The sequence below is a fragment of the Idiomarina sp. PL1-037 genome, assembly GCF_034422975.1.
Taxonomy (GTDB): Bacteria; Pseudomonadota; Gammaproteobacteria; order Enterobacterales; family Alteromonadaceae; genus Idiomarina.
Genome location: NZ_CP139873.1, coordinates 1433750 through 1549092, shown reverse-complemented (window position 1 = coordinate 1549092; position 115343 = coordinate 1433750). Strand labels below are relative to the sequence as shown.

Annotated in this window: 108 protein-coding genes and 1 tRNA gene (2 of these 109 running past the window's edge); 53 read left to right on the top strand and 56 right to left on the bottom strand. The window is 45.4% G+C overall.

Annotation, left to right across the window (positions count from 1 at the left end; translation table 11 throughout):
- The 8 genes from aroA to U0358_RS07220 all read left to right on the top strand — a co-directional run.
- Positions 1-507 carry the 3' portion of a 3-phosphoshikimate 1-carboxyvinyltransferase gene (gene aroA / locus U0358_RS07255; RefSeq protein ID WP_322405790.1) on the top strand. 783 nt of this gene lie to the left of the window's left edge, so only the last 507 of its 1290 coding nucleotides appear in the window; the start codon falls outside the window, past its left edge; the stop codon is at positions 505-507.
- Between the two features lie 97 nt (positions 508-604).
- Entirely contained in the window at positions 605-1297 is a 693-nt protein-coding gene (gene cmk / locus U0358_RS07250) for a (d)CMP kinase (RefSeq protein ID WP_253620441.1), read from the top strand.
- A gap of 114 nt (positions 1298-1411) precedes the next feature.
- Complete coding sequence (gene rpsA, locus U0358_RS07245; RefSeq protein WP_317496989.1) at positions 1412-3094, top strand: 30S ribosomal protein S1; 1683 nt, start codon at positions 1412-1414, stop codon at positions 3092-3094.
- A gap of 35 nt (positions 3095-3129) precedes the next feature.
- A complete protein-coding gene (locus U0358_RS07240) occupies positions 3130-3414 on the top strand; it encodes an integration host factor subunit beta (protein WP_317496988.1) in 285 nt (94 codons plus the stop codon).
- Positions 3415-3488: 74 nt separating this feature from the next.
- Complete coding sequence (locus tag U0358_RS07235; RefSeq protein ID WP_317496987.1) at positions 3489-3749, top strand: lipopolysaccharide assembly protein LapA domain-containing protein; 261 nt, start codon at positions 3489-3491, stop codon at positions 3747-3749.
- Positions 3750-3755: 6 nt separating this feature from the next.
- Complete coding sequence (lapB, locus tag U0358_RS07230) at positions 3756-4913, top strand: lipopolysaccharide assembly protein LapB (protein ID WP_317496986.1); 1158 nt, start codon at positions 3756-3758, stop codon at positions 4911-4913.
- A gap of 4 nt (positions 4914-4917) precedes the next feature.
- Positions 4918-5613, top strand: coding sequence for an orotidine-5'-phosphate decarboxylase (gene pyrF, locus U0358_RS07225; protein ID WP_322405789.1), 696 nt, complete (start codon positions 4918-4920; stop codon positions 5611-5613).
- Between the two features lie 106 nt (positions 5614-5719).
- Positions 5720-6040 carry a ComEA family DNA-binding protein gene (locus tag U0358_RS07220; protein ID WP_322405788.1) on the top strand — a complete coding sequence of 107 codons (321 nt, stop codon included), beginning with the start codon at positions 5720-5722 and terminating at the stop codon, positions 6038-6040.
- A gap of 88 nt (positions 6041-6128) precedes the next feature.
- On the opposite strand, the gene rne is transcribed toward U0358_RS07220, so the two are convergent.
- On the bottom strand, positions 6129-9071 hold the full coding sequence (gene rne, locus U0358_RS07215) for a ribonuclease E (protein WP_322405787.1): 2943 nt from the start codon (positions 9069-9071) through the stop codon (positions 6129-6131).
- A gap of 452 nt (positions 9072-9523) precedes the next feature.
- Between rne and rluC the strand changes: the two genes are divergently transcribed.
- From rluC to U0358_RS07130, 17 genes are all read left to right on the top strand, one after another.
- Complete coding sequence (gene rluC / locus U0358_RS07210) at positions 9524-10471, top strand: 23S rRNA pseudouridine(955/2504/2580) synthase RluC (RefSeq protein WP_322405786.1); 948 nt, start codon at positions 9524-9526, stop codon at positions 10469-10471.
- A 15-nt stretch (positions 10472-10486) separates the two neighbouring features.
- Positions 10487-11149 carry an HAD-IA family hydrolase gene (locus U0358_RS07205; RefSeq protein WP_317496981.1) on the top strand — a complete coding sequence of 221 codons (663 nt, stop codon included), beginning with the start codon at positions 10487-10489 and terminating at the stop codon, positions 11147-11149.
- Positions 11146-11742 (top strand): Maf family protein, encoded by a 597-nt coding sequence (locus U0358_RS07200; protein ID WP_317496980.1) that lies wholly within the window; start codon positions 11146-11148, stop codon positions 11740-11742. The genes U0358_RS07205 and U0358_RS07200 overlap by 4 nt, the downstream gene beginning before the upstream one ends.
- Positions 11743-11793: 51 nt before the next feature.
- Positions 11794-12321: a 23S rRNA accumulation protein YceD gene (yceD, locus tag U0358_RS07195; protein WP_317496979.1), complete on the top strand. Its 528-nt coding sequence runs from the start codon at positions 11794-11796 to the stop codon at positions 12319-12321.
- Between the two features lie 16 nt (positions 12322-12337).
- Entirely contained in the window at positions 12338-12508 is a 171-nt protein-coding gene (rpmF, locus tag U0358_RS07190) for a 50S ribosomal protein L32 (protein WP_011234590.1), read from the top strand.
- An 8-nt stretch (positions 12509-12516) separates the two neighbouring features.
- Positions 12517-13542, top strand: coding sequence for a phosphate acyltransferase PlsX (gene plsX / locus U0358_RS07185; protein ID WP_317496978.1), 1026 nt, complete (start codon positions 12517-12519; stop codon positions 13540-13542).
- A 16-nt stretch (positions 13543-13558) separates the two neighbouring features.
- Positions 13559-14521 (top strand): beta-ketoacyl-ACP synthase III, encoded by a 963-nt coding sequence (locus U0358_RS07180; RefSeq protein WP_317496977.1) that lies wholly within the window; start codon positions 13559-13561, stop codon positions 14519-14521.
- A gap of 10 nt (positions 14522-14531) precedes the next feature.
- Positions 14532-15452 (top strand): ACP S-malonyltransferase, encoded by a 921-nt coding sequence (gene fabD, locus U0358_RS07175; protein WP_322405785.1) that lies wholly within the window; start codon positions 14532-14534, stop codon positions 15450-15452.
- A 16-nt stretch (positions 15453-15468) separates the two neighbouring features.
- Positions 15469-16206, top strand: a complete 738-nt coding sequence (gene fabG, locus U0358_RS07170) for a 3-oxoacyl-ACP reductase FabG (protein ID WP_322405784.1) — start codon at positions 15469-15471, stop codon at positions 16204-16206.
- Positions 16207-16324: 118 nt separating this feature from the next.
- A complete protein-coding gene (gene acpP, locus U0358_RS07165; protein WP_011234585.1) occupies positions 16325-16564 on the top strand; it encodes an acyl carrier protein in 240 nt (79 codons plus the stop codon).
- Positions 16565-16618: 54 nt separating this feature from the next.
- Positions 16619-17407, top strand: a complete 789-nt coding sequence (pabC, locus tag U0358_RS07160; protein ID WP_322405783.1) for an aminodeoxychorismate lyase — start codon at positions 16619-16621, stop codon at positions 17405-17407.
- Positions 17404-18408, top strand: a complete 1005-nt coding sequence (gene mltG, locus U0358_RS07155) for an endolytic transglycosylase MltG (protein ID WP_322405782.1) — start codon at positions 17404-17406, stop codon at positions 18406-18408. The genes pabC and mltG overlap by 4 nt, the downstream gene beginning before the upstream one ends.
- A 2-nt stretch (positions 18409-18410) precedes the next feature.
- Positions 18411-19028 (top strand): dTMP kinase, encoded by a 618-nt coding sequence (tmk, locus tag U0358_RS07150; protein ID WP_317496973.1) that lies wholly within the window; start codon positions 18411-18413, stop codon positions 19026-19028.
- Entirely contained in the window at positions 19028-19888 is an 861-nt protein-coding gene (locus U0358_RS07145) for a DNA polymerase III delta subunit-related protein (protein WP_322405781.1), read from the top strand. The genes tmk and U0358_RS07145 overlap by 1 nt, the downstream gene beginning before the upstream one ends.
- A 23-nt stretch (positions 19889-19911) precedes the next feature.
- On the top strand, positions 19912-20268 hold the full coding sequence (locus tag U0358_RS07140) for a hypothetical protein (RefSeq protein WP_322405780.1): 357 nt from the start codon (positions 19912-19914) through the stop codon (positions 20266-20268).
- A gap of 12 nt (positions 20269-20280) precedes the next feature.
- Positions 20281-21069 carry a TatD family hydrolase gene (locus U0358_RS07135; protein WP_322405779.1) on the top strand — a complete coding sequence of 263 codons (789 nt, stop codon included), beginning with the start codon at positions 20281-20283 and terminating at the stop codon, positions 21067-21069.
- Between the two features lie 343 nt (positions 21070-21412).
- A complete protein-coding gene (locus U0358_RS07130) occupies positions 21413-22897 on the top strand; it encodes a bifunctional 2-methylcitrate dehydratase/aconitate hydratase (protein WP_322405778.1) in 1485 nt (494 codons plus the stop codon).
- A 54-nt stretch (positions 22898-22951) separates the two neighbouring features.
- Here the strand turns inward: U0358_RS07130 and U0358_RS07125 are convergent, their stop codons facing one another.
- The 3 genes from U0358_RS07125 to sppA are packed head-to-tail and all read right to left on the bottom strand — an operon-like array spanning position 22952 to position 27239.
- Positions 22952-24295 (bottom strand): sodium-dependent transporter, encoded by a 1344-nt coding sequence (locus U0358_RS07125; protein WP_322405777.1) that lies wholly within the window; start codon positions 24293-24295, stop codon positions 22952-22954.
- Between the two features lie 32 nt (positions 24296-24327).
- Positions 24328-25341 carry an asparaginase gene (gene ansA / locus U0358_RS07120; protein ID WP_322405776.1) on the bottom strand — a complete coding sequence of 338 codons (1014 nt, stop codon included), beginning with the start codon at positions 25339-25341 and terminating at the stop codon, positions 24328-24330.
- Between the two features lie 38 nt (positions 25342-25379).
- Positions 25380-27239: a signal peptide peptidase SppA gene (gene sppA, locus U0358_RS07115; protein ID WP_322405775.1), complete on the bottom strand. Its 1860-nt coding sequence runs from the start codon at positions 27237-27239 to the stop codon at positions 25380-25382.
- Between the two features lie 109 nt (positions 27240-27348).
- Between sppA and U0358_RS07110 the strand changes: the two genes are divergently transcribed.
- Positions 27349-27915, top strand: coding sequence for a nitroreductase family protein (locus U0358_RS07110; protein ID WP_322405774.1), 567 nt, complete (start codon positions 27349-27351; stop codon positions 27913-27915).
- On the opposite strand, the gene asnS is transcribed toward U0358_RS07110, so the two are convergent.
- Entirely contained in the window at positions 27912-29312 is a 1401-nt protein-coding gene (gene asnS / locus U0358_RS07105; RefSeq protein ID WP_322405773.1) for an asparagine--tRNA ligase, read from the bottom strand. The genes U0358_RS07110 and asnS overlap by 4 nt on opposite strands.
- A 107-nt stretch (positions 29313-29419) precedes the next feature.
- On the opposite strand from asnS, the gene U0358_RS07100 reads away from it, so the two are divergent.
- Positions 29420-29779, top strand: coding sequence for a hypothetical protein (locus U0358_RS07100; protein ID WP_322405772.1), 360 nt, complete (start codon positions 29420-29422; stop codon positions 29777-29779).
- Here U0358_RS07100 and bioA read toward each other — a convergent pair.
- The gene (bioA, locus tag U0358_RS07095; protein ID WP_322405771.1) at positions 29776-31071 is read right to left on the bottom strand and encodes an adenosylmethionine--8-amino-7-oxononanoate transaminase; all 1296 of its coding nucleotides are present in this window, start codon (positions 31069-31071) and stop codon (positions 29776-29778) included. The genes U0358_RS07100 and bioA overlap by 4 nt on opposite strands.
- 101 nt (positions 31072-31172) lie before the next feature.
- Between bioA and bioB the strand changes: the two genes are divergently transcribed.
- From bioB to U0358_RS07060, 7 genes are all read left to right on the top strand, one after another.
- Complete coding sequence (gene bioB, locus U0358_RS07090; RefSeq protein WP_317496961.1) at positions 31173-32210, top strand: biotin synthase BioB; 1038 nt, start codon at positions 31173-31175, stop codon at positions 32208-32210.
- Between the two features lie 24 nt (positions 32211-32234).
- Entirely contained in the window at positions 32235-33365 is a 1131-nt protein-coding gene (locus U0358_RS07085) for an aminotransferase class I/II-fold pyridoxal phosphate-dependent enzyme (RefSeq protein WP_322405770.1), read from the top strand.
- Between the two features lie 10 nt (positions 33366-33375).
- The gene (locus U0358_RS07080) at positions 33376-34143 is read left to right on the top strand and encodes a methyltransferase domain-containing protein (protein ID WP_322405769.1); all 768 of its coding nucleotides are present in this window, start codon (positions 33376-33378) and stop codon (positions 34141-34143) included.
- A gap of 18 nt (positions 34144-34161) precedes the next feature.
- On the top strand, positions 34162-34830 hold the full coding sequence (gene bioD / locus U0358_RS07075) for a dethiobiotin synthase (protein ID WP_317496958.1): 669 nt from the start codon (positions 34162-34164) through the stop codon (positions 34828-34830).
- Between the two features lie 63 nt (positions 34831-34893).
- Complete coding sequence (gene htpX, locus U0358_RS07070; protein WP_253619945.1) at positions 34894-35757, top strand: protease HtpX; 864 nt, start codon at positions 34894-34896, stop codon at positions 35755-35757.
- Between the two features lie 72 nt (positions 35758-35829).
- On the top strand, positions 35830-37188 hold the full coding sequence (locus U0358_RS07065) for a class II 3-deoxy-7-phosphoheptulonate synthase (RefSeq protein ID WP_322405768.1): 1359 nt from the start codon (positions 35830-35832) through the stop codon (positions 37186-37188).
- 41 nt (positions 37189-37229) lie between these two features.
- Complete coding sequence (locus U0358_RS07060) at positions 37230-38027, top strand: DUF1338 domain-containing protein (RefSeq protein ID WP_322405767.1); 798 nt, start codon at positions 37230-37232, stop codon at positions 38025-38027.
- 31 nt (positions 38028-38058) lie between these two features.
- On the opposite strand, the gene U0358_RS07055 is transcribed toward U0358_RS07060, so the two are convergent.
- Complete coding sequence (locus U0358_RS07055; RefSeq protein ID WP_317496954.1) at positions 38059-38868, bottom strand: posphoenolpyruvate synthetase regulatory kinase/phosphorylase PpsR; 810 nt, start codon at positions 38866-38868, stop codon at positions 38059-38061.
- A gap of 107 nt (positions 38869-38975) precedes the next feature.
- Between U0358_RS07055 and ppsA the strand changes: the two genes are divergently transcribed.
- Both ppsA and U0358_RS07045 read left to right on the top strand, forming a co-directional pair.
- The gene (gene ppsA, locus U0358_RS07050; protein ID WP_322405766.1) at positions 38976-41342 is read left to right on the top strand and encodes a phosphoenolpyruvate synthase; all 2367 of its coding nucleotides are present in this window, start codon (positions 38976-38978) and stop codon (positions 41340-41342) included.
- A 2-nt stretch (positions 41343-41344) separates the two neighbouring features.
- A complete protein-coding gene (locus U0358_RS07045) occupies positions 41345-44374 on the top strand; it encodes a D-2-hydroxyglutarate dehydrogenase YdiJ (protein ID WP_322405765.1) in 3030 nt (1009 codons plus the stop codon).
- 14 nt (positions 44375-44388) lie between these two features.
- Here the strand turns inward: U0358_RS07045 and U0358_RS07040 are convergent, their stop codons facing one another.
- The 6 genes from U0358_RS07040 to U0358_RS07015 all read right to left on the bottom strand — a co-directional run bounded on the left by U0358_RS07040 (position 44389) and on the right by U0358_RS07015 (position 50497).
- Positions 44389-45426, bottom strand: a complete 1038-nt coding sequence (locus tag U0358_RS07040; RefSeq protein WP_322405764.1) for a Glu/Leu/Phe/Val dehydrogenase dimerization domain-containing protein — start codon at positions 45424-45426, stop codon at positions 44389-44391.
- Positions 45427-45558: 132 nt separating this feature from the next.
- Positions 45559-46701, bottom strand: a complete 1143-nt coding sequence (locus tag U0358_RS07035; RefSeq protein WP_317496950.1) for a cupin domain-containing protein — start codon at positions 46699-46701, stop codon at positions 45559-45561.
- Entirely contained in the window at positions 46698-48068 is a 1371-nt protein-coding gene (purB, locus tag U0358_RS07030) for an adenylosuccinate lyase (RefSeq protein WP_322407467.1), read from the bottom strand. Before purB ends, U0358_RS07035 begins: the two co-directional genes overlap by 4 nt.
- Positions 48069-48108: 40 nt before the next feature.
- Complete coding sequence (gene hflD / locus U0358_RS07025) at positions 48109-48729, bottom strand: high frequency lysogenization protein HflD (RefSeq protein ID WP_317496949.1); 621 nt, start codon at positions 48727-48729, stop codon at positions 48109-48111.
- Positions 48726-49841, bottom strand: coding sequence for a tRNA 2-thiouridine(34) synthase MnmA (gene mnmA, locus U0358_RS07020; protein WP_317496948.1), 1116 nt, complete (start codon positions 49839-49841; stop codon positions 48726-48728). The genes hflD and mnmA overlap by 4 nt, the downstream gene beginning before the upstream one ends.
- Before the next feature lie 80 nt (positions 49842-49921).
- Positions 49922-50497 (bottom strand): pseudouridine synthase, encoded by a 576-nt coding sequence (locus tag U0358_RS07015; RefSeq protein ID WP_011234555.1) that lies wholly within the window; start codon positions 50495-50497, stop codon positions 49922-49924.
- Between the two features lie 106 nt (positions 50498-50603).
- Between U0358_RS07015 and U0358_RS07010 the strand changes: the two genes are divergently transcribed.
- Together U0358_RS07010 and U0358_RS07005 are read left to right on the top strand one after the other, a co-directional pair.
- Positions 50604-51359 carry a hypothetical protein gene (locus tag U0358_RS07010; protein ID WP_322405763.1) on the top strand — a complete coding sequence of 252 codons (756 nt, stop codon included), beginning with the start codon at positions 50604-50606 and terminating at the stop codon, positions 51357-51359.
- Between the two features lie 7 nt (positions 51360-51366).
- Positions 51367-52212 carry a glucosaminidase domain-containing protein gene (locus U0358_RS07005; RefSeq protein ID WP_322405762.1) on the top strand — a complete coding sequence of 282 codons (846 nt, stop codon included), beginning with the start codon at positions 51367-51369 and terminating at the stop codon, positions 52210-52212.
- Positions 52213-52281: 69 nt separating this feature from the next.
- On the opposite strand, the gene ttcA is transcribed toward U0358_RS07005, so the two are convergent.
- From ttcA to U0358_RS06940, 13 genes are all read right to left on the bottom strand, one after another.
- The gene (ttcA, locus tag U0358_RS07000; RefSeq protein WP_322405761.1) at positions 52282-53184 is read right to left on the bottom strand and encodes a tRNA 2-thiocytidine(32) synthetase TtcA; all 903 of its coding nucleotides are present in this window, start codon (positions 53182-53184) and stop codon (positions 52282-52284) included.
- 66 nt (positions 53185-53250) lie between these two features.
- Positions 53251-54177, bottom strand: a complete 927-nt coding sequence (gene uspE, locus U0358_RS06995; protein ID WP_322405760.1) for a universal stress protein UspE — start codon at positions 54175-54177, stop codon at positions 53251-53253.
- Positions 54178-54245: 68 nt separating this feature from the next.
- Positions 54246-54917: a sulfite exporter TauE/SafE family protein gene (locus U0358_RS06990; RefSeq protein ID WP_317496942.1), complete on the bottom strand. Its 672-nt coding sequence runs from the start codon at positions 54915-54917 to the stop codon at positions 54246-54248.
- Positions 54889-55074 (bottom strand): cbb3-type cytochrome oxidase assembly protein CcoS, encoded by a 186-nt coding sequence (ccoS, locus tag U0358_RS06985; protein ID WP_317496941.1) that lies wholly within the window; start codon positions 55072-55074, stop codon positions 54889-54891. The genes U0358_RS06990 and ccoS overlap by 29 nt, the downstream gene beginning before the upstream one ends.
- Positions 55071-57449: a heavy metal translocating P-type ATPase gene (locus U0358_RS06980; protein ID WP_322405759.1), complete on the bottom strand. Its 2379-nt coding sequence runs from the start codon at positions 57447-57449 to the stop codon at positions 55071-55073. Before U0358_RS06980 ends, ccoS begins: the two co-directional genes overlap by 4 nt.
- 4 nt (positions 57450-57453) lie before the next feature.
- Entirely contained in the window at positions 57454-57951 is a 498-nt protein-coding gene (locus U0358_RS06975) for a FixH family protein (RefSeq protein WP_317496939.1), read from the bottom strand.
- 53 nt (positions 57952-58004) lie between these two features.
- On the bottom strand, positions 58005-58958 hold the full coding sequence (gene ccoP, locus U0358_RS06970) for a cytochrome-c oxidase, cbb3-type subunit III (RefSeq protein WP_317496938.1): 954 nt from the start codon (positions 58956-58958) through the stop codon (positions 58005-58007).
- On the bottom strand, positions 58951-59133 hold the full coding sequence (locus tag U0358_RS06965) for a cbb3-type cytochrome oxidase subunit 3 (protein WP_317496937.1): 183 nt from the start codon (positions 59131-59133) through the stop codon (positions 58951-58953). Before U0358_RS06965 ends, ccoP begins: the two co-directional genes overlap by 8 nt.
- Entirely contained in the window at positions 59133-59753 is a 621-nt protein-coding gene (gene ccoO, locus U0358_RS06960; RefSeq protein ID WP_317496936.1) for a cytochrome-c oxidase, cbb3-type subunit II, read from the bottom strand. Before ccoO ends, U0358_RS06965 begins: the two co-directional genes overlap by 1 nt.
- An 11-nt stretch (positions 59754-59764) precedes the next feature.
- The gene (gene ccoN, locus U0358_RS06955) at positions 59765-61201 is read right to left on the bottom strand and encodes a cytochrome-c oxidase, cbb3-type subunit I (protein ID WP_317496935.1); all 1437 of its coding nucleotides are present in this window, start codon (positions 61199-61201) and stop codon (positions 59765-59767) included.
- A gap of 142 nt (positions 61202-61343) precedes the next feature.
- Positions 61344-62984 (bottom strand): methyl-accepting chemotaxis protein, encoded by a 1641-nt coding sequence (locus U0358_RS06950; RefSeq protein ID WP_317496934.1) that lies wholly within the window; start codon positions 62982-62984, stop codon positions 61344-61346.
- Positions 62985-63084: 100 nt separating this feature from the next.
- Positions 63085-66210, bottom strand: a complete 3126-nt coding sequence (locus U0358_RS06945; protein ID WP_322405758.1) for an efflux RND transporter permease subunit — start codon at positions 66208-66210, stop codon at positions 63085-63087.
- Positions 66203-67282, bottom strand: a complete 1080-nt coding sequence (locus U0358_RS06940) for an efflux RND transporter periplasmic adaptor subunit (RefSeq protein ID WP_322405757.1) — start codon at positions 67280-67282, stop codon at positions 66203-66205. The genes U0358_RS06945 and U0358_RS06940 overlap by 8 nt, the downstream gene beginning before the upstream one ends.
- Before the next feature lie 102 nt (positions 67283-67384).
- On the opposite strand from U0358_RS06940, the gene U0358_RS06935 reads away from it, so the two are divergent.
- Positions 67385-67576 (top strand): zinc ribbon domain-containing protein, encoded by a 192-nt coding sequence (locus U0358_RS06935; RefSeq protein WP_034820882.1) that lies wholly within the window; start codon positions 67385-67387, stop codon positions 67574-67576.
- Between the two features lie 21 nt (positions 67577-67597).
- Here U0358_RS06935 and U0358_RS06930 read toward each other — a convergent pair whose 3' ends face one another.
- Entirely contained in the window at positions 67598-68158 is a 561-nt protein-coding gene (locus U0358_RS06930; RefSeq protein WP_317496931.1) for an FMN-dependent NADH-azoreductase, read from the bottom strand.
- Between the two features lie 115 nt (positions 68159-68273).
- Between U0358_RS06930 and U0358_RS06925 the strand changes: the two genes are divergently transcribed.
- The 3 genes from U0358_RS06925 (at position 68274) to fabA (ending at position 72099) form a co-directional block, all read left to right on the top strand.
- Positions 68274-69185 (top strand): LysR family transcriptional regulator, encoded by a 912-nt coding sequence (locus U0358_RS06925; protein WP_322405756.1) that lies wholly within the window; start codon positions 68274-68276, stop codon positions 69183-69185.
- A 401-nt stretch (positions 69186-69586) separates the two neighbouring features.
- Positions 69587-71503: an AAA family ATPase gene (locus tag U0358_RS06920; RefSeq protein WP_322405755.1), complete on the top strand. Its 1917-nt coding sequence runs from the start codon at positions 69587-69589 to the stop codon at positions 71501-71503.
- Between the two features lie 83 nt (positions 71504-71586).
- Entirely contained in the window at positions 71587-72099 is a 513-nt protein-coding gene (gene fabA / locus U0358_RS06915; protein WP_011234533.1) for a 3-hydroxyacyl-[acyl-carrier-protein] dehydratase FabA, read from the top strand.
- A gap of 76 nt (positions 72100-72175) precedes the next feature.
- On the opposite strand, the gene rmf is transcribed toward fabA, so the two are convergent.
- The 5 genes from rmf to rlmKL all read right to left on the bottom strand — a co-directional run bounded on the left by rmf (position 72176) and on the right by rlmKL (position 78592).
- Positions 72176-72352, bottom strand: coding sequence for a ribosome modulation factor (gene rmf, locus U0358_RS06910; protein WP_011234532.1), 177 nt, complete (start codon positions 72350-72352; stop codon positions 72176-72178).
- A 184-nt stretch (positions 72353-72536) separates the two neighbouring features.
- Entirely contained in the window at positions 72537-74288 is a 1752-nt protein-coding gene (locus tag U0358_RS06905; protein WP_322405754.1) for a DUF3466 family protein, read from the bottom strand.
- A 3-nt stretch (positions 74289-74291) separates the two neighbouring features.
- Positions 74292-76238 (bottom strand): ATP-binding cassette ATPase Uup, encoded by a 1947-nt coding sequence (locus tag U0358_RS06900; protein WP_322405753.1) that lies wholly within the window; start codon positions 76236-76238, stop codon positions 74292-74294.
- Complete coding sequence (locus tag U0358_RS06895; RefSeq protein WP_011234529.1) at positions 76235-76474, bottom strand: glutaredoxin family protein; 240 nt, start codon at positions 76472-76474, stop codon at positions 76235-76237. The genes U0358_RS06900 and U0358_RS06895 overlap by 4 nt, the downstream gene beginning before the upstream one ends.
- 3 nt (positions 76475-76477) lie before the next feature.
- Positions 76478-78592: a bifunctional 23S rRNA (guanine(2069)-N(7))-methyltransferase RlmK/23S rRNA (guanine(2445)-N(2))-methyltransferase RlmL gene (gene rlmKL / locus U0358_RS06890; protein WP_322405752.1), complete on the bottom strand. Its 2115-nt coding sequence runs from the start codon at positions 78590-78592 to the stop codon at positions 76478-76480.
- Positions 78593-78794: 202 nt separating this feature from the next.
- Here rlmKL and U0358_RS06885 point away from each other — a divergent pair.
- Positions 78795-78871 (top strand) — tRNA-Met (locus U0358_RS06885).
- A gap of 114 nt (positions 78872-78985) precedes the next feature.
- On the opposite strand, the gene U0358_RS06880 is transcribed toward U0358_RS06885, so the two are convergent.
- The 16 genes from U0358_RS06880 to U0358_RS06805 form a co-directional block, all read right to left on the bottom strand.
- Positions 78986-79540, bottom strand: coding sequence for a cell division protein ZapC domain-containing protein (locus U0358_RS06880; RefSeq protein ID WP_317496924.1), 555 nt, complete (start codon positions 79538-79540; stop codon positions 78986-78988).
- A gap of 64 nt (positions 79541-79604) precedes the next feature.
- Entirely contained in the window at positions 79605-80609 is a 1005-nt protein-coding gene (pyrD, locus tag U0358_RS06875) for a quinone-dependent dihydroorotate dehydrogenase (RefSeq protein WP_317496923.1), read from the bottom strand.
- The gene (locus U0358_RS06870) at positions 80609-85456 is read right to left on the bottom strand and encodes an NAD-glutamate dehydrogenase (protein WP_317496922.1); all 4848 of its coding nucleotides are present in this window, start codon (positions 85454-85456) and stop codon (positions 80609-80611) included. Before U0358_RS06870 ends, pyrD begins: the two co-directional genes overlap by 1 nt.
- Before the next feature lie 196 nt (positions 85457-85652).
- The gene (locus U0358_RS06865) at positions 85653-85880 is read right to left on the bottom strand and encodes a DUF2835 domain-containing protein (RefSeq protein ID WP_317496921.1); all 228 of its coding nucleotides are present in this window, start codon (positions 85878-85880) and stop codon (positions 85653-85655) included.
- Positions 85881-85903: 23 nt separating this feature from the next.
- The gene (gene pepN / locus U0358_RS06860; protein ID WP_322405751.1) at positions 85904-88495 is read right to left on the bottom strand and encodes an aminopeptidase N; all 2592 of its coding nucleotides are present in this window, start codon (positions 88493-88495) and stop codon (positions 85904-85906) included.
- 59 nt (positions 88496-88554) lie between these two features.
- Positions 88555-90009, bottom strand: coding sequence for a Na+/H+ antiporter NhaC (gene nhaC / locus U0358_RS06855; protein ID WP_317496919.1), 1455 nt, complete (start codon positions 90007-90009; stop codon positions 88555-88557).
- Positions 90010-90021: 12 nt separating this feature from the next.
- Positions 90022-91407: a sodium-dependent transporter gene (locus U0358_RS06850; RefSeq protein ID WP_317496918.1), complete on the bottom strand. Its 1386-nt coding sequence runs from the start codon at positions 91405-91407 to the stop codon at positions 90022-90024.
- Positions 91408-91517: 110 nt separating this feature from the next.
- On the bottom strand, positions 91518-93575 hold the full coding sequence (prc, locus tag U0358_RS06845; protein ID WP_322405750.1) for a carboxy terminal-processing peptidase: 2058 nt from the start codon (positions 93573-93575) through the stop codon (positions 91518-91520).
- 9 nt (positions 93576-93584) lie between these two features.
- Positions 93585-94211 (bottom strand): RNA chaperone ProQ, encoded by a 627-nt coding sequence (gene proQ, locus U0358_RS06840; RefSeq protein ID WP_322405749.1) that lies wholly within the window; start codon positions 94209-94211, stop codon positions 93585-93587.
- On the bottom strand, positions 94204-94494 hold the full coding sequence (locus tag U0358_RS06835; RefSeq protein ID WP_011234518.1) for a hypothetical protein: 291 nt from the start codon (positions 94492-94494) through the stop codon (positions 94204-94206). The genes proQ and U0358_RS06835 overlap by 8 nt, the downstream gene beginning before the upstream one ends.
- Position 94495: 1 nt before the next feature.
- The gene (locus U0358_RS06830; protein WP_322405748.1) at positions 94496-94969 is read right to left on the bottom strand and encodes a free L-methionine (R)-S-oxide reductase MsrC; all 474 of its coding nucleotides are present in this window, start codon (positions 94967-94969) and stop codon (positions 94496-94498) included.
- The gene (locus U0358_RS06825; RefSeq protein ID WP_317496914.1) at positions 94966-95265 is read right to left on the bottom strand and encodes a YeaC family protein; all 300 of its coding nucleotides are present in this window, start codon (positions 95263-95265) and stop codon (positions 94966-94968) included. Before U0358_RS06825 ends, U0358_RS06830 begins: the two co-directional genes overlap by 4 nt.
- Positions 95266-95268: 3 nt before the next feature.
- Positions 95269-95598, bottom strand: a complete 330-nt coding sequence (locus tag U0358_RS06820; RefSeq protein ID WP_317496913.1) for a hypothetical protein — start codon at positions 95596-95598, stop codon at positions 95269-95271.
- A 130-nt stretch (positions 95599-95728) separates the two neighbouring features.
- Positions 95729-97405, bottom strand: coding sequence for an alanine/glycine:cation symporter family protein (locus U0358_RS06815; RefSeq protein ID WP_317496912.1), 1677 nt, complete (start codon positions 97403-97405; stop codon positions 95729-95731).
- A 45-nt stretch (positions 97406-97450) separates the two neighbouring features.
- Complete coding sequence (locus tag U0358_RS06810; protein WP_322405747.1) at positions 97451-98578, bottom strand: M14 family metallopeptidase; 1128 nt, start codon at positions 98576-98578, stop codon at positions 97451-97453.
- 67 nt (positions 98579-98645) lie between these two features.
- Positions 98646-100091, bottom strand: coding sequence for a glyceraldehyde-3-phosphate dehydrogenase (locus U0358_RS06805; RefSeq protein ID WP_322405746.1), 1446 nt, complete (start codon positions 100089-100091; stop codon positions 98646-98648).
- A 189-nt stretch (positions 100092-100280) separates the two neighbouring features.
- Between U0358_RS06805 and U0358_RS06800 the strand changes: the two genes are divergently transcribed.
- Positions 100281-101036 (top strand): DUF2989 domain-containing protein, encoded by a 756-nt coding sequence (locus U0358_RS06800; protein ID WP_322405745.1) that lies wholly within the window; start codon positions 100281-100283, stop codon positions 101034-101036.
- Here U0358_RS06800 and msrB read toward each other — a convergent pair.
- Positions 101018-101419 carry a peptide-methionine (R)-S-oxide reductase MsrB gene (gene msrB, locus U0358_RS06795; protein WP_322405744.1) on the bottom strand — a complete coding sequence of 134 codons (402 nt, stop codon included), beginning with the start codon at positions 101417-101419 and terminating at the stop codon, positions 101018-101020. The two genes, U0358_RS06800 and msrB, sit on opposite strands and share 19 nt — an antisense overlap.
- Positions 101420-101522: 103 nt before the next feature.
- Here msrB and pyk point away from each other — a divergent pair, with 103 nt between their 5' ends.
- A complete protein-coding gene (pyk, locus tag U0358_RS06790) occupies positions 101523-102953 on the top strand; it encodes a pyruvate kinase (RefSeq protein WP_317496908.1) in 1431 nt (476 codons plus the stop codon).
- Here pyk and U0358_RS06785 read toward each other — a convergent pair.
- From U0358_RS06785 to U0358_RS06770, 4 genes are read right to left on the bottom strand one after another with little or no spacing between them, the layout of a single operon-like run.
- Positions 102950-103795 carry a DUF6279 family lipoprotein gene (locus tag U0358_RS06785; protein WP_322405743.1) on the bottom strand — a complete coding sequence of 282 codons (846 nt, stop codon included), beginning with the start codon at positions 103793-103795 and terminating at the stop codon, positions 102950-102952. The two genes, pyk and U0358_RS06785, sit on opposite strands and share 4 nt — an antisense overlap.
- Before the next feature lie 2 nt (positions 103796-103797).
- Entirely contained in the window at positions 103798-104616 is an 819-nt protein-coding gene (locus U0358_RS06780; RefSeq protein ID WP_317496906.1) for a LytR/AlgR family response regulator transcription factor, read from the bottom strand.
- Positions 104613-105707, bottom strand: a complete 1095-nt coding sequence (locus tag U0358_RS06775; protein WP_322405742.1) for a sensor histidine kinase — start codon at positions 105705-105707, stop codon at positions 104613-104615. Before U0358_RS06775 ends, U0358_RS06780 begins: the two co-directional genes overlap by 4 nt.
- A complete protein-coding gene (locus U0358_RS06770; protein WP_322405741.1) occupies positions 105707-106396 on the bottom strand; it encodes a flagellar brake domain-containing protein in 690 nt (229 codons plus the stop codon). The genes U0358_RS06775 and U0358_RS06770 overlap by 1 nt, the downstream gene beginning before the upstream one ends.
- A 76-nt stretch (positions 106397-106472) precedes the next feature.
- Here U0358_RS06770 and U0358_RS06765 point away from each other — a divergent pair, with 76 nt between their 5' ends.
- The gene (locus U0358_RS06765; protein ID WP_322405740.1) at positions 106473-108242 is read left to right on the top strand and encodes a M61 family metallopeptidase; all 1770 of its coding nucleotides are present in this window, start codon (positions 106473-106475) and stop codon (positions 108240-108242) included.
- Here the strand turns inward: U0358_RS06765 and U0358_RS06760 are convergent.
- From U0358_RS06760 to U0358_RS06750, 3 genes are read right to left on the bottom strand one after another with little or no spacing between them, the layout of a single operon-like run.
- Entirely contained in the window at positions 108239-109060 is an 822-nt protein-coding gene (locus tag U0358_RS06760) for a M23 family metallopeptidase (protein WP_317496902.1), read from the bottom strand. The genes U0358_RS06765 and U0358_RS06760 overlap by 4 nt on opposite strands.
- Entirely contained in the window at positions 109053-109937 is an 885-nt protein-coding gene (locus U0358_RS06755; protein WP_322405739.1) for a 6-carboxytetrahydropterin synthase, read from the bottom strand. Before U0358_RS06755 ends, U0358_RS06760 begins: the two co-directional genes overlap by 8 nt.
- Positions 109938-109996: 59 nt before the next feature.
- The gene (locus U0358_RS06750) at positions 109997-110644 is read right to left on the bottom strand and encodes a LysE family translocator (RefSeq protein WP_317497195.1); all 648 of its coding nucleotides are present in this window, start codon (positions 110642-110644) and stop codon (positions 109997-109999) included.
- An 80-nt stretch (positions 110645-110724) separates the two neighbouring features.
- Between U0358_RS06750 and U0358_RS06745 the strand changes: the two genes are divergently transcribed.
- The 7 genes from U0358_RS06745 to U0358_RS06715 form a co-directional block, all read left to right on the top strand.
- Positions 110725-111609 (top strand): LysR family transcriptional regulator, encoded by an 885-nt coding sequence (locus U0358_RS06745; RefSeq protein WP_322405738.1) that lies wholly within the window; start codon positions 110725-110727, stop codon positions 111607-111609.
- A 108-nt stretch (positions 111610-111717) separates the two neighbouring features.
- Complete coding sequence (locus U0358_RS06740) at positions 111718-112236, top strand: acyloxyacyl hydrolase (protein WP_322405737.1); 519 nt, start codon at positions 111718-111720, stop codon at positions 112234-112236.
- 75 nt (positions 112237-112311) lie between these two features.
- Positions 112312-112602: a PepSY domain-containing protein gene (locus U0358_RS06735; protein ID WP_317496898.1), complete on the top strand. Its 291-nt coding sequence runs from the start codon at positions 112312-112314 to the stop codon at positions 112600-112602.
- A 21-nt stretch (positions 112603-112623) separates the two neighbouring features.
- Positions 112624-113145, top strand: coding sequence for a cytochrome b/b6 domain-containing protein (locus U0358_RS06730; protein ID WP_322405736.1), 522 nt, complete (start codon positions 112624-112626; stop codon positions 113143-113145).
- Positions 113138-113746, top strand: a complete 609-nt coding sequence (locus tag U0358_RS06725; protein WP_317496896.1) for a GNAT family N-acetyltransferase — start codon at positions 113138-113140, stop codon at positions 113744-113746. Before U0358_RS06730 ends, U0358_RS06725 begins: the two co-directional genes overlap by 8 nt.
- Positions 113743-114396 (top strand): DNA oxidative demethylase AlkB, encoded by a 654-nt coding sequence (alkB, locus tag U0358_RS06720; RefSeq protein ID WP_317496895.1) that lies wholly within the window; start codon positions 113743-113745, stop codon positions 114394-114396. Before U0358_RS06725 ends, alkB begins: the two co-directional genes overlap by 4 nt.
- Before the next feature lie 92 nt (positions 114397-114488).
- A protein-coding gene (locus U0358_RS06715) for an intermembrane phospholipid transport YdbH family protein (protein ID WP_322405735.1) crosses the window boundary here: on the top strand, positions 114489-115343 show its start. It continues 1524 nt past the right edge of the window; only the first 855 of its 2379 coding nucleotides appear in the window; the start codon lies at positions 114489-114491; the stop codon falls past the right edge of the window.

Sequence of the window (115343 nt, the reverse complement as noted above, 5' to 3'; positions counted from 1 at the left end):
GTTGAAATTATCGGTGTCGGTAAAAACTCGATTCAGGGCGACAAACGCTTCGCCGAAGTTATTGAAGCCATGGGTGCGTCAGTAAGCTACCATAAAAACAGCATAACCGTATCCGGCACAGGAAACGTGCAGGGCATTGACCAGGACTTTAATGATATTCCCGATGCGGCAATGACGGTTGCGCCACTGGCTCTATTCGCAAATAGACCGACGACAATTCGTAATGTCGCAAACTGGCGGGTAAAAGAAACCGACCGTCTTCATGCTATGGCAACAGAGCTGCGACAGCTGGGTGCCATAGTCGATGAAAGCGAGGACTCTCTCCGCATTGAGCCGCTGAAGCACTGGCAACATGCCGCAATTGATACTTATGACGACCATCGCATGGCAATGTGCTTCTCCTTAGTCGCATTTTCGCCGACTGGAGTGACAATCAATGATCCCGGTTGTTGTGCGAAGACCTATCCCGACTATTTTTCCGAGTTTTCACGGCTCTGTCACAGTTAACTCTTAGACTCGTTGACTTTGATTAATGCAATTTTTTTACAAATGCGTATAATTGCGCGGCTAAATGCTGCGTAATGCAGAGCAATTAGAGGATTTTATGACAACTCATATTCCAGTCATTACGATTGACGGGCCGAGTGGGGCAGGGAAAGGAACGATAAGCCGATTATTGGCTGAAAAGCTAGGATGGCACTTGCTGGATAGCGGCGCTATTTATCGCGTGCTGGCATTAGCGGCTTTGCATCACGATTTCACACCGGAAGATGAAGAGAGCCTGGTGGCTTTGGCAGCGCATCTGGATGTGAAGTTTGAAGCAGAAGAAGAGCGTTCATTGACACATATTATTCTTGAAGGTGAGGATGTGACCATGACCATCCGTACTGAACAAGTGGGTAATATGGCGTCAAAAATAGCGGCTTTACCACGAGTCAGAGAAGCTCTACTGCGCCGCCAGCGTGGGTTTAAAGAGCTTCCAGGTCTGGTAGCCGACGGCCGTGATATGGGAACCGTTGTTTTCACTGATGCCGATGCCAAAATCTTTTTGACCGCTTCTGCCGAAGAGCGCGCAAGACGACGCTTCGAGCAATTGAAGGAAAAAGGTTTTGATGCTAATATTGATCAATTAGTGAACGAAATAAAAGAAAGAGATGATCGTGATACGAATCGCTCGGTGGCACCTCTTAAGCCAGCTGAGGATGCGTTGTATCTGGATTCCACTGATACGTCGATAGAAGACGTATTGGAACAAGTATTGACGTTTGCGCACAGCAAACTCTCAAAGACTAGCTAGGGTCAGGTGACCTTAATTAGGCGTCTGTTGTAAGGATGCGAACAGACTATTTTAATAACCCCGCTGTATACGGAAGTTCAGTGGACGTCTTATTTATAAGCGAAGTTAATTACTATGTCAGAAAATTTTGCAGAATTATTTGAAGAAAGCCTAAAGGAAGTTGAAACACGCCCGGGCTCCATTGTTAAAGGTACTATCGTTGCTATACAAAAAGATTTGATTCTGGTTGATGCTGGTCTTAAATCAGAAAGCGCGATTCCAGCAGAACAGTTCCGTAATGCAGAAGGTGAATTAGAAGTCAGCGTCGGCGACGTAGTTGACGTAGCCCTTGATGCAGTTGAAGACGGCTTTGGCGAAACCATTCTGTCTCGCGAAAAAGCGAAACGTTACGAAGCATGGCTGGTGTTGGAAAAAGCACACGAAGACAATGCAACCGTTATCGGTATTATCTCTGGTAAGGTTAAGGGTGGCTTTACAGTAGACTTAGGCGGCGTTCGCGCGTTCTTGCCTGGTTCACTGGTTGATGTACGTCCAGTACGTGAAACAACGCATCTGGAAAACAAAGATTTAGAATTCAAAGTTATCAAGCTTGATCAGAAACGCAACAACGTTGTTGTATCTCGTCGTGCTGTTATCGAGAAAGAAAACAGTGCAGAGCGTGAAGAGCTGCTTGAAAACTTGCAGGAAGGCCAGGAAGTTCAGGGTATCGTTAAGAACCTGACTGACTACGGCGCGTTCGTTGATTTAGGCGGCGTCGATGGCTTATTGCACATTACCGATATGGCTTGGAAACGCGTTAAGCACCCAAGTGAAATCGTAAACGTTGGCGATGAAATCACTGTTAAAGTATTGAAGTTTGACCGTGAACGCACTCGTGTGTCTCTTGGCCTTAAGCAGTTAGGCGAAGATCCATGGGCTGATATCGCAAACCGCTACCCAGAAGGGCATCGTTTAACTGGTCGTGTTACGAACTTGACTGATTACGGTTGCTTCGTCGAAATCGAAGAGGGTGTTGAAGGTCTTGTTCACGTATCAGAAATGGACTGGACTAACAAAAACGTTCATCCTTCTAAAGTGGTTAACCTGGACGACACTGTTGAAGTTATGGTTCTGGAAATTGACGAAGAACGTCGTCGCATTTCATTAGGCCTTAAACAGTGCAAGCCTAACCCATGGGAAGAGTTTGCTAAGAACCATAATAAAGGCGAGCAAGTTACTGGTAAGATCAAGTCAATCACTGACTTTGGTATCTTCATCGGTCTTGACGGCGGCATTGATGGTTTGGTTCACTTGTCAGACATTAGCTGGAACGCTACTGGTGAAGAAGCTGTTCGTGATTACAAAAAAGGTGAAGAAGTTACCGCCGTAGTCATGCAGGTTGATGCTGAACGTGAACGTATTTCACTAGGTATCAAACAGCTTGAAGAAGACCCATTCAATAACTACCTGGCGGCCAATAAAAAAGGTGCTATTGTTACAGGTACAGTTACTGAAGTAGACGCTAAAGGCGCTAAAGTTGAATTAGCTGAAAGCGTTGAAGGCTACGTTCGTGCCGCAGACATTTCACGCGACCGCGTTGAAGATGCAAGCACTGAACTGAGTGTTGGTGACTCTATTGAAGCTCGCTTCATGGGCGTTGACCGTAAAAACCGTACTCTGAGCTTGTCTATCCGTGCGAAAGACGAAGTTGAAGAGAAAGAAGCGGTTGAAAGCGTTAATAAGCAACAGGACAGTGGTTCTGGTCTTAATAGCGCAATGGCTGAAGCCTTTAAAGCTGCAAAAACTGACGACGAATAATTAACTGCATTGTTGCAGTTAATTTGAAGGAGGTAATGATGACTAAATCAGAGCTGATTGAAAGGTTAACTTTGAAGCACGAGTTACCTCCGAAGCAGGTTGAAGCTTCGGTTAAAGAGATACTCGAACAAATGGTGCAGTCCTTATCACAAGGCAAGCGCGTTGAAATTCGGGGTTTCGGAAGCTTCTCTTTGCATTATCGGGCTCCTCGTGTTGGTCGTAATCCTAAAACAGGCGAGCCTGTTGAGTTAGAAGGGAAATACGTACCGCATTTTAAAGCGGGAAAAGAGCTTCGCGAGAGGGTCGATACATTAAGTTAGTTTTTACGCTCGATTGATAAAAACGGCATGCTATACTGGCATGCCGTTTTTTTATAACTAACAGGTAAGCAATTATGCTTAAAAAGCTGCTTATTCTCATTCCTGTATTAATCATATTTCTTTTAGCAATGGCGTTTGGGGCTCAGAACCCGCAAACCGTAGTTGTTAATTTACTGGTGCTGCAAACAGAAATGGCTGTTGCATCGCTGCTTGCTATCTTTTTTGGCAGCGGCTTTCTGATGGGTATTTTATTACTTTGCTTATCGAGTTTATCCTGGCGCTATCGGTATAACCGCTTAGTTAAGCGTTTAAATAAACTGGACAAGGAGAGCTAACGGCTCATGTTGGAGCTTCTCTTCCTGCTTTTACCAATTGCGGCTGCCTATGGCTGGTTCATGGGCCGTAATAGTGTCCGCACAGAAGAGCGAAAAGAGCAGAAGCGTTTCTCTAAAAAGTACGCCACAGGTATCAACCTGTTGTTGTCAGATCAGCCAGATAAGGCGGTTGATCTATTCGTCGAGTTATTAGATGTCGACAGCGAAACCATTGAGACTCACTGGACCTTAGGCAAGTTATTTCGCCGCAGAGGCGAAGTCGACCGTGCAATAAAAATTCATAAAAACCTGACGTCACTTCCCAATCTGTCTGAGCACGATCGCTTAACGGCTATGTACGAGTTAGGTAAAGACTACCTTTCTGCCGGAATCTACGACCGTGCTGAACAAATGTTTGCTGGCTTACAGAGTTACAAGTCATTCCGGGAAAAAAGCCAAAAGCACCTTCTTGAGCTTTATGAATCCACGCACGAATGGGACAAAGCCATTAAAATAGCTTTGCGTCTGGCGAAGCAAAGCAGCCACGCGCGAGTCGTTCTCGCTCAGTTATATTGCGAACTTGCCGAACTAGACGACAATGTACCCAGTAAAATAAAGCATTACAGTAAGGCGCTTAAACACGATAGTAATTGCGTTAGAGCCGTTCTCGCCCTGGGAAAAATCTACATGAAAGAAGGGGAGTACGGGGAGTCCATTAATTACTTAACCCGGGTGTTCGAACAGGACAAATCATTTGTTTGCGAAACCATTCCTTTGCTAGAGGAAGCTTACGAGAAAACATCGGACACTCATACTTTTATCGAGTTTTTACACAGTTGCGTTGAACACAATGCGGGAATAACGGCCGCTATTACGTTGTCAGAAAAAATCTGTGAATCGCAAAGTATTGAAGACGCAGAATACTTTATGACTCATGTTTTAGAGCAGCACCCGACAATGCGCGGATTCCATCATTTAATGGGGTTACACGTTCGGGCCGCTGATGTGGGCAATGCGCGTGACAGCCTCCGGAGGCTGCGTAAAATGGTTCACGAGCACATAGTGCAGCGGCCCAATTATAAGTGCCGTCACTGTGGTTTCTCCGGACATACTTTATATTGGCGTTGTCCTTCGTGTAAGAGCTGGGCAACAACAAAACCTATTTTTGGATTAGATGGTGAATAACGACATGGCGTTACCGAAAATTTATGTTGCTTTAGATTGCCAGACACAGGAAGCCGCTGACAATTTAGTGAGTCAATTACCAGCCGGAAAAGTTGGGCTGAAAGTGGGTAAGGAATTGTTTACCGCTATTGGACCTAGCTGGGTAAAAAAGCAGGTTGAGCAGGGTTTTTCAGTATTTTTAGATTTAAAGTTTCATGATATTCCAAACACAGTGGCTAAGGCGGTAACCTCGGCAGCTAAAATCGGTGTTGATATAGTGAACGTGCATGCCAGCGGCGGTACCGAAATGATGAGCGCGGCAAGGGATGCATTAAAGCAATTTGATAAGCCTCCTTTATTAATAGCCGTGACAGTACTCACCAGCATGAGTGATTCTGATCTTGCAGAAACTGGAATTCAGACATCTGCGGAACAGCAAGTACTTAAACTGGCAAAATTGGCGCAGCAGGCTGGCCTGGACGGAGTGGTTTGTTCTGCTCAGGAAGCTCGTATGCTGAAACGTGATTTGGGTACGACATTTAAGCTTGTAACGCCGGGTATCCGACCTGCCAACAGCGCCGCGGGTGACCAAAAGCGGGTTATGACACCGGAAGCCGCAATAGAGGCTGGGGTTGATTATATGGTCATTGGGCGACCTGTTACGCAGGCAGCTGACCCAACCGCGAGCGTTTCGGAGATATTAGCTTCTATAGGAGAATAACTCACTTACGCCTTCGCAATGTCGTAATCTTCTAATAAGGCAAAAAACTTCGGCTATAGTGTCCTTACTGCAGTGACGCAGTGATTTTTCAATAGGGAATGACACTATGAAGCTAAAATTGATACCCATACTTGTTGCCTCATCGCTGTTTTTAGCAGCAGGGGCCCAAGCCACTCCTTTATCCGCCTTACCAAACTTATCGTCAGTAGCACAGGCTGAAGAGGTTAAAACCGTCAATATCAATACCGGTTCAGCACAAGAGATATCGGCTGTTCTGGTTGGTGTTGGTGAAAAACGGGCTGAGCAGATTATCGAGTTAAGAGAACAGCTGGGTGGCTTTACCGAAGTAGAGCAGCTACTTGATGTAAAAGGTATTGGTGTTAAAACTTTAGAGAAAAACCGAGCCTTCATTACGATTAAGCAGTAATGGCAAGTAAACTCCAGAGATAAAAAAGGCCGGTAGTTTGTTGCTACCGGCCTTCTTATTTTCTAACTAAACTCTTATTTCGCTGAATTTAGTCACATTTTTCCATTTCGGCATAAGAAGTCGAACGCGCCTGAGAAATACTGGCGATACGACTGTCTTTAACAAACTGAGGACGATTATCTGATGAAGCTACGGGCAGAGCCTTAAAGGCTTCTTTGCGCTCTTCAGCTGTTGCCTTCGTCATTGCAGAAAATGATGAACCACTTAATGAACGGTTAGGTATAACCGCTTCGGTTTTCATTTGTTTGCGTTTTTGCCCCGCAGCCCGTTGATGACGAGGAGAGCGGCGAGAGCGATCTCTGCTTTTCTTCTCTTCAGCCTTAGGCTCTGGTTTTTCTTCAACAGTGTCTTCTGTTTCAGTTGGCTTTTGAGGCTCTTCAGCTGTTTCAGAGCTATTACTTTGCTCTTCTTTAGCTGGTTCTGGCACTGCTTCACTGGCTTGCTCAACTGATGATTCTACTTTGTCATCAGATGCCACTTCAGGTTTCGCTGTGTCAGGCTTTTGTACTGTTTCGTCTGTACTGGTTTCAGTTTGTTGAGTTGCTTGAGTGTCCGCTTGAGGTGCTTTCTCTTCCGTATTCTCATCAACACTCTTCTCTACGTTCTGTTCCGTCGGAGTTGTAGGTTGAGTCTGATTTTGCACCAGCTCAGCAGCTGCCTGCATACGCGGATCCAGTACTTTGTCAGAAATTGCTTTATTTTCGCCCTTGTCAGAACCAGATTGCTTTGCTGGTTTCTCTTTAGTCTGGGTTGGCTTCTGATTCTGGGCCTCTGCACCATCAGTCGACGCATCAACAGCCTTTTGAGTTGGCTGCTGTGTTGGCTCTTTAGCTGCTACTGAACCGTCAGTTGATGAAACGCGAACGGATTTTTCAATCGGCTTACGTTGACGACGCGGTTTATCCTGAACAGCTTTTGTCTCTTTTGGCTTTTCTGCTTCAGCCGGGCTATCAACTTGTTCGTTCTTAGCCGTTTCTGGTTTTGGCTGCTGCTGATTTTTATTGCTACGGCCACGACGTCTGCGATCGTTACGGTTGCGACTATTGCGGTTACCTGCGTCATCGCGAGATTCTTTTGATTTCTCTTCTGTCGCTGGGGAGGTTTTTTCTTTACTGGCTTCCTTGTCCTTATCCGCTGACTGGTTGCGGCCTCGCGGCTGACGGTTTCCTGAACGGCGATTGCGCCCACGACGTTGCTGATTCCGCTGGTTTTGAGCGTTACGTTCTTTTTCTTTCTCAGCTTCAGCCTGTTTCTGCTCTTCATCTGAACCAAACAAGCCAGAGAACCAGGTCACTAAACGACTCAACAACGATGGTTGAGCTGCTTTTTTCTCTTCAACTTTAGGGGCCGGTGCTGGCGTAGGAGCCGCACTCGGTGCCTGAAGGCCTTTTAGTGCCGGCTCTTCAAATTTCGCTTTATCCTGAGTTAAAGTAATAGAAACCGTAGATTCAGTTTGATCTGGCTTTTGCACCAACTCAAAACTGGCTGACTCCGGAACTTCGTCATCACGAATACGCAACACTTCAAAGTGAGGTGTTTCCATATGGTGATTTGGGATAATAACGATTTTCACGTTATGGCGTTTTTCTATATGATTGACGGATTGACGCTTTTCATTGAGCAAGTAAGTTGCAACATCGATCGGGACCTGAGCATGTACCTGAATGGTGTTGTCCTTTATCGCTTCCTCTTCAATCAAGCGCAATATCGACAGAGCTAAAGAATCGCTCGAACGTATGGTTCCCTGACCATTACAACGCGGACAAACATTGTTTGCTGATTCGCCCAGTGAAGGGCGTAAGCGCTGACGGGACATTTCCATCAAGCCAAAGCGCGAAATACGGGCTACCTGAATACGCGCTCTGTCCTGAGATAAACTGTCGCGTAAACGATTTTCAACGTCACGTTGATGGCGGGCAGGGGTCATATCGATAAAGTCGATAACCACTAAACCGCCAACGTCGCGTAAACGCAATTGACGTGCTATTTCTTCGGCTGCTTCAAGGTTGGTCTGCAATGCCGTTTCTTCGATATCGCCACCTTTAGTTGCACGTGACGAGTTAATGTCGATAGAGGTCAGTGCTTCAGTTGGGTCGATAACAATTGAACCACCTGACGGAAGGCGGACTTCTCGCTGGAATGCAGATTCAATTTGGCTTTCTATCTGGTAGTGACTGAAAAGCGGGACATCGCCTTCGTACTGTTTTACCCGTTGTAAAAAGTCTGGACGAATAAGCTGTATATGACTACGGACTTGCTCGTAAACTTTCGGGCTGTCGATGAGAACTTCACCGATGTCTCGGCGCAGGTAGTCGCGTAAGGCGCGGAAAATAACGTTACTTTCCTGATGGATAAGGAAAGGAGCAGGGCGCTCGTTAGCCGCTTTGCTAATGGCTTCCCAGTGATTAAGCAGAACATTCAAGTCCCACTCGAGCTCTTCTTTTGATTTGCCTACACCGGCTGTACGGACAATCAGTCCCATTTCTTTCGGAACATTGAGGTCAGATAGCGCTTCTTTTAGTGCTGAACGTTCATCACCCTCAATACGACGCGATATACCGCCGGCTCGGGGGTTGTTTGGCATGAGCACCAAATAGCTGCCAGCCAGGGAAACAAAGGTCGTTAAGGCGGCACCTTTTTGGCCTCGCTCTTCTTTGTCTATTTGAACAATAACTTCCTGGCCTTCCTTGACCACATCTTTAATATTAGGGCGACCCTGGAAGGTATAGCCTTGAGGAAAATAGGTTTTAGCTATTTCTTTAAGAGGAAGAAAGCCATGTTGCTCTGCACCATAATCGACAAAGGCAGCTTCAAGACTTGGCTCTATACGCGTGATTTTGCCTTTATATATGTTTGCTTTTTTCTGTTCGTGACCAGGGCTTTCAATATCTAAATCGTAAAGGCGCTGGCCGTCAACCAGCGCAACACGCAACTCTTCTAATTGCGTGGCATTAATTAGCATTCTTTTCATTACTGTGACTCAATTCTTTGGGCCACAATATGACACGCCCCAATGGCGATCGTGCAATTATCGAATTCGTCTGTCGCTGCAGGCCCTTTGGGACCTGCGTTACCCGTCATCTACAACGTATAACTAAAATGAGTTTGACTGTGCCGATAACACCAACTGTTCGGTGTCATATTGTCGCTAAATTTTACGTCTGCAATCGATTATGAAACAAAGCGTATTCAATGTGCTGTGTTCTTCTCCGTGCCATCAACATCTCGGCTAGTCACTTCATTAGACTTTAAAACCGTACGCTGATGTGGATAATGCGTCGCTCTGTTATTTCGATTGCGCGAAATATATTCTTCGTCTGCCATCTTCGATGGACTTTGACACTTAATTATTCCATGAAAACCACTGAAAATACAAGCAACAATTTCGCTGTTGAATCTTGTAGATGATGGTAAAATAGCGGCATGAAAACAATTCAACAAGAAGTACGCTGGCATACTGTCTCTGCAGAAGAGTCGGGGCAGCGAATAGATAACTTTCTCATTGCGCAATTACGCGGTGTACCTAAGTCTTTGGTATATCGAATTGTTCGTAAAGGTGAAGTGCGAGCGAATAAAAAGCGGATAAAACCGGACTATAAGTTAAAAGAAGGGGACCTCATTCGCATTCCTCCGGTAAAAGTGAGTGAAAGGCCGGACCTTCCGTCTGCTAATTTAGAGCAGGTTGCAGCTCTCGAGCACGCGATCCTCTATGAGGACGACGCTTTGATGCTAATTAATAAACCATCAGGAGTCGCCGTACATGGCGGCTCAGGACTGCAATTCGGTCTTATTGAAGGTTTAAGAGCGTTGCGGCCAAAAGAGAAAAGCTTAGAGCTGGTTCACCGAATAGACCGAGATACCAGTGGCTTGTTGCTGGTTGCTAAAAAACGTTCAGTGCTGAGAAGTTTGCACGAACAGTTGCGTAACAAAGAAATGAATAAGCAATATCTGGCGTTGGTTCGTGGCCAATGGCAAAAGCGGGTTTGCAGCGTTGAAGCGCCGTTAAAAAAGAACACCTTAAAATCTGGCGAGAGAATTGTGCGTGTTGATGCAGAAGGCAAAGCCTCGTTGACTCGTTTCAGAATTCAGCAAAGATATAAGGAAGGGACATTAGTTGAAGCGTCGCCAGTTACCGGCCGCACTCATCAAATTCGCGTTCACGCGTTACATGCCGGTCATCCTATAGCTAAAGATCCTAAGTACGGTGATGCGGATTTCGATAACATTATGTCCGGGCTTGGGTTAAACCGACTGTTTTTACACGCCTGGCAGCTGCGTTTTCTGCATCCGGTTACCGGAAAAGAAGTGGCTTTTGAAGCCCCTCTGGATGACAACTTACAGCAAACATTAAAGCAATTGACTGCGCAATAATAAGGACAGCTTATAATGATGTGCGATAAGCGACTTGTGGTGTTTGACTGGGACGGCACTTTAATGGACTCCATTGGCCGAATTGTGTCATCGATGCAAAACACAGCAGAGCATACGGGGTTACCCGTTCCGACCGAGATGTCAGTCAGAGACATTATTGGTTTAAGCCTTGAACCTGCAATAGAAAAACTGTTCGGTGTACTTAACGCGACACAAATGAATAACTTTTTAACTCAGTATCGCGATGAATATATCGATCTAAATACAACGCCGTCGCCCTTATTTCACGACGCAAAAGCGGTGCTTTCTCAGTTATCCAGTGCGGGCTATCGTTTGGCCGTCGCGACTGGCAAGGCTCGGCGAGGATTACAACGAGTCTGGGTGGAAAGCGAAACCGAACATTACTTTGATACTTCGCGGTGCGCCAGTGAAACGAAAGGTAAGCCTGACCCCCAGATGCTTTATGAAATTATGAATGAACTTAAAACTCAGCCTGAACACACCGTAATGGTTGGAGACTCTGTTCACGATATGAAAATGGCGGTCGCGGCAGGCGTACAGGCAATTGGTGTAAGCTTTGGCGTACATGACGCTGAACGTTTACGTGAAGCCGGTGCTACAATAGTGATCGATTCGCTTTCAGAGCTCAGCAGCAAACTTGTCAGGGAGACGTTATGACGTTGCCACTAATTTTGGGGTCAGGTTCTAAGTACCGTCGTGAAATTTTAGATAGACTGCATTTGAACTACGATGTTGTGAAGCCGGACATAGACGAGAGTGCGATTAGCTCAGAAAGCCCACAACAATTAGTGGGGCGGTTAGCAGAAGCCAAAGCACGGGCGGTCGAGAGAAGAATGACCTACGATAATGCCATTATTATTGGTTCCGATCAGGTTGCTGTTTGTGATGGCAACATTTTAGGCAAACCAGGCAACCATGACAATGCGGTGCGACAATTGTCCAGCTTTATTGGCAAAACGGTAACCTTTTATACTGGGCTGGCTGTTCTTAATACAGAGGCTCAACAATGCGAAGTAAGAATAGAGCCGTTTGAAGTTGAATTTCGTCAACTGACTGCCGAAGAAATAGAACGTTATGTTGAGCTTGAAAAGCCCTTTGATTGTGCCGGCAGCTTCAAAAGCGAAGGGTTGGGAATCAGTTTGTTCAGCGGCTTAAAAGGCAACGACCCCAATGCACTCATCGGGTTACCAGCTATCGCTTTACTGGATATGTTGAGAACTCACGGAATTAACCCTCTAAATAAGGATTAACGACAGATTTCCCTTGTCAGTAAAGCGGAACTTCGTTAACATTCGCGCGCTATGCAAAAAGTTCGTATTCCCGTAACGGTCGACCCAGTCAAAAGTGCCAACAAAAAAGTGGCATATGATGGGGTAGTGCCCGGAAAAACATTGACAAGACTTCAGGAAAGTTTGGTAGAACCTTGCCCCGATCCTGAGGCCAGTGTTGAGTTTGGAATTGATGAACAGGGCATTAGTTATTTTACAGGGAAAGCAAAAGTTGCTGTCAAAGTACTTTGTGAACGCTGTAATACGCCCCTGGATGTTGATATTCTCGCGCAGTTTGCGTATGCTCCTGTCACTAAGCGACAGGTGGCAGATGACTTTCCCGATAGCTATGAAGCTATTGAGGTAAACGATTTTGGAGAATTTAACCTGCATGGGCTTGTTGAAGACGAATTAATTCTGGCTATGCCAATAGTTCCTAAGCACGACGCTAAGGTATGTCAGGTGGATCGTGATGCGATGACGTGGGGCGAAATTGACGAATCAGATGCTGAAGAGTCTGAGAACCCGTTTGCCGTATTACAAGAATTGAAGCGTAAATAATCAGGAGATAGCGTAAATGGCTGTTCAAAAAAGTAAGAAAAGTCGTTCAAGACGCGACATGCGTCGTTCACACGATGCAATAGACGGCCCAACACTGTCGGTTGACTCAACTACGGGTGAGACGCATCGTCGTCACCACGTAACAGCCGACGGTTATTACAAGGGTCGTAAGGTCGTTAACAAGTAAGACAGGCCATGCCTGAACTGAACATAGCGATTGATGCAATGGGGGGCGATAATGGCCCCTCTATTGTTATAGAAGCCCTGGAAAAAGCGGTTCATCGGTATTCCGATGTTAAATTCACCGTTGTCGGGCACGAGAAAGAACTCACCCCGTTACTCGATAAATTCAATTTAAGCTCACATCCTTCTGTAAATCTTGTTCACGCCGAACAGGTTATCGAAATGGATGATAAACCAGGTCAGTCCCTGCGTAGTAAGCCTGAGTCCTCCATGCGCGTTGCGCTGAAAACCCTAACCGACGGTAATTGTCAGGCAATGGTAAGCGGCGGCAATACTGGCGCATTAATGACTAATGCCTACTTTACGTTGAAAACGCTTCCTGGTGTTCTACGCCCGGCATTGATGACGGCTTTGCCGAATCAAACCGGCGGAAAATCTTACCTGCTTGATCTCGGCGCTAATGCCAGTTGCGATTCAGAAACTTTGTTTCAGTTTGGTGTTATGGGTGCTGTGGCAGCTGAGTATTTATCGGGCGTGCCCGCGCCTAAAATTAGCCTGTTGAATATGGGTGAAGAAGATATCAAGGGCAATGATGTTGTGCGTAATGCAGCAGCCAGGCTCGCGCAATGCGACCAGCTAAACTACATTGGTTTTATTGAAGGTAACCACTTATTTAGTGGCAGAGCTGATGTTGTAGTTTGTGATGGTTTCGTCGGGAACATTGCACTTAAAAGCTGCGAAGGTCTGGCAACATTCATTATTGATCAAATGCGCGACACACTGAGCTCACATTGGCTTTATCGGTTTTTCTTCCGTTTTTTACAAAAACGGACGCACAAGTCCTGGGATAGGTTGAAGCCCGACCACTACAATGGTGCGAGTCTGATAGGATTGCGCCATGTCGTGATAAAAAGTCACGGTAGCGCTAGCGCCGGCGCTTTTTATAGTGCAATTCAACAAGCCGTCGCAGAAGCGCATGAACAGCTTCCTGAGCGAATTAAACATCGTGTCGAAGCAGTCTTATCAGAACAGCTGTAACCAGTTAAGTAGCGCTATGACTTATGCAAAAATTGTTGGTACCGGGCATTATCTGCCCGAACAACGGCTTACTAATGAAGAACTTTCCCAGCGGGTTGATACGTCTGACGAGTGGATAACAGAAAGAACCGGCATTAAAGAACGGCGCATTGCGGCACCTGATGAAACCGCAGCGACTTTAGGTTATGAAGCGGCAAAAGAAGCACTGGCTGCCGCCGGTTTAAGCCCCCAGGATATCGATATGATTGTGGTGGCGACCACATCGGCCGAGCACGCTTTTCCAAGTGCGGCCTGTGAAATTCAACGAATGCTGGGCGTTACATCGATTCCTGCTTTCGACGTTGGAGCGGCATGCTCCGGTTTTATTTATGCGCTCTCTGTCGCTGATCAATTTATTAAAAGTGGGCAGCACCAACGTGTTCTGGTCATCGGCGCTGATGTACTGGCGCGTTTATGTGATCCCTATGATCGTAACACCGTGGTGCTTTTTGGGGACGGCGGCGGAGCGGTCGTCCTGGAACAAAATGATACTCCAGGAATACTCTCCACTCATCTATTCAGCGCCGGCGAATACAGCCACTTGTTAGGAGCTAAACAAGCCTCCAGAGGGGCCGACCGCGGCAGAGAAAACGCCTGGATGTACATGAAGGGTAACGAGGTCTTTAAAGTTGCGGTTTCAAAACTCAGTAGCTTAGTAACCGAAACCTTAGCCAAGAATCAATTACAGGCACATGATCTGGACTGGTTAATTCCGCATCAGGCAAATTTACGTATTATTAATGCGACAGCGAAAAAATTACAGATGCCGATGGAGCGCGTGGTAATTACTCTGGACTCAACAGGGAATACTTCTGCGGCATCGGTACCCATTGCACTTGACTGGGCGGTTAAGGATGGACGCATTAAGCGTGGTCAGAAACTCTTGTTAGAGGCTTTTGGTGGCGGTTTTGCGTGGGGTTCAGCGCTCGTTCAATATTAAGAGGATGATTATGACTAAAACGGCATTGTTATTTCCGGGGCAAGGCTCTCAAAGGGTTGGTATGTTAAGTGACTTGTCTAATGATTGCGCATTAGTGAAAGAAACGTTCGCAGAGGCCAGCAGTGTTCTCGGGTATGACCTTTGGCAGCTTGTCCAACAGGGGCCTGAGCAGCAATTGAATGAAACGCAACGGACACAGCCTGCGTTATTAACTGCCAGCGTTGCACTGTATCGCGTCGCTAAAGAGAAAGGCCTGGCCGATGCTGCCGTTATGGCCGGCCATAGCCTGGGCGAGTATTCAGCCCTTGTATGCGCCGGAGCACTGGAATTTACCGACGCGGTTAAACTTGTAGCCCTGCGCGGCGAGTTTATGCAGCAAGCTGTAGCCGAAGGCGAAGGTGCTATGGCCGCGGTTATTGGCCTTGAAGATGCCGAAATAGAAAAAATTTGTTTAGAGCAGGCTGGGGAACAAATAGTGACTCCGGTGAATTATAATTCGCCGGGTCAGGTGGTTATAGCTGGACATGCAGACGCCGTAGCTCGCGCCGCAGAAGCGTTAAAAGAAGCCGGAGCTAAACGTGTTTTGCCGTTACCTGTTAGCGTGCCTTCACATTGTGCTTTGATGCAGCCAGCCGCCAGCCAACTAGCCGACGCATTGAAGTCGATAAAGTTGAAACAGCCACACACGCCGGTCATTAATAATGTCGACGTTGCAATAGCCGATAGCGAAGATGCCATTAAAGATGCTTTGGTGCGTCAGCTTTTTTGTCCTGTGCGCTGGACTGAGACGGTTGAACAGATTGCGAAACTGGATGTCGAATCAGCCTATGAAGTTGGTCCTGGAAAAGTACTGACTGGATTAAACAAGCGTATTACTAAGGCTTTTGGTTGTAGTGCGTTGAATACGCTAGACTCTTTGAACTCACTTTAATAAAAAGGTTATTTACGTGCAAAACTTTGAGAATAAAGTCGCATTAGTTACAGGCGCAAGCCGGGGAATAGGAAAGGCAATAGCTGAACTGCTTTCTAGTCAGGGAGCGAAAGTTATTGGTACGGCTACCTCTGATAAAGGTGCCGCTGCAATCTCCGAATATCTTGGTTCAAAAGGCAAAGGCCTGGCGTTGGATGTAACCGACTCTGATAGTCTCCAGCAGGTTATTAAAGAGATTGAATCAGAATACGGTTCTATTGATATTCTAGTGAATAACGCCGGCATTACCCGCGATAATCTGATGATGCGAATGAAAGACGACGAGTGGGATGCTGTGTTAAACACGAATTTGTCAGCCGTATTTAAAGTTTGTAAAGCGGTTGTGCGCGGCATGATGAAACGTCGTAACGGCCGTATTATTAATATCAGTTCAGTTGTTGGCACAACAGGAAACCCAGGGCAGGTTAACTATTGTGCCGCTAAAGCCGGACTGGTTGGTTTCAGTAAGGCAATGGCTAAAGAGGTTGCAGCTCGCGGCATTACCGTGAACTGTGTTGCGCCGGGGTTTATTGATACAGATATGACAAAAGCTCTGAATGATGAGCAAAAACAGGCTATTTTTGATAATATTCCGGCAGCACGTTTAGGCGAGCCAAAGGAAATTGCTGCTGCGGTAGCATTTTTAGCATCAGAAGGTGCTGCTTATATCACTGGTGAAACCATTCACGTTAATGGTGGTATGGCGATGGTTTAAGGGGGGAACGGTACGACCTCTTAACTTTATGCTATTTTTTACTTTATTAATGAGGCTGGTTTCACTACACTACAGCCAATTTTCACTCTCGCGATGACTATTGAGGGATTTTATAATCATGAGTACTATTGAAGAACGCGTTAAAAAAATCATTGTTGAACAATTAGGTGTTAAAGAAGAAGAAGTTAAGCCTGAAGCGTCATTTGAAAATGACCTGGGTGCTGATTCTCTGGACACAGTTGAACTGGTAATGGCTTTGGAAGAAGAATTTGAAACTGAAATTCCAGACGAAGAAGCTGAAAAAATTAAAACAGTTCAATCAGCTATCGATTACGTAAATAATCATTCTAACGACTAATTTGTCGTAGAACGTGATATAAAAGGCGGAGCCATTGGTTCCGCCTTTTTTGTTATGACAATAAGAAAAATACTATTTAATAATACGCCTTTCCAATGTTCGGAAATAGACAGAGGGCTGCAGTTCGGTGACGGGCACTTTACAACAATGCGAGTTGTTCAAGGTGTGCCTTTGCATGTTGAGAGACATTTGAGCCGACTGTCTGAAGCTAATACCCGTTTATTTATAAACCATCCAAGTTTTGACTCTTTGCATCAACGTATTATTAACGCTTGTGATGGCATTGAAAACGGTGTGTGTAAGATTATTGTCACTAGAGGGTATGGTGGCCGGGGATACGGCTTTTCAGACGGCTCAGAGGCAAATGAATACATTCAGATAAGTGATGCTCCGGGTAACCTTAAACCGGTTAGTCTTGGTGTTGCTGAATTGAACTTAGCCAGACAGCCTAAGCTGGCCGGTTTAAAAACATTAAATCGGTTAGAACAGGTTTTGTTATCCCAAGAGTGCCGAGCCTCTGAATATGACGATTTACTGGTCTGCGACTCTGAAGGTAATGTTGTCGAAGCTATACAGGGAAATGTTTTTTGGTACAAACAAGGGCAATGGTATACGCCTGATCTGAGTTTTTCCGGAGTACAAGGCATTATGCGCCAGTTGATTATTGATGAGGGCATGCTTGTGCCTTTGCGTATCGGTCACTTCTCCTTGGAAACGTTAACCGATGCTGAGCAAATCATCCTCAGCAACAGTGTCAGAGGCGCTGTTACGGTTGTTCAGTTTAATGGTAAAATATTGGATAAGTGCAAATTGCCAGCGGTGTTAGAGCAGCTTATATTATGAAAATACGTCTTATTTTAGTGCTGCTTGCTGCAGTTTTTGCGATTTCGGTCGCGGTTGTTTTTTTGTCCGGACGCTGGTATTTATCGCAGCCGATACAAAATGATGCTAGTACCCCGCTACTGTTAGACTTTAGAGGTGGAGCAACCGCCCGTAGCGTGACATCCCAAGTGACAGAGCATTTTGAGGGTGGACATTCGGCATTAAGTTACCGGCTGAGTCAGTTTTTTGCTGATATTAATCATTTGCAGGCCGGCCTTTATGAAATTCATGGGCAGCAGAGCTGGTTTGATATTTGGAGTATGTTGAGTCAGGGACGAGAAAAAACCTTTACCGTGACTCTGGTGGAAGGCCTTACACTTGAACAATGGCGTGCTCAACTGAAACAGCTGCCTTATTTAAAAGACGAGTCTTCTGAATTGAGCGCGGAGGAACTAAGGCAAAAGCTTGGCGTTACAGAGACTTCGTTAGAAGGTGTTTTACTACCTGAAACCTACAGTTACAGAGCTTATACAACCGATATCGCTATCCTGAAACAGGCGTACCAGTCTATGCAGCGCGTGCTGGAAAATGTCTGGCAAGAACGCTCAGACCGGTGCCCTGTAAATTCACCTTACGAGCTGTTAATACTGGCTTCTATTATTGAAAAAGAGACCGGTTTGGCCGATGAACGTCCGTTAGTCGCAAGTGTATTTGCTAACCGTCTGGCTATCGACATGCGCTTACAGTCTGACCCGACGACAATCTATGGTATTGAAAATTTTGACGGCAATATCACCCGGGCTCATTTGCGTGAGAAAACGGCTTATAATACCTATCGAATTGATGGGCTACCTCCAACACCAATCGCTATGCCCGGCGAAGCTTCAATTGAAGCCGCAGCGAATCCTGTACGTTCTCCGTACTATTATTTTGTTGCGGATAAATCGGGTGGTCATGTTTTCTCAGAAACGCTGGAAGAACATCAACGGGCTGTACGCCGATATCAACTGAATCAAGAGTGATTATGTCAGGAAAATTTATTGTTATCGAAGGACTTGAGGGAGCCGGTAAAAGTTCGGCTATCGCAAGTGTTGTCACGCATCTTCAGGCAAAAGGAATTCAGGCTGAAACGGTTCGGGAGCCTGGTGGCACACTGTTAGCTGAATCACTGCGGGACTTGGTAAAAAAGAAGTGGGATGAAAAAGTCAGTCCCACTACCGAGCTCTTACTTATGTACGCCAGCCGGGTTCAGTTGGTCGATAATGTCATCAAACCCGCGCTATCCAGAAATCGCTGGGTTATTGGTGATCGCCATGATTTGTCTTCCAGAGCCTATCAGGGCGGTGGTCGTGAACTCGGTGATGAGTTGTTGCAAAAGATACGGAAAATTACTTTAGGGAATTTTACCCCCGACTTAACGTTACTACTTGATGTTGAAGAGAAGAAAGGTCTTGAACGAGCGCGTGAACGAGGTGAGCTGGATCGCATTGAAGAAGAAGATTTAGCCTTTTTTCAACGTACTCGGCAACGCTATTTGAATATTGCAGCTAAAGATCCGAGCATCATTGTTATCGACGCAAACCAGTCGATGCTGGATGTACATCAGTCAATATTGAGAGCAATTGAGGAGTATTTGTTTTAATGGCTTTTCCGTGGCTGCGAGAACCCTGGTTGAGACTAGTAGCAAGTGCCGAGGCCGGACGCCTGGCTCATGCTTATTACTTGCAACATCATGTTGAGGGTGGCTCGACCGAGTTTATTCAGCGCCTGAATCAGTTTTTGTTGTGTAAGCAACCGGGCAAAAGTGCCTGCGGGAAATGCAAATCCTGTTTACTTTACCTATCGGGTAATCATCCGGACACCTGGACTATTGATGGTGCACAAGTTAATCGAATAGGTGTTGATACGGTACGCGAACTGCAACAAAGCGTAACACAGACAGCGAACCAGAATGGATTAAAAGTCGCGGTCATACTGGAAGCGGAAAAAATGACAGAACAGGCTGGCAACGCTCTGCTGAAAGTTTTAGAAGAGCCTCCGGCCGATACACACTGGTTGGTTTCAACTAAGGACGCAGAGCGCTTACTGCCCACCTTAAGAAGCCGCATGCAGTGGGTGAGCATTGCGTACCCGACAACCATACAGAGCGACGACCAAGTGACTTTTGCCGGACAGCTTCTGGCCGGACTACGAGGGCAGCAGGAATTACCCCTGTTAAAAGAGAAAGATGGCGCATTAAGCTGGCTGGATATTTCCGAGAACTTACTAATGGATTGGTTGTTGATTAGCCAACGAGCCGCTGCTACGCGTTTGCGTTATGAGCAATTGGCGGACGAATTACAACAAATCAGCAACTATGAGTGGGTCAATGTCGCGCAACTGAGTGAATGGGTATCCGAATGCCGACAGCTACGTCAGCGATATCAGGGCTCAACCGGGATCAATTTGCCGTTATTATTAAGTTTTGCCTGGAGTCGCTGGTCGAATACTCTTTCAGCATAGCGACTCCGTAAAACGGAGTTGTCATGTTGACGCTAAAATTAAGTCCACAATCAGCGACAGAGCTCTCTGCTTACGTTGTTCCTGAGTTTCAGTCCTTTACTCTGTTGGTTAACTGCGAAACGGCTGATATCGCGGTAGATGACAGAGCTAGATTAGAGTTCCAATGCCCAGATATAGAAAGTGAGCCTCTATGTTTAGAAGTGAGCGTGGTGTTTCGGTTTGAGGTTATGGGGCTAAAGAACTGGTTGGTGGTTGCGGTCTTACCCTCACAGCAAGCATTGATTCATTATCTTCGTTACCTTTGCCGCCATCATACAAGCGAATATGGTAAACTCTTCCGCCAACTGGTTAACGACTTTTGTCACTCAAATCAACGCTAAGTGGAGCTATCTATGTTCGTCGACTCACACTGTCATTTGGATAAAATCAACCCTGAAAAAGCGGGTGCCGATTTAAAAGAAATTGTTGCAGCGGCACGAGCTAATAAGGTTGAGCACATGCTGTGTGTTTGCGTTACCCTCGAAGACTTTCCGGCCATGCAGGCGGCTGTAGCCGAATTCGATGATGTTTCAATTTCTTGTGGTGTGCATCCTTTGTATGTGAAAGACAGTCAGACGCCAATAGCTGAGTTAGGTGCAAAATTGCGCGAGCTAACAGCATTGAATAGCGTTGTTGCGGTAGGAGAGACGGGGCTCGATTACTTTTACCATCCTGAGTCAAAAGTGCTACAGCAGGAAAACTTCGAGCAACATATTGAAATAGCCAACGACGTCAATAAACCACTGATTATTCATACGCGTGACGCTCAGCAGGACACCTTGTCGCTATTAAGAAATGGCCATGCTGATAAGCCAGGCGGTGTCTTGCACTGTTTTACCGAATCTCTCGATATGGCAAAAAAAGCCATTGATGATCTCGATTTCTTTATTTCTATTTCTGGTATCGCTTCGTTCCGCAATGCTCAGGAGCTGCGTGACACAATCAAAGCATTGCCATTGGAAAAACTCTTAATTGAGACCGACAGTCCCTGGTTAGCGCCGGTTCCGCATCGTGGTAAAGAGAACCAGCCAGCCTATGTTGTCGACGTTGCAAAATGCGTAGCTGACGTAAAAGGCATTACCTTAGAAGAGGTGGCTAAGACCACGACAGCTAACTATTATAAGCTGTTCGCTAACTCTTAACTAGTTGTGTATAACCTGTGTTCTTTTTAGTGAAAGTTTTTCAAAAACAGTAAGATAAAAAAGTTTCTTAAAAATATTAGACATCTCTTTGATATTGTCTACACTGAAGTTTACTGAACAAATTTTATGCGACCTAATGCATTATCTTTGTCATGAGTTAGCGCACGGCTCAACCTTTGAGCCATTCCCCTATACCCGGAACAATCTGGATTGGTTCCGGGTTTTTTTTATCCTTTTCTTCCGGCTTGTTAACAATTCATGGCGATCAAAATGGCACTTTTCAGGGTACATATAAACAAATGGATAGCCCGTTCTGATAATAAAATTAATTAAGGAGTCAGTGATGAGTACAACCGTTGAAAGTAATGAACGTCCCGACTACGACGAAGTCATTCAGACCATTGCAGACTACGTTATCGATTACAAAGTAGACAGTGAGGAAGCCTGGAATACCGCTCGGAACTGCTTGATGGATACCCTGGGGTGCGGTTTATTAGCACTGCGCTTCCCGGAGTGTAGTAAACATTTAGGTCCTCTGGTTGAAGGAACCACGGTTCCAAACGGCGCCCGCGTACCGGGAACTCAATTTCGCATGGATCCGGCCAAAGCAGCCTGGGATATAGGTTGTATTATTCGTTGGCTGGACTTTAATGATACCTGGCTGGCAGCAGAATGGGGTCACCCCTCCGATAATTTAGGCGGCATACTGGCAACCGCTGACTATATTTCGCAAAAACGAATATCAAAAGGCGAAAAGCCTTTAACCATGAAAACCGTTTTAGAAGCGATGATTAAAGCTCATGAAATTCAGGGGAATTTAGCTATAGAAAACAGTTTCAATCGCGTTGGTCTCGACCATGTTGTGTTGGTTAAAGTGGCCTCTACCGCCGTGGTTACCTGGTTAATGGGTGGTTCCAGAGAACAGATTATGGCTGCTGTCTCGCAAGCCTGGGTAGACGGTCAGTCGTTAAGAACTTATCGGCACGCACCTAATGCCGGCTCGCGTAAATCCTGGGCTGCCGGCGATGCCACTTCAAGAGCTGTACGTTTGGCCGATATAACGATGCGCGGTGAAATGGGTATTCCCGGAGCACTAACTGCTCCGCAGTGGGGCTTCTATGATGTACTGTTTAATAAAACCAATAAAGATCAGCAGTTGAAACCAAAAGAGGACTGGGAATTTAAGTTTCAGCGTGACTACGGCAATTACGTTATGGAAAACATTTTATTTAAATTGTCTTTCCCGGCTGAGTTTCATGCTCAGACTGCCTGTGAAGCTGCCGTGACATTGCACTCAGAAGTTAAAGGCAGAGTTGATGATATTGAAAAAGTTGAAATAACGACTCATGAGTCAGCTATTCGAATCATTTCAAAACACGGGAAGTTGGCTAATCCAGCAGACAGAGACCATTGTTTGCAATACATGACTGCCGTGCCTTTAATTTTTGGTGAGCTAACGGCGGATCATTACGAAAATGGCTTTCACGAAAATAACCCGGTTATTGATACCATACGTGAAAAAATGGAAGTGGTTGAAAACAAGCAATATAGCCAGGATTATCATGACCCGCAGAAGCGTTCTATAGCCAATGCTTTACAGGTGTTTTTCAAAGATGGAACTCATACTGAAAAAGTTGAGGTGGAATATCCGATAGGCCACAGAAGACGCCGGGAAGAGGGCTTTCCTGTGCTTGAAAGCAAGTTTAAAGCGAATTTAGCGACTCGTTTTCCTGAGCCCCGGGTTAAATCTATTTTTGAGCAATGCCGTCAGCAGCAGTCTTTTGAAAATATCGCGGTTAACGAGTTTATGGACATGTTTGTTATCTAATGTATTTATAGAAAAAAGGCTCTTCAATAAGTTGAAGAGCCTTTCCAGCGGTTATTAACCACGCCAGATAACCAGCAGAATCAGTATCGGGCAAATGAACTTTACGTACCACGGCCATATCTTCCAGAACAAGCTTTTATCAATGTCTGGTGAGCCTTGCTTTAACGCTTTTAATAAATGATTCTGGCGTAATACCCAGGTCAGCATAATGCCGAACACCAGTGCCATTATTGGTTGCATATAAACGGTGCTAAACGTAATAACAGCACCGAACAGTAATTCAAAGTTATAAATAATAATCGTGGAAATGGCAGTAACCACAAGTGCAATTATCCATACACCGCTGCTACGGTCACAGTTCGCTTCCTCTCTAAGCGCATTGACAGGTGCTTCCAGCATAGAAATGGATGAGGTAATCGCGGCAATAACCATTAACAGAAAAAAACCAAAAGACATAAATAGTCCAGCGTAACCCAATGCATCAAACATCGCAGGTAGAACAGTAAAAACTAAAGTATCCGCCGAGAGCAGGGTGCCATCGTCAGCATAAATGGTAACGCCATTAGATTGCGCTACAAACATAGCAGGTAAGATAAGCAGGCCAGCTAAAAACGCAACGCTGGTATCAATGCCGGCTACCCAGGCTGCTGTTTTTGGTATGTTCTCGGAGTTTGAAAGGTAGGCACCGTAAGTCATCATCACGCAAACACCGAGCGATAAAGAGAAAAACGCCTGCCCCATGGCGCGAATAATTAGGTTCGGATCGGTAATGGTTGAGAAGTCCGGAACCAGATACATTTTCAGGCCCTGTATCGCACCGTCCTGCGTCAAAATGTAAGCGGACATGCCAATCAACAATATAAATAATATAGGCATTAACCGCCTGGACCAGCGTTCTATGCCGTTGTTTACACCTGAACGTACAACGTAAACCGTTAGCAGCATAAAAAATATCATGGTGGTTATATTTCGTGAAACTGAAAATTCAGTAAACCATAAGGCGGTTTCAGGTTGACCTATTACAACCATCAGTGGCGCCAGCATATAGGAAACTAGCCAGCCCGATACGATAGCGTAGAAACTCAGTATTAAGCTTAAGACAATAAGGCCAGTGACGCCCGCGATAGCACCTGAGCCTCTTAAAAAAGGCTTACCGGATAAGTTACGTAATGCTTCTATTGGGTTCTGGCGTCGTATGCGGCCAATGGTTATTTCGGCTACCAGCATGGGATATGCCAGTAAAACAATCATGATCAGATAGACCAATAGAAAAGCACCGCCACCATTACTGGCGGCCTGAGTAGGGAAGCCCCAAATATTGCCAACGCCAACCGCTGAACCAGCGGCAGCTAATATAAACCCTAATCGCGTTGCGAACGCAGGTGATGAATTTGCCATAATTGTTCTTATTATTTTTAAGCTTCGTCAAATTATGGCGAAGTTAATTCGCCACGTAAATTCTTCTGTAACAATTTCTGCATTTTACTCGGGCTTAAATCTTGTGACAGCAGATAATGCAACTTAGTCAATGCTGCCTCAATGGTCATATCAGCTCCAGATACGATACCGATTTCAGCCAGAGCATTACCTGTCGCATAGCCGTCCATATTGACCCGACCACGAAAGCATTGAGTACAGTTAAGAATCGTGATGCCCTGGTTAATGCCCTCTTTAAGGCTAGTCAGCAGGGCCTCGTCCTGTGGCGCATTACCAACACCGTAACTTTGTAAAATCATGGCTTTTACGGGCTGTTGTAGCTGGTTTTTTACAATGTCAGCGGATATTCCCGGATAAAGCATGACCACACCGATTGGCTGAGGGGTCATTTCAATGACTTTTAACGATTGGCTTGAGGGTTCCGACAGTTCTCCTGCGTTTAATTGAATCTGGATCCCTGCTTCAAGTAGTGATGGGTAGTTCGGAGAGGCAAAAGCCTTAAATCCGTTGGCGTCCGCTTTGGTCGAGCGGTTCCCACGGTAAAGCGTATTGTTAAAGAACAAGCCAACTTCGGGTATGGGATAATTGGCTGCCACATAAAGCGAATTGAGCAGGTTGGTCTGGCCATCCGAGCGCAGGGCGGCTAGCGGTATTTGTGAACCGGTTACAATAACGGGTTTGCTCAGATTTTGTAGCATAAAGGACAGAGCGGACGCCGTATAAGCCATGGTGTCGGTGCCGTGCAAAATAACGAAACCATCATAATCGTCGTAGTTTTGTTCTATATCACGAGCAATGATCACCCAGTCAGACGGCGTCATATTGGATGAGTCCATTAATGGTGAATATTCATTAATGGTGAATTCCGGCATCTCATCGCGGAAGAATTCGGGCATGTTTTCAACGCACCGGCTCAGGTGTCCCGCAACCGGAACATAACCCTGAGCTGATTTTTTCATACCTATAGTGCCGCCAGTGTAAGCGACATAAATCTTTTTACGAGGCAAAGTTCACTCCTGTGCTCTGCGAAATAACCGCGATAATTCTATCGCGGTTGAAGGCAGAGTGCACAGTAAGAGTAAACATTTTTAGGGTCATTAAAGTTTTGTAAAACCGCAGTTTCAGATTTCACTTTGTTAAGTGTACCCACTAACCAGTGTTGAGCCTCACTACCAACAGCTGGAACGGGGAGGTACTCTGAAGAGCTGTTGAACATGTTGGCCAAAAACTGCTCTTTCGGTGACAGTTCTTGCTGAATAACTCTTACATCGTACTCATCAATGGCAGCCAACTTTGCGGCCGCTGCTACTGAGTCGTCAAAATCACCCAACTGGTCAACTAATCCACGCTCCATTGCCTGTTTCCCAGTCCAGATACGGCCCTGAGCAACTTCGTGTACGTCGTCGCGGGACATGTTGCGAGCCTTACTGACAATAGTTAAAAAGTCTTCGTAGGTGGTTTCAACCGAGCTTTGGACCAGATTCTTTTGGTACTCAGTCATTTCTTCCAGTGGGTTTAAACTTTTTATCTCAGTAGTACTGACAGTATCGCTATGAACGCCAATAGCCGCCAAACTATCTTCCAGAGTCATTAACAGACCGAAAACACCGATAGAGCCGGTAATAGTGGTTGGGGCGGCCACAATTTTATCGGCATCTGCTGCAATCCAGTAACCACCAGACGCTGCAACTGTGCTCATTGATGCAACAACTGGAATACCGTCTTCTTTTGCCTGGAGAATTTCCTGTCGGATAATTTCAGACGCAAAGGCACTACCGCCGGGGCTGTCTATGCGCAGCACAATTGCTTTCGTCTGCTTATTATTGCGTGCATCACGAATCAGTTTTGCGGTGCTGTCACCACCAATCATACCGGCTTTTTGCGAACCATTAACGATTTGCCCGCGGGCAACAACTACTGCTATCTGGCTACGGTCTGTCGGTTGCAGACTTTCTGGAACTTCCATCTCAGTCGCCAGATAGTTGTTGTAGGTGATATGACGGAAGGTATCTTCTTCTTTATCGTATCCGGCTAAATTGATGAGCTCGTTTCTCACTTCGGTGCGAGTGCGTAAAGCATCAACCATATTTGTTTCTAGCGCCATTTTGGCCATGTCGCCATTGGCACTGTTAAAGGCCGACATGTAATCATCAATTTTACCGCTGGTAACTAACGGATTAATGTTACGAGCTGCTGTCACGTCGGTACGGAAACTATCCCACAAGGCTGAATAAAGAAACTCATTGGCTTCTCGTGCTTCGTCAGACATGTCGTTACGAATGAAAGGTTCAACTGCCGCTTTAAATTTACCAACTTTAAAGACTTGAGGCTGAACCTTAAGCTTGTCGAGTAAATCTTTAAAGTAAAGCTGAGTGTAATCCAGCCCTTCAAATACAACTCCACCCATTGGGTTTAGGTACAACTGATCGGCGTGTGCTGCAAGGTAATACTGGTGTTGTTCATAGTAATCAGCATTACTGATAATGGGTTTACCAGAGGTACGGAAATCGTCAAGAGCCTCGGCAACTGCCTGTAACTTATTGAGTCCGCTTGGGTACAAGTTTTGTAAGTTTAAATACAGTGCGCCTATACGCTCGTCTGTTTTGGCTTTCTCAATTGAGTCGACCACATCAGATAGCAGAACTTCGGGGATATCATCACTGCTTCCCATAGCTTCATTCAGGAATTGACTAAAAGGATCAACCCAGGTCTTCTCTTCAACCAGCATGCCATTAGGGTTAAGAACCAGAATGCCATTTTCCGGCACTTCGATAGGATCTTCTCCGCTAAATAAACTAACGAGAAAAACCGCGAGGATTAAAAAGAATACAAGGTTCAAAATGACCTTGCGCGTACCGTTGATTATTTTCCACAAATAACTGAAGATTGACCCGACTGAACGCATAGTTAAATTCTCATTTGCTAATTAAAACAGGCCTTAGCATATCGAATGTCTGAGTGACAGACCAGCCAGAGAATGTAACTAACCGTTACACATTGAATAAGGTTGAAGTATGAATGCCAAAGAATTATTAACCCGCCGTTCCTCCATGCCGCGTTTGAGTGAACCTGGCCCTACTGTAGAGCAATTGGAATTAATAAAAGCTTCAGCTGTTCGCGCGCCCGATCATATGGGACTAACGCCATATCAGTTTATTCAATTTCAGGGAAAAGAGAGGCAAATTCTGGCGGATATCTACCAGCAGGCTGCCCGCCTTAATGACTTTTCGGAAACGGTCATAGAGCAGGCTGGGCAGCTGCCTTTTCGGGCACCAATGATAATTGTTTCTTGTCTGCGTTTTCAGGAACACCCGAAAGTCCCTCGTGATGAGCAGCTGTGTACGGTTGCCTGTGCAACTCACGGCATGCAGCAAGCGGCTTTTGCACAAGATATTGGTGCTATCTGGCGTACCGGATGGATGGCCGAGGACGATTTTATCAAAGAGCAGATGGGGTTATCTGTAGACGATGCCATTGTCGGCTTTCTGTACGTAGGGACACCTGCAGTCCCTACGCCAATAAAGCCTCAAAAAGATTCATCACCGTTTTTTATGAACGGCAATGATTTAGTGCTGGATTAAAATTCAGCACTTTTCGGAGCCCGGGGGAACGGTATAACGTCACGAATATTCTGTACGCCGGTGACATAAGCCACTAAGCGCTCAAAACCCAAGCCAAAACCGGCGTGAGGAACAGTACCGTAACGACGCAAATCGCGGTAGAAGCCGTACTCTTCTTTTGGCAGGTTCATTTCTTCAATGCGCTGGTCAAGAATGTCTAAACGTTCTTCACGGGCGGAACCACCAATAATCTCACCAATACCTGGCGCTAAAACGTCCATAGCGGCAACGGTTTTGCCGTCTTCGTTCTGACGCATGTAAAACGCTTTGATATCGCGCGGGTAGTTTTTCAGAATAATCGGCGCACCCACATGCTCTTCAGCTAGATAACGCTCGTGCTCTGATTGTAAATCCACACCCCATTCAACCGAGTACTCAAACTTTTTATCACAGTTTTTCAGTATTTCGATGGCGTCGGTGTAATCCATATGCACAAAGTCGTTATTAACAATGGCTTCTAAACGGCTGATAGCGTCAGAGTTAATGCGCTCGGCAAAGAAAGCCATGTCGTCCGGGCGCTCTTCAAGTACGGCTTTAAACACGTACTTGAGCATGGCTTCGGCTAAGCCGGCAACATCATCTAACGTGGCGAATGCCAGCTCGGGTTCTACCATCCAGAATTCAGACAAGTGACGGCTGGTGTTTGAGTTTTCAGCGCGGAATGTCGGCCCAAAGGTGTAAACTTTAGACAGCGAGCTGGCGTAAGACTCAACGTTTAGCTGCCCGGAAACGGTTAAAAAGGCTTCTTTGCCGAAAAAATCTTCAGAGTAGTCGACTTCGCCTTTATCTGTTTTCGGGATATTCAGCATGTCCAGTGTTGAAACACGGAACATTTCACCGGCACCTTCACAATCAGACGTTGTAATGATTGGTGTGCTCACCCACAAATAACCTTCCTCATGGAAGAAGCGATGAATAGCCTGAGATAATGCATTACGAACACGCATGACTGCACCGGTAATGTTGGTGCGCGGACGCAAATGTGCGTATTCACGTAAATATTCCATGCTGTGACGCTTGGGCGCCATAGGGTAGGTGTCTGGATCTTCTACCCAACCGTATACATGAACTTTAGTTGCCTGCAGTTCAAATGACTGACCTTTGCCCTGAGAAGGAACGACAACACCGGTAATAGCTACAGAGCAACCGGTCGTCAGTTTCTGAACTTCATTACTGTAATTGGGAAGTTCTGCCGGAACCACGGCCTGAATGGCATCAAAGCATGAGCCATCGTGCAAGTTAATAAATGAAATACCGGCTTTAGAGTCACGGCGGGTACGGACCCAGCCCCGGACCGTGACGGTCTCATCGACAGCGACTTTTCCCGTCAGAACATCCACTACAGAAGCATACGACATGAGTTGGTTTTCTCCGAAATTTACACTATTTTGCTATAGAAAGGTTGCTATGTTACCGCGCTTTGGCGCAGACTCAAGTATAACCCCTGAGAACAGAGAGAAAAATTATGAAAAGGGGATCCTTAGCGGATTTAAAGCAGGTACCATTTTGGTCACGTGTTCTGGGATGGTTGTCTATTTTTGGCTGGCTTATTTTTGTTATTGCCGCCGTTGTCTTTAATTACGCAAAACCCGAGCGTAACACCATTTTAACTGAAATTTTCGGGGTATCTGTCCGTGACTACTGGCACATTACGTTAGGTGACTTATTTGTCATCCTTTTGGTTATTGGGCTATGCGTGAGTCTGCTGAGCTTTATTCTCAATTATGTTCTTTTTCGTCAGGACAAGCAGCACCTTTGGCTGAATATCCTGATACTGATCATGAGCTGTTTAGGTGGACTATCAATTTATTTCTTTGGTTATTAAGCCTTAGTAGAACTTTGATTTTCAGCATAGTCTTGCATGGCACTGGTTAAAGAGCTGAGTTCGTTCTTAGAAATAACATAAGGCGGCATAATATAAAGTAAGCGTCCGAACGGGCGTATCCAAACCCCTAATTCAATAAAACGTTTTTGTGCAACGGCGACATCAATTGGGTGGTGCATTTCTAATACGCCAATAGCCCCAAAGACTCGCGCGTCTTTTACCGCATTATATTCAACCAGGGGAAGAAGTTGCTGCTTTAACTGGGTTTCTATTTCAGCAACCTGTTGCTGCCACTTACCCTCAGCAACAATCGCCAGCGACTCAGCCGCAACAGAACACGCTAAAGGGTTGCCCATAAAGGTGGGGCCGTGCATTAATGCTCCGCCTCCGGGGCCGTGACCAATGGTTTCTGCTACCTTTTTTGTGGTTAGCGTGGCCGCCAACGTCATGTAACCACCGGTCAGTGCTTTACCAACGCAGAGAATGTCAGGTGTAATTCCTGCGTGTTCGCAGGCAAAAAGCTTGCCGGTACGACCAAAGCCTGTCGCAATTTCATCCGCTATCAGTAATACCTCAAAATCGTCGCAAAGCTGGCGTATAAGCCTTAAGTATTCAGGGTGATAAAAACGCATACCACCGGCTCCCTGAACAATAGGTTCAAGAATAACGGCTGCCATCTGACCTTGATGTTGCTCAAACCAGTGTATGAGCTCGTCACCTGCGGTCGCGGTCCAGTCATCGTCCGGGGTTAGCGATGGAGCATCGGCAAAGAGCTGAGAGTTAATAGCCTTATTAAAGAGATGGTGCATACCGTTGACCGGGTCGCAAACTGACATCGCTTTAAAGGTGTCGCCGTGGTAGCCGCCCTTGATGGTTAACAACCGGTGTTTCTCCGGACGTTCCTGCGCCAACCAGTATTGCAAGGCCATTTTTATGGCAACTTCAACGCTGACAGAGCCTGAATCGGCAATAAATACCCGCTGAAGAGACTCGGGAGTTAGTTCAATAAGACGTCGCGCAAGATCAATAGCGGGTTGATGCGTGATACCGCCAAACATAACGTGGCTCATTTTATCTATCTGACTGTGAGCAACGGCATCTAAGCGTGGGTTGCGATACCCATGAATAACAGCCCACCAGGAAGACATGCCATCAATCACCTCCTGACCGTTATCCAGAGTGAGCCTGCACCCTTTTGCAGACTCAACTTTATAAGCAGGTAAGGGATTCAGCATAGAGGTGTATGGGTGCCAAATGTGCTGTCGGTCAAACTCAATATCACTTTTGCTCATAAAGTAAACTATTGTAAAGTATTAAACTGAAAGTATATTGACAGTGTATCGAGCTGGATTATTCTAGTCGACCATAATTTGCCAAGCACACGAGATTTACCATGCCACAAATTCGTAATAACTGGACCATTGAAGAAGTTCAGAATCTTTTGCAGATGCCGTTGAATGATTTAGTTTTTGAAGCGCAAACCGTGCATCGTCAACATTTTAACCCGAACGAAGTTCAGGTCAGCACTTTGTTGTCGATTAAAACCGGCGCCTGTCCTGAAGACTGCAAGTATTGTCCACAAAGTGCGCATTACCACACCGGCCTGGATCGCGAACGTCTGATGGCTGTAGAAAGTGTTCTGGCTGAAGCGCAGGCAGCGAAAGAGAAGGGCGCGAGCCGTTTTTGTATGGGCGCCGCCTGGCGTAATCCAAAAGACCGCGATATGCCTTACGTCATTGAAATGATTAAAGGCGTGAAAGCATTGGGCTTGGAAAGTTGTATGACACTTGGCATGTTAAGTAATGAACAGGCGAAAATGCTGCAGCAGGCCGGTCTCGATTATTACAACCACAACCTTGATACCTCACCGGAGTTTTACGGTGACATCATTACCACCCGAACCTATCAGGATCGATTGAATACGCTAAATAATGTGCGAGATGCCGGCATGAAAGTCTGTGCCGGAGGCATTGTCGGTATGGGCGAGAGCGTCACCGACCGTGCCTCTTTATTAGTGCAGTTGGCGAACTTGCCTAAGCACCCGGAAAGTGTCCCCATTAATATGCTGGTTAAAGTAGAAGGCACGCCTTTTGCCAAGCTGGAAGACCTGGATAACTTTGAATTTGTGCGAACGGTTGCCGTAGCTCGTATCTTAATGCCGGCTTCGCACGTACGCTTGTCCGCCGGTCGTGAGGATATGAGCGATGAAATGCAGGCGTTGTGCTTTCTCGCCGGTGCCAACTCAATCTTCTATGGTGAAAAACTGCTGACCACAGCAAATCCTGAAGCGGATGCCGATTTACGTTTATTCGAGCGTCTGGGAATAAAGCCTGAACAGCGCGATGGTTATGATGATGAAGTTCATACCGCGGTTATTGAAGATGCGATAAAAGAACAGCAAAACCCTGTTCGATACTACGATGCGTCTTAGTAGAGAATAGGCAAAGAATAGAGAATGGAAAAAATCGTGTCGGGGTATCAACAGCGGCTTAATCAGCGTAAAGGCTCGTCGCTGTTTCGCTCGCGAAAGGTACGTAGCGCCAACGCTCATTGGCAATTGGATTTCAGTACCAATGACTATCTCGGCCTAAGTCAGCATCCGGATATAAAGCGTGCGTTTAAGCAAGCTATTGATACCTGGGGTGTTGGCAGTACAGGCTCACCTTTGCTCAGCGGTTACAGTGCGGTTCATCAGGAACTGGAAGAATTGCTGGCCGAGTGGCTGGGTAAACCGAGAGCTTTGCTGTTTAATTCAGGTTTCGCGGCAAACCATGGTGTGTTGACAACTCTGGTCGATAAGCAACAAAAGCTGTTCGCCGACAAATTAGTTCATGCCTCAATTATTGACGGTATGCAGCACGGCGAGGGGCGTTTTAAGCGGTATCCGCATGACCAACCAGAACCTTTGGTTGCTAAAGCGTCGCCCGGCGACTGGTTAGTGACTGAAGGTGTTTTTAGCATGGACGGAGACGCCTGTGATTTAAACCAGCTGGCGTCTTTAAAGCACAAGTATGGCCTCAAAATTATGCTTGATGATGCGCATGGAATAGCCGCGTATGGCGCTAAGGGGCGAGGGTCATTAGCTGCGGACTTCGATGTTGCAGATGTCATAACCGGCACTTTTGGGAAAGCAATAGGTGTCGGCGGCGCATTTGTTTGTGGTGGGGGGGATGAAATTGAAAGTCTGATCCAATTTTGTCGTGATTACATTTATTCTACAGCCATGCCGCCGGCTCAGGCTGCTGCAATAAAAGCCTCAGTAAAAATTGTACGCAGCGCAGAAGGCGATGACCGTCGCGCAAGACTCGCTGAGCGCATTCAGTATTTTCGGGAACAACTAAAGCAACGCGGTTTAAAAACGGTAGAATCCGATTCTGCCATACAAACCTGGTTGTTTAACTCCGATGAGGACGCGCTACACATGGCGACAGAACTACAGGCTCAGGGGTATTTATGCAGCGTTATTCGTCCGCCAACGGTTCCTGTCGGAAGCTCTCGTATTCGTTTTAGCTTAACGTCAGAAATGTCGACCCCAGAGCTTACTCAATTCTGGGATCGGGTCGATAGGATTATTCGCCAGTTATGAAGTCCCCATTATGAAACCATTGAATTTCCAACAGGCTGTTGCGCGGCAGTTCAATAGAGCGGCAAAGGACTATCACCAGCACGCGAGTATTCAGCGGTTAACAGCGAACCGGCTATTAAGTCTGGGGCCCGCCGATGTCAATCAAGTGCTTGACGTTGGCTGTGGACCTGCATCAACGACAGCAGAGCTCTTACCCCGTGCGAATCATTATCTTGGTGTTGATATTGCTCCGGCTATGTTGTCTAAAGCGGCTGCGGATTATCCTGAACTTAGCTGGGTTAATGGTGAATGGGAAGCTCTGCCTGTAGCAGACAATTCAGTCGACTGGCTTTTCGCTAATTTGTCTATGCAGTGGGTCGATAATTTGCAAAAAGCGATGAGCGAAGCTTATCGCCTTTTAAAGCCGGGTGGTGTTGTAACCGTTAATACCGTTGTCGAGGGTACTTTCAATTCTTTCATAAAAAGCTGGAATGCCGTGGACGATTTGCAACATACGCACCGCTTTAAAAGCGCAGAAAGTGTGCAGAACGAAGTCGACTCAATTAACTGGCGTCGTTCAGAATTCGTGTTAGAAGAACACACTCAATACTTTGGCAATGTCCGTGAACTTATAGGCAGTATTAAAGGGGTTGGAGCCAATTATGTGAGACGAACTGATAACGCCGGGCTGATGACGCGCAACCGCCTGCAGCAGCTGGAAAATGCCTTCGAAAATCATCGGACTTTGCAGGGATTGCCACTTGAATGGTCAATTCTTAATATTAAATTAGTTAAGTAGCATTGAGTTTAAGTTGATATGAGCACTTATTTTATTACCGGAACAGACACCGATTCAGGAAAAACCGTTGCAGCATGTGCTTTTGTTCAGTATTTAGTAAAGCAGTCGCAACACGTTGCGGTAATGAAGCCCGTTGCATCCGGTTGTCACTGGCAAAATGGACAGTTGGTGAATGAAGATGCACTGAGTTTAATGCGTCAATCGAATACTTCTTTTGATTACGAAAGGGTCAATCCTTATACCTTTGAAGCAGCAATAGCCCCTCATATTGCGGCAGCAGACAATGACGTGATCATAGACAAACAGCGCTTGTTGAAAGCGGTAGATTGGTTTCGTGATCAGTCAATAGACAGTTTGGTGATTGAAGGAGCGGGTGGCTGGCAGTTACCTCTGGCTCCCGGGCTACGTATGCCGCAGGTGGTAAAAGACATTAATGCGAAAGTTGTGCTGGTGGTCGGGTTAAAACTAGGCTGCCTGAACCATGCGTTGCTCAGCTTACAATCAATAAAGCAGGAAAGTTGCGAGGTTGCAGGCTGGATAGCCGTGCAAACCGGAGCCGAGCCTATGCCGCGACAGGCCGAGAACCTGGAGTCGTTACGTGAGTTGCTGGGCGAAAAAGAGCTCGCTACTATTCCTTATTTGCCTGAGTGGGAAGAAAAAGATTTGAGCATTTATTTCCATAAATAAGATTGAAATACGACTAAATAGCCCCACATAACTTAGCAGATTAAGTTCCCCGGAGTACGAGCAATGAAGAGAATTTTGCTGTTTTTAGCGACTAACATGGCCATTTTGCTGGTTGTTAGCGTGGTCTTTAATATTGTGATGGCGGTAACCGGCATTGATGCACAAGGGTCGGTGGGCTTACTGGTGTTCTGTGCGCTGTTTGGTTTTGGTGGTGCCTTTGTATCGCTCTGGATATCACGCTGGATGGCAATTCGGTCAACCGGCGCCAGAGTTATAGAAAAACCGCAGAACCAATCTGAAGAATGGTTGTTACGCACCGTTCAGCAACAGGCGCAAAAAGCAGGCTTGCCTATGCCTCAGGTTGCGGTTTATCAGTCCCCGGAGCCTAATGCCTTTGCTACCGGGCGCAGTAAAAATGCTTCATTGGTTGCAGTCAGTACCGGGCTACTGCAAAGCATGAATGCTGACGAAGTTGAGGCGGTTCTTGCACATGAAATTAGTCACATTGCTAATGGCGATATGGTGACACTGACCCTGATCCAGGGTGTGATAAATACGTTTGTGATGTTTTTCGCACGAATCATTGCCAGCGCAATAATGCGCGGTGGTGATAACCAGCGGGGCGGCGGGTTCGCTTATTATGGTGTCGTAATGTTGCTGGAAATCGTATTTGGCGTGTTAGCCAGTACCATTGTTATGTGGTTCTCTCGCCAGCGTGAATTCAGAGCGGATGCCGGATCCGCAGATTTAGTCGGCAAACAAAAAATGATTGCTGCTTTACGCCGCTTACAGCAGGGCAAAGAGTCCGAACTTGATGGCACTATGCTGGCGTTTGGCATAAAAGGAAAGCGCTCAACTATGTCTAAGTTGTTTATGAGTCACCCGCCTTTAGATGAACGAATTCATGCTCTTGAGCAACGGCGTTAGTCGTTGCTTTTCAAGGGATACAGAGGTACATTCTTAACTCTTACTTACCGATAAAGCGGATAATTTTTTGTTATGGCCCAATGGAGTGCGCGCAGTTGGCGCGATAAGCCAATAGAACAACAACCTAAGTATTCAGATCCGTCACAGTTGCAAGCTGTAGAACAGCAACTGAGTCAGTTCCCGCCTCTGGTGTTCGCAGAAGAGATACGAGCGTTAAGAAATCAGTTAAAAAATGTCTGTGTAGGAGAAGGGTTCCTGCTGCAAGGCGGTGATTGCGCTGAATCTTTTAGTGACTTTAATGCACCAAAAATTCGTGACACTTTTAAGGTTATCCTGCAAATGGCCATTGTCATGACGTTTGCAGGCTCATGTCCGGTAACAAAAGTTGCACGCATGGCTGGTCAATATGCGAAGCCGCGCTCCAGTGACTTTGAAACCATTGGCGACCTCAGTTTGCCCAGTTACCGTGGTGACATCATTAATGGTTCAGAATTTGACACAGTAGCTCGTCAGCCAGACCCTGAGCGCATGCTTAAAGCTTATCATCACTCTGCTGCGACCATGAATTTGTTGCGTGCGTTCGCGCAGGGCGGTCTGGCAAACTTACACAAAGTGCATAAGTGGAACTTAAGCTTTATAGCTTCAAATCCGTTAAAAGAGCGTTACCAGAAAATAGCCGAAGAAATTCAGTCAGCGCTGCGCTTTATGGAAGTATTGGGAATTAATTCAGAAAATAACGCGGCCATTCACGAGACTTCGCTATTCACCTCGCATGAGGCGTTGTTGTTGCCTTATGAACAGGCATTGACCCGCACCGACACATTAACGGGTTTACCGTACGACTGCTCAGCGCATATGGTCTGGATTGGTGAACGTACTCGTAAACTGGATCAGGCTCATGTTGAATTTATGCGTGGCATTCATAACCCGGTTGGGGTAAAGGTGGGCCCAACCATGCAAGGGGATGAGCTCATTGAGTTAATTGACGCATTGAACCCTGACAACGAACCAGGACGTTTAACATTAATTACCCGTATGGGCGCCGATAACCTTGCGAATAAATTGCCCGAATTGGTGCGTCGTGTAAAACAGGAAGGCCGTAATGTCGTCTGGTCAAGCGACCCGATGCATGGCAATACGATTAAAGCCGATAATGGCTTGAAAACCCGGAATTTTGACGCCATACATAAAGAATTAAGACATTTCTTTGCGATTCATCAAGCTGAAGGTACTTATCCGGGCGGCATCCATCTGGAAATGACCGGTGAAGATGTTACAGAATGTACTGGTGGTGCCTACCGCATAAGTGAGGCAGATTTATCCAGTCGTTACCGCACTCAGTGCGATCCACGACTGAATGCTGATCAAGTGCTGGAATTAGCGTTTTTAGTCGCAGAATCATTGAAAGCAGCCCGCAACGGCGCGGGCTGATAGACTCCTTATAATCGGATATTTAAGAGGTATATTTTTATATGTCGCAACAGGTAGAAGTGTTATTTGAAAACTTGTGGCAAGATTATTTATCGCGCACACCTTCAGCAAAAAAGGTGCATCAAATTTTAGGAGAAGGGCATCCGATCGTTAACGATCACGTTGCTTTTCGTACCTTTGATATCAGTCCGGTTGGTCTGGAAGTACTGGCACAGCATTTTCTGGACTTAGGTTACAAAGAGGGTGGTGACTATCACTTTGAAGCGAAAAAACTGCGCGCAAAACATTTTGAGCACGAAGACCCTGAATTACCAAAAGTATTTATCAGCGAATTAATGACAGCTGAATTTTCTGATGAGTTGCAAAGCAAAGTTAAAGATATGGTGGCTCAGGTTTCGGCTGAAGACACCAAAAAGTCGGACTTTCTTTATTCAGGTACGCACTGGAAAGTCAGTTATGCCGATTACCAGTCATTGCTTGAAGAAAGTGAGTACGCTGCGTGGATGGCTGCATTTGGCTATTGCGCAAACCACTTTACGGTAAGCGTTAATCAGTTACCAGGCTATAAAACGCTTGAGCAGGTCAACCAGAAGTTGAAAGACAATGGTTTCAAACTGAATACGTCTGGCGGCGAAATAAAAGGGTCTCCAGAAGTTTATCTGGAACAATCATCAACTATGGCTGACCGCCATCCAGTTGAGTTTTCTGATAAGACTGTCGAGATCCCCAGTTGCTTCTATGAATTTGCTAAGCGCTACGAAATTGAAGAAGGCAAACTGTATACCGGCTTTGTTGCAGCGTCGGCGGACAAAATATTTGAAAGCACCAACGCTAAATAAAGTGTTCAATTTTAAGAACGTTAGAGCGGCATTAATAACGATGCCGCTCTAAGTTCGTTTTAGCCAGAATTTTTGCGGCTATTTCTTCTACTGAATAATGAGTTGAGTTGATAAAAGGTACGGCCTCGCGGCTATAGAGCCTTTCAACTTCAGCGAGTTCAAACCGACATTGCGCCATAGAGGCGTACTGACTGCCTTCCCGTCTTTGACTCCTAATTTCATGTAAACGCTGGGACGACAAGGTCAATCCAAATAGTTTATGGCGATGCAGTTTTAATTCTTTAGGTAACTGTAATCGTTCGAAGTCGTCATCGTCGGTTAAAGGATAGTTGGCAACTTTAATTCCGTATTGCATTGCCAGATATAAGCTGGTCGGGGTCTTTCCTGTACGCGATACGCCAATCAAAATCAGGTCAGCTTTATCGAGTTGGTTTAAGCGTTTTCCATCATCATTATCCAGCGCGTAATTAATAGCGTCTATTCGGAAATTATAATTTTTATGCACACCATGAGTACGGTGGGTTTTGGGTTCAGCTTTAACGTCTAACTCTTTTGCGACAGGAGCCACAAAGTGATCTAAAAAGTCGTAGCAGATGCCCCCGCAGTTGGTAATTTTTGCTTTTAGCTTCTCGTTAACGAAAGTATGAAAGATTAAAGGCGGCTCACCACTGTCGGAAACGGCTTTTTTTATTGTTTTACACACCTCATTTGCTTTTTCCTGACTATCGATAAAAGGCAATGTTTTGTGTTCAAAATTAACCGGAAACATCGACAAAAGCGCGTGGCCAAAGGCTTCGGCGGTTAATGCTGTACCGTCTGAAATGTAAAATGCGTAGCGCACTGGTGAATCTCTTTTTAAGCGATTGTAGGTTCGATATTAACTTGTTGGGCCACAGCGTGTAAAATAGATGTCACTTCCATGCCGAAAAATCAATTAAGGATTGTGACGTGCAAGAATACGTAGTTTGGTACCAACATCTGGGAATGCAGGACGTAAACCGAGTTGGAGGCAAAAATGCCTCGCTGGGTGAGATGATCAGTAACTTAGCCGGAGCAGGAGTTGAAGTGCCCGGTGGTTTTGCAACAACGGCTGATGCCTATAACCAGTTTCTGGAGCAAAGTGGCTTAAACGATCGTATTCACGATTTGCTCGACACGCTTGATGTTGATGATGTTCAGGCATTAGCACAGGCTGGGAAGAAAATTCGTCAGTGGATTATTGATACACCGTTCCAGCCGGAATTTGAAACGGCCATTAAAGACGCTTTTGCTGAGTTAAGTGAAAACAATGACGAATTCAGCTTTGCGGTACGTAGTTCTGCCACGGCAGAAGATATGCCGGATGCTTCATTTGCCGGGCAGCAGGAAACTTTCCTGAACGTACGTGGCCTGGGTAGCGTTATGGAAGCCATTAAACATGTGTTTGCTTCGTTGTTTAACGACCGCGCTATTTCCTATCGTGTTCACCAGGGCTACGACCACCGCGGTGTTGCGTTGTCGGCTGGTATACAACGTATGGTTCGTAGTGATATCGCGTCTTCCGGGGTTATGTTCAGCATTGATACAGAATCGGGCTTTGATGACGTGGTTTTCATTACTTCATCATACGGTCTCGGTGAGATGGTCGTGCAGGGTGCAGTTAACCCTGATGAATTCTACGTACATAAGCCAACGTTAAACGCAGGGCGTCCTTCAGTGCTGCGCAGAACCTTGGGTAGTAAGAGAATCCAGATGATTTTTTCTGACGACAGAGAACATGGAAAGCAGACATTAATTGAAGACATCGATTCAGCTAAAAGTCAGACATTCTCGGTAACCGACGAAGAAGTCGAGATACTGGCTAAACAAGCTCTAATCATTGAAGACCATTATGGTCGTCCAATGGACATTGAATGGGCAAAAGATGGCGTCGACGGAAAGCTTTACATTGTTCAGGCACGTCCGGAAACCGTTCAGTCGAACCAAAAAGGGCAAGCCATTGAACGTTTTGCGTTAAAAGCAAAAAGTGACGTCGTCTGCACAGGGCGTGCTATTGGCCAACGTATTGGTCGTGGTGTTGCTCGTGTTTTGAACGACATTAGCGAAATGGACAAAGTGCAGCCGGGCGACGTATTAGTGACCGATATGACCGACCCCGACTGGGAACCAATTATGAAACGCGCGGCCGCCATTGTTACTAACCGCGGTGGTCGTACTTGCCATGCAGCAATTATTGCACGCGAACTGGGCATTCCAGCGGTAGTTGGTTGCGGTGATGCAACTGACCATATCAGTAATGGTCAGGCCGTTACAGTTTCTTGTGCTGAGGGAGACACCGGTTATATCTACCAGGGTGAACTGGACTTTGATATTACCGAGTCACAGATAGACGCTATGCCGGATCTACCACTGAAAATTATGATGAACGTGGGTAATCCGGACAGAGCCTTCGATTTTGCCGGCCTGCCGCATGCGGGTATTGGCCTTGCTCGTCTCGAGTTCATTATTAACCGCATGATAGGCGTTCACCCTAAAGCCTTACTTAATTATGAACAGCAAAGTGACGAACTGAAACAGACGATTGATAGCATGATGGCCGGTTACAGCAGCCCTCGGGAATACTACGTAGCGCGTTTAGCCGAAGGTATTTCTACTTTAGGTGCTGCATTTTCGCCAGAACGCGTTATTGTGCGTATGTCTGACTTTAAGTCGAACGAGTACGCCAATCTTATTGGCGGAAAGCAGTATGAGCCTGGCGAAGAAAACCCAATGCTGGGCTTCCGTGGTGCGTCTCGTTATATCTCTGAAGAGTTCCGTGACTGCTTTGCATTAGAGTGTGAAGCAATTAAACGCGTTCGTAACGATATGGGTCTGACCAATATCGAAATCATGATCCCGTTCGTAAGAACCCTTGAAGAAGGTCGCAAGGTTATCGAACTTTTGGCCGAGCAGGGGCTGGTTCAGGGCGAAAATGGTTTACGCGTTATTATGATGTGCGAGCTGCCCTCTAACGCTTTGCTGGCTGACGAATTTCTCGACATCTTCGACGGTTTTTCGATTGGTTCTAATGATTTAACCCAGTTAACTTTAGGCTTGGATCGTGATTCTGGTGTTATCGCGCACTTATTTGATGAGCGTAACGAAGCTGTGAAGAAACTGCTGGCAATGGCCATTCAAACGGCGAAAAAACGCGGTAAGTACGTTGGTATTTGTGGTCAGGGACCGTCGGATCATCCTGATTTTGCAGCCTGGTTAGTTGATCAGGGCATTGATTCGGTCTCGCTGAACCCAGACACCGTTATTGAAACCTGGATGTACCTAGCGGAAAACTTATAAGTATGACTGTATTACCTGAGATTGCTGCTGAGAATGCGTTACCAAATGACTACCGGCACTTTATTGAGCAGGTAAGAAGCTCAGAGTTTGCAGGTGAAATTGACGTGAGTTATTCGGGCCGTTTAATCGCGGCCACGGATAACAGCGTTTATCAAAACCTGCCTCAGGCCGTTTTGTATCCTCTTAATCAAACTGATCTTGTCTTGCTGATGAAGCTTGCAGGTCAGGAAAACAATAGCAGTGTGCAGTTCTCTCCCCGTGGAGGTGGCACCGGCACCAATGGTCAGTCTTTAACTTCCGGTATTGTGGTGGACTTAAGTCGCCACATGAATAAAGTGTTGGAAGTTAATTCAAAAGAGGGCTGGGTGCGAGTACAGGCTGGTGTCGTAAAAGATCAGCTCAACGACATTTTGCGCCCACACGGCTATTTCTTTTCACCTGACTTATCGACCAGTAATCGTGCCACGCTTGGTGGAATGATCAATACTGACGCATCTGGTCAGGGCTCTTTGGTTTATGGGAAAACCAGCGACCACATTCTTGGTCTGAAAACCGTGTTGCTGGACGGCTCTGTGCTGGATAGCGGCCCGGTCTCGCTTGAACAGGCGGAAACTATTGCGCGGCAGGATAATCGTATAGCCCGAGTTTACAAGCAGGTTATTGGTACCTGTGTGGGCGAAGCTGAGAATATTCGTGATAAATTTCCGCCGCTGAATCGGTTTTTAACCGGTTATGACTTGAAACATTCCTATAATGCCGAGCAGCAGAAAATAGATGTTTCGCGAATCATTGCGGGCTCAGAGGGAACATTGGGCTTTGTCAGCGAAGCTCGTCTGAATATTACTCCTATTCCCAAACATCGGGTGTTGGTGAACGTAAAGTACTCAAATTTCCAGGCGGCTTTAGAAAATTCACCTTTTTTAGTTGATGCCAAAGCAACCTCAGTAGAGACAGTTGACAGTACCGTACTGAACCTTGCCCGTCAGGATATAATTTGGAAGTCGGTTGAGCCGCTGTTGTCTGATGTCGAAGGTCAGCGCATGGATGGCATCAACATGGTTGAGTTCACCGGGTTAAATCAGGAAGAAATAGACAGTAAAGTGAGCTCTTTAACTCAACGTCTGGATAAGCTGATTAAAAGCAAAGACAGCAAAGGGGTTATTGGTTATCAAGTCTGTGATGACTTGCCCAGCATCCAGCTTATTTATGCGATGCGGAAAAAATCGGTGGGCTTGCTGGGCGCAACTAAAGGACGCCGCAAGCCCGTCGCTTTTGCAGAAGACACCGCTGTACCGCCGGAAAAACTGGCTGATTTTATTAACGAGTTCCGTGCTCTTTTAGACGCTAACGGCCTGCATTATGGCATGTTTGGCCATGCAGATGCCGGAGTTTTGCATGTGCGCCCGGCGCTTGACCTGTGTGAGCCAGAAGATGAAGTTATGCTCAGGCAGATCAGTGATAAAGTTGCCGAACTGACACAAAAGTACGGTGGACTCATGTGGGGCGAACACGGTAAAGGGTATCGCTCGGAGTACGTACCGGCATTTTTTGGCGAGCATCTCTATACCGAATTGCAAAAAATTAAGGCGAGCTTTGACCCCTTTAACCAGCTAAACCCGGGGAAAATTTGTACACCGCTTAACACTGATGCCGAGCTTATCTCTGTCGATGCCGTTAAGCGCGGATTCTTTGATCGCCAAATACCGATAGCTACACGCGACAGCTATAAAAACGCGATGGATTGTAACGGTAATGGCTTGTGCTTTAATTACGATCCTAAGTCTGCTATGTGCCCCTCTTATAAAGTAACGAGGGATCGTCGTTATTCACCCAAAGGGCGGGCAGGGCTTTTACGTGAATGGTTACGACTTACGCACAACGCCGGCTATAACGCGGCTGAAAAGCCGGAGTCAGTAGGCTTTGCGAAACGTCAACTAAACCGCTTTACGACAAAAAATGATTTTAGCCACGAAGTGAAAGAGTCCATGGACAAATGTCTGGCTTGCAAGGCATGTACTAACCAGTGCCCGGTCAGTGTCGACGTCCCGACGTTCCGCGCTCGTTTTTATGATCATTACTACAGTAAATACGCTCGTCCGTTAAAAGACTATCTGGTCAAGGGTATTGAAAAGACTGCTCCTGTAGCGAGTAAGTTTCCCAGGCTGAGTAATTTACTGATTAATAATCCGTTAAGCCGGTTTGTACTCAAATATGGTATTGGCTACGTCGATACGCCGTTGTTCTCAACGCCCAACTTAAGATCGGCCTGGCGCCAAAACGGGCTTATAGAGTTAACGACAGAGCAGGTAATGAGCCTGACTGAGGAAGAGAAGTCAAAGGCGGTGGTTATTGCGCAGGACCCTTTCACAACATTCTACGAAGCTGATCTTGTCGTAAAACTGGGGCTGCTTATTAGCAAGTTAGGTTACACGCCAGTTTTAATGCCGTTTATAGGTCATGGTAAAGCTCAGCACGTAAAAGGCTTCATCAGTGACTTTGAGAAAACAGCCGATAAAGTGACTAAACAGTTAAAACCAGTTTCTGATGCTGGTATTTCTTTAATTGGGCCCGACAGCTCTACGGCATTGATATTCCGGGACGAGTATCGCAAGGCGCGGGATGGGCAATTGCCCGAAGTTAACGTAATGACGGTTGTAGAATGGCTTAATACTTTAAATTTTGATGATATGAGTTCATTTAGTACCAGTCGTTACGGCCTGCTATTGCACTGCACCGAGCAGAGCTTCGTACCTGAGTCCGCCAAACAATGGCAGGCCTTATTCCAAAACCTGGGGCTAAAACTGGATATTGTTAATGTGGGCTGTTGCGGTATGGCCGGTACATTCGGTCATGAGAAACAGAACCAGGAAGACAGCCGGGGACTTTATCAGATGGGCTGGCAACAAGCGGTTCAGGAGTACGGGAGCAGCGGAGTACTGGTTACTGGATTTTCGTGTCGCTCACAAATAAAGCGTTTAGAAGAAAAGCGGGTGAGACACCCGCTTGAGATAATATTACAAAGCCTGAGTTAATTCAGGCTTTTATTTTACTGTTTACCTTTGGCGATGATTTCTCGAGCCATTTGGTCTGCAACAGCTCCCGTAGGACGGTCTTCGTCGTTTGCGCGAGCAAAAAGCTGATCTAAGGTTTCGTAGATACCACGAACACGTTTATCGGTTTCTTCCAGGCTCATATTAGCGGCTTCAGAGCACACATGAATAACACCACCGGCATTAATTACATAATCAGGTGCGTAAAGGATGCCCATGTCTTTTACTGCTTGATCATGTTTAGGGTTGGCTAACTGGTTATTCGCGCTTCCTGCAATAACTTTAACTTTCAGCTGCTTTAACGTTTCGTCATTGATAGTAGCACCTAAAGCACATGGCGCGTATACGTCAGCTTCTACGTCGTAGATTTCATCAAGACCAACAGCTTTTGCTCCCAGTTCTTTAACGGCGCGCTCGATGGCTTCTTCGTTTATATCGGTAACAATTAGTTCAGCGCCTTCTTCTGCACAATGCTTAGCGAAATCGTAGCCAACAGCTCCCAGGCCCTGAACGGCGATTTTAACGCCTTTAAGATCTTCGTTACCTAATTTGTGTTTTGCTGCCGCTTTTAGACCAAGGTAAGTACCCAATGCTGTGTGCGGTGAAGGGTCGCCAGCTTTTTCTGCTGTACCGGCAACGTGGCTGGTCTCTTTTGCGACCATACCGATGTCTTCAGTGCGAATATTGACGTCTTCAGCGGTAATGTAACGACCGCCTAAAGATTCGATAAAGCGGCCATAAGCACGGAAGAGTTCTTCGCTTTTGATTTTCTTGGCATCACCGATAATAACCGCTTTACCACCACCTAACGGCAGCCCGGCCATTGCGCTTTTATAAGTCATACCACGAGACAATCTCAGTACGTCTGTTAGCGCTTCTGCTGAAGAAGCATAATTCCATAAACGAGTACCGCCAAGGCTCGGGCCTAGAGTTGTATCGTGGATGGCAATAATGGCTTTTAAGCCTGATTCCTGATCATGACAAAACACCACTTGCTCATGGTGATCAAATTCGGGATGCTCGTATAAAGACATGAAATTCAATTCCTTATTGCTTCAAAAATTGCGCGAACATTACCATTTAGAAAAGGTCCGCGCTACTTTGTTGAGTGAATAAATTTAGGTATTTAAACAGGCGTTTATCAACTCTTGTTTACACAGAATCACTTAAGATTCGTCAATGTATAAGTAGATGATTCCCTGATTAATGGCTTCGGCAATGAGCTCATACTCGGCTGATGATTTCGCCAGCTTAGCTAGTTCTTCAAGAGTTTCAGAGCCTTGCAATTGCGCCAGCCATTCCGCTGTAGTTAAAGCTTCTTGTGAAACGTGAAAAGCTTCACCATTGCCGTAAAACTGCGTATCGCTAAGTTTTAAGAAACGGGCACCCGAAGCTTTTTCAATAAACGCATTTTGTTGCGCGAGCAGAGTCGGAATTTGCTCAGCGGTGGTCGGCAACTCTGGTTCGGGAAGAGGGCGTTTAGACTGGGAAATGATTTTTGCTAGTAATGCATCAGTGCCTTCGCTTGCCAAAGCATCTTTTAGAAACTGCTTTAATGCACTTAGCTGTTTTTCCTCAATAATCCATGAAACGTCTTTGCTGCTAAGAGTTGGGTCCTGATAACGCTCCTGCATTAACTCCTGTTGCATCGCAATATCACCTAACTGCAACAGTAGCTCGGCTTTCGATGGAGCACGAAAGCCAACAGAGTAGTTTAAAGATGGCTCCAGCGAAACTCCGTCATGAGGACACCCAGCAGGAATATATAAAACGTCGCCGGCAGTCAGATGCTCATCGATAACCGCTTCGAATTCACCTTTTATCTGACAGAGATCTTCCGCAGGCTGATGTTCCTGCATTGCTTGTCGGTCGCCAACCCGCCAATGCCGGGAGCCTGCGCCCTGAACAATAAAAACATCGTACTGATCCAGATGAGGGCCAACACCGCCGTTTTCACAGGAAAAACTGACCATAACGTCATCAATGCGCCAGTCGGGCAGAAAGCGGAAAGGTGTTATCAATTCACCTACGTCCGGTAGCCACTCGTTTACTGACTGCACCAATAAAGTCCAGTCGGTTTCTCCGAACTTTTCGTAGTCCTCAAATGGACCGTGAGTCACTAACCAACCCGACTCAGTGTCCGCCCGAGATTCAATAACCCGCGAGTCAGCGCCTTCTTCCATCGCTAGTCCAGCCAGAATTTCAGGGCTGACAGGGTCGGTAAAATCAGCAAAGCCCTGTCGGATAAGACAAGGCTTTTTCTGCCAGTAATTTGCTAAGAAGTCGTCTTTATCAAAAGCTAATTTCATACAAGATCATCAACAAATTGAGTAGCACGGCCAATATAATTAGCCGGAGTCAGTGCTTTCATTTCGTCTTTAGCCGCGTTAGGTACGTCTAAAGAGTCAATAAATTTCGCCAGATCATCGCTGGTAATACGCTTACCGCGAGTTAAGGTCTTTAGCTTCTCGTATGGTTTTTCAACACCGTAGCGACGCATAACAGTTTGTACCGGCTCCGCCATTAATTCCCAATTTTCATCCAGCTCAGCCGCTAAACGGGCTTCGTTAACTTCCAGTTTACTTAAACCTTTTAAGGTTGCCTGGAATGCGATAACAGTATGGGCAACACCCACGCCTAAATTACGCAAAACGGTTGAGTCAGTCAGGTCGCGCTGCCAGCGTGAAATAGGCAGTTTCTGAGCTAAATGCTGCATAACAGCGTTTGCAATACCCAGGTTACCTTCGGAGTTTTCAAAGTCGATAGGGTTTACTTTATGAGGCATGGTTGATGAGCCAACTTCGCCTTCAACAGTACGCTGTTTAAAGTGGTTCAATGCTATATAGCCCCATACGTCACGATCAAAATCAATGAGTACAGTATTAAAACGAGCTAATGCATCAAAGTATTCGGCAATGTAGTCATGCGGTTCAATTTGCGTTGTGTAAGCGTTCCAGCTCAAGCCTAATGAAGTAACAAATTGCTCTGAAATATGGTGCCAGTCAACGTTAGGGTAGGCTGCCAGGTGCGCGTTGTAGTTACCGACGGCACCATTTATTTTGCCCATAACATCCACAGCTTTAAGCTGTGCCAGCTGACGCTGTAAACGCACGGCAACGTTTGCAAACTCTTTGCCCATTGTGGTTGGTGTTGCTGGTTGCCCATGTGTACGGGCCATCATAGGAACGGCTTTGTGTTCTTTCGCCAGTTCTTTAACCCGGTCAACCAGCTCCTGCATCATAGGCAGTAATACTTCATCACGAGCCGTGTTCAGCATTAAGCCATGAGAAAGGTTATTAATGTCTTCGGACGTACAGGCAAAGTGGATGAACTCGGACACTTTATTCAGCTCTTCGTTATCTGCCACTTTCTCTTTCAGAAAGTACTCGACCGCTTTCACGTCGTGGTTGGTGGTACTCTCGATAGCTTTTATGCGTTCAGCGTCGTCGACCGAGAAATTCTCAACAATGGAGTTCAGTATCTGTGTTGCTTCTTTACTCAGCGCAGGTACTTCTTTAATACCGTCAACGTCTGCTAATAATTGTAACCAACGAACCTCAACAGTCACTCGAAATTTAATCAATCCGTACTCACTGAAAATAGGGCGTAGCATTTCTGCTTTTGAGGCGTATCGTCCATCAACAGGTGACACCGCCGTCAAGGAGGAAAAGGGCAACATAAACTGGCTCTCCGAGGGTTAATTAAATCGTTAATTGTTATGCGACATGCAGCAATTGCTGCGCTGTATCTAACATTTTCTTTCTAGAAAACACGAAATGACGACGCTTGCCGCCTACTTGCTGCCAAAGCACGGCACTGCGAATGCCAGCTAGCAACAAGGTTCTAATATGGTGTTGATTTGAGTCGCGTTTTAAAAACTCCGGGTTACCATTAATGCGAATGGGTTGTCCCAGGGGACTTATCAGTTCGCGATAAATTCCGGCTAAGCTTTGCTGTACACGTTGACTTTCAAACTCAAATTCTTCTTTTTGGCGTTTGACCTGAGCAATTTGCTCGCCAAGTGAATCAAGTATTTCAGGTTGCCTTAGTAAGCGTCTGGAAAGGTGAATCAACCCCACCAGATAACGGGTAACTTCAATGTCTTTACTTTTATTATTGCCTGCCTGACGAATAAACGCCTGAATGCCAGGCTGAATATTATCGAGCCCGCCGTATACATCTTCTATATTATTTGGGTTCTGCTGAAGAAGGCTGTGTACAAGCGTATCAGTGATAGATTCAGGGTAAAGCTCTCCGCTGCGAGCCAGCTTCTGCACAGCCATAGCACTTAACGACATACCAGCTAAGGCAATTACCCGTTGCTGCCATTCGTTCATAGCTTGACCTCAAAGTCAGTAATGCGCTGCTCTATTATGCCACCGCCTAAACACACATCATTACTGTAGAATACCGCAGACTGGCCTGGGGTAACCGCTGCAACCGGTTCTTTAAATTGAACCTGAAAGTCACCATCACTAAGCGGCGTAACCCGGCAGGGAATATCCTGCTGGCGGTAGCGCGTTTTCACCGTGCAATCGAAGGCCTCCGATGGGGCGTTTCGATTAACCCAATGCAGTTGTCCGGCAATAAGGCCTTGAGAGTATAGACGCGGATGGTTTTTCCCCTGCGCTACAATTAAAACGTTACGTTCGACATCTTTGTCGACAACATACCAGGGTTCGCCGGAATTATCGGCCATGCCACCTATATGCAGACCTTTGCGCTGACCCAGAGTATGATACATCAGGCCTTCGTGTTGGCCTAAGCTTTCACCTTCAACGGACTCAATAGGGCCCGGTTTGGCAGGAAGGTATTGCTGTAAAAAGTCTTTAAATTTGCGCTCGCCAATAAAGCAAATGCCGGTCGAGTCTTTTTTATCGGCTGTTACCAGGCCTTGCTCCTCCGCAATACGGCGAACTTCGGGTTTCTCCAGTTCTCCCACCGGGAACAGAGTCTGGGCAATGTGTTCGTGGCTCAAGGTATACAAAAAGTAGCTTTGATCTTTATTGCTGTCTAAGCCCCGCAGCATTTCCCATTTGCCATCATGCCGTTGACGACGCACATAGTGTCCGGTCGCAATATAATCGGCATCTAATGCGTCAGCGGCAAACTCAAGAAAGGCCTTAAATTTAATTTCTTTGTTGCACATAATGTCGGGGTTAGGCGTGCGACCCGCCTTGTATTCTTCCAGAAAATACTCGAATACATTGTCCCAGTATTCTGCAGCGAAATTGATTGTGTGCAGCTCTATACCCAGCGTTTCACAGACTTTTTCAGCGTCAGCTAAGTCGTCGGAAGCGGCGCAGTATTCGTCAGTATCGTCTTCTTCCCAGTTCTTCATGAACAGGCCTTCTACCTGGTAGCCCTGTTGCATAAGAAGGTAAGCTGAAACGGAGGAGTCGACGCCCCCGGACATTCCGACAATGACTTTTTTACTGGCATTTGACATAGGTTAACCCTAACTGACTATAGCTCCTGAATTGGCTGCGCATTCTATCATTTTAGCGCGCACGAGGGTAGCTCAGGAAGTTACCAAACGGGTGGCTCTGAACGCCATTCCCCGGGCTGCATTGTTTTTAATTGAAAAGGACCCACTGCGGCTCGTATCAGACGTAGGGTTGGCAAACCAACATGCGCTGTCATGCGACGAACCTGGCGGTTTTTACCCTCGCGAATTTTAAGGCAGAGCCAGCTGTCCGGAACACTTTTGCGCTCACGAACGGGAGGGTTTCGTGGCCACAAGTTCATTGGTTCAGGCATCACGAAGGCTTCAGCAGGGCGGGTCATTCCGTCGTTTAGCTCGACACCATTTCTTAATTGCTCTAATTGCTCTTCGCTTGGATCACCTTCTACCTGCACCCAATAGGTTTTCCACACTTTGTACTTAGGATTAGCAAGTCGAGCCTGATAAACGCCGTCATTGGTTAGCAACAACAACCCTTCGCTGTCTTTATCAAGACGCCCGGCGGGGTAGACGTCGTTATGGGGAATAAACGGCTTTAAAGTCTGGTCGCCTTCTTCTCCGGTAAACTGAGATAAAACGCCGTAAGGCTTGTTCAGTAGAACCAACTTGGGGTTTGCCGGTCGTTTTGTCTGCGATTTCATGACTGCCTCAGATTGTTCTGTCGATTTAAATTGGATCGTACCAGAGGATACTCTAGTATATCGGGCGCTAGTTTATCTTACTGATCAAAAAAGTGTGGGAATTTCTGTGGATGATAACAAAGTAACAATTGGTGGCTCATTAGTTGAATCGCTTAAAGGAAACTATCAGCTGTCGTTGCGGCAAGTTTTTGAGCAGGCATTTAACATTACCAAATCGAATCTGACTCCTTTAATTGGTGGCTTTTTGGTTTTATTGGGTATTAACGTGGTGATGGTGCTCATTTTGATGAACGTGTTTTCGATTGAGAGCCTGCAAACATCAATAAAAATTCAGTACTTTTCCAGCATTTTACAAGCTGTTATCAGTGCTCCTCTGTTAGGCGGTTTGATGCTAATGGGCATCAAGCACAGCGTTGGTATCGGTACAAAAAGCGCCGATGTCTTTAACGGGTTCAATGTAATGTTTCCTTTAATTGCAGTTGCTCTGATAAGCACTTTGTTAAGCATTGTCGCCAGTCAACTCTTTGGGTTGATTCACCCAAACGTTTCTATTTTGGCACAACTTTACATTACGGTTATTTTGATACTCGCCATGCCTTTAGTTATTGAGCGAGGAGTGGGCCCGCTAAACGCCTTGTACTATTCAATAAAAATCATCCATTTCAAGCTGCCTAAGTTTATCTTGTTATTTTTGATTCTTGCGGGCTTGTTACTTCTGGCTATTATTCCTTTTGGATTAGGCCTTATTTGGATGTTGCCAATGATGTATAACCTTCTGGGAGTGGTCTATCGGGAAGTCATTGGCGTAACCGTTATTGATAAACCCAAAAAAGACAGCTCGTCTGAGAATATTTCGGCTTGAGGATTACATGCGATTATTAACCATATTACTATTTATTGTATTAAGTGTAGCGGCATTATTTTTACCTTGGCTTATTAAAGATACCGCGTTAGAAACTCCTGAACAGTCAGTCACAGCTCATTTACCGGCCATTCCCGATGTGCCTGTTCACAGAGATTTACCTGACTTTATGTCGATGACCGATGTTACGGAAAAAAAAGAAGAGTTTTTTCGCTTTTTACTGCCAATGGTTGAAGCTGAAAATATACGTATATTGCATGACAGGGCTTACCTTAAAGCAATTTACGAGCGCTTTAAAAACAATGCGTTAACTGAGTCAGATAAAAAGCAGCTAGCGGACTGGATAGAGTATTATCGACTGGAAGACAATATTGCGATTGATGAAAATTTATTTGGTTTACTAAAACGCCGTATTGATATTATTCCGGAAATGATGGTGCTCGTTCAGGCTGCAAATGAATCGGGCTGGGGAACGTCCAGATTTTCACGTAAAGGACTGAACTTGTTTGGTCAATGGTGTTATTCCAAAGGCTGTGGTTTAGTTCCTACCGGAAGAGATGAAGATGGCCGTCATGAAGTTGCGCGATTTGACTCGGTTAATGCGTCAGTAAGAAGTTATATGCGTAATATTAATACTCATGGTGCTTATCTGGATTTACGTTTGCTGCGAGAACAAAAGCGCTTAGATAACGAAGATATTCTGGCAAGAGATTTAATTACGGGTTTATCAAGTTATTCTGAGCGAGGAGAAGACTATATTGATGAACTACGCGCAATGATTCGTATCAATCGACCCATTGTGAAACGAGTCAGTGAGGAATTGAGTACGCCGGAAGTTCCGCAACCAGAGTAAGGTTTAAGCGAAACTATATTGGAATAAATATAAGAGAGGCTCAATTCAGAGCCTCTTTTTGTATCTGGTTTAGGCCAAATGCTTGATGGGAATATTGCTGGCAAAAACAGGATTCTCTTCAGTTTCAAAGTTTGAAGTAAAGCTGTCAGTATCAAAGGCTTTATCGCCATTTTCATCAGCAACACCGTCTGCGGTAACGGCCTTAAAATCAAACAGGGCGCTGTCGGCTAAATGTGAGGGTACAACATTTTGCATTGCCGTAAATAAGCTTTCAATTCTGCCCGGGAACTGTTTGTCCCACCCATTAAGCATTTGCTTTATTTGCTTTCTCTGCAGGTTTTCCTGAGAGCCACACAAGTTACAAGGAATAATAGGGAATTCCATTGCGTCAGAGTATTGTTCTATCTCTTTTTCACGGGCATAAGCCAAAGGACGAATAACAACATGCTCGCCGTTATCGCTTGCCAATTTAGGCGGCATGGATTTCAACTTGCCACCGTGAAACATATTCAAAAAAAGCGTTTCGATCATGTCATCGCGATGATGACCCAGAGCGATTTTAGTCGCTTTTAATTCTTTGGCTGTTCGATACAAAATGCCTCGTCTAAGGCGGGAGCATAAAGAGCAGGTTGTTTTTCCTTCGGGAATTTTTTCTTTTACGATGCTGTAGGTGTCTTCTTCAACAATTTTGTAGTTAACACCAAGCTTTGCCAGATAGCCCGGAAGCACGTGTTCTGGAAAACCTGGTTGCTTTTGATCCAAGTTGACCGCAACCAGAGAAAAACGAACAGGAGCAACTTTTTGCAGATAGAGGAGGGTGTCCAGCAAAGTGTAACTGTCTTTACCGCCTGACAGACAGACCATAATATGATCGCCGTCTTCAATCATCCCGAAATCTTGTATGGCTTTACCCACATCGCGACGAATACGTTTCTGTAGCTTATCGAAACTGTATTTACTTTCACTGGCCATAGTGGCTCCTGCAACCTATTTCATCTGTAAGTTATGAGGAGCCGGATTATACCTGAGGCATTAAACTCAAGCGAGGGGACTGACAAAGTCTTCTGGCTTAATTGCCAACACATCACAATTTAACTCGTCCAGTACGTGTTCAGCTGTGTTACCTAACAAGGCTGCGCTTAACCCAGTACGGCCAATAGTGCCTAATACCACCAGTTCAGCATCGAGTTGTTTTGCGGCTTCGGGAATAACCTGTTCCGGCAAACCTTGCGACAAATGCTGATAATGGCTAGAAATGCCGTAATCGCGTCCCAGCGCGGCCATCCGGTTAAGGTGGTGCTGCTCGAGCGCGTCGCTGTATTCGCTGACATCAAACTCAGGGATTTCTACCGCTACATTGACGGGAGCGCTGGGATACGCATTAACCAGGTGAACACTGGCACTCAACACCTTACTCATTGATTGAGCATGTTCTATGATGCGTTTATTCAGGTCTTGATGGTGTTCCTCTTCCGAACCGGTATGAACGGCAGCAATTATTTGCCCATGGCTTGGCCACTCATGTTCTTTAACCAGTAAAACCGGGCAGGGGGCTTTTCGCAGTAAATGCCAGTCGGTTGGTGTAAAAATTAAGTTCTGGAAGCTTGCACTGACCTGAGTACCTTTTATTATGAGGTCGTGCTCGTGTTTTATCGCTTCTTTAATAATGGCTTCAAAAGGTCGGTTATGCCAGACCACATCGATATCAATACGAACCGAATCGGTATCGAATTCGCTCAGTACGTCGGTTAACCAGGTTCTTCTGTCCGCTATAAGATTTGAACGCATAACGTCACGTTCCTCACTGGACAGCATGGTTGTCATTTCGTAAGAAAAGTCATAAATAGACAAAAACAGTGTTAATCTGGCATCGCTCAGCCGAGCCATATGTAAAGCGCGTTTCAATGCTTTGTGCTGCTCATCTGCAGCGTCTATAACAACTAGAACGTGACGGAATGCGTCCATACTGACCTCGTAATTATCTATCTCTATTCACCCTTAAGATTAGACGAAATCAGCGGGCTTTGCAGGCTTTACTGGAAAAAAGGTTTGATTAGGGTCAGCATGCTCCATAAAGCATAAATTATGAGCAAAACTCCCATAGCAGTACGCACGCCCTGAGCGCGTAAAAAACGATGCAGGAATTGACTGAAATGTCCGGCGGCTATCATGGCTGGCAAGGTTCCCAGACCAAAAGCAGCCATGGTCAGCGCTCCATCGCTAGCTGAGCCGCTTAAAGCTGCCCAGCTTAGGGCACTATAGACCATACCGCAGGGTAACCAGCCCCATAAAGCTCCCGCAAAAAAAGTGGCAAAAATACCCGGCTTATTTCTGAGTTTTGCAGCCAGAGGCTGTATTTTCCGCCAAATTGGTCGGGCTGATTTCTCCAAATACACCAGTCCTGAAAACCACCCAGTAAAATACAATCCGAGCAACAGGAGAAAGACAACAGCCAACCAACGAAGAATGATTGTTGTATAACCACCTTCCGGAGCAAACAAGCCGATAGCCCCGCCAACCAAGGCTCCAATAAGCATGTAGGAACAAACCCGGCCTAAGTTATACAGCCAGACATGGTAGGGACGGGTATTGATACCCATGGCGCTGGCAATACCACCGCACATCATTAAGCAATGTCCGGCACCGGCCAACCCCATCAGTAAGGCTGTAACTAAATCAGCGCTTGGGTTTATCGGATTCATCATCAGCGTTATTGGTGTTATCTTCGTCGTCCATCAGAATATTGAGTCCCTGACGTTCAATGTCCTCAAACTGATCGGAACGTACCGCCCAAAAAAAGATCGCAACAGCGATAATAACAAAAATTATAGCGATGGGAATTAACGCGTAAATGACACTCATTTTCGATACAACCTTAGAGAGTTTCCTATTACCAGAAGAGAACTAAGCGACATACCAAGCGCTGCTGCCCAGGGAGCAATCATTCCGATAGCAGCTACAGGTAATACAGAAACATTATAAACCAATGCCCAAATGAAATTCTGTCTCATTATCTGACGTGTTTTGAGTGCGCTTTCTATTACTATTTTAATTTGGCTCAGAGATTCCGACATTAACACAACGTCGGCTGCCGTTTGCGCTAAATCAGATGCCTGAGAAAACGTCATTGAAAGGTCGGCTTTTGCGAGAACCGGGCTGTCATTAATGCCGTCACCAACCATCCAGACCGTATGTCCGGCTTCTTGTTGAGCCGTAACAAAAGTTAGCTTCTCTTCTGGTTTCAAGGCGCTGTGGTAGTCAGGTATGCCCAGTTCATGAGCCAGAGACTGAACTCTTGATTCGCTATCTCCGCTTAGAATTATGGGTTGATAACCATTGTTTTTTAACCAGTTAATGGTTTCAGCAGCATCTTCTCTTATTTGATCCTCCACTCTGAACTCGGCCAGCACGCGTTCTTTACTGGCAATAACCACCTGATGTTTGTTAAGAGCTTTAAACTCAGGATGCCACTGCTGGATGTAGGTTTCACTACCTGCGCGATAGGATTGACCATCAAATTTTCCTTGCAGGCCAAAGCCCATCTCGTTAGTGATGTCCTGAAACGACGCCGGAGTGTCCGAGAGTTGGCTTAACGGGACCGAAAGAGGGTGCTCGGAAAAAAGCTCCAGTCCGCTAACCAGTTTATCAACGGTGTTGGAGTCGATGTAATCTTTTCGCTCAACCAACCGAAACTTTCCTTCCGTTAAGGTGCCGGTTTTATCCAAACACACTTTATTCAGGTGTTTAACGGACTCAAGGACATCAGAACCTTTTAATAAAATACCATCTCTGTTTAGTCGATGAATGATGCCAGTTAATGCTGTCGGTGCCGCAAGAGACAAAGCACACGGGCAGGTGGCCACTAATACAGCCAAAGTAACCCACAAAGCATGATCTGGCTGGATCCACCACCAGCTGAAATAGGTAATAACTGCAACGGTTAAAATTGCAGCAATGAAATAGCCCGCCAGTTTATCGATAACTTGCTGTGCTTTCGGTTTAACCGCTAAAGCCGAGTCCTGCATTGCGATGATGCCGGCCAAAACCGTTTGCTGCGCGGTTGCTGTTACTTTTATCCGTATTGGAGAGTGTTGGTTAATACTGCCGGCAATAACCGCGTCCCCAAGCTTTTTCGATCTGGGCAGGCTTTCTCCGGTCAACAAGCTTTCATCAACCTGAGCTTGTTTATTCAGTAATTCACCGTCTGCAGGAATAGTCTCACCGGCTTTCACACGAATAATGTCACCTGTTCCCAGCAATTTAATAGCAACGGACTCATAGCCCTCTGGGGTTTCGCGGTTAGCCAGTTTAGGCAATAAGGTCAGACGGTTAGTGGCAAATTTTAACGCACGTTCTTTTGCCAGTAACTCCAAAAAGCGGCCCGTCAACAAGAAGAAAGTAAACATGGATATGGATTCAAAGTAAACTTCGCCCGTGTTGGTTATTGTCGCGTAAACACTGGCGCTGTAAGCACCTAATAAGGCGATACTGACGGGAATGTCCATGTTCAAACGCGATGCTTGTAAGGCTCTTAGAGCACCTGCGTAAAAAGGTTGTGCGCTGTAAAGAATAACCGGGGTAGCAAAAACCAGGCTGACGCTCCAGAGAAAGCGTTGCAGGTCCGGTGATAAGTCGCTGACAACGCCGAAATACAGGCCGAAGGCAATCATCATAACCTGCATAGTAGCAATGCCCGCTACACCTAACCGGCGGATATAACTCTTTCGCTGCCGTGCATATTGTTGCTCGGCTTCATTAGCCTGGAACGGCAACGCCTTGTATCCAATATTGGCTAAGGCTCTTAAAATGTCGCTTAATTTTAATTTCGCAGGAGACCAGCTAACCTGCACTCGGCGGCTGGTAACATTAACTACAGCTTTTTGTATACCTTGAAGGCGCAGCAATTCACGTTCAATTAGCCAGCCACAAGCCCCACAGGTAATGTTCTCTACGGTAAGAGTTGCGAGCTCGGTGTCGGCTCCCTCATGTCTTACAAACTCTTTTTGTAAGTCAGGGTTGTCATAGAGAGCTAAATCATTTAATTCTTCAGGAAGAACAGGGGAGTCCTGTAGTTGAGATGTGTCTCTGTGTTCGTAATAAGCGTGCAAGTTGTGCTGAATGATGGTTTGTGCCACAGCCTGACACCCAGCACAACAGACCGGTTTCTCAGCACCTTTGTACTCAACAGCAAGGTTAATCCCTTTAGGAACAGGCTGCAGGCAATGAAAACATTCCATTCAATTAAACTCCGTATAATAACGGACGAAGCTTAGTTAATTCGGATTTTGGCAGTTGATATTTTTCGCTTACTTTCCAGACCTCATTAAACGGCTCAACGGTTATAGTCCACTTGCCTTCTATCTCTTCAGGAATGTCTGTTCGATAGGTACCATCTGAAGCAACCGTCAACATACGGGTGAAATCTTTTTCGTCTTGCGTAGCGTGAATAAAAAACACTCGTAGAGCAGACAGTTCTTCCGGCTGACCCGATGCATACTTAAGAGTAAATTGGCCTTTCTCAGCAGTAAACTCAAAAGAGATATTACGGCGTTGTGCTTCCTCGACATGCTCGATAATTGCATTGATGGTTTTGCCACGCTTGTAGTAGTCATCAACCACCATGGAGACACCGCCCTGAGATACGGACAAATAAATGATAACGCCACAAACGATCATAACGGTAACGGGAAGAGAAATAAGAAACCATGGCCAGAACTGCTTATACCAGGGTTGAATCATAATGATACCTCATACAAAAAGCCCCGCCGTAGCGGGGCTGTGTTTACTGCGTTTTATTCTTCGTTAGACAAGCTGTAGACATAAGCTGAGATAACGTGAATTTTATCCTCACCTAAGATGTCTTTCCAGGCTGGCATAACACCGTTACGACCATGCTTCAGCGTTTCTTCAATTTTATTAATTGAACCGCCGTACAGCCAGACATCGTCAGTTAAGTTTGGCGCACCAAGCTGCTGGTTGCCTTTACCATCCGCTCCGTGACACGCACTACAAACTGCGAAGTTCGCTTTGCCGGCTTCGACTAAGTCAGCGTCACGTTCACGGCCACTTAAGCTGGCAACGTAGTTGGCGAGTTCATTAATTTCTTTATCACTGAACTGCTCACCAAACGCCGGCATATTACCTTGGCGCCCTTGAAGCAAGGTGGTTTTTATATCACTTGGTTCACCGCCATAAAGCCATTCGTCGTCTGTCAGGTTAGGGAAACCTTGACCACCCATCGCGTTCGAGCCGTGACATTGCGCACAGTTTTGCAAGAACAAACGCTGACCAACATCTAAAGCATCTTCATTGTTTGCCAATTCTTCAATTGGCTGTTTTGCAAATGCTTCAAAGATAGGGCCATACTTTTCTTCCGCAGCACGAACGGCGCGATCGTACTCAACAATCATTCCTTTTTCATGGGCTTCTTTCATTGCCTGACGAGACTCTTCTAAGGACTGAATATCCTGGTTTGAGCTTTTCCAGTCAAGTAAGCCGTTAAAGTTCCCAAGCCCAGGGTATAGAGCCAGGTATATAAAGCCCCATACAAAGCAGGCCCAGAACAAATAGGTCCACCATTTAGGAAGAGGGTTGTTTAATTCTACAATCCCATCGAAATCGTGGTCCATTTCCTGACCTTCTTCGATGTGAGTGTAATTTTTCATGTTCCAGCGCAGTAGCCAAATTAATACCACTAAGGTGGCCAGCGTTAAAACAATTATCCATGCACTCCAGAAGCTACTCATCTTTCTTCGACTCCGGTTTGTCGCTGTTATCTATTGATGATTCGTCCTCAAATATAGAATTAGCCGCATCATCAAATTGTTTTTTTGTACGGCGGCTGAACGCCCAGACCACAATGGCGATAAAAATTGCCAATATGATCAGGCTGAACACGCCGCGCCAAGTTCCGTAATCCATTACTTGTCAGCCTGCTGTAGCGTTGTGCCAAGCGATTGTAAGTAAGCGATAAGCGCCTCCATTTCAGTTTTACCCTGAACGGCTTCTTTTGCACCGGCGATATCCTTGTCTTCGTAAGGAACGCCCAATGTCCGCATAACTTCCATCTTCTTAGCCGTGTATTCACCCGTTAACTTGTTTTCTGCAAGCCAAGGGAACGCTGGCATATTCGACTCAGGAACCACGTTACGAGGGTTCATTAAATGAACGTGATGCCACTCATCGCTGTAACGGTCACCTACGCGAGCCAGGTCAGGACCTGTACGCTTGGAGCCCCAAAGGTGAGGGAATTCCCAAACGTGCTCACCAGCTAATGAATAGTGTCCGTAACGTTCCGTTTCTGAACGGAAAGGACGAATCATCTGGCTGTGGCAGTTATTACAACCTTCGCGCATATAAATATCGCGACCTTCAAGCTCTAACGCGGTGTATGGCTGCAAACCTTTTATGGGTTCATTGGTCTGGTTTTGAAACAGTAGGGGAGTAATTTCTACTAACCCACCGATAGAAACCGCAATGATCATTAAAATTGACAACCAACCTAAGTTTTTTTCAACAAATTCGTGTTTAAAACGACTCATTATTCTCTCCCTCAGGCAGTTTGTACGACGTTGCCTGCAGCTGTCTCACGACGGCCGGCACGAATTGTCTGATAACAGTTATAAGCCATCAGCAACATACCAACTACAATGAAAACACCACCGATAAAGCGGCCTGTCCAGAATGGATATGATGCCTGAACACTCTCTACGAAACTGTAAGTTAAGGTTCCGTCAGAGTTGGTTGCACGCCACATAAGACCTTGCATCACACCTGAAATCCACATTGAGACGATGTAGAAAACGACGCCGATAGTGTGTAGCCAGAAATGAACGTTCACCAGCTTAATGCTGTGAATTTCTTTCTGGTTGAACAGGCGTGGTACCAGGTAGTACATAGAGCCGATAGTGATCATTGCAACCCAGCCTAAAGCACCAGAGTGTACGTGACCCACAGTCCAGTCAGTGTAGTGAGAAAGTGCGTTCACTGATTTGATTGCCATCATCGGGCCTTCGAAAGTCGACATGCCGTAGAATGACAGAGAAACAATTAAGAAACGCAAAATTGGGTCGGTTCGTAGCTTATGCCATGCACCAGATAACGTCATGATACCGTTAATCATGCCACCCCATGAAGGTACGAACAGGATAACAGACATAACCATGCCGACTGACTGAGTCCAGTCTGGCAATGCGGTATAGTGTAAGTGGTGAGGGCCGGCCCAAATATAAAGAGAAATTAGCGCCCAAAAGTGAACAACCGACAAGCGGTAGGAGTAAACAGGGCGTTCAGCTTGCTTCGGTACAAAGTAATACATCATACCCAGGAAACCCGCTGTCAGAAGGAAACCTACAGCGTTGTGTCCGTACCACCATTGAACCATGGCATCGACGGCACCTGAATAGATTGAGTAAGACTTGGTAAACGACACTGGTATAGCAAAGCTGTTCACGATATGCAGCATGGCGATAACGATGATGAAACCACCATAGAACCAGTTAGCCACATAAATGTGTGATGTTTTACGAATAGCCAATGTGCCGAAGAAGACGATTAGGTAAGCAACCCAGACGACAGTAATTAAAATGTCGATAGGCCATTCTAGCTCAGCGTATTCTTTTGTGCTGGTAAGGCCCATAGGCAGAGTGATAACTGCTGCTACTATAACGGCCTGCCAGCCCCAGAAAGTGAAAGCTGCTAACTTGTCTGAAAACAAGCTAACCCTACACGTTTTCTGAACAACATAGTAAGAAGTGGCAAAAAGGGCGCTGGTACCAAACGCGAAAATAACAGCATTTGTATGCAGCGGGCGAAGACGGGAGTAGGTTAGCCAGGGAGTATTGAAGTTAAGCTCTGGCCAGACAAGCTGGGCAGCTATCAATACGCCTATAGCCATACCGACGATACCCCAAATAATCGTCATGACAGTAAACTGCCGGACGACTTTCATATTATATTCTATCGGTTGTTGTGGAATTGTTTGACTCATCTTTTAAATCCGCAGTGATGTAAAATCAGGAAAAAGGTGACTTTTACCAGACAGACACAATCCATGTAAAAGTGCATTTATTTTACGTCTTGTGAGTTGAAAGGTACAGGGGAGATTACCAGTATCCCCTGTATTTTTAAGGTTATTTTGTCTTAAACCGACTGACAAGTTGACTCAAGTCAACACTGTTTTCACTCAAGTTCCGACTGACTTCAGCAACGCGCGTATTAGCGTCCTGGTTAGCTCGAGAAAGATCGGAAATGCCAGTGATGTTCTCATTCAAATCTTTAGTTACCCGACTCTGTTCGTCAGTCGCTGACGCAATTTGGATATTCATACTCGATATATTCGCAACGGCTTCCTGAATTTGACTTATCGCTTGCTCAGCCTTGAGAGCTTCTTCATTCGTCGAGGCGGAGTGATGTTCAACGTCGCTGATGATTTTGCTCACCTCTTTAATTGCACCCTGGATACTTTCCACAATGGAGGAGATTTCGTCTGTTGAATGCTGAGTTCGGTTAGCCAAGGTTCTAACCTCATCCGCAACGACCGCAAACCCTCGTCCGGCATCGCCAGCGCGAGCCGCCTCAATAGCGGCATTTAATGCCAGTAAGTTTGTTTGCTCTGCTATAGCGACAATGACGCCGAGTATGTTCCCTATTTTGTCAGAGCCGTCTTGCAGCAAACGCGCTTTTTCGCCTGCTTTACCCAGCTCAGAAGTCAGCGCTTCAATGTTATTAACGGATTCTCGTACGATAATAGCTGAGCGTCCAGCTTCTTCGTCTGCGGTATTGGCCGAGTCTGCAGCCTGACGGGCGTGATCAGCAACCTCTGAAGCGGAGGAAGACAGTTCGGTAATGGCTGTCGCAACAGAACTTGTTTGCGAGCTAAGTTCATCACTTTGACGGCTGCTTGTACCCGATAACTCAGTCAACTGACTTGCAGCTTCGCTCTCATTTTTAGCACTTTCCTGCACATTTTGAACAAGTTGCTGAATTTTGTGAACAAAAGTGTTGAATGATTTTGCTAGCCGGGCGAGCTCATCAGAACCAGATTCATTCAACCGTCTAGTCAGGTCTCCTTCGCCTTCTGCGATATCAAACATAGCACTATTAATGGTTTTTAAAGGGCTGGTGATACTGCGTATGATGACAACAAACAACAAAAGCAGGGGGACGGATAAAACAATGGCTAAGCCCGCTAACTTAAAAAACTCCTGCCATAGAATAGCGTTAATGTTGTCGCTGTACTGTCCTGTGCCAAGAATAATGTTCCATGGCTCAAAAACGCGTATCCGGCTGACTTTCGCAACGAGATTATTTGCGTCATTGCCTTTTTGCCAAACGTATTCTACTGTCGCTTCGTTGGCCGAGCGTGCTTTGCGGACCATCTCCTGGAAGAGATGAGTTCCCTCCGGGTCCTCATAACTCATGACATCCTTACCAACTAACTTTTTTGTAAAAGGATGCTGAACCAGAATTCCATCACGATTCAATGTGAAAATGTATTCGCTGCCTTCGTATCTGATCTCGTCGAGACTGGTATAAGCTTTAGTTTTTGCTTCTTCCTCAGTCAAATTACCGTTCAGATATTGCTGGTGGTAATGACCGACCACACTGTGAGCCGTATCAAGAACGGAATCGAGCTTACGTTTTTCTTCTTTAACCAACAGGTTGTTCAGTAAGAACATCATAAAGGCTACCATCAGGGCGGTTCCCAGAGCGGCAATACCTAATAATGATATAAGTCTCTGTGTGATACTTAACTGCTGTACGATTTTCATTAATATTCCTCACTCAACCAGCGGAAAGCTTTCATAATAAGCTATCGGCAGTTTACAAAATCTTTACAGCAGAAAAAGTAGCTTAATGGCACTTATTTTTCTAGGAATTGATCTTTCTCTCTTTAAGTACCAATGCAGACAAAGCTGGCAAGGTAAACACAGTAACTAATGCTGCGCCGATTAAGCCAAACATCACAATAGCCCCAACTCCCCTGTATAACTCCGTGCCGGCTCCGGGTATAAAAACCAAAGGTGCAATACCGCATAGCGTGGTTAAGGTTGTAATGGTTATGGGGCGTACGCGCGACAGCAAACCTTCCTGAACAGCTTCTCTAATTGAGTAGTTCTCTTTATCACGGAGATAAATAGCCCGCTCAACCACAAGAATAGGGTTGTTAATGACGGTCCCCATAAGAATAAGGAAGCCAAGCATGGTGATCATGTCGAAAGGCTGACTCAGTGGCTGTAGCCCCACAGCGGGTAAAAGCTGGCCGACGCCATTCATAAGAGCTAACCCGGCAATACCTGCACTGATGCCCATTGGTATGGTTGCCATAATCAGTAACGGATAACCCCAGTGTGCAAAAATTGCGACCATCAACAGATAAATAATCGCGATGGAAATAACGTAGTTTTCACTTAGTGCGGCCTGGGTCTCTGCTAGTTGGTCAGCCGCACCGGATAACTGAGTCGAAATGTCTGCAGCTATAACACCTTGATCCCGTAAGTGCTTTAACACTTCTGAACGGACCATCTCAACACCGGACTCAAGCGCAACTGACTCCGGAGGTATTATATTTAAGGTTACCGTGCGCCTGCTGTCGACGCGACGCACGGTGCTGGTATCGACAATTTCGCGCACCTCGCTAATTGCATTCAGTGCCACGGAGCGGCCATTGACATTAAGTAATGGTAAGTCATCGAGCATTTCCGGCGTTACTTCCGTGCCTTTGTCGCTGTACAGGTACATATCAATTTTGTCGTCACCCTGGAAGTACTCACCAACAAAAGCCCCGTCAGTTAGCGCGGAAACAGCGTAACCAAAACTGTCTGCATCCAGACCTAATTCACTCATCCGTTCCCAGTCAGGACGAACCTCTAATAAAGGTTGGGCAAGAGTAAGGGAGTTCGGTGTGGATTGAATTCTGGGGTCATCGAAAACCTCTTGTGAGCGATTATAAATAGCTCGTGCGGCCGCATAAACTTCATTGAGCTCTTGTCCGCCAACGTCGACATTGATACTACGGGTGCCCCCATCGTTACTGCTGATAATAGAGCCTTTGGCTGCAAAGGCCCGCATGCCGGGGTAGCGCTCGTAAACTTGAGTAATAATTTCCATTAGCTCATCAATCCGGCTTTTATCCCGGGTTTCAGCAATAATCCGAATATTCGAAGGGGCAACACTTAAACTCATGGTTTTAAGCGCGGGAATAGTGACTCCTGAACGGGTAGCCTCAGTATTTTCCGTCGTTAATGCCGGATCGAAAATATCACGTATTTCATCTCCAATTGAAGACATGGTCTGCAAGTTATAACCGGGTGGGGCGCTCATAGTGGCAAAAGTTTTAGCTTCTTCCCCCTCAGGCAAATATTCTGCGGGTGGCATCAAAAACCACCAAATTGCCACCACTGCAACAAAAGTTACTCCAACAGTACTGAGTTTTGATTTTTTAGAACGTAAAATCCGGCTGCTTATTGCTTCTATTCGGTTGGTAAGTTTGTCTGTCACTTTGGTTTTTGCCTGCGCAGGAAAATAAGCCGCGAGTAAGGGCACTAAAGTCACGGAAACAAACATCGAAGCAATAATGGATGCCGAAATGGCAATAGCAATATCTGAGTATAGTTGTCCGGCTTCCTGAACAATAAAGAGTATCGGCAGAAAAACCATAACAGTGGTCAGGGTAGAGGTGAGCACCGCGGTCCAGACTCGTTTCACACCTTCAATAGCTGCTTCTTTAGGGGGCAGTCCTTTACGGCGTTCAAGCTCGATACTTTCTAACACCACAATGGTGTTGTCCAGCGTCATGCCAATAGCAAATGCAATACCAGCTAATGAAATGACATTAATCGTCCGATCCAGCAGCAACAGCCCCAGAAAGCCGGCCAGAGTACAAATTGGAATGCCGATAACCGCAATTAACGTCGCACGACCTGAACGCATCAAACCATACATAACCAGGGTTGCGAACAGGGCGCCTAACAGTAAATTCACCAATACATTCTGAACTGAGCTTTCCACATAGCGAACGTCATCGGAATTTAGAGTGATTTCCATACCAGCCGGGCGCAGCAACTCTTCGTTAATGCGCTCAACTTCGTCCAGCATGGCGTATTTTATATCAATGACATTAGAGCCCAGTTCACGCTGAACCTGAAGGCTGAGTACCTGCTGGCCTTTAAACCAGGACTCACTGTTCAGCTCAAAGTGATTAAAGTCGATATCGGCGACATCTTCTAACCTGGCCAGACTGTCACCGGTTCTGCGGATAATCGTCTTTTCTATTTCTTCGAGCGAATCATAACGACCGACTGTGCGCAGCAGGAACCGACGTTTGCCTTGTTCCAGTTCTCCGGCGGATGTATCGCGGTTACGTCCGCTTATTGCGGTTCTGACATCATCAACTGATACGTTGTATTGAATCAGTGCGTCTTTATCCATCAAGATACGAACTTGTCTTTGTGCTCCGCCATTAACATTCACTTGCGACACGCCCGCAACTGAAGACATCCTTGGACGAACGTTGTCTTCAATGTAATCGCGCATCATGATCATGTTGATATTTTTAGGATTATCCTCAATTGGCGCTACCCGAAAGTACATAAACGCATTACTGGAAAAAGAAGCAGAGAAAATACGAGGCTCATCTACATTCTCAGGATAATCCGGCACCTGACTTAACGCATTGTTAACCAGGATTAATGTTTCAGTAACATCAACTCCGAAAGGAAAGTCCAGTTCTATGCTTGCTTCGCCATTACGGGCACTGCTTTCCATACGTTGTAAGTTGGGGACAGTGCGAAGAAACTCCTCCTGCTCAATCAGTATTTCTTTTTCAATATCTTGTGGCGTGGCACCTGGCCACTGGATCTGTACAGAAATAGTCCTGACTTCCAAATCAGGGATCATTTGTACCGGAATGCGCAATGCCGCCGTTATGCCCAGCAAACAAAGTATTAAAATCGCGACGATGGTGACATGTTTGTGCTTTATTACGGCTTCAATCATAGTCAGCAGACTCCGTGAGCTTTAGTACCTGACCATCTGTTAGAGCTTCATTACCACGTACTATCACTCTCTCGCCTTCATCTAAACCGCTTCCCACCTCTACATAACCGTTGAAGCGTAAGCCAAGTTCAACGGACTGTTCTTTCGCTTGCCATTCATCATTCTGCTCTACCGCAATCCAGACAGAGGTTCTGCCATCGCTGTAGCGAACAACGGCATCCTGAGGTACCGAAGTCTGAACCCGTCCCGTATCTATCTCAAATGAGGCTTTTAGTGGCATTCCAACAACCCAGCCTTTAGGGTAATCCCCCGTTAAGCGAACTTGAAAAGAGCGATCATTTCCGTCAACAAAGGGCACTATGCGACTTAAATGAGCATCAATAGTCGTCTCTTTGTAGCTAAGCGAAGCCTGAGTATCAGAGTTTATAGAGGAGTAGTAAGACTGCGAAAGAAACACATCGGCATGCTGGTTTTTACTGCCAACCAATTGAAAAACGACCTGTTCGGCACTTAACCATTCACCTAAATCGGCCGGGCGACTCGCAATAACACCGTCAAATGGTGCCCTAAGTTCATGATAGTTTTGATTAACTTCAGTTTCGTTTAACATTGCCTTTGTTTCTGCCAGTTGCGCTCGTGCAACCTGAACCCGGGTACGGGAACGTCTTAAATCACTGGCTGGAACAAAATCAGTCTCTGCTAACTCTTCTAATTCACTCAGCTGCTGTTTTTCGTCGGCAAGACTGGCTTTAGCGCTATCCACCTGAGCCTGTAAAGACTCTATTATTGAATTAATTTGACGCGCATCTAAACTGGCAAGTACGTCTCCTTTATTGACTCTGTCACCAATATCCTTGTGCAGGCTCAACAACTTTCCTTCAACAGCAAAACTGAGTTGCGAATTATTCATAGCGGATAGGGTGGTGGGTACGTCAACGCTATTAATGACGGGCTGATTTTTGGCTTCAACGTACTCAACCGGGGCCTGAGTCCAGGCCGGGTTGCTAAATAGTGCCAGCACTAATAGTAACGGAATTAAGAAAACAGACTGTCTGAACCATGATGGCATCATTCGTACTCAGCTATTTTGTTAAAAAGAAGTTGTCTTTGTGTTACGCAAAACTTTTCAGATTCGATTACTATTGTAGGTTACAGAGAACAATAAGAGGCTTGTATGAGTTTAACGGATCCAAAAACGTTCGAATGTCCTTACTGTATGGCAATAAATGACATTGAAATTGATTGGTTAAATGATATTGGCCAACACCAGATTGTCGATTGCCAAATCTGTTGTCAGCCAATAGAGATCGAAATTCTGCAACTCGGGGATGATGTGCAGATCAAAGCGCACCGTGATGATGAATAAAGTACGCTTTTTTAAAAACCGTTATATTGTTTCAATTTCCTGTTCAGCTTCTCTGAAGCCTTGTTGGCGCGGCTCATCACCCATGTTCATGCCCTCAGCGCGGATGATGGTCACATCGGTTATACCGATAAAAGCAAGTGCCTGTTTTAAATAACTTTCCTGGTGATCCATAGCCTGGGCTTCACCTTGAGAGTAGATACCACCCCGACCAGACGCGATATAAACTTTTTTGTCATTTACCAGGCCTTGAGGGCCTTGTTCTGTATATTTAAAAGTGACACCAGCTTGCAATACACGGTCAAACCAAGCTTTTAGCTGAGTCGGAATAGTGAAGTTATACATTGGCGCGCCAATGACAAGCGTATCTGCCTCGAGCAGCTCCTTAACCAATTCATCAATTAGCGGCTTCTCTTCAGCTAATAATTCCTCAGCTGCCAGGTGAGGAACCGGGTTGGCAACCAGATCCCGATGAACAAGAGTAATTTCGTGTTTTTCTTTAAGTCTATTAACAATGTCCTGACTAACCTGCCGACTAACAGACTGTCCTAAAAAAATACCTGAATCCAAATGTAAAACTTTCATAAACACCTCTTTGATTTTTTAGTTGATGCAAGAAGTATAGTTCGTTCCAATTAATCGAATAAGTAGCTAAAATGAAAACTATCGTTCCAAATTTGGAATCTTTGAGGTTTTCACTATGTCCTTTCCTGATGTCACAAACTACTACCTGTTCGCTCAGGTAATGGCCTGCGGCAGTATCAGCGCCGCCTCGCGGGAGCTCGGGCTGCCCAAGTCCACCATAAGCCGAAAAATGGCTATACTTGAGCTAGAGCAGGGGACCCGGCTGTTTCACAGAAGCCGGTCAGGCCTCAAATTAACCGATGTTGGACGTGAGTTTCTGGTGCACTGCGAGCGTCTTGTCAGCGCAGCTGAATCGGCTCAACAAGTCACACAGCGTTTACTGGATAAACCCCGGGGTAAAGTCGAAATAAGCGCGCCCTATGCTTTAAGTCAAAGCTTGTTAGTCCAGGTGTTACCTGAATTTATGAGTTTGTATCCGGAAGTTGAAATTCAACTTGTTGTGACAAACCGGCCGGTTAACTTAATAGAAGAGGGCATCGACATTGCTTTGCGCGTACGAAAAAATATAGAAGACTCCAGTTTAATAGCCAGACCCATAAGTCAGGCGCCTCAAACCCTTTATATTGCTCCCGATTTAATAAATCATAACTCGATAACTGAGCCTGAGGACTTATTAACGTTCGAGCATTTGAGTCTGCATTACACCAACGGACGATATGGTTATGAATTGATCCACAGTTCAGGCCAGCAAAAAAATATCAGAATAAAACCCCGTCTTATCACCGACGATATGATTGTCTTACGAGAAGCTGCAATAAAAAAACTTGGCATTGTCGCTTTACCAAATTACCTCTGTAACGATGCAGTGAATAGCGGGGAACTTGCCCCTGTTTTAACTGACTGGCATCTACCCACCGGGATCATGCATATGACGTACTCGCACCGACGAGGAATATTGCCGGCGGTGCGGGTTCTTATCGATTTCCTCGCTGAAAAGCTTCCGCATCTTGCACAGCAACAGTTTTAAAAAGTAAGTGCTTCGTACTAGAGTTATACCGATATAGTAATGATTTAACATAATATACATTATACGCAATTAAGTTATGTTAAGTTTTTAGTGCTTTCCAGGCCTGTCTTTAGTTCTCTCGAGTAACCTGAGATGATTTCTAGTATTTAGGAGGAAGTTTTACCGTGGCTACTGAATTTCGGACAAACTCTGTGCGCGTTTTCGCCTTTAACTACAAGGCTGCGGCTGGCCATTTGGGGGTAAATCTACGAACAATTTACCGTTGGTTTGAATGGAGTTTTCATCCCAGTAACAAAATGACAAAGCTCCCTCAGGCCGTAGTTATTTCCTACAGCAAAACTCTCTCAATTCAGCATTTCTGTTATCATGTCTTTATTGCTAGTTAAGAGAAGAACAATTCAATGAAATTAGACTGTCTGGCGCTACAGCCACAAACCGGCGAGTGGCTCAAAGAGCTGCCTGCGGAACTTAAAGAAGATGCCTTAGTTGGACAAAAACGTGCAGTTACGGCCTTAAACAACGCGTTACGCCAGCATGGCACATACTCTAATATTTATGCTTTATTTCCTGGTGGTCTTTTAAAACGGGACATCCTCGATGCCTACTTTACTGATAATCGTTGGGAGTTCACTCACTGGTATGACTGGCTGTATTTGGCGAATCCGTCAGATTCTTTACGTCCTTTGTGTGTTAATTTGCCGTCAGGAACTGCCGACGCAGCCATTAAAGCGATATGGGGTTTCCTGCAGCTACCGTTAAATCAACGCGAAGAAGCTTACAAGACCATTATTGAACAATTTGATACCCATAAGCTGCGTGATTACATGCAACAAATACGGGATAAAAAGGCTGAGGATATCCAGGGCGAGAGCCTGGCCTCTGTTTTAGTGGGACATCAGCACCCTGCCCCTTACTACTATTGCGATCGTGTTACCGAGGAACGGCTCTTTGGTCACATTGGTGTGCAATCGGTTGAAGGAACGGTCAGTTCAGAGCTGCATTTAATTGAGGCCGGCCTTTTGCATAAAGCGAACGGTGGTGTTTTGGCTATAGAGGTTGCTCAGTTGCTCGAAAACATCACGCTCTGGAAGCGTCTTAAAGATGTTATCGAGGGCGGAGAATTTGAATGGCCGCGTCAGTCGCCGACTTCAGGTGCGGCCTTCTTTTATCGACCCGAGTCTGTGCCCATTAATATTAAGATTATTTTACTGGGGTCACGTAACGAATACGCGCAGCTGCGCGAGTATGACGAAGACTTTGATAACTTCTTCCCGTTTTTGGCTGACTTTCATGGACATTATGCAACTCAGAATGAGCCGGTAGCGCCCTACTTCAATTACTTACAGTATGTGTGGCAACTAGCCGATGTGCTGCCGTTAAGTACCGATGGTTACTCAGCTTTATTGCGAGTTTGTGCCCGATACACGGATTATCAGCAGGAGCTCACATTAAACACGATACAGTTACTGCAACTGCTTCGTGAAGCCAACGACTGTGCGCTGCAAAACCAACACGCAAAGATTGATAAAGCCGCTATAGACTTAGCGCTGCAGCAACAGCGAGACCGAGAAGGTAACCTTGCTGAGCTGAGCCGACGCAGCATACTCGAACAGCAGGTTCGAATAGACACTCATGGCTCTGCGGTTGGTCAGTTAAATGGGCTGACTGTTGTGACTATGGGCGGCAGTGAGTTCGGCGAGCCTTCCCGGATTACTGCGACCATTCACTATGGTGATGGCGATATTATTGATATTGAACGTAAATCTGACCTCTCCGGTAATATTCACACTAAAGGAGTTATGATTTTAAGCGCCTATTTGGCCAACCAATTTGCCCGCCATGAACCGCTATCCGTATCAGCAACTGTGGTATTTGAGCAGTCCTACTATGAGGTCGATGGCGACAGCGCATCACTTGGCGAGCTTTGCTGCTTGATTTCAGCTCTGGCTGAGCAGCCGCTGAAGCAGTCACTGGCGATTACTGGCGCGATAGATCAGTTTGGTAACGTTCAGTCTATTGGTGCAGTGAATGAAAAAATTGAAGGTTATTATGCGCTTTGTGCTCACAGAGGCTTAAATGGCGAACAAGGTGTTATTATTCCGCAGTCGAATCGACACCAGCTTAACCTCAACGACGATATCATCGAGGCTGTTAAGTCCGGTAAATTTTATGTGTACACGGTAGAGCACGTTGAGGAAGCGTTAGAGTTACTAACAGACTTACCGATCAAAGATCTTTTTCAGAAAGTTCGTGAACGAACTCTGGATAGTTCTGATAGTGATCAACCTAGCGGTTTCTGGCAACGACTTTTTAGTTGAGAAACTACTTGTCGGATTTGTTTGGCGTACAGTTGTACGCTAGACTGCTGCCTAGTTTTTTCGAACAATTAATTAGGGTATTTATGAATCAATCGAGCTTTACTCGCGAAGAACTTCTCGCCTGCAGTCGCGGGGAAATGTTTGGTCCTGGTAACAGTAAGTTGCCGGCACCTAATATGTTGATGATGGATCGCATCATTGAAATTAACGAAGACGGCGGATCGGCCGGGAAAGGTTTTATCCATGCCGAGCTCGATATTAATCCTGACCTTTGGTTTTTTGACTGTCACTTTAAAGGCGACCCGGTAATGCCAGGTTGTTTGGGTCTTGATGCTATGTGGCAGTTGCTCGGCTTTCACCTGGCGTGGTCCGGGGGGCCCGGTCGCGGTCGCGCGTTGGGTGTTGGTGAAGTTAAATTTACCGGGCAAATTCTGCCGGAACACAAGAAAGTCAGTTATTTTATTGATATGACACGAGTTATCAAACGTAAATTATTTATGGGCGTGGGTAATGGTCGTGTTGAGGTTGACGGTCGTGAAATTTACACAGCCAAAGACTTAAAAGTTGGCTTGTTTACCGACACTTCTACTTTTTAATAATACTTCTTTGAATTCAAAAAACGCCGATGCTTTCGCTATCGGCGTTTTATTTAGCCTTTAATGCCTCTGACAATCAGCGGAATAAGCCGGTATTTCGGGCTTCCATTGCATCTCGCCAACCTCCCAGCCAGTGGGAACGAAAATCATCCTGGGTCTGATAAGGACAGTTGTCTTTTGAGCGACCATGCAAACCGGCTTTAAAGCCTTGAGTATGTGCTCTTTCAAAGCGATCGCGCTTTTGTCTTTTCATAAACCTATCCCTCGCCTGTTATTCACAGATTATTATTTAGAGATTATTTAGAGAGTGAGACTTTTTTGCTGCCTCATTACTATTGATAGACTTATTTGGTGAGAGTTCAATTGTAAAAGCAGCACAGTATCCATTGACTTTTTTTAACGGATTGAAACTGTGCTACTTTTTATTTTAAGACCTATTATGATTTTTTGGTCTTAAGGAAGGTTCTTCTTCTTATTCCGGTAATAAGCAAACCCAGTGTGCCAAATCCAAGTAGCGAGCCAAACCCGACAGCGGCGCCCTGACGCTCTACAGGCTCTTCGTTATCAGTACAGTTATTAAGCTCGCCTTCAATAGGATCGAGCTTTACATTGACCAAAATTTCGCGAGTCTGCTCTTCTCCGTCTTCGTCTGTGTAAGGTTCAGTTTTAAGCGCTGTAGCAATAATTTCACCGTTTTCGGTAATATCATTGGCATCAACAATATTGTATTCGCTGTCACAGCTAATCGTATTGTTCAGGTTAATAATTTGTGGGGCTTCGTCACTCATATCATAGTAAAAACCAGCACGAGCACGAACCTGAGACAGTGTCGGATCAACCTCTGCTGTACCGACCATTTCGCCGTTATCATTGATACTGCGAACGATGGTCGACGCGCCATTAAAGAAACTGTCAAGAATTGTCAGTTCCCCCTCGTCAACATCATAATAAAAGCCGTAGCTTCGCAACTTTCCTGCAGGGCGTTTGGTTAAATGACCTACCGCAACATTCGAATCATTAATGTCCGTTGCAGCGCCCCACAAGTAGATAGGGTCTTCAGTGACTGGCAGCGCTTCTTCATTCTGGAAAATTGCCGGCATACGAATAGCATTACGCTCAGGATGATATGTCCAGCTTTGCCCTACTGCTATGCCATTGTTATTAATGGCATAAGCGTAGCTTGAAAAGTCATTTTCATCGTCGCTTCTTCGCTCTACCAGCGTTGGTAATTTAATAGATTCGCCAATAACGTCACCATTGGCGTCAAGCTGCCATAATCTCGCGCGAATGTCATAGATAGAGCGACCGGCATTGTAACCGGAGCGCGGACGGCTATAGCGATAACGGCTGTTACTAAAGGTTGCGATATTCGACGCATCGGCATTTTGCAAGCCTCTCCAGATGCCCCATACACAAACTTCTAAAGGTTGTGATGCGCTGGCAACTTCAGGGTCTTCGCATCTTTCTTGAATTCGAGTTGTTGCGTAAGGACTTAACGAAACACTTTCGTAACCGGCAGCAAGTCCACTCTCGTTTATATCGAAAATAGCACTTTCGCCGCCCAGGTAATCCTGAGCTTCCGGCTCAACGACACTGGATTCTCCGTTGTTGTACCACATTCCGCGAGTTAAAAATTCGGATACGAAGTACTCCTCGGTCTCAGTTTCATCGTCAGAATTGGTATATTCATGCTCAATAAGCTCAAACGGTGCACTGGTGACCCCCACCGCTGTATTGGCATTATTAATTGAGTATAAGAAGCTGTCCACGCTATTAGCGAGTTGGTTCTCAGTTGCTGACACCGCGTTAACTTCACTGCTGGCCCCGCTGCTATAGATGAAGGCCTGGTTCAATCCAACACGTTGAGTCTGAAGGCTGTTATTTGCATAGTTTCCCAAGTTTTCTACAATTGCCTGATACTGAGCAATTGTCAGTTCTTCACCGGCTTCAGGATCAAAACCTATCTGTATGAGTAGTCGCTCGGGAACTTTAGAAAAATCAATTTCCACATTTTCCGGGAAACGTGCAACACCAACAATTTGCCCACTGGCGTTAATGCTTTGTGGAACACTGCTGCGATAATTATTCAAAGTGTCAATTGTTTCAATATTATAAGTGTCTGCTGCAGAAGCAAAAGAGACGGTTGAAACAATTGCGATGGTAAGTGACTTCAACGTAAATGATTTCATTAACTAACTACTCTGTTCTGATAAGTTTTCCAGTTCTTCCCAGCGCTCCAGATCTTGCATCAGCTGCCCTTCAATGTCGGCAATTTGACTCATGACTGGTTCGGTTTTTTCTAGTGGCTGTTCGAAGAACCCCGGTTCATTCATTAACTGTTGTAATTCTTCAAGTTTTGCTTCTTTTTCCGCAATAACTTTGGGTAACTGCTCTAGTTCGCGTTGCAGTTTATAGGATAACTTCTTCTTCGGCTTGTCTGAACCTTTGTCTGCGGGTTTCCTTTTATTTTGCGAACTTTTGTTGCTGTCAGACTCTTTAGCTGCTGCTTTGGTTCCGTTGCTATGGAATGAATTTTCCGCTTTCGCCGCTAAATAGTGGTTTAGCTCGGTAAAGCCACCAATAATTTCTGTAATAACGCCCTCACCTTCAAAGTACAGTACACTGGTCGCCGTATTATCGACAAATTCCCTGTCGTGACTGACTAATAGAACCGTGCCCTGATAATTCGCAACTATTTGTTCGAGTAATTCTAAGGTTTCAATATCAAGATCGTTGGTTGGCTCGTCCAGTACCAGAATATTACTGGGTTTCAGCAATATCTTAGCTAACAATGCGCGGTTTCGTTCACCACCAGAGAGCGCACGAACGGGAGTTCTTGATTGTTTCGGTGAAAACAGAAAGTCCTGCAAATAACTTAAAATATGGCGGCTACGACCCTGAAACTCGATGTCCTGCTTACCATCACCGACGTTATCCATCACCGTTTGCTCAGGATCAAGCTGCGAACGATGTTGATCAAAATAAGCAACTTCAAGGTTTGTACCCAGTTGAACCTTTCCATTGTCTACATCCTGCATACCGAGAATAACTTTAATCAGCGTACTCTTACCGCAACCATTGGGGCCGACAAACGCAACTTTGTCGCCACGCATCAACAAGAGATCGAGGTCATTAATAATAGGCTTGTCGCCGAAGCGCAAAGCCATATTTTCGCCTTCAAAGACTTTCTTACCGGAACGCGAAGACTCGTTCACGGCCAGGTTTGCTTTACCCTGAAGTTCACGTCTTTGCTGACGTTGCTTCCGCAGATCCTGAAGTGCACGTACTCGTCCTTCGTTACGAGTGCGACGTGCTTTAACACCCTGGCGTATCCAGGTCTCTTCAGCTGCCAGCTTTTTATCAAATTCAGCGTTGTGGCTTGCTTCAACTTCCAATGCTTCCTGTTTTTTCTGCAGATAGGTATCGTAGCTGCCCGGGTAACTGGTTAAGTGTCCGCGGTCTAAATCTATAATTCGTGTGGCCAAACGGCGGATAAATGCCCTGTCGTGACTAATAAATAACACGGCCCCGGAAAAGTTAACGATTTGCTCTTCCAGCCAACGCACCATTTCAATATCCAAGTGGTTGGTTGGTTCGTCTAACAGTAAAATGTCCGGATCAACAACCAAAGCTCGAGCCAGCGCTACGCGACGCAACCAACCGCCGGAAAGAGCAGCCATAGTTTCATCTGCGGGTAATTGCAGCTGAGTTAAAACCTGCTCAATGCGGGTGTTAACTTGCCAACCGTTAATGGCATCCAGTTGATTCTGCAATTTGTCCATTTCGTCCAGAGTTGCGCTACTGGGGGAATCCGTAAGACTGGCAGACAGTTCATGATAACGAGCCAACGCCTTGCCTGATTCAGCAAGAGCTTCAGCTACGTAGTCAAACACCCGTTGTTCAGATTGCTTAGGCGGGTCTTGCGGCAAACGGGTCACTTTAGTGTCACCCACCCACTGTATTTGGCCTGAATCTAAGACCACTTCATTATCTATCGCTTTTAAAAAAGTGGATTTACCAGCACCGTTACGGCCGACCAAACAGACTCGTTCACCGGCTTCAATGGTAAAATCTACACCGTCTAAAATGGCCTCAGCGCCAAAGGCGAGGTGTGCATCCTGTACACGTAATAAACTCATTGCTCTACAAACTCCAGCAATTGATTAGCGTCGAAAGGCCAACGCAATTCTGCGTCGTCTTTTCCCCGAATAAATACTGGTACTAACCAGCCATACTCTTCTTGCAGCTCCTGCTGTTCGGCAATGTCGACTACTCCAAGTTCAACCGGCTCTTCAAGGTCAAGCGAGTGCAGTAACTGAATAGCCTGAGTACAAAGCGGACAGTTTGGTTTCGTAAGCAAATAAAACGCAGACATTAATTAAGCCCGTGAAATAATAAAATAATGATGAATACCTTTATGACGTTTGAAGTCCTCTGGTATTGAGGCTTGTGTCTGATCATTCACCTCAAGGCCTGCTTTATCCAGCCCTTCGGTGTCAATGCGGAATTTCTTTCTATTGTTAGAGAATAAAATCACGCCATCCTCTTTCAGCATGCCCGTGGCGGTTTTTATCAAACCAACGTGGTCACGCTGTATGTCTAAGGTTCCGCTCATTCGTTTTGAGTTACTAAAGGTGGGCGGATCAAGGAAAATAACGTCAAACAGTTGTTTGCCACGTTGTTCCCGCATCCAGCTAAAGCAATCGGCCTGAATAAATTGGTAGTTGCCTCGTAAGCGGTTCAAGGCAAAGTTACGCTCACCCCACTTCAGGTAGGTTTTCGACATATCGACGGAAACCACTCGTGCGGCTCCGGCTCTGGCAGCCTGTACAGATGCGGTGCAGGTATAGGCGAACAAATTCAGTACATCCAACTCTTCGCACTTATCCAGTAGCTCTTTACGCACCAATCTGTGGTCCATAAATAAGCCGGTATCAAGGTAATCGGTTAAATTCACCTCAAACTTGGCGCCGTATTCGTTAACCGTTAGCACCGTGCTGTCCTGCGACTGTTTTTCGTATTGCTGCTTACCGCTTTGGCGCTGGCGACGTTTAAGAATGATTTTATCTTCTGATACCGGTAAAGCAGAACTCAAAGACTCGAGCATGAACCACAAGCGGTCATTGGCCACTCCTTCCGGAATGTCTTTTGGAGCTGCGTATTCCTGTACAACCACGTAATCCTGGTAAATATCGATAGCGGCGTTGTACTCAGGAATGTCGGCGTCATAAACACGCCAGCAATCCAGCCCTTCTTTGTCTGCCCACTTACTTAACTTCGCGTAATTCTTCTTAACCCTATTAACCAGGTCGTCAGCTTGACTCTCTGCGAAGTCAGGTTGCTCTTTAGTTAAGTCATAAAGTGCCAAATTAACCGGAATTGCACCATTTAATAGCGGGTATTTTTTATGGCTGCGCAGTTTCAAGCGTTTTAGTAGCTGCTCGTCTCCTGCCAGTACGGCTATATGCCAATTGTGGAAGGTGTCTTTTAATTGACGGCCAAAACGGCGGTACAAGAGTAAGGTTTCAACGGCCTCACCCAGACGTTCACCGTAGGGAGGATTACAGACTAACAGCCCACTTTCCGCCGGTGCTTCGCAGTTTGTTGCATCCGCAACTTCAAACTCTATCACTTCATGCAGTAGCACACGCTTGGCGTTATCTTTGGCTTTAGCGACCAAATGAGGGTTGTTGTCAGAGCCTTTTAACTGGCCTTTAAAGTTTTTCTTACCCTCTTTAAAGCGCTGCTCTGCCTGCTCTAATACGTCGTGCCATAATTGCGGCGAATGTTCATGCCAAAACAAAAAGCCCCAATGCGCACGGCTCAGCCCAGGCGCGTGGTCCATTGCCATCATGGCCGCTTCTATGACCAAGGTCCCCGAACCACAGAACGGGTCAAAGATGACTGGCTCGTCTTTTTCTAATTCGTTTTTGATGCCTGCCCGGACTAATATGGCGGCGGCTAAGGTTTCCCGCAGCGGTGCTTCGCCCTGCTGCAAGCGATATCCCCTTTTGTGCATGCCGTCACCGGTAAAGTCTAAAGACCAGGTGAGCTTGTCTTTATGGACTCGCACGGCAATACGAATGTCCGGGTCTTGCTTATCGATACTGGGACGTTCAAATCCGCTATTGCGAAAGTTATCGACAATACAGTCTTTTACTAACTGCGCGCCGAACTGAGTATGGCGAATGTCGTCGTTACCGCCGGAAAAATCAACCACAAAGGTTCTGTTCGCATCGAAAACCTTGCTCCAGGAGAATTGAGTCAATGCCAGTTTAATCTCATCCAGGCTGGAAACTTCCTTTTCACCTAATTGCAACAGCATACGGCTTGCTAACCTGGACCACATAGCCACCGTGTAAGCCTGCTGTAAATCGGCTTCAATATAGCAGCCTGCCATGGTTTGCTTAACGTGAGTTAAGTTAAATTCTTGCAACTCATCAAACAAAAGCCCTTCAAGACCTTTGGAGCACGCAATAAAAAAACGATACATAGAAACTTCGCCTAAAAAATTAAGGTGACAATTATAACGGAGAGCTCAGTGGCTGTCTGTAATTCCAGCTGAAATAAGGGAATTACAAAGAGAATGACTAATAAAACAGCAGTTAAACCGTATTTGTATAAATACTATGCGGTTGGTTTAAATAAAGCTTGCGTGGTACGAATTATCACTATACTATGCGCTCTCAATCGGACGCGGGGTGGAGCAGTCTGGTAGCTCGTCGGGCTCATAACCCGAAGGTCGTAGGTTCAAATCCTGCCCCCGCAACCAACGTCCGGAATAAGTATTTATTAATATTTTCCTGCTAAGCCCCCCTTTCTTAGAACAAAGTCCTAAATAAATCCCGAAAATACACTAAAATTTTAAGGTTTTTCCTTAAAAGAGTTACGCCAGTTTCTGACTCCAGTCAGACTGGGCCGACAAAGCTAAATCAACGGTTGCCGGTAACAAGCGGTTTAAAGTGACTTTAATGACATGATACTGACGCAGAGATTTAATTGCAGAAAGCTGCATGCCGTTACTTAACAGTAAGCAAGTCGCAAATTCATCATCGGTATCAAGAATTAAGAACAGCCCCTGATCAAAACCTGAGTTCAATTCGCATAAACGCCGCTCTACCGGCCATTCGCTAATATCAGATTTTTGAAAATGCCAACTCTGTGGCATTTGAGGACGACCAAAGCGACACCATGCCGTTGTATTAAGAGCCGCATTTTTCGGTGCGCAAGGCATTTTATCAGCTGGGTAAGCCTCCAATGTTTCACTAACGCTCTGGAAGGTCGTCGCGTCTTCAATGTCCATCATTTGTTCATTAAAGTGAATATTGACTAGCTGACTCGGTTTGTAAGGTGTATCAAATACCTCGGTATCACTTAGCTTGACGCTAAGCTTGCCGCTTTCTGTATTGAATAACCATAACCAATGGGATTCCGATTCCACGATGTTAGCCTTTATTATTAGAAGAATTTAAGCTTTGCGATAAGATACTAAAGTCACTTAATCATTACAAGTGACTAACAATTGAGCGAATTAGCCCTGGACCTTGATAGATAAACCCAGTGTAAATTTGTACCAGGCTAGCTCCTGCTTTGAGTTTAGCTTCTGCCGACTCAGCTGAATCGATACCTCCAACGCCAATCACCGGTATTTTTCTTTGCAAAGTTTTATACAACAACTCTATCACTCGAGTACTTTTATCCTGAAGTGGTTTACCGCTTAAGCCGCCAGCTTCACCTGCCTGACTACTTTGCAATCCGTCACGCGACAACGTTGTATTGGTGGCTATTACGCCGTCCATTTCATTTTTTAATAATGACTGCGCCATGACTTCAACTTCATGATCTTCAAGATCCGGAGCTATTTTAACTACCAACGGAACATAGCGATCATGCTCTTTTGCCAGAGCGAGCTGAGTAGCTTTTAGCTTGGACAATAAACCATCAAGACTGGAGCCGTGCTGGAGATCTCTTAACCCCGGGGTATTAGGTGATGAAATGTTAATCGTGACATAGTCTGCGTACGGATAAACTTTATTCAGACACGCAAGGTAGTCATCAATGGCCTGTTCTTCCGGCGTGTTTTTGTTTTTACCGATATTAATACCTAACACGCCTTTATAAGAAGACGCTTTGACATTTTTAACAAGCTCATCAACCCCATGGTTATTAAAACCCATGCGGTTAATAATTGCTTCGTCTTCGGTCAAGCGGAATAAACGAGGCTTATCATTACCCGGCTGAGCTACAGGGGTCACCGTACCCACTTCGATAAAGCCAAAACCCATCTGAGAAAATGCGTCTATACACTCGGCGTTTTTATCAAGACCAGCGGCTAAACCGACCGGGTTAGGGAAATCAATCCCCATAACCCGAACCGGTTTGCTGGCTACGTTTTGTTTCCAAAACAGCGACAACGGTGTGCGATGCCATTTATTCAGGATCCCGAGCATTAATTCGTGCGTTTTCTCAGGATCCTGACGAAACAAAAATGATTTTATTAGGTTGTACATTAACTGATCACTTTAGGTGCACAGTTGTGGCTCAACAGCATAAGTTCGCGCAAAGCAACGGAGAATTTGGCAAACTCGTGGCTCTTCGTTGTGCGGAAGTCTGATAGCATTTGCTGCCAACGAGATAACAACACTTCGTTTTGTTCTATCCACTCGCTGATCATCTTCTCCGGGTCACTGACGTCTGGTGTTGAGCGCAGCACAACTTGAGTTAACGAACGTTGTTGCCAATCGAGCTCTTCACGGAATGCCGCTCTTGCCAGAGCTTGCCAATGGTTCGCCACCGGTTGGTTATTAATTTGTATTAAGAACCAATGTAAGTTTATTTCCGCACCCAAACGGAAGTAAAGCGTACCAACTGTCTTGAATGACTGTCCTGTTTCATTAGCAACTTCAGCAAGATCCATCGCAGAAAATATGGTACTCAAGCTCGCAATGTTTTTTGCCAGCTTGGCCGGGAAGCCGTGCTCTTTGTACTTCTCAATTGTTTCTTCAATGACTTTGGCTTCATCTTCAACCATATACTTAAGGCTGTTTTCGCGTAAGTCGTCAAATGCTCCCATGTAGAAGTCTAAGTGTTCCTGAATACCACTCAGAGCTGGGTTACGGTGGCGCAAGAACCAGCGAGTTGCGCGGCGCACCATACGACGAAGCTGGAATAAAACTTCATTCTGAACTTCTGCTGGCACTTTATTATTCAGCGCTTCAATTTGTTCCCACAGTTCTTCAACTTTAAAGCACTCACGGGCTACTACGTAAGCAGAAGCTATTTCAGCAACTGTCGAACCAGTTGCCTCCTGCTTGCGGAAAACGAAATTTGGTCCCATATCGTTAACGATATTATTGGCAAGCTTAGTGGCAATAATCTGACCTTTTAGCGGATGAGATACCATGCTGTCAGCAAAACGATCACGTAAGGCCTCTGGGAAAGAGTCAAAAAGTTCACGCATGTGGTACGGGTCTTCCGTAATTTCATCCGTTATCAACTGCTCTTTCAGAACCATCTTTCCGTAAGCGGTAACAATGGACAATTCCGGACGTGTTAAGCCCTGATTTGTTGCCTGACGCTCAACTAATTCATCATCATCAGGTAAAAACTCAAGCTGACGATTCAACGAATGCTCGCGCTCAAGGTGATGAATAAACCGCGTGTATTCTTTCACTTGATCGGTGCCGCGCAACGCTGTTACCGAAATTGACTGTGTTTGTCTGTTACAGTCATCCAGCACAATTTTCGCGACATCATCGGTCATGTCGTAAAGCAGTTTATCGCGTTGTTTCTTCGTCAGCTCGCCGCTGTTAACTAAACCGTTCAATAAGATTTTAATGTTAACTTCGTTATCTGAACAATCAACGCCACCTACGTTATCGACAAAGTCGGTGTTGACTCGACCGCCGTTTTGCGCAAATTCAATACGGCCTAATTGAGTAAAGCCTAAGTTGCCGCCCTCACCGATAATTTTTGCGTTCAGCTCGTGGCCGTTTACGCGCAGTGCATCGTTAGCACGGTCGCCAACATCACTGTCGGTTTCTGCTTTACCTTTTACGTAAGTGCCGATACCCCCATTCCAGATAAGATCAACTTTCATCGTTAAGCAGGCTTTGATCAAATCATTCGGTGTCATTGATTTTTTCTGGGTACCCAGCATTTTCTTAATTTCAGGTGTTAGCTCAATCGCTTTTGCACTTCTTGAGAAAATACCACCACCTTTTGAAATCAATTCGCGGTTGTAATCATCCCAGCTTGAACGCGGCATTTTAAATAAACGGTCACGCTCTTCCCAGGATTTTGCCGCATTTGGTTGCGGGTCAATAAAGATATGCAAGTGGTTAAATGCCGCTTGTAAGCACGTGTGCTTGGACAGCAACATGCCGTTACCAAATACATCGCCACCCATGTCACCAATGGCAACACAGGTAAAGTCTGTGGTTTGACAGTCGATACCCATTTCGCGGAAATGGCGCTTAACTGACTCCCAGGCACCACGAGCGGTAATACCCATTTTCTTATGGTCATAGCCAACTGAGCCGCCTGATGCAAAGGCATCACCCAGCCAGAAATTATATTCAGCTGAGATGCCGTTAGCGATATCAGAAAAAGTTGCAGTGCCTTTATCTGCTGCAACAACCAGGTATGGATCGTCTTCGTCGCGACGAACAACACTTTTCGGCGGAACAATTTCGCCTTCAACGATGTTATCGGTAATGTCGAGTAACGCACGGATAAAGGTTTTATAGCACTCTTTACCTTCGACCATCATGCCTTCTCTGTCTTCTGGTAAAGCTTTACAAATAAAGCCACCTTTTGCCCCTACAGGAACAATAACGGTGTTTTTCACTTGCTGAGCTTTAACCAGACCAAGTACTTCGGTGCGGAAGTCTTCACGACGGTCTGACCAGCGCAATCCGCCGCGGGCTACTTTACCACCACGAAGGTGCACACCTTCGACTTTCGGCGAGTAAACAAATATCTCAAACTTAGGTAACGGTAATGGCATTTCCGGTACCAGTTCAGGTAAGAACTTAACCGAAATATACGGTTTGTCGTTGCCCTGCTCGTCTTTCTGGAAGAAGTTGGTACGTAACGCAGCATCTATCAATTCCACATAGCGACGAATAATACGATCGTCATCAAGGTTGGCAACGTTGTCCAACTCGGTATTAATACGGGTATGAAGTGCTTCGAGCTTTTTCTCGACTCCTTTTGTGCCCGGTTCAAACTTGCTGTAAAACATCTTCACAACCAGCTTGGCCAGCAAAGGATACTTACTGAAAGTGCTCTCTATGTAGCTTTGACTGAATGTAGTACCAATTTGGCGCATGTACTTCGCAAACATACGTAAAATAGTCGCCTGACGGCCGTTCATTCCGGCGCCTAGTACTAAGCGGTTGAAGCCATCGTCTTCTAACTTACCTTTCCAGACTAACGCAAAGGCTCTCTGGAAGGTTTCTCGACTTTCTTCCAGATTCAATGAACCTGCCGTATGAAGCATGTGGAAATCGAGAACCCAGTAGACATCACCGTCGCTCGTTTTAATCTGGTAAGGACTTTCGCCGATGACACGTAATCCGAAGTTTTCGAGCATCGGCAATACGTCCGACAGGTGAATCGGCTCGTCTTTATGGAACAACTTCAAATGCAGATGTTTACTGTCGTCTTTTTCTTCCTGAGCACGGTATAACACCATACCCAGTTTATGTTCGTCGTTTAAGGACTCCAGTTGTTTTATGTCTGAAATTGCTACCGATGGTAAAACATCTTCTTTATACGCACGGGGAAATGCCATAGCGTACCGCTTATTTAAACGGGTAGCATTTGCTTCGCCGAAAGTGGATTGCAAAATACGTTCGAAATTGTCTTCCCACGTGCGCGCCGCTTCAATTAAGTTCTGTTCTAATTCTTTCACGTTCACATCCTGATGGTCTTCGCTCAAACGCACGGTATAATGCGTTCTTGCTAACGAAGACTCTGAAAAATAAGTGGTAAAGTCGACGTCGTATTCGGTTTTCAATGTACGCGCCAACACACTTTGAGTTCGTTGACGTAACAAGGTGTTATAGCGCTCTTTTGGCACATAAACCATGCACGACATAAAGCGGCCGAAAATATCGCGGCGCAGAAAAGCGCGGGTCATGTCGCGTTCTTGCATTTGCAACACACCCAAACCAACCGTTAACAGATCGTCTTCTTCTGCCTGCACAATTTCATCACGAGGATAGGTCTCTAAAATATTCAACAGTGCTTTAGCCGCGTGAGACTGCGGAGCGAAGCCTGACATGTCCAATACGCGCGATATTTTCTCACTCACCAACGGGATATCACGTGCACTATTGTTGTAAAAGTTTGCCGAATACAAACCAATAAAGCGGTCTTCACCTACTACTTCGCCATCTTGGTTAAAGCGTTTAACGCCAATGTAGTCGGAGTATGCCGGACGATGGACCCGCGATTTCGAGTTGGTTTTAGTCAACAGTAACAAGCGTTCGTTTTGTGTTATTTCGCGCGCATCTTCAGGTAAGCTGGAAACCAAACGCCCTTTTTCACTAACGGAATTTTTCATTAGCCCCAGACTGGAATCTTTAACCTGTTTGAGTTCGTAGTCCCCTTTCACTGGGGTTAGTTCATAGGAACGGTAACCAGTTAATGTGAAATTATCATTGGCCAGCCACTGTAAAAATTGCTTAATTTCTTTCTTTTCTTTTTTCGAGCCCGGATAAAAGTCGTGATCAAGCTGTTCTGAAACCGACTGCAAACGCTGACGCATAGCCTGCCAGTCTTCAACTGCAAGACTGATTTCTTCCATTACCGACACCAACTCACTTTTTAACGTTTTTATTTCTTCTTTGCTGGTTTGGCGGTCTATTTCAATAAGAAAGACCGTGTCGACATAGTTATCTTCGCTACGGGTTCCGGGTTTCTGTAATTCAGTAACCTGACTATTTTTGTCTCGTTTATGACTCAACGGCATATGCAGTAATAAATGCGATGTAATACCCAGACGAGCCAGTGCCATTCGTACTGAATCAACCATAAACGGCATATCATTTTGAATAATTTCAATAATGGTATGGGGAGACTCCCAACCGTCCGCAGGAACTTCAGGGTTATATACTTTTATCAGTGCTTTATCACCGGGTTTATATTCATTAAAACTATGCCATAAACCCAAAACTGCACCGTACATATCACTATCGTGGCGGTTGGTTAAATCATCACTGGCAATATTACGATATAAGCGCTTGGCAAAATCTGCTACTAAGTGCGCTTGAGAGGCGGGAACTTTCTTATTTATCAATTCAACGACTTTTTCCAGTAAAACCGGAGATTGACTATCGACCAACGACATAATTACAGAGTCCTTGAGGTTGTTGGTGAAACGTCGCAGGCAAGCCCAAATGCGGCCCACGGCCAGAGAATATATGATTGATGTTATTGTCGGACATTTACGCTGGGGTTTCAACGCTTATTCACGCTAAAAACAGGTGTTTAGACCAGATATGGTAAGTAAAATAATATAACTATTTAGTTTAACTGAATGGACTCTATGTTAGCCGTTTTAATCCCACGAACTTTTGCTGTTCATCAACTTGCAAAAGGAAGCGTCCGCGCACCCCCTTATTATCAATAAAAGGAATTAAACGACCCGCGGGTAGGGCTACCCGCGTGCCATTAACGGTCGTGACTACAATTTGTTGATAACCTTTACTGTAATAGACATCACAAAATTCCTGGTAGCTCATACTTAGGTTAAAAACATACTCAATGATCACCGTTGGTTAATACCTTTAAATAATTATTCAGTTAGACAACTTTCTATTTTTTCAAATAAGTCACTGGCCAGGTTTGGCAATTGACGTAAAGACTCAAGCTGATTGCGCATTAATTGCTGGCGATTCTCATCATACCGGCGCCAACTGACAAAAGCAGATAGCAGTCTTGAAGCAACCTGAGGGTTACTGGTATTCAGTTGTTGAATGACTGAGCCTATCAATTCATACCCTGCCCCGTCAGCTTTGTGAAACTGCGGTTGATTCTGAGTGAACGCGGCAAGCAGTGAATACACCCGGTTTGGGTTTTTCAACGAAAAATCGGGATGCGTCATTAAATCTTTAACGCGCTCCACCGTTGCGTCGTTATTAGCAAGAGCCTGAGTACTGAACCACTTGTCCATTACCAGCTTTTCGCCACGCCATTGCTGCTCAAACTTATTAAGTAAAGATTCAGCTATAGCATGATTTGCCCAGACTCCGGCCTGCATTGCACCCAGCTGATCAGTCAGGTTATCGGCCTGGTCAAATTGTTGTGTCAACTTATTGGTCGCTGCGTCGTCTAGTTCGGCTAAATAACTTAAACAAACCTGTTTCAGCTGACGTTTGGCTATTTCATCCCCCACTAACTGGTAGGCTTTTTCTGACTTACAAGAACTCAGAAGCTGGCTGAAATCATCCTCCAGCGCAACTGCCAGTTGTTTTTTTAGTGACTTCAACTGGGTATTAATTGCTTCTACCGGAATGGTTTCATAATTATCAGCAATAGTTGAGGCTGAAGGCAGCGTTAAGGCCAGGGCTTTTAGTGCAGGATCGGTATTTGCGCGAAGCAGGTTCCGACACGCATCAATAGTTTGTACCGAGAGCTCAATAGTGGAATGATCATCAATTCCCTTTTCAATTATTCGGGTAAACAACGACTGTGCCGCATCCCAACGACTAAAGTCATCTTTACTATGAGCCAGCAGTACTCGTAGCTCGTCATCGCTTATGGTGCGCTTCACTTTTACTGGCGCAGAGAAATTATCGAATAAGGATAAAATAGGTTCCTCAGAAACATTGTCAAAGGTGAAAGTCGTTTCACTCTCTTTTAAGTGCAGTAAATTATTATCACTTAATAAAAGTTCTTCGCCCTGCTCACTATAGGCTGACCATTTAACCGGGATATGGAAAGGAGCCTTTTGCTCTTGTCCGGGCGTAGACGCGGTTTCCTGTTTGAGCACCAAGGTCAGTTGTTTCGCTTCTTTATCGTAAGACTGCTCCGCTGTAACAACCGGCGTTCCTGCCTGCGAGTACCAATGACGGAATCGACTGAAATCCTCGCCGTTTGCATCTTCCATAGCCTGAACGAAATCTTCACAAGTTACAGCCTTACCATCGTGACGCTCAAAATAAAGCGTCATGCCTTTCTGAAAGCCCGATTCTCCCAATAAAGTATGGATCATTCGAATAACTTCGGCGCCTTTGTTATAGACCGTCACCGTATAAAAGTTATTCATTTGAACCACTTTATCCGGGCGAATCGGATGTGCCATGGGACCTGCATCTTCGGCGAACTGATGGCTTCGAATAACGCGGACATCCTGAATGCGGTTGACGGCTCTGGAGCCAAGATCTGAGCTGAACTCCTGATCGCGGAAAACAGTAAGCCCTTCTTTTAAGCTCAATTGGAACCAGTCACGGCACGTCACCCGGTTACCGGTCCAGTTGTGAAAATATTCGTGACCAATAACGGACTCAACGTTAAGAAAGTCCTGATCGGTTGCCGTTGCTGGATTAGCCAAAACATACTTCGCATTGAAAACGTTCAGGCCTTTGTTTTCCATGGCGCCCATATTGAAGAAATCGACGGCTACAATCATATAAATATCCAGATCGTAGACCAGATCGAAACGCTCCTCATCCCATTTCATCGCGTTTTTAAGCGACAACATGGCGTGGTCAGCTCTGTCCAGATTACCTTTATCAACAAAGAGCTCTAAATCAACGGTACGCCCTTCCCGGGTAGTAAATTCATCACGTAACACATCGAAATTACCCGCGACAAGAGCAAACAGGTAACAAGGCTTAGGAAAAGGATCCTGCCAGGTTGCCATATGCTTTCCGTTATCAAGATCCAGCTGCTTTATGCGGTTACCATTTGATAATAAGTATGGAAAATCTGCCTTATCGGCAATAATTGTGGTTGTAAATTTTGCCAGAACATCGGGCCGATCGGGGTAATAAGTGATGCGCCGGAACCCTTCTGCTTCGCACTGCGTACAGAAAGTGTTTTCAGCCAGGTAAAGGCCTTCAAGCGCTTCATTAGTCGTTGGGTTAACGCTATTTTCAATTTCAAGAGTAAACGACTTAAGAGAAGTGTTGAGTGTCAGGCTGTTCTCATCGCATTGATATGCATCCTCGGCAACCTCTTCATTATCGACTTTCAAGCTCAATAAGGTGAGTTGTTCCCCGTCGAGTACCAAAGGCTTTGTATGATCGCCTTGCCGTACAACTTTTAAGACGCTCGTTACCCGAGTTTCTGTTGGATGAAGATTAAAGGTTAAATCGACATCCGTTATTGTGAATTCAGGTTCTTGATAATCTTTACGATATTTAGCCTTTGGTAATTGTGTCATAGCTTCCTTCTGTATTTAGTTCTCTAAGTCGCTTTCTTGCGTACGGCTGTTCGCTCTAATTAGGCTTCAGCCGTTTTATCTTTTGGGTTCAAATACAAGATAGTCCAGCCGGTATAGGCAAGAACTATGGCAATCAGCGGTGTCAGGTAATTAAAGAACGCATAAATGCCGTATTCGAACGGACTCACGGCAAGTACTGAAAACATATAAGCTCCGCATGTATTCCAGGGAATAAGAGCCGATGTGATAGTACCACTGTCTTCCAGAGTACGGGAAAGCACTCTGGGATCCAGGTTTCGACGTTCATACTCTTCTTTGAACATACGGCCCGGCAGTACAATCGCCATATATTGGTCAGCAGTTAATACGTTCGCGCCAAAACAAGTAAAAATGGTTCCGGTCACCAGCGAGCCAACACTCTTAGCTGATTTAAGCATACCGCGGATAAAGCGCTCCAGAAGGCCAACTTTTTCCATAATGGCGCCAAAGGTCATCGCACTTAAAATGAGCCAGACGGTGTTTAACATAGACGACATACCACCGCCGCTTAACAATGAATCAAGATTGGTACTGCCTGTACTCACCGCTACGCCATCTGATAACGCTAACCAAACCACTTTTAAGGCCGCGACCCAGCCCTGTTCTCCGGCTATTTGACTGACCATTTCGGGTTGAAAAATCAGCGCCCACACACCACCGAGCAAGGCGCCGAAAAATACTGTAGGTAGCGCAGGCTTGCGTGTTGCTGCCAAGTATAGCAATACGGCCAAAGGAACTAACATTTCCCAGCCAACGTTGAAGGTTGCGCTTAGTTGCTCCTGCATCAATTCCAGGCGCTGTAAGCTGACGTTGGTATCGGTATTAAGACCAAGAATTAAGAACAAGACTATCGATATAACAAAAGCTGGCCCTGCGGTATACCCCATATAACGGATGTGAGCGAACAACTCAGTTCCTGCGACCGCAGGCGCCAGGTTGGTGGTGTCAGACAAGGGTGACATTTTATCACCAAAGTATGCTCCGGAAACAATTGCGCCGGCGGCAATACCTGGCTCTAACCCCATACCGGAGGCTACGCCCATTAATGCCACACCAATGGTTGCTGCGGTTGTCCACGAACTTCCAATAGACAGCGCTACCACACCACAAATAATGCAACTTGCCGCATAGAATAAGCTGGGGTTTAGCAGTTCCAGGCCAAAATATATTAAGGTTGGGACCGTACCAGAAAGTAACCAGGTCCCGATTAACGAACCGACGGCAAGAATGATTAACATTGCGCCCAGGGCGACCGAGATCCCCTCGGTTATGCCCTCTTCTATTTGTTCCCAGCTAAAGCCATTTTTAAAACCTATGATGACAGCAATACCGGCCGCTATTAACAAGGCTATCTGGTTGGGCCCATAAGAAGAGTCTTCGCCAAACAAATAAACCGACGAGGACAACATTGCAATTAGCGCAAGTAAAGGAATCAGCGCCTGTAATAAACTGGGTGCTTTTGTTTTATGACTCATTAATTATTCAACCTAAAGTTTTATAAAGCCTATTAGCTGTAAAAAAATAATAATGATAGCGACTGGAGAAATATATTTAACGCACAACAGCCAGACATCGAAAATGCCTTTTCTTGTATCCAGTTCGTCTTTCGTGAATTCAGAACGCATGACCCAGCCCGCTAATAAAGCGAGCAGCAAGCCGCCTAGCGGCAACAGTAAGCTTGATGTCAAAACGTCAATGATATCAAAGAGTGACTCAATTGGCTTACCTAACCACGCAGAATCTAACTGAGCCCAGCCGGAGCCGGCAAATGAATGGATGGTCAACTGCCCCAGAAGCCAAAGTACCCCGGCAGAAACTAAGGTTGCTGGCCAGCGGTTTAAGGAAAACTTTTCTGAAACAAAGGCAACCGATGATTCAATCATTGCGATAGCGGAGGTAAACGCCGCTATAACCAGCATAATAAAGAATACCGTTCCAACAAAACCTCCGGCAGGCATCTCACTAAAAGCTAAAGGTAACGTAGTGAAAATAAGACCCGGGCCTTCACTTGGCGTCAAACCATAACCGAAAACCAGAGGAAATATTGCCAGTCCCGCTAATAGCGCGACAAAAGTATCAATGACTGCAATCCAGACACTGGTTTGTACTATAGAGGTTTCTCTTGGTAGATAAGCGCCATACATAATTACAACACCGGAAGCCAACCCCAGAGTGAAGAAAGAATGACCTAGTGCGACCATAACGCCGTTAACAGTCAACTTGCTGAAGTCCGGTTCAAACATAAAGCTAACAGCTGCAGAAAAGTCACCAATACTGCCTGAGTAAAGAGCAATACAAACCAGCAACACAATCATGCATGGGAGAAGCAGTCTAACCGACCTTTCCAGGCCATTCTTAACACCGTTGCCAACCACTAAAATGGTTGCGACAACAATCAGGCTATGCCACATCATCAACTCGCCGGGCGATGCTTGCAATGCATCAAAGGTTTTTCCTACGGCTTCGGCAGATGCATTAGTAAACACACCTTGTGCGGCTTTAAAGACATAAGCCAGTGCCCACCCCGCTATAACCGCATAGAAACTTAAAACCAAATAACCGGTCAACATTCCGAGCCAACCAGCAACTTGCCAGGCAGAATGCTTACCTGACTCCAATGCGACAGACTTAGCGGCATAGCCTGGTGAGTGTCGGCCACGACGGCCTATAATCACCTCGGCCATCATAATGGGAATGCCGATAGCTAAAATACAAAGCAGGTACACCAGAACAAAGGCACCGCCCCCGTTCTCTCCCATAACGTAGGGAAACTTCCAGATATTGCCTAAACCAACAGCCGCAGCTGAAGAGGCCAGTATAAAACTTAACCGACTTGACCATCGGCTTGATATCGTCTGATTATTTGTTGTCATTATTATTAATCGTTTGTGTTCATTAACGCACTATATGACCACAAAACAGGGGGCTATGACAAGCGCACAAAAAAATACCGCCGTAAAGGCGGTATTTTTAAAAGGTTTATTTAATTCGAGGCAAGTTGATTTTTATCAATATAATCAAATGCAACTAAAGCGGCTTGATCGAGGACGGGATCTACCTCGGTAAATTCTTCAGGGGCATCTTCGATACTCTCGATTGGCTCTTTACCAGCACGTTTCAAACGTTCGTTAACTCTCTCAAGTTGCTTGTTTTTCTGTTGCTCTTGCTTCTCTTCTCGTTCAGTTAACACCAGGCTGACCCATGTTTTGTCTTTTTCTTGTCTATAACGCTCTATCTCTTCAAATATATAAGAAAACTCAGGGTCGTCTTCAATTCTCTGATTTAACTGTTGTTGCAACTCTTTTACTTCAGCATTGTTAATTTCACCAACGGGGCTGTAGCTCGCTTTATCTATTTTATCCCAGGGTAACGCGTTATCTTCTTTGCTTTCACCCCAGTCTGAAGCCTCAACAAACGAAGGGAAAACAACGTCTGGTTGAACACCTCTTAACTGCGTACTGCCGCCATCTATGCGATAGAATTTCGCAATCGTATATTGAACACTGCCAAGTGGCTTGTCATAGAAATCGAAACGTCGAGCCAGTCCACGATGTTGTTGCACAGTACCTTTGCCAAAGGTATTTTCGCCGATAATTAAGGCACGTTCGTAGTCCTGCATCGCGGCCGCAAAAATTTCTGATGCCGATGCACTGTAACGGTCAACCATAACGAACAATGGCCCGTCATAGTATGTTTTACCGTCTTTATCTTCACTAACATCAATACGTCCACGGCCGTCGCTAACCTGAACTACAGGACCTTTATCAATGAATAAACCGCTTAAGCTAATGGCTTCGGTTAACGCACCACCACCATTACCGCGCAAATCTACCACCAAACCTTCTACGTCTTCGCTTTGTAGATCTTCTATCAGCTTTTTCACGTCAGCGGTCAGGTTGTTGTAAAACCCGGGAATTTCGATAACACCAAGACGACGACCTTTATAAGGCCCCTCTTCGAACTCTTTGACTTCGGCTTTTGCGGCACGGTCTTCCAATTTGACCTTGTCACGGACAATTTCAACTTCACTAGGAGTACCACCGGCACCTTGGCTGGCTTTTAAGACCTGCAAACGAACGGTAGTGCCTTTGGGACCTTTTATTAACTCGACAACATCGTCCAGACGCATACCAATAATGTCAACAAACTCTTCTTCATCTTCACCAGAGCCCTGACCGACAGCGATGATTTTATCCTCTGGAGAAAGCTCATCGGTTTTATCCGCAGGGCCACCAGGAACTAAACTGCGAATAATTGTGTAATCATATTCTGACTGAAGTACAGCGCCAATTCCTTCCAGTTCAAGATTCATATTTTGCTGGAATCGGTCTGAGTTGGAAGGCGAAAGGTAACTTGTGTGCGGCTCAACTGAACGGGCAAACGCGTTCATAACGGTTTGAAAAACATCTTCGCTTTTCGATTTTGTCAGTCGGTTTAATGCACTGTTGTAACGCTTACCGAGTGTCTCAACTATCTCAGGCCACTCTTTGCCGGCCAGTTTCAAATTTAGTGCATCGTATTTAACGCGGTTTTGCCAAAGATCATTCAGCTCATCTTTAGATTCTGCCCACTCAGCATCTTCGCGGTCATAATAGTATTTGTCGCCCTCAACCGAAAAATCCATCGGTTTTTCTTCGTCCAATAAAGACAGAGCATATTCGTAACGCTGGAAACGGCGTTCAAGACTTTTCTGATAAATGTCGTAAGCAACGTCAAGCTCGCCCCGTTTCAGCATGTCATCAAATAAATGACGATACTCCTGTGCGGCTTCTACATCTTCTTTTAGCAGAAACATCTTGCTGTAATCCAGCAAGTCAAAGTAGCGCTCATGAATTTGCTCAGATAACTCGTTATCCAGGGTCAGGCTACTGAAATGATAACGGGTAAAGTAGGACGCAATACGCTCACTGGCTGTATCATGCTGAGCTTCCTGCTCTAACTCTGGTAATTCACTGATCTTGTGCTCTGGCGGTATGGCAACCGCGGCAGGAACAACACACATCAGTGCCAATGCACATTTCTTTACAGCCCAGTGTTTCATTGACTACTCCTAAGCGCGCAGAAAAATCTTATCTGCTTTAACTTTCATAATTAAACCGTTTTGCAACTGAACCTGAACGTCGTCCTTGTCCAGTTCTAAAACTGTTGCTGACATGGGGGTGTTCCCCGCTTTTACCTGAACCTGTTGACCAACAGAAAGCTTGTTGAGTTCCACATCAGCCAATTTAACTTTTGGTTTGGCCGGTTTTTTTGTGGCTTTCGGTTTAGCTTTTGCTGTATTTTCAGGTTTATCTTTAGCCGGAGTTTTTTTAGCGGCAGCCTTGTTAGTTGCTTTGTTTTTCTCTGCAACTTTAGCTTTAGATTCTTTTAAAGTCTCTTGCGCATGCTGCTGGTGTTCTTCTGTAACAGCTTCAACCTGCTCACCATCCAGATTCACTCGCTGAGCACCGCTCTTAACACTGTACAGGTACCGCCAGCTATTAGTGTAATGACGCAGAGCTGTTCTTAAACGTGTCTTACTTACTTTGTCATCGTCCTCAAGGCGTTTCGCCAAATCTTCAAAAATACCAATTTTTAAAGGTTTAGCGTCGCCTTTTATCGTAAAACAGTCTGGAAACTGTTCGGCTAAATAGACAATGACATCTTTACTTTTCGTCAGCTTTTCAGGTTCACTCATTCCATTCTTCTTCCTGTTCGCGGACAACTTTCATTAAGTTTCGAACATAGTCGTCCATTTCATCAAATGACAAATCTAGCAATGCAGGCTCTTCAATCCAGTCGTACAACGTACGGCGAACCATTTCTTCAAGCTGCTCTGTTGTATCGTCATCCTCTCGTAATGCATTAATAAGATGCAGCATTTCATTGATTTTATCAGCGGCTTCTTCTTCATGCTCTTCAAAGAAAATAACATCTTGTTTGGTTACTAAATAACTGTGAATATCGAATTCAACAAACATACTATGATTGCACCCCTTGCCAATTCAGAGTTTGGCAGTAGTCAGCAATGGCCTGAATAGCTTTTGCGTCTTCTTCACTGAAGCGCCCCACAGACGGGCTGTCGACATCCAGCACCGCAACGGTTTTGCCATTAACGACGATGGGTGCAACAACTTCACTGTTTGATGCTGAGTCACAAGCTATATGTCCGGCAAATTGGTGAACATCTTCAACTCTTTGGCAGGTTTGGGTTTCTGCAGCAACACCGCAAACGCCCTGTCCAAACTGAATACGAACACAAGCAACACGCCCCTGAAAAGGACCTAGCACCAGCTCGTTATCAGAACGGGTAAGGTAAAAACCTAACCAGTTAATGTCCTCAATGCGCTCGTAGAGTAGCGCAGAGATATTCGCAAGATTTGCAATTAAATCAGGCTCACTTTCTGTTAAAGCCCGGCTTTGGGCTAATAAGTCAGAATACAGCTGAGAGCTCATAATTCGCCTTCTTGTTGGTCGAGTTTGAAACGAGCAATTTGTTCTCCAGAGTCAGTTTTGAACTGCTCTTTTAATTCCCGTTTGGTTTTTGTAATTATTTCGCCGTTAGCACCAATAGTAAAAGCTTCCTCAGTGCTCGCGTATCTCGCCTGATAAGCCATAACCAACTGAATGGAGTTTTCACGCTGCTCATCAGTTAAACGATTACCATCTGGCCATTTACCAGTTTCTACTGCCTGAACCAGACGCTCGTAAATGTCCTGATTCATGCTTTTAATTAAGTCGTCGAATTGCATAGTTTACCGCTTTTTCTTTTTTAAAAAGACAAGCTGCACACGGTTGACTATAAACCAAACTAATCCCCCGACCATTAACCCAACGGCAACGCTGTATTGCCACGTTTTAGGCATGGGTTGCTGAAGGAATAAATAAGTAAAAGCGGCAATCGATATCAGTAAGGCGAGCATTGAACGGGAAACCAGCTTATCGGATTTTTCTTGCTTTATCCGTATGGCTTCACGCTCTATATCGTCTTTAGACTGACCGGCCAGAACAAACTGGCAATGCGGGCACTCTTTTGCTTTGCTTGAAATTCGTTTATTACACGAAGGACATTGTGTTAACGCCATAAACTACCTATGTCTTATGCAGTCCTTGCAATATAAGGCTTTTGCTCTCAATTTCAAGCATTGCGAGGGAATAAAAAATAAAACGGCCAACTTTGGGTTGACCGTTTTGCTTTAATTGGCGCTTATTCTATTACTTTTTCTTGTCGGCATCGCCAAAGTCTTTCCAATAAGACTTAACCGTTGACTTCATTTCCTTGTGAAGCAAAATCATCCCCAGCAAGTTGGGGAGTGTCATTAGGACAATAGCAACAGCGGAAGCTGTCCAAACGAGAGTCGTATCTGCAAATGACGCCCAGAAGAAGCCCGATACATAAAGTATACGGTATGGCATAACCCCCTTTTGGCCGACCAGATAAACAACTGCCCTGTCACCGTAGTACGACCAGGCTATTGCAGTCGAAAAAGCAAACATTAGCAGAGTAATGGGAATAATGTACTGACCGTAGTCTCCAAAATACCCATTAGCAAAAGCCAGCGAGGTCAGAGCCGCGGAATGTACCAGTGACTTTCCGACAACTTCAATATCCTCTTTAATCAAGTTACCATTTTCAATTTTTACCTGGCCATTGTAAGCATCTTCTCCGGCAATAATGAAACGCACGTCTTCAGCAACCGAGCGCGCATGTAAAATAGTGATTTCACCATTAGTCTGCGCTTTGCCATCAACAACATTCAGTGTACCCGAATAGCGTTTAATTTCAGTATCGTCATAGTCGTTCAGATATCTGTAAAGCTCTTTACGGTCTTCTTTGTCAACATCATTATACTCACCAACAACGAAGTCCAGATCGCTTCTGGCAAAGTTATTTTCAAACTTCTCAGTCCACACCCCGGAAGATAGAATAACCAGACCAGTTAAAGTACAGATTAAAATGGTGTCCAGGAAAGGTTCAAGAATTGACACCAAGCCTTCAGCAACAGGATCTTTCGCTTTTGCTGATGCGTGAGCAATAGGTGCAGACCCCTGACCCGCTTCGTTAGAGAATAAACCGCGGTTTACGCCACGGTTAAACGCATAAGCAAAGCTGGCTCCTAAAAAGCCGCCTGCCGCTGCAGAACCGGTGAATGCGTTAGTGAAAATAGAAGAAAAAGATGAGCCGATATTATCGATATTGAAGAAAATAACGCTCAAAGAACCAATGACATAAACAACTCCCATAATAGGAACGATTTTTGAGGTAACCGCCGCTATTCGCTTGATTCCACCAATAATGACCATTGCCAGCAAAATAGAGAGTATGGCTCCGGTCCAGACCGGTTCAATTGAAAACGTCTGCTCCATTGACTGCGCAATGTTATTAATTTGCGGCATATTTCCAGTGCCAAAGGAACTGATAATAGTTGCAATGGCAAAAATAACCGCTAACCATTTCATATTCAGTCGGCGGTCCATGTAATACATTGGCCCGCCAGCCATACTGCCATCTTCGGTTTTTACACGGTATTTGTGCGACAAGGTCACTTCCACAAACTTGGTAGTCATACCGAGGAATGCCGTCACCCACATCCAGAAGATGGCCGCCGGCCCCCCCAGGAATATCGCAAGTGCAACACCACCAATGTTACCAGTACCTACAGTACCGGATAATGCCGTTGATAGCGCCTGAAAGTGACTGGTATCGCCTTGTGAGTCTTTTTTATCGAATTTTCCGGCTAATACTCTCCAGGCATGTCTGAAATAGCGCACCTGAGGAAAACCAAGATACAAGGTGAAAAATAAACCCACACCGAGCAAAAGAAACGGGAAATAAGACGCAGAGCCTAAAAACCCGTCAATCCAAAGCAAAAAATTGTTGAGCACTTCCAAGGAAGACCCCCTTTGTTGTTATTATTTTGTGATCCAACTCTAGTTTTAACGCAATTTTGGGGAGACTGCCAATATTGCGGTTAAAACATCTTCTCCTAAACGCTGACAACGAGCTACTGACCAGCCGAAATCTTCGTCAGGTAAGTCTGCATTGTCTTTAAACGGCATTTCCAGCGTATACGATAAACACTTGAAGCGCTCACCCACCGCAGAGTTTGCGACGGTCATATTCGCTTTACCCGGCTCATCCAGTTCATAACCGTATTGAGTCTGAAACTCCGGAGTTGCAGCTAAAAAGGCTGATTTAAAAGTTTCTTCTAAGTCTTTGTGGCGCTCGTCATATGAAGGAATACCTTCACAGCCCGCGACAAAGTTATAAGGCAAAGCTTCATCACCGTGCACATCAAGAAACATATCAACACCAGTTTCCTGCATGCGTTTTAGTACATAAAAAACTTCCGGGCTTTTCTCCAGGCTTGGTTCTGCCCATTCGCGGTTCAGGTTCGTGCCAACAGCGTTCGTCCGAAGATGTCCACGAACACTACCATCCGGGTTCATGTTTGGTACGACATAAAAAACGTTTTCGTCTAACAACTTACGGGCAACGCCATCTTCGTCGTCCAGTAAACGTGTAATTAAGCCTTCCATAAACCATTCAGCCATTGACTCACCGGGATGCTGGCGTGCAGTCACCCAAATGGTATTTTTGTGCTCAGCGGGTTCACCTATAACCAATAAGTTTAATTCACGACCATCTATCGTTTCGCCTAATAGCTCGTGATAACAGTCAATTGACTGTTGAGCTGATTGAACCAGGTCTTGATGACGCTCGTACGAATAAGGAATGAAATACGCATAATAAACGCTTTCTTGCTCTGGTGTATGACGAATAGTCAGTTCTTTGCCATTGTACTCCGTCGGAACCCGGAACCAGGTCTCACGGTCGTATGAGGCAAGGGCCTGGTATTCCTTCCAACCATCGGGGTAAGCAGAATCAGATGCATTTTCAACCGTCATCACGTGCTCTTCGCCGGCTTCAGCAAACAGCTTAAAATGGAACCATTGGTAAAAATCAGACTGATGATCTTTTTTGATTGCTAAACGAATGTTATCGGCATTGTCTGAGCTGATAACTTGAATATTGCCACTGTCAAAGTTTGCAGTGATATGCATACTTCACCTTTATGTATTGTTTCTGAGAAAGTGAGTAGAAAAAAAGCGCCCGCAGGCGCTTTTTCCATTATTTGGGTAAATTAGGAACCTTAAGTCCGGCCATAGCTTCAGCCACACGAACAACCTGGCAACTATAACCAAATTCGTTGTCATACCAAACGTACAATACAGCTCTGTCGTCTTCTACTATAGTTGCCTGAGAATCAACCACACCAGCATGACGTGAACCCACTAAGTCTGAAGAAACAATTTCAGTCGAAGCGGTATAATCAATTTGATTAGTCAACTCGGAATGCAACGAAACTTTACGCAGATAATCGTTTAATTCATCACGACTTGTCGACTTTTCAAAGTTCAGGTTCATGATTGCCATTGACACATTCGGGGTCGGCACGCGAATGGCATTACCTGTTAACTTACCTGCCATTTCCGGCAGCGCTTTAGCAACAGCTTTAGCCGCACCGGTAGAAGTAATAACCATGTTTAGGGGCGCTGAGCGACCACGACGTTCGGCGGTATGGTAGTTATCAATCAGGTTTTGATCGTTAGTGTACGAGTGAACCGTTTCTACGTGACCGTTACGAATACCAAACTCATCATTTATTGCTTTAAGCACAGGTGTAATCGCATTGGTCGTGCAGCTTGCTGCAGAAACAATTTTATCACTGTCTTCGATCATTTTATCGTTGACGCCAAACACGATATTTTTGATATCACCTTTTGACGGTGCTGTCAGAAGCACTTTATCAACACCTTTTGATTTCAGGTGCAGACCCAGACCATCTTCATCTTTCCAGATACCGGTATTATCGATAACAATCGCGTTGTTAATACCGTACTGGGTATAATCCACTTGGTCCGGCCCATTAGAATAGATCACTTTAATACTGGTACCATTAGCTTTGATGCTTTGACTATCATGATCGACGGTTATTGAACCGTTGAATAAGCCATGGATTGAGTCACGACGCAATAAACTTGCTCGCTTTTCTAAATCGCCATCGCGACCACCTCGAACGACAATGGCACGTAAGCGCATCTTATTGTTGCCACCATTACGTTCAATTAACTGACGAGCCAATAAGCGCCCTATACGCCCAAAACCGTATAAAACGACATCGCGTGGTTCAATATTATCTTCTGAGTCAATGATATCTGCTAACTCACGTTTGACGTAATCTGTAATCGATAAGCCATCAGCTTTATCACCAAACAAGTAGCCATAGGCGAGTTTGCCCAAATCAACGCGTGCCGGAGACAGTTTAAGTTCTGCCATAGCCTGCAAGAACGGAAAGCTCTCGCGTAAACGAACTTTCTGCCCTTCGTGACGAAGAATAAGACGGTGTGCCTTAATTATATTAATGGTCGATACATTTAATAATGAACGGCCATAAACCAAAATTTCAACACCGAAGTTCCGGTACAACTTCCCGAGCAAAGGTTGCATCTGCTCGGCGAATTCCTGACGTTCCTGCCAACTTGATAAGGTTGGATCTTGCTGGTTAGAGTTCATAGTGAGCCCTGTCCTCTATGGTAATGTCTGTGAGCTTATAAAGTACTACACTTAAAAACCGCAATATTGTACTTAAAAGCTTGGCATGAAGCCAATTTTACGGAACAATTGTATTTCACTAAAAAAATGTTGGTATCTATGTTCAAAAAAATTGTCATTACATGTGCAGCTCTCGTCTTAACAGGATGTATGGAAGGGAAACCTTCAGTCCGTGAAATCTGCGAGTCTAGTCCTGCTATTTGTAGCGACTTAAATACCGATAACTGGTGTAATGTAGAACGTAGTAAGCTGATTTACAGTCGTTACGAACGCAGTCTAAGCGATACGAACGAAAACCAGTACTTTGTCATGCGGGATCTGGAAGAGTACTCAAAGTGTATAGAACTGGCCGCAACGCTTGAAATGACAAAATCCAGAGAGAAGCAGTCTGAACGTTTAGAAGCCTTTATTAACTCCCGAAAAAATATAGAGAAGCTTGCTGACGAAACCGCTGATTCCGATCACCCTCTATGGCTATATTGGCATTGGGCCAACCGAGGCGATCAAGGTGCACTGGATGAACTACTGGCGCTAGAAGGCACCAAAAAGATGGAAACGCCTGAGCTCAAACTCGCGCTGGCCACCTATTATACCAAAAAAGACTCTCAAAAAACCTTTGAGCTTCTTTACAGTGCATTACGACTTTATCGCCCCGATGACAAGGTTAACCCGGAAATACCTTCAACGTTAGTTTCTATGTATTTAAAAGAAGGTAATGGTCCCGAAGCTTATGTCTGGTCCCAGGTTGCCTGGCAGCTCGGTCAGAAAAACCTGGATAAAAACAGCATGAAATCAATTGTTAATGCCAGCAAAGACCAATACGACGACTGGGATGATCGCGCCGAAGAGATTGTCGATAAACTTAAAGCCGGCAAATTTCGCGGTTACTATTCGTCGTCTTCGTGACGCATCGACAGTGAATTAACACAATACCGTTGTCCGGTTTCTGTTGGCCCGTCGTCAAATACGTGGCCTAAATGACCACCACATTGACTGCAGAGTATTTCAGTACGGGTCATGCCATGGCTTGAATCTTTTACGTAGTCAATCGATCCTTTAATGGCTTCATCAAAGCTTGGCCAGCCGCAATGCGCATCAAATTGGTGTCCGGCTTCGAAAAGTTTCTGACCACAACCGGCACAACGGTAAACGCCCTCTTTATCACAGCTTAAATATTTTCCTGAAAAAGGCCGCTCAGTGCCCTTTTCTCTTAATACATAATAAGCTTCATCGCCTAATATTTCGCGCCACTCCTGTTCACTTTTGTTACTCCATTCATGTTCATTCATGTTTTCTTAACTCCTTTATCTTTCAATTAAATTTCGTACTACTGTAACAGTCCATGTGCTAAACTTAAGCTTAAATTCATGGGTAAATTTGCTGAGGTTTTGCATGCTTCGTCGTACCAAAATTGTGACTACTCTCGGACCTGCTACAGACTCTGAAGAAACACTCAGAGAACTAATTAAAGCCGGTGCCAATGTTGTTCGTTTAAACTTTTCTCACGGCAATGGTGACGATCACAAGCAGCGCGCCTCTATGGTCAGAAAAATTGCCCGGGAATTAAACGCCCATATTGCCATTTTAGGTGACTTGCAGGGCCCCAAAATTCGGGTTGCCCGCTTTCAACAAAAACAAATTACGTTAGCTGTCGGCGATAAGTTCATTTTAGACGCTGAACTTGGAAAAGACAGCGGCGATCAGGAACGTGTTGGCCTGGACTATAAAGACCTGCCAACAGATGTCAGTCCCGGAGACCTTCTTTTGCTGGATGATGGTCGTATCCAGTTAAAAGTTGAAAACATTGATGGTAGCCAGGTAAAAACAGAAGTCACCGTTGGCGGCGTGCTTTCTAATAATAAAGGTATTAACCGTCAAGGGGGGGGCTTGTCAGCTGCCGCATTAACAGAAAAAGATTTAGCGGACATTAAACTGGCTGCAGAAATCAACGTCGACTACCTCGCGGTTTCATTTCCCCGTTCTGGCGATGACATTAATCAGGCTCGTCACTTGCTCCGGGAAGCCGGTGGACAAGGCGTCTTATGCGCTAAAATTGAACGTGCGGAAGCGGTTGCCAGCGAGCATGCATTAGATGACATCATCAGAGCATCCGATGCCGTTATGGTTGCCCGCGGTGATTTAGGCGTCGAAATTGGTGATGCGCAATTAGTGGGTAAACAAAAGCAGATTATTTCGCGTGCACGCCAATTAAATCGTGTGGTTATTACAGCGACTCAAATGATGGAGTCAATGATTGAGAACCCAATGCCAACCCGCGCCGAAGTGATGGATGTTGCTAATGCCGTACTGGATGGCACAGATGCCGTCATGCTGTCGGCTGAGACGGCTGCCGGGAAACATCCGGTAGCAACGGTAAAAGCCATGGCTGAAATATGCCTCGGTGCTGAAACACATCCAACCGCTCAGTTGCGCCATCAGGATCTGGAAGAAATGTTCTCCAGTATTACCGAGGCGACGGCTATGTCTGCAATGTACGCAGCCACCCACTTAAACGGGGTCAAGGCTATTATAGCGCTAACTGAATCTGGTTTTACCGCTAAGCTTATGTCGAGAATTACTTCTCACTTACCCATATTTGCATTATCCCGCCACCCGCAAAGTCGCGACAAATCAGCTTTGTACCGTGGTGTTTACCCTATAGATTTCGATTCTACCAGTGTCAGTAATCCGATAACTGAAGCTATTGAGGTAGTGAAAAAGAGTGGACATATAAAAGCCGGTGACTTGATCATACTGACCCACGGAGATGTAATGGAAACCGTAGGCTCAAGTAACACTTGTAAGATGATAGAAGTTCGTTAATCGTTAAAATCATCAATTAAAGAGTCAAGAAGGTCGATATATTCATCGGCCTTTTCTATCACTTTTTTGCGTTGTTCCCCAGTCAGGCTCTGATACATATCCCATAAAAACGCTTTGCGAAACTGGCTGTTTTCATCCGCTTTTTGCTGAAGTTCTTCGCTTCTTAATTGTTGGGGGTCAAGAATTAATGCTGATAATCTATTTTCGTCTATCGTTTGCTTCAGCAACGCTTTCTCAAATTCACCTAACCAATTTGAGCGATAGCTTAACCATTGTCCACGTAATTCAGGGGAGTCAGCGACCCAGCTGCGTAATAACTTATCCTGTTCTTTAGTCAGAGAACCAATAATACCTTCCAGGTCCTCTTCTACTTCCGAAATACGATCCAAACTTCTTAGTATCGGGTTTTCTTCCTGGTCATCCTGAAAACGCTGGTAACGGTCTTCCTGCGTCTCTTCTAATCGACGAATGAGCTGTTGCCGCTGCTTGAGTGAAAGGGTCGCTAATAAACTCGCTTCTGCTTCTGTTCGGACTAAAACATTATCCCAGAACGTCCAGAGCTTATCTTCAAAGTCGCTGATATCTTTTTTGTTCAGCGTCTGCTTATCGACCTTATCTCTCAGGTTTTTTAGTTCATTTCTGTACAACGGGAGCTGAGTTTGTGCATGCCAAAGATGCATTTCATCAACTTTCTCTGCTAGCAGCTCTTCCTGCTCACCGGTTAAGTCAACGTAATCCTTTACTTTCCACTCAACCAGAGTGTCAGCAAACTTGTAGCCAAGGTTCGCTGTGCACCCGACTATCAGGATTAAAAAGGTTATTACTGCCAGCAGTCGATACATGATTAGCTCAGAATAAGTTGTTTAATACGGTCTTTATAACTACGGCTTACTTTCAGTTTTTGACCATTCTTCAATTGTAAATGATACTCACCATTTTGCTGGTTACAGAGTTTTTCAACCTGCTTGATATTAACAATGGCCGAGCGATGAACCCGCTGAAACAGTTTAGGGTTTAAATCTTGTTCCAGTTCTTTCATTGTGCGTCGCAGAATATGGGTGTCATCACCAGCATGAATGCACATGTAATCTCCGGCAGCATCAATCCACTTAATGTCTTTGACCGCAACACGTGTTATTTCACCGCTGTCCTTTATGGCGATATAGTCCGGGTATTGGTCTGCGGTGATATTTTCGCCCGATGCCAGTTTCTCCAATAGCGTTTGAGTATCCTGTCCAGTGATTTCTGCAACTAAACTGATGAGTTTATCCTGATGCTCGTCGTTAACTGTCTGCTGTTCACTTATAACGCGATTAACACATTCTGCTAAGCGGTTATCATCAACGGGCTTCAGCAAATAATCTAACGCCCTGACCTCAAAGGCTTTGATAGCGTATGTGTCATAAGCTGTCACAAAAACCACGGTTGGCAACTCATGCCCTTTTTCCTGAATGGCTTTTAATACTTCGAAACCATTAAGCCCAGGCATTTGTATATCGAGAAAAATTAGATCAGGTTTGTTTTCGATAATGACATCGACCGCTTCTCTGCTGCTTTTGCACTCAGGCATTAACTGCAGTTGTTCAAACTCCTGTAAACGAATAGCCAAGCCCTTTCTGGCGAGGGGCTCATCGTCAATAACCAGAGTTTTCAATCGATTCATCTTTGACTCTCCAACATTTCCATCGGAATGGTAATACGAACACAAAGGCCGCTTTCAGCGCCCTTTAACATTTCAAAACGATACTGCTTACCGTATAAGGACTTAAGCCTTTGACGAGTGTTATTAAGCCCGACACCGTCCCTGCGAAATAGCTTTTCCGGGTCTGTTTCTATTTTCGGACCATTATCACACACCTCAAGAATCAGGTTATCTCTTTCTGACCAGGAACGAACTCTGATTTTCCCTACCCCTTCTACGTTTGAAATGGCGTACTTAATTGAGTTCTCAATTAAGGGCTGACAAATTAAACTAGGTACCAGGGCGCTCTTGGTTTCATCTGACAAATGAATATCAATTTCAAGCATTTCATCAAAACGTACTTTTTCAATATCCAAGTACAAAAGCAGCGCGTCCACTTCTTTTTCCAGGGTCACTTTTTTTATTGGTTCGTTATCTAAAGAGAAGCGCAGGAAGTGGCTCAGTTTATTCACCATCAAATTGGCTTTCTCATTCTCTTTTAGCAAAATAAGCGTAGAAATTGCGTTTAAGGTATTAAATAAAAAATGCGGGTTCAGCTGATACCGTAGCATTTTCAACTGCGCCTGGTGCGCCATAGATGAAGCCAGTAACGCTTTTTGCTTCTCCTCCTGCAGCATTTGATAATACTTAATACCAAAGTAAAGCCCGCTCCAGCTAAGAATGATATAGAACTTAGCCAAACTGTTTTTCAAATAGAAAAAGGGACTGTCCGGGCGAAAACCAAATTTATAAATTTCCCAGTACGTTGCGTTATCGACAATGGCCCAGGCTACAGCGGTAATATAAGAAGCCACAATGGCAATTAAGACCATCAACGCCGGAGGAAACTCCCATATACGCCGATACAAGTAGCGGAGCGGAATGGTACTTAAAAAGCCAGCATAAGCACCTAAAATAATAATGAGGGTGTAAATATCCCGCATTTCATGCATTAGTGACCCTATGTAGTTCACCAACGCATAACCTATCCAGCCTCCCGCCTGCAGTAACCAGAAAAATCGATTCCGGTTATCCATCAATAATTGCCACTGAGTTTTTATCGGTTTTTCCATTAGACTGAGGACTCTAAACGCGATAATTCGTCAATATCCACCAGACTTCCGGAAAAAAGTGAATTAACCTCGTTTTTCTGGTTCCCCATAAATTGCACACCCAACTCAAGCTGGTCGTCTACTGGCTTTATTTGCCGGACTATAGCTTTAAGGGTTAAGTCACCATTATTTTTCTGTTCTATTTTAAGAGCAATTTTGCTGCCATTTTCCCAAAGTTCGTCTATGTTACCTTTTGGCTTCTCATGCTTAAGGCGGCACCCACTTTCTGATACATCCAGCACGTGCCCTCTGAAAGTCTTCTCCTCACCTTTTATTGACTGCCCTGAAACTGAAGCAGGTAAAAAGGCATCAAACCTGCGCCCTTTCCTAATAACTCGATGCTCAACCTGATTTGGCCACGTAATAAAAAGCATCTTGGTTGGGTGAGAGATGACATAACTTATTTCACTGCGAAACGCACAAATTTCGCCATTTTCGTTTTCCAGAACAAAACGGACAATAACCGGGGTTTTCTCCTGCAAAAGATCTCGCATCTCGCTGTATTTACGCGCATCGGGCATATTAACGATAACCCAGCGCTCGTTAACGGCGCCGATAAACTCCGAATAAAACCGAGCAGGAACGTTCGAATTGGACACTTGAACTTCTATTTTCTGGCCTGTGACGAGCTGCGAAATTTTGCTTGGCATAGGGGTCTCTTTGCGATGAATCAATATGTTACTATGATCGCTAGTTGTCAGGCTGTGTCAAGCAAAGGAGAACCTCTTGATTGCTTACGATATAACACCCATCGATTTACATGGGCATTTATTTAATGTCGCTCTCACTATTGAGCAAACTAACGATAAGCAGGAACTCTGGTTACCTAACTGGATTCCGGGCAGTTATTTAATACGGGATTTTAGTAAGCACATTGTCGGCTTGCACGCCGAAAGTAACGGCCATCCTCTGGCGGTTGAGCAAGTAAGTAAGAATCGCTGGCAACTGGATCGCTCAAAACATCCTGTTACTGTTCACTATCAGGTATACGCCTGGGACTTATCTGTTCGCTCGGCTTATCTGGATCAGTTTCAGGGCTTCTTTAATAATACCAGCCTGTGCCTTGCCGTAGAGGGTCAAACTGACCTTCCCTGTGAACTGCATTTGCATGCGCCACCACAAGCCCCACATTGGAAGGTCGCAACCGGAATGCCCCGGAAAAATGGACAAGCACATTCCTGGGGAAGCTTCCTGGCTGATAATTATGATGCGTTAATCGATTACCCTTTTTTAATTGGAGACTTAACCATTGAGGAGTTTATTGCTCACGGCATTAAGCATTCTCTGGTTTTAAGCGGCCGCCATAATGCTGACACCTCGCGTATAACCGCCGATTTAGCAAAAATTTGCGAAACTCAAATTAGTCTGTTTGAAGAAGCACCTTTTCAGTCTTATACCTTCCTGACTATGGTGGTAGGAAATGGCTTTGGCGGACTGGAGCACAGAAACTCAACCGCACTGCTTTGCAGCCGTAAAGATCTAATCAGCGCTCATCAATACGAAATGAATGATGACTATCAGACCTTTTTGAGTTTGTGTTGTCACGAATACTTCCACAGCTGGAACATAAAAACTCTGAAACCACAGGCTTTTCTTCCTTATCAGTTGGAGAAAGAGTCGTACACTGAGCAACTCTGGTTCTACGAAGGTATGACGTCCTACTTTGACGACTACCTTCTGCACACCAGCGGCATTATTGATGAAAAGCGTTATTTAAAGCTCTTGGGCGACACCCTATCGCGGGTTGAGCGTGGTGCCGGGCAATATCAACAAAGTGTGACAGAGTCGAGCTTTCTGGCCTGGACTAAGTTTTATCAGCAAAATGAAAATGCGCCGAACAGCATTGTCAGCTATTACGCGAAAGGTGCTTTAATTGCGCTTAGCCTCGACCTCATGTTACGTCTGCAATCCAACCATAAATTGACGCTTGCAAGAGTCATGAAAGAGCTTTGGCATGAGTTTGGTAAAACATCCATTGGCACAGCAGACGACACGGTTATTAACTGGCTAAATCAGTATCCCGGCATCGATGTTTCCGACTTTTTGAAAGACGCCTTATACAACAAGGAATCGCTGTCGCTTGTGACGTTACTGCAAAACTTTGGCGTTATGGTTCAAAAACAGGTGCCCGTTGATGATAACAGCGTTGGTGGAAAAGCTTCGGAACACCCTGCGCGTGTAAACTTTGGAGCTAAGTACAAAGCGTCATCGCAGGGTCTTGACGTTCTTAACGTGTACCATGATGAAAGCGCTTATCACGCAGGTCTTTCTGCAGGCGACAAAATCATCGCAATTGACCATTTGCAGGTAACCGAGCAGTCGGTTAAACGAATTCTGGAGCGCTATATTCCCGGAGATACGGTGACGATTCATGCGTTTCGCCGCGACGAGCTAATGACACTGGAGCTTACCTGGCAAGAGCCCGCTAAAAGCAGCTATGTTTTAAGCGTAGAACAACCAGATAAGCTGAAAGGCTGGTTAACGCCTTCCGGTTAATCCTGATAAAGCTGGGGGAGTAAGGCCGGATCTAACCGTTCATTTCCCCAGTTAACCCGCCAGTCCAGGTGAGGTCCTGTAGCACGGCCTGTGGCACCTATAGCACCAATTGAGTCGCCCTGCTCAACTTTGTCACCAACCTCGACATGCAGTTCACTGAGGTGCAAATAGGTTGTGTTCACTTTATAGCCATGCTCAATAATGATGGTACCGCCTGAGTAAAATAAATCAGGTTCAGCCAGAACAACCTCACCCGGCCACGGCGCTTTAACGGGAGTTCCTGTTGGCCCTGCAATATCTTCCCCATAATGCGGATTACGGGGCTCGCCATTAAAAATTCGCTGACTACCGTAAACACCACTAATGCGGCCTTCGGCGGGCTTAGTAATTACAGTCAAAAAGTCCGTTCGTGTGGTTTCTTTTTGTCTGGCCAGCCAAACCTTTTCCGCTTCTTTTCTGGCTCGCTTTACTTGCTCCGGGTCTGGTGTAACGGTTTTTTGCGGTACGCCATCGACACGGTCAATCTTGTATTCACGAGGCTCTAGCTTGAGTTCTTTAGTGATAGTTTTCTCGCCTTTACTAACGACTAAGGTGTTTTCTAACTCAGCCTTGCGCGGAAAACCAAAAACAATATAACCCTGCTCCGTTACCTGCAGAGCTTCGCCATTCAGTGTTGCGGTAACACCGGGTTCAGACTTAGCGAGAATTAAAGCCCCCTGAGTCAATGAGCCCTTTATTTCTAACGGCAAAGATACATCGGCCGAGGCCACATTCACCGAACACAGCGCTAAAGCAGCGGCAACAATCATTTTACGCATAGGCTATTGCTCCTTTTCCTACCCCTTCAAAGGCGCGAACCTCTACAGCCTGACCCGCATGCTTAGATTTAATTTCTGCTGCCAGAAAATCCGCAATGCACTCCACTGTTGAGTCTGTCTCTATAACAAAGTTCTCTGCATTCGGAACAATAAGCTCAAACAGCCCCTGGTCCGCAACATAGCTGTAATAGGTGTGAGTTAAGTCGCTGGTTGCAGACGTTGCTGGCTCGGACAGCGTCAGTTCTGTCTTTGAACGGACGTCTTCGGTAGTGCCTAAATAAATGTCTTCCCACTTATCTGACCATTCTTTTTCCAACACCGGTTGGCGAATGTTATCCAGTCGAATTTGAATTTTTGAACGATGACCGTGAGCAATACGCTGGCAATTACCGTCGTGCTTTTTCAAGCCATGTGTGTAGTGATAATAAAAGCCATCGATATTTTCTGGTCTCAGAAACAGCTGCAGACCTTCGACATTAACCGGTAATTCGCGCTTTATAACGGCTTTCAAATAGTCCGTTACTGTCTCCATGGAAACAACATCGGCATCGATAAAGGCAAAGGCATCGGCCGGGCAAAACAAATGAATAGAACCTTGTTCCGGGCGCAGAAAATCGACCCAGTTAGCGCTGTCGTCAGAGTTGTGCGTTACTTTTGTATACGAATGCTCGGCCGGTACAACCAATTTATGGTCAACCGAATTATCGATAATGGCTTTAACTTGCTTTTTCACCCGACCGAAGTCGAGCACCATAGATTGTTCATTTAACGCGCCATCCAGCACGATATCGACAATCCAGCTTTCACCAACTACCCCCCTTTCCGGGCATAAGTAAGAGCAATCAATAACGGTCAAATCATTCACAAATAACTGCATAGTGAGCTGTTCTCATCTCTTCTTCGGTAACTGCAACCAGTATAACCTGAAACGCCTTATCAGATAAGCTCTATCAGGTTTGCCCATTCCCATAATAATTTTAGCGATAATAAAATAAGAGCGACTCCCATGGTACGGTCGACCCAATGACTGTAGTGCCAGAGTGTTTTAAAAATACGCGGTTGGGTCAGCAACCAGGTGAGAAATAAAAACCATAGACCGGTCGCAACAATTAGATAAATACCGTAACCAAACTGGATAGCAAAAGGAGTTTCCGGAGCAATAATAGTGGTAAATAAGGTCAAAAAGAAAATTGTCGCTTTAACATTTAAGCCATTAGTAATAAAACCAACAATAAAAGCTTTCCGCTTACGCGGCTGGGTAGCAGCCAATTCACTATCGGACATATCCTTTCTGGGTTTAGCTTTAATGGCCTGAGTTCCAATGAAGCCTAAATACAATGCGCCGGCACAAAGTAGAGTCTGATAGAGCCAGTCGGTCTGGTGGATAATCAGCGCCACACCAATAAGAGAATAAGTAACATGAATAATGATTCCTGATGCCACACCTAAACTCACCCAATAACCAGCCTTGCGACCAAAACTCAGGCTGTAGCGTGAAACCACCGCAAAATCGGGTCCCGGGCTCGCGACCGCAAACAGGTGGATCAAAGCAATAGTTAAAAACTCACTCCAGTAAGACAACACAAACTCCTTATTGCGCAAATCAACTTTAGATGCCAGAATCAAAGTTACTTTTTATTAATTACAGATTACTATTAATCAACATGAAAAACACTAAACTCCCCTCATTAAATGCATTGAGAGTGTTTGATGTCGCCGCCCGAAGTGGCTCTTTTAAACAAGCCTCGCAAGAGCTTGGGGTAACTCAATCTGCGGTCACCCGACAAATACAAACCCTTGAAGAACAGCTCGAAGTCCGTTTATTCCAGCGAGACAACCGGGTTCACTCGCTCACTCCTGTCGGTCTGGAATTAGCCCCTCAAATTGAGCAAATATTTGAGCAACTGGAGCGTACCATTGAGCGCACCCGAAACCTCAGTGACAATACAACAACCCAGTTAAACGTCGCAATCAGTTCTGAGCAACTGCACTTTTGGTTAGCGGCAAAACTTGCCGACTTTCATTCTCTGTATCCGCACATTCAACTTAGCTTTAGTCGTTGTAATGAGTACTTTTTTAATGAAAGCGCCGCAGAAATGGCTTCAGCAATACAACATCAAAGCTGGGATCTTGCCATTGGTTATGGAAAGGTCACAGATAAGCACATTCAGTCCCTTGTGCTACAGAAAAATCAAATGGTCCCGGTTTCTACCATTAAGACCAATGACTCACCTTTCCAGCTGCCCTGGTTAATAAACCCTGAAAACCCTGATCATCAGGCAATGTTAAAGACCTACAGTCAACAATTGAAATCCACACGTATTATTCATTGCAATGATGTACAAATGTCACTGGACTTATCGTCCGCCGAACAAGCCATCGCCTTAATTGACAGTAGTCTTATTACGCCTGGACTGTCTAATTTAAAAGTCTATAACGACTCCGCACAGCCCTGTCAGTATCCACTGAGCATCTTTTATCGCAAACGACAGAGGCAGCCAGTAGCCCTGGTTGCGTTTATAAAGTGGCTGCAAATGATAATTTCTTGAATAAAGACTAAAAAACGCGCAGTCAGTTAGCCAAAGCTCATTTTCCATTTTACATACATTCATGTTTGTATGTAAAATATCACCCCTTTTTGGTTATTGGAGAGTGATATGTGGTTAAGAGCATCACTGGTTGTACTAATAATATCGAGTTTTTCATCTTTTGCAGACGAGGTTCACGTTGCTGGAGCCTATTCCACAGACCAGTTACGCGGCATAAGAGCGGGTTATAGGATTACCAATCTGCCGGTAGAAATGCCCACCTGGTTAGGCTCACCCGATCTTCATTTAGAAGCTGCTTTAAATCACTGGCAGGATTCAAATAACACAGCGGACAACATTACCGCTTTTACCATTAGCCCTATTCTCTCCTGGCAAATAGCCGGAAACAAACGCCCCTTATTCGTTGAAACGGGTATTGGCGGCAGCTACTTTGATAAAACTCAGATAGGTAATCGTCGGTTATCTACCCAGTTTCAGTTTGAAGACCGGGTGTCACTCTCGTGGCAATACAGTCAAAGTTCTGATGCACGAGTAACTTTAGGGTATACCCACTACTCTAATGCCGATATCAAACGCCCGAATGACGGGCTGGACTTTGTATGGTTGAGCTGGGTTTTACCATTTTAATGTAAACAGAGCGTTAGCCTTATTCGGTTGAAGTTGCTACATTTGATTCTAAGTTTTATTCAAAATGGAGGTCTTATGAAGAACCAACTTCTTAAATTATCAGCTATTGCGGCTACCGGTCTATTTTTGTCGGCTTGCGGCAGCCCTGAGTCAGGTATGACACAGTGCACCATGGAGCCTAAAGAAAACTGGTTAGAGCAGGAGCAGTTTCAAGATTCGTTAAAAGAACAAGGTTATGAAATAAGCGAGTTTAAAGTAACTGACGGAAACTGTTATGAAATTTACGGATTTAACCAGAACAAACAGAAAGTTGAAATTTACTTTAATCCTGTAGATGGCAGTATTGTTAAGCAAGAAACCGAGTAACTCAGCAAGAAGGCAGTACCAATGATTATTTGGGATAAATTTATCAGAGCTTTCCATTGGTTGTTGGTACTGTGTTTTTGTCTGAACTATTTTTTCCTAGAGCATGGCAGCAGCATCCACCAAGCTGTAGGTTACACTGCCGCAGCTTTGGTTATGGTACGTATTGTCTGGGGTTTTATTGGACCTCCCAATGCGCGCTTCAAAAATTTCTTTCCCTCATTCTCGGGTATCAAGAATCACTTTTATGAGCTAAAACAACGAAAAATGAAACAGGAACAGGGCCATAACCCACTCGGTGGCCTGATGGTGTTTGCCATTCTAGTTCTGTTTTTAGTTCAGGCTGTTACTGGCTTTCTTCGTGAAGAGATCGATGCACTGTATGGGGACAGCTTTTTAACCTCACTGCATGGCATATCCGCCAATATCATTTTCGCGCTTGTTATTATTCACATTATTGCCGTATTCATTACAGCTTATTTAGGTAAAATAGAACTCATTCGTCCAATGATTAACGGAAAGCGCCGACAAAAACCTCATGACTGATAAAAACACTTCAAGAGAACGTATATACCAAGTTTCCAGTAACCGCGAACAAGCGTCTCACAAACTACGTTACGTGGAAGCTTCAGCCCCCGCAGAGCAAGATTGTCGCTTATGCGTCGGTTCGCTCACCGCAACAGACAGTTCGAAAAGCCAATTTACCATCACGAATACAGTCTATGACGACGTTGCGAAGTTGGCTTTTATGGAAAAGCAGCTCTACTCAAACCAGGCTTACCCTCCTCTGTTTTTCTACCAGGCTTTGCAGCAGTGGCCCAGCACGTTCTTATCGCTAAAAGTTGACGGCAAAGTGGCTGGCTACAGTCTTATAGCGCCTCTGTCTGATAATGCCGTAACACTTATGTCTTTACTGATTGGAAAAGATTTCCAGGGGCAAGGTTTAGGTAAGCAGTTGTTGCAACAGTCGATACGCCTGGCTCAAACCCTGCAGTGTAAACGGCTCGATCTCAGTGTCGCTCCAGACAACGAACCAGCCGTTCGTTTATATGAAAAGTTCGGTTTTTGTGTTACTGAGGCTGTTAAAGATTATTTGGGCCCCGGTGAAGACCGCCTTTTGATGAGCTTACCTTTAGCAAAGACATGACCTCTCTCGATTTATTCGGCAACTTAGGTTCTGAATCGCTGCGTTTGAATATCAGTGAGCAGGCAATATTGTTTCATCAGTTTTTAGCTAAAAATGACGATGCCTTGTTAACTGAGGTTCGTAGTGTCTTAAGGCGCTCCCCTTTACGTCATTTGCAAACACCTGCCGGGCATAAAATGTCGGTTAAAAGTAGTAACTGCGGCGAGTATGGCTGGCTGAGTGATAGAGGGGGCTATCGATACCAAAAGACCGACCCAGTCACCAAGGCGGCCTGGCCAAAAATGCCCTCTCTCATTAGAAGCAAAGCAATAGAGGCAGCAACATTCGCAGGGTTTGCCGATTTTCAGCCAGACGCCTGTCTTATCAACGTTTATTTACCCGGAGCAAAAATGGGACTCCATCAGGATAAAGATGAGACGGACTTTGAAAAGCCCATTGTGTCCTTTTCTTTTGGGTTACCTATCACCTTTATGTGGGGCGGTTTTAAACGCTCTGAGAAGTATCAGAAATTCAGTCTTCAGCATGCCGATGCGCTTGTATGGGGAGGAAGAGATCGCTTGAGGTATCATGGCGTTCAACAGCTTAAGGAGGCTATGCACCCATTAACCGGACGCTGTAGAGTGAATTTAACTATACGCCAGGCCGGTTAACCCGACTTTATCTTGAAGAGCGTATCAGTGCTGACTACAGTGACAAAGCGATAAATTAAAGAACATCGTTTATTAAAAGGGATAATGTCTAAATGAAGCTATGGCGGGTAATATCATTTGGTAGCTCCATGCTTCTCACGCTTCTTCTCATTGTGTTTGCTATAGCACTGTTCGGCTACTTGTATTTAAACCAGCAACTGAAATTAGCTGGTGTTACTGACTGGGAAGTTGAATTTGAGAAACTGACTGCCAGCCACATTGTGATTAAACGGCTGGAAGTAGCAATTGATTCTGTACCCGAATTGGAAGGCACCAGTCCCACTGCAGCGGTAAACCTCACAAAGATACTTTCAATGGAAATGCCGACTTTATTACCAGAACGCATTGATATTAAGTCGCTACAATTGAAAGGTCGGCTATTGCCTGAAAGCGTCTCTGCAAGTCTTTCACTGATAAACAAGCAGCAATTGCGGTTAGAGCTCAATAGCCAGCAGCCACTTGTCGCTAATGTGAGAGTTATTCGACAAGATAACCAGGTAAAACTGAAAGCTCGCTACGACAACGCCCTGTTACAGGCTAATTATGACTACAACTCAGGGAAGCTTAAAGCCGGTGGTAGTTATCTTTTAGCGGCACAACAGTTTGCAGACAAAATAACAACCGAACCAGTGTCGGTTGATGCGAAGTGGAACGGTATTCTTTCACCTTATATTGAGTCAGCAACATTGGAGAGTCTTATTGCTGAATTGTCGGGCGAGCTTGTCGTGTCGATTAAGCAGCCCACTTTAATAAAGGTGACCGACACTACCACAACGACAACAGGTGAGCTTCAGCTGAATTTGAGTAAGGGTATTATGGAGTCTTATCGACTCGAGCTGAATAGTGATACTGAAAACTTAGCGTCGTTAATCGAGTACGATCTACCACTGCAATTGTCGTCGTTGTCC

Bases quoted from the DNA above. Each gene is read 5' to 3' on its own strand.
- cmk (WP_253620441.1), top strand. From the start codon at position 605: ATGACAACTCATATTCCAGTCATTACGATTGACGGGCCGAGTGGGGCA.
- rpsA (WP_317496989.1), top strand. From the start codon at position 1,412: ATGTCAGAAAATTTTGCAGAATTATTTGAAGAAAGCCTAAAGGAAGTT.
- U0358_RS07240 (WP_317496988.1), top strand. From the start codon at position 3,130: ATGATGACTAAATCAGAGCTGATTGAAAGGTTAACTTTGAAGCACGAG.
- U0358_RS07235 (WP_317496987.1), top strand. From the start codon at position 3,489: ATGCTTAAAAAGCTGCTTATTCTCATTCCTGTATTAATCATATTTCTT.
- lapB (WP_317496986.1), top strand. From the start codon at position 3,756: ATGTTGGAGCTTCTCTTCCTGCTTTTACCAATTGCGGCTGCCTATGGC.
- pyrF (WP_322405789.1), top strand. From the start codon at position 4,918: ATGGCGTTACCGAAAATTTATGTTGCTTTAGATTGCCAGACACAGGAA.
- U0358_RS07220 (WP_322405788.1), top strand. From the start codon at position 5,720: ATGAAGCTAAAATTGATACCCATACTTGTTGCCTCATCGCTGTTTTTA.
- rne (WP_322405787.1), bottom strand. From the start codon at position 9,071: ATGAAAAGAATGCTAATTAATGCCACGCAATTAGAAGAGTTGCGTGTT.
- rluC (WP_322405786.1), top strand. From the start codon at position 9,524: ATGAAAACAATTCAACAAGAAGTACGCTGGCATACTGTCTCTGCAGAA.
- U0358_RS07205 (WP_317496981.1), top strand. From the start codon at position 10,487: ATGATGTGCGATAAGCGACTTGTGGTGTTTGACTGGGACGGCACTTTA.
- U0358_RS07200 (WP_317496980.1), top strand. From the start codon at position 11,146: ATGACGTTGCCACTAATTTTGGGGTCAGGTTCTAAGTACCGTCGTGAA.
- yceD (WP_317496979.1), top strand. From the start codon at position 11,794: ATGCAAAAAGTTCGTATTCCCGTAACGGTCGACCCAGTCAAAAGTGCC.
- rpmF (WP_011234590.1), top strand. From the start codon at position 12,338: ATGGCTGTTCAAAAAAGTAAGAAAAGTCGTTCAAGACGCGACATGCGT.
- plsX (WP_317496978.1), top strand. From the start codon at position 12,517: ATGCCTGAACTGAACATAGCGATTGATGCAATGGGGGGCGATAATGGC.
- U0358_RS07180 (WP_317496977.1), top strand. From the start codon at position 13,559: ATGACTTATGCAAAAATTGTTGGTACCGGGCATTATCTGCCCGAACAA.
- fabD (WP_322405785.1), top strand. From the start codon at position 14,532: ATGACTAAAACGGCATTGTTATTTCCGGGGCAAGGCTCTCAAAGGGTT.
- acpP (WP_011234585.1), top strand. From the start codon at position 16,325: ATGAGTACTATTGAAGAACGCGTTAAAAAAATCATTGTTGAACAATTA.
- pabC (WP_322405783.1), top strand. From the start codon at position 16,619: ATGACAATAAGAAAAATACTATTTAATAATACGCCTTTCCAATGTTCG.
- mltG (WP_322405782.1), top strand. From the start codon at position 17,404: ATGAAAATACGTCTTATTTTAGTGCTGCTTGCTGCAGTTTTTGCGATT.
- tmk (WP_317496973.1), top strand. From the start codon at position 18,411: ATGTCAGGAAAATTTATTGTTATCGAAGGACTTGAGGGAGCCGGTAAA.
- U0358_RS07145 (WP_322405781.1), top strand. From the start codon at position 19,028: ATGGCTTTTCCGTGGCTGCGAGAACCCTGGTTGAGACTAGTAGCAAGT.
- U0358_RS07140 (WP_322405780.1), top strand. From the start codon at position 19,912: ATGTTGACGCTAAAATTAAGTCCACAATCAGCGACAGAGCTCTCTGCT.
- U0358_RS07135 (WP_322405779.1), top strand. From the start codon at position 20,281: ATGTTCGTCGACTCACACTGTCATTTGGATAAAATCAACCCTGAAAAA.
- U0358_RS07130 (WP_322405778.1), top strand. From the start codon at position 21,413: ATGAGTACAACCGTTGAAAGTAATGAACGTCCCGACTACGACGAAGTC.
- U0358_RS07125 (WP_322405777.1), bottom strand. From the start codon at position 24,295: ATGGCAAATTCATCACCTGCGTTCGCAACGCGATTAGGGTTTATATTA.
- sppA (WP_322405775.1), bottom strand. From the start codon at position 27,239: ATGCGTTCAGTCGGGTCAATCTTCAGTTATTTGTGGAAAATAATCAAC.
- U0358_RS07110 (WP_322405774.1), top strand. From the start codon at position 27,349: ATGAATGCCAAAGAATTATTAACCCGCCGTTCCTCCATGCCGCGTTTG.
- asnS (WP_322405773.1), bottom strand. From the start codon at position 29,312: ATGTCGTATGCTTCTGTAGTGGATGTTCTGACGGGAAAAGTCGCTGTC.
- U0358_RS07100 (WP_322405772.1), top strand. From the start codon at position 29,420: ATGAAAAGGGGATCCTTAGCGGATTTAAAGCAGGTACCATTTTGGTCA.
- bioA (WP_322405771.1), bottom strand. From the start codon at position 31,071: ATGAGCAAAAGTGATATTGAGTTTGACCGACAGCACATTTGGCACCCA.
- bioB (WP_317496961.1), top strand. From the start codon at position 31,173: ATGCCACAAATTCGTAATAACTGGACCATTGAAGAAGTTCAGAATCTT.
- U0358_RS07085 (WP_322405770.1), top strand. From the start codon at position 32,235: ATGGAAAAAATCGTGTCGGGGTATCAACAGCGGCTTAATCAGCGTAAA.
- U0358_RS07080 (WP_322405769.1), top strand. From the start codon at position 33,376: ATGAAACCATTGAATTTCCAACAGGCTGTTGCGCGGCAGTTCAATAGA.
- bioD (WP_317496958.1), top strand. From the start codon at position 34,162: ATGAGCACTTATTTTATTACCGGAACAGACACCGATTCAGGAAAAACC.
- htpX (WP_253619945.1), top strand. From the start codon at position 34,894: ATGAAGAGAATTTTGCTGTTTTTAGCGACTAACATGGCCATTTTGCTG.
- U0358_RS07065 (WP_322405768.1), top strand. From the start codon at position 35,830: ATGGCCCAATGGAGTGCGCGCAGTTGGCGCGATAAGCCAATAGAACAA.
- U0358_RS07060 (WP_322405767.1), top strand. From the start codon at position 37,230: ATGTCGCAACAGGTAGAAGTGTTATTTGAAAACTTGTGGCAAGATTAT.
- U0358_RS07045 (WP_322405765.1), top strand. From the start codon at position 41,345: ATGACTGTATTACCTGAGATTGCTGCTGAGAATGCGTTACCAAATGAC.
- U0358_RS07040 (WP_322405764.1), bottom strand. From the start codon at position 45,426: ATGTCTTTATACGAGCATCCCGAATTTGATCACCATGAGCAAGTGGTG.
- U0358_RS07035 (WP_317496950.1), bottom strand. From the start codon at position 46,701: ATGAAATTAGCTTTTGATAAAGACGACTTCTTAGCAAATTACTGGCAG.
- hflD (WP_317496949.1), bottom strand. From the start codon at position 48,729: ATGAACGAATGGCAGCAACGGGTAATTGCCTTAGCTGGTATGTCGTTA.
- mnmA (WP_317496948.1), bottom strand. From the start codon at position 49,841: ATGTCAAATGCCAGTAAAAAAGTCATTGTCGGAATGTCCGGGGGCGTC.
- U0358_RS07015 (WP_011234555.1), bottom strand. From the start codon at position 50,497: ATGAAATCGCAGACAAAACGACCGGCAAACCCCAAGTTGGTTCTACTG.
- U0358_RS07005 (WP_322405762.1), top strand. From the start codon at position 51,367: ATGCGATTATTAACCATATTACTATTTATTGTATTAAGTGTAGCGGCA.
- ttcA (WP_322405761.1), bottom strand. From the start codon at position 53,184: ATGGCCAGTGAAAGTAAATACAGTTTCGATAAGCTACAGAAACGTATT.
- uspE (WP_322405760.1), bottom strand. From the start codon at position 54,177: ATGGACGCATTCCGTCACGTTCTAGTTGTTATAGACGCTGCAGATGAG.
- U0358_RS06990 (WP_317496942.1), bottom strand. From the start codon at position 54,917: ATGATGAATCCGATAAACCCAAGCGCTGATTTAGTTACAGCCTTACTG.
- ccoS (WP_317496941.1), bottom strand. From the start codon at position 55,074: ATGAGTGTCATTTACGCGTTAATTCCCATCGCTATAATTTTTGTTATT.
- U0358_RS06980 (WP_322405759.1), bottom strand. From the start codon at position 57,449: ATGGAATGTTTTCATTGCCTGCAGCCTGTTCCTAAAGGGATTAACCTT.
- U0358_RS06975 (WP_317496939.1), bottom strand. From the start codon at position 57,951: ATGATTCAACCCTGGTATAAGCAGTTCTGGCCATGGTTTCTTATTTCT.
- ccoP (WP_317496938.1), bottom strand. From the start codon at position 58,958: ATGAGTAGCTTCTGGAGTGCATGGATAATTGTTTTAACGCTGGCCACC.
- U0358_RS06965 (WP_317496937.1), bottom strand. From the start codon at position 59,133: ATGGATTACGGAACTTGGCGCGGCGTGTTCAGCCTGATCATATTGGCA.
- ccoO (WP_317496936.1), bottom strand. From the start codon at position 59,753: ATGAGTCGTTTTAAACACGAATTTGTTGAAAAAAACTTAGGTTGGTTG.
- ccoN (WP_317496935.1), bottom strand. From the start codon at position 61,201: ATGAGTCAAACAATTCCACAACAACCGATAGAATATAATATGAAAGTC.
- U0358_RS06950 (WP_317496934.1), bottom strand. From the start codon at position 62,984: ATGAAAATCGTACAGCAGTTAAGTATCACACAGAGACTTATATCATTA.
- U0358_RS06945 (WP_322405758.1), bottom strand. From the start codon at position 66,210: ATGATTGAAGCCGTAATAAAGCACAAACATGTCACCATCGTCGCGATT.
- U0358_RS06940 (WP_322405757.1), bottom strand. From the start codon at position 67,282: ATGATGCCATCATGGTTCAGACAGTCTGTTTTCTTAATTCCGTTACTA.
- U0358_RS06935 (WP_034820882.1), top strand. From the start codon at position 67,385: ATGAGTTTAACGGATCCAAAAACGTTCGAATGTCCTTACTGTATGGCA.
- U0358_RS06930 (WP_317496931.1), bottom strand. From the start codon at position 68,158: ATGAAAGTTTTACATTTGGATTCAGGTATTTTTTTAGGACAGTCTGTT.
- U0358_RS06925 (WP_322405756.1), top strand. From the start codon at position 68,274: ATGTCCTTTCCTGATGTCACAAACTACTACCTGTTCGCTCAGGTAATG.
- U0358_RS06920 (WP_322405755.1), top strand. From the start codon at position 69,587: ATGAAATTAGACTGTCTGGCGCTACAGCCACAAACCGGCGAGTGGCTC.
- fabA (WP_011234533.1), top strand. From the start codon at position 71,587: ATGAATCAATCGAGCTTTACTCGCGAAGAACTTCTCGCCTGCAGTCGC.
- rmf (WP_011234532.1), bottom strand. From the start codon at position 72,352: ATGAAAAGACAAAAGCGCGATCGCTTTGAAAGAGCACATACTCAAGGC.
- U0358_RS06905 (WP_322405754.1), bottom strand. From the start codon at position 74,288: ATGAAATCATTTACGTTGAAGTCACTTACCATCGCAATTGTTTCAACC.
- U0358_RS06900 (WP_322405753.1), bottom strand. From the start codon at position 76,238: ATGAGTTTATTACGTGTACAGGATGCACACCTCGCCTTTGGCGCTGAG.
- U0358_RS06895 (WP_011234529.1), bottom strand. From the start codon at position 76,474: ATGTCTGCGTTTTATTTGCTTACGAAACCAAACTGTCCGCTTTGTACT.
- rlmKL (WP_322405752.1), bottom strand. From the start codon at position 78,592: ATGTATCGTTTTTTTATTGCGTGCTCCAAAGGTCTTGAAGGGCTTTTG.
- pyrD (WP_317496923.1), bottom strand. From the start codon at position 80,609: ATGTACAACCTAATAAAATCATTTTTGTTTCGTCAGGATCCTGAGAAA.
- U0358_RS06870 (WP_317496922.1), bottom strand. From the start codon at position 85,456: ATGTCGTTGGTCGATAGTCAATCTCCGGTTTTACTGGAAAAAGTCGTT.
- pepN (WP_322405751.1), bottom strand. From the start codon at position 88,495: ATGACACAATTACCAAAGGCTAAATATCGTAAAGATTATCAAGAACCT.
- nhaC (WP_317496919.1), bottom strand. From the start codon at position 90,009: ATGAGTCATAAAACAAAAGCACCCAGTTTATTACAGGCGCTGATTCCT.
- U0358_RS06850 (WP_317496918.1), bottom strand. From the start codon at position 91,407: ATGACAACAAATAATCAGACGATATCAAGCCGATGGTCAAGTCGGTTA.
- prc (WP_322405750.1), bottom strand. From the start codon at position 93,575: ATGAAACACTGGGCTGTAAAGAAATGTGCATTGGCACTGATGTGTGTT.
- proQ (WP_322405749.1), bottom strand. From the start codon at position 94,211: ATGAGTGAACCTGAAAAGCTGACGAAAAGTAAAGATGTCATTGTCTAT.
- U0358_RS06835 (WP_011234518.1), bottom strand. From the start codon at position 94,494: ATGTTTGTTGAATTCGATATTCACAGTTATTTAGTAACCAAACAAGAT.
- U0358_RS06830 (WP_322405748.1), bottom strand. From the start codon at position 94,969: ATGAGCTCTCAGCTGTATTCTGACTTATTAGCCCAAAGCCGGGCTTTA.
- U0358_RS06825 (WP_317496914.1), bottom strand. From the start codon at position 95,265: ATGCAATTCGACGACTTAATTAAAAGCATGAATCAGGACATTTACGAG.
- U0358_RS06820 (WP_317496913.1), bottom strand. From the start codon at position 95,598: ATGGCGTTAACACAATGTCCTTCGTGTAATAAACGAATTTCAAGCAAA.
- U0358_RS06810 (WP_322405747.1), bottom strand. From the start codon at position 98,578: ATGCATATCACTGCAAACTTTGACAGTGGCAATATTCAAGTTATCAGC.
- U0358_RS06805 (WP_322405746.1), bottom strand. From the start codon at position 100,091: ATGAACTCTAACCAGCAAGATCCAACCTTATCAAGTTGGCAGGAACGT.
- U0358_RS06800 (WP_322405745.1), top strand. From the start codon at position 100,281: ATGGAAGGGAAACCTTCAGTCCGTGAAATCTGCGAGTCTAGTCCTGCT.
- msrB (WP_322405744.1), bottom strand. From the start codon at position 101,419: ATGAATGAACATGAATGGAGTAACAAAAGTGAACAGGAGTGGCGCGAA.
- pyk (WP_317496908.1), top strand. From the start codon at position 101,523: ATGCTTCGTCGTACCAAAATTGTGACTACTCTCGGACCTGCTACAGAC.
- U0358_RS06785 (WP_322405743.1), bottom strand. From the start codon at position 103,795: ATGTATCGACTGCTGGCAGTAATAACCTTTTTAATCCTGATAGTCGGG.
- U0358_RS06780 (WP_317496906.1), bottom strand. From the start codon at position 104,616: ATGAATCGATTGAAAACTCTGGTTATTGACGATGAGCCCCTCGCCAGA.
- U0358_RS06775 (WP_322405742.1), bottom strand. From the start codon at position 105,707: ATGGAAAAACCGATAAAAACTCAGTGGCAATTATTGATGGATAACCGG.
- U0358_RS06770 (WP_322405741.1), bottom strand. From the start codon at position 106,396: ATGCCAAGCAAAATTTCGCAGCTCGTCACAGGCCAGAAAATAGAAGTT.
- U0358_RS06760 (WP_317496902.1), bottom strand. From the start codon at position 109,060: ATGCGTAAAATGATTGTTGCCGCTGCTTTAGCGCTGTGTTCGGTGAAT.
- U0358_RS06755 (WP_322405739.1), bottom strand. From the start codon at position 109,937: ATGCAGTTATTTGTGAATGATTTGACCGTTATTGATTGCTCTTACTTA.
- U0358_RS06745 (WP_322405738.1), top strand. From the start codon at position 110,725: ATGAAAAACACTAAACTCCCCTCATTAAATGCATTGAGAGTGTTTGAT.
- U0358_RS06740 (WP_322405737.1), top strand. From the start codon at position 111,718: ATGTGGTTAAGAGCATCACTGGTTGTACTAATAATATCGAGTTTTTCA.
- U0358_RS06735 (WP_317496898.1), top strand. From the start codon at position 112,312: ATGAAGAACCAACTTCTTAAATTATCAGCTATTGCGGCTACCGGTCTA.
- U0358_RS06730 (WP_322405736.1), top strand. From the start codon at position 112,624: ATGATTATTTGGGATAAATTTATCAGAGCTTTCCATTGGTTGTTGGTA.
- U0358_RS06725 (WP_317496896.1), top strand. From the start codon at position 113,138: ATGACTGATAAAAACACTTCAAGAGAACGTATATACCAAGTTTCCAGT.
- alkB (WP_317496895.1), top strand. From the start codon at position 113,743: ATGACCTCTCTCGATTTATTCGGCAACTTAGGTTCTGAATCGCTGCGT.